General features: G+C 49.1%; 112 protein-coding genes and 1 pseudogene (2 of these 113 only partly in view). 62 read left to right on the top strand and 51 right to left on the bottom strand.

The window, feature by feature from the left end; genetic code table 11:
- The 3 genes from AC1RVX_RS05090 to AC1RVX_RS05080 all read right to left on the bottom strand — a co-directional run.
- A protein-coding gene (locus tag AC1RVX_RS05090; protein WP_493215489.1) for a MerR family transcriptional regulator crosses the window boundary here: on the bottom strand, positions 1-566 show its 5' portion. Its footprint begins 493 nt before the window's first position; 566 of the gene's 1,059 nt are visible here — the first part of the coding sequence; the start codon lies at positions 564-566; its stop codon lies beyond the left edge, outside the window.
- A 139-nt stretch (positions 567-705) separates the two neighbouring features.
- A complete protein-coding gene (gene hslO, locus AC1RVX_RS05085) occupies positions 706-1,632 on the bottom strand; it encodes an Hsp33 family molecular chaperone HslO (protein WP_493215488.1) in 927 nt (308 codons plus the stop codon).
- Between the two features lie 29 nt (positions 1,633-1,661).
- Entirely contained in the window at positions 1,662-2,186 is a 525-nt protein-coding gene (locus tag AC1RVX_RS05080; RefSeq protein ID WP_493215487.1) for a gamma carbonic anhydrase family protein, read from the bottom strand.
- 79 nt (positions 2,187-2,265) lie between these two features.
- Between AC1RVX_RS05080 and AC1RVX_RS05075 the strand changes: the two genes are divergently transcribed.
- Complete coding sequence (locus AC1RVX_RS05075) at positions 2,266-3,075, top strand: ferritin-like domain-containing protein (RefSeq protein ID WP_493215486.1); 810 nt, start codon at positions 2,266-2,268, stop codon at positions 3,073-3,075.
- A gap of 6 nt (positions 3,076-3,081) precedes the next feature.
- Here AC1RVX_RS05075 and AC1RVX_RS05070 read toward each other — a convergent pair whose 3' ends face one another.
- Together AC1RVX_RS05070 and AC1RVX_RS05065 are read right to left on the bottom strand one after the other, a co-directional pair.
- Positions 3,082-3,714: a GIN domain-containing protein gene (locus tag AC1RVX_RS05070; RefSeq protein WP_493215485.1), complete on the bottom strand. Its 633-nt coding sequence runs from the start codon at positions 3,712-3,714 to the stop codon at positions 3,082-3,084.
- Between the two features lie 152 nt (positions 3,715-3,866).
- Positions 3,867-4,400, bottom strand: a complete 534-nt coding sequence (locus AC1RVX_RS05065) for a GNAT family N-acetyltransferase (RefSeq protein WP_493215484.1) — start codon at positions 4,398-4,400, stop codon at positions 3,867-3,869.
- A gap of 118 nt (positions 4,401-4,518) precedes the next feature.
- On the opposite strand from AC1RVX_RS05065, the gene AC1RVX_RS05060 reads away from it, so the two are divergent.
- On the top strand, positions 4,519-5,124 hold the full coding sequence (locus AC1RVX_RS05060; protein WP_493215483.1) for a flagella assembly protein FlgT middle domain-containing protein: 606 nt from the start codon (positions 4,519-4,521) through the stop codon (positions 5,122-5,124).
- Positions 5,125-5,145: 21 nt separating this feature from the next.
- Here the strand turns inward: AC1RVX_RS05060 and AC1RVX_RS05055 are convergent, their stop codons facing one another.
- Entirely contained in the window at positions 5,146-6,843 is a 1,698-nt protein-coding gene (locus AC1RVX_RS05055; protein WP_493215482.1) for an acetate--CoA ligase, read from the bottom strand.
- Between the two features lie 144 nt (positions 6,844-6,987).
- On the opposite strand from AC1RVX_RS05055, the gene AC1RVX_RS05050 reads away from it, so the two are divergent.
- The 6 genes from AC1RVX_RS05050 to AC1RVX_RS05025 all read left to right on the top strand — a co-directional run bounded on the left by AC1RVX_RS05050 (position 6,988) and on the right by AC1RVX_RS05025 (position 14,673).
- Positions 6,988-7,875 carry an alpha/beta fold hydrolase gene (locus tag AC1RVX_RS05050; RefSeq protein ID WP_493215481.1) on the top strand — a complete coding sequence of 296 codons (888 nt, stop codon included), beginning with the start codon at positions 6,988-6,990 and terminating at the stop codon, positions 7,873-7,875.
- A 104-nt stretch (positions 7,876-7,979) separates the two neighbouring features.
- Complete coding sequence (locus AC1RVX_RS05045) at positions 7,980-9,221, top strand: cystathionine gamma-synthase family protein (protein ID WP_493215480.1); 1,242 nt, start codon at positions 7,980-7,982, stop codon at positions 9,219-9,221.
- A gap of 190 nt (positions 9,222-9,411) precedes the next feature.
- Positions 9,412-11,919: an ABC transporter permease gene (locus AC1RVX_RS05040; protein ID WP_493215479.1), complete on the top strand. Its 2,508-nt coding sequence runs from the start codon at positions 9,412-9,414 to the stop codon at positions 11,917-11,919.
- A gap of 170 nt (positions 11,920-12,089) precedes the next feature.
- Positions 12,090-12,728 (top strand): glutathione transferase, encoded by a 639-nt coding sequence (gene yfcF, locus AC1RVX_RS05035; RefSeq protein ID WP_493215478.1) that lies wholly within the window; start codon positions 12,090-12,092, stop codon positions 12,726-12,728.
- 16 nt (positions 12,729-12,744) lie between these two features.
- On the top strand, positions 12,745-13,158 hold the full coding sequence (locus AC1RVX_RS05030) for a group II truncated hemoglobin (protein WP_493215477.1): 414 nt from the start codon (positions 12,745-12,747) through the stop codon (positions 13,156-13,158).
- 42 nt (positions 13,159-13,200) lie between these two features.
- Positions 13,201-14,673, top strand: a complete 1,473-nt coding sequence (locus tag AC1RVX_RS05025; RefSeq protein WP_493215476.1) for a DNA recombination protein RmuC — start codon at positions 13,201-13,203, stop codon at positions 14,671-14,673.
- A gap of 10 nt (positions 14,674-14,683) precedes the next feature.
- Here the strand turns inward: AC1RVX_RS05025 and soxR are convergent, their stop codons facing one another.
- A complete protein-coding gene (gene soxR / locus AC1RVX_RS05020; protein WP_493215475.1) occupies positions 14,684-15,163 on the bottom strand; it encodes a redox-sensitive transcriptional activator SoxR in 480 nt (159 codons plus the stop codon).
- Positions 15,164-15,250: 87 nt separating this feature from the next.
- Between soxR and AC1RVX_RS05015 the strand changes: the two genes are divergently transcribed.
- The gene (locus AC1RVX_RS05015; RefSeq protein WP_493215474.1) at positions 15,251-16,282 is read left to right on the top strand and encodes a questin oxidase family protein; all 1,032 of its coding nucleotides are present in this window, start codon (positions 15,251-15,253) and stop codon (positions 16,280-16,282) included.
- Here AC1RVX_RS05015 and AC1RVX_RS05010 read toward each other — a convergent pair.
- The 9 genes from AC1RVX_RS05010 to AC1RVX_RS04970 form a co-directional block, all read right to left on the bottom strand.
- Entirely contained in the window at positions 16,275-17,921 is a 1,647-nt protein-coding gene (locus AC1RVX_RS05010; RefSeq protein ID WP_493215473.1) for a GGDEF domain-containing protein, read from the bottom strand. The genes AC1RVX_RS05015 and AC1RVX_RS05010 overlap by 8 nt on opposite strands.
- 7 nt (positions 17,922-17,928) lie before the next feature.
- Positions 17,929-18,363, bottom strand: a complete 435-nt coding sequence (locus AC1RVX_RS05005) for a hypothetical protein (protein ID WP_493215472.1) — start codon at positions 18,361-18,363, stop codon at positions 17,929-17,931.
- A gap of 9 nt (positions 18,364-18,372) precedes the next feature.
- Positions 18,373-19,620, bottom strand: a complete 1,248-nt coding sequence (locus tag AC1RVX_RS05000; protein ID WP_493215471.1) for a hypothetical protein — start codon at positions 19,618-19,620, stop codon at positions 18,373-18,375.
- 117 nt (positions 19,621-19,737) lie between these two features.
- Positions 19,738-20,088, bottom strand: coding sequence for a ComEA family DNA-binding protein (locus tag AC1RVX_RS04995; protein WP_493215470.1), 351 nt, complete (start codon positions 20,086-20,088; stop codon positions 19,738-19,740).
- A 91-nt stretch (positions 20,089-20,179) separates the two neighbouring features.
- Positions 20,180-21,031 (bottom strand): peptidylprolyl isomerase, encoded by an 852-nt coding sequence (locus AC1RVX_RS04990; RefSeq protein WP_493215469.1) that lies wholly within the window; start codon positions 21,029-21,031, stop codon positions 20,180-20,182.
- Between the two features lie 150 nt (positions 21,032-21,181).
- Positions 21,182-22,483, bottom strand: coding sequence for a molybdopterin molybdotransferase MoeA (moeA, locus tag AC1RVX_RS04985; protein ID WP_493215468.1), 1,302 nt, complete (start codon positions 22,481-22,483; stop codon positions 21,182-21,184).
- 1 nt (position 22,484) lies between these two features.
- Entirely contained in the window at positions 22,485-23,096 is a 612-nt protein-coding gene (mobA, locus tag AC1RVX_RS04980; protein WP_493215467.1) for a molybdenum cofactor guanylyltransferase MobA, read from the bottom strand.
- A 70-nt stretch (positions 23,097-23,166) separates the two neighbouring features.
- The gene (moaA, locus tag AC1RVX_RS04975; protein ID WP_493215466.1) at positions 23,167-24,291 is read right to left on the bottom strand and encodes a GTP 3',8-cyclase MoaA; all 1,125 of its coding nucleotides are present in this window, start codon (positions 24,289-24,291) and stop codon (positions 23,167-23,169) included.
- Between the two features lie 196 nt (positions 24,292-24,487).
- A complete protein-coding gene (locus tag AC1RVX_RS04970) occupies positions 24,488-27,484 on the bottom strand; it encodes an Rne/Rng family ribonuclease (protein WP_493215465.1) in 2,997 nt (998 codons plus the stop codon).
- 626 nt (positions 27,485-28,110) lie between these two features.
- Here AC1RVX_RS04970 and AC1RVX_RS04965 point away from each other — a divergent pair.
- From AC1RVX_RS04965 to ccoS, 7 genes are all read left to right on the top strand, one after another.
- Entirely contained in the window at positions 28,111-29,124 is a 1,014-nt protein-coding gene (locus AC1RVX_RS04965) for an RluA family pseudouridine synthase (RefSeq protein ID WP_493215464.1), read from the top strand.
- Between the two features lie 89 nt (positions 29,125-29,213).
- Positions 29,214-29,873, top strand: a complete 660-nt coding sequence (locus tag AC1RVX_RS04960) for an HAD-IIIA family hydrolase (RefSeq protein WP_493215463.1) — start codon at positions 29,214-29,216, stop codon at positions 29,871-29,873.
- 16 nt (positions 29,874-29,889) lie between these two features.
- Entirely contained in the window at positions 29,890-30,255 is a 366-nt protein-coding gene (locus AC1RVX_RS04955; RefSeq protein WP_493215462.1) for a Rieske (2Fe-2S) protein, read from the top strand.
- A 14-nt stretch (positions 30,256-30,269) separates the two neighbouring features.
- On the top strand, positions 30,270-31,253 hold the full coding sequence (locus AC1RVX_RS04950) for a S49 family peptidase (protein WP_493215461.1): 984 nt from the start codon (positions 30,270-30,272) through the stop codon (positions 31,251-31,253).
- Between the two features lie 440 nt (positions 31,254-31,693).
- Positions 31,694-31,936 carry a heavy metal translocating P-type ATPase metal-binding domain-containing protein gene (locus AC1RVX_RS04945; RefSeq protein WP_493215460.1) on the top strand — a complete coding sequence of 81 codons (243 nt, stop codon included), beginning with the start codon at positions 31,694-31,696 and terminating at the stop codon, positions 31,934-31,936.
- Between the two features lie 4 nt (positions 31,937-31,940).
- Positions 31,941-34,214, top strand: coding sequence for a heavy metal translocating P-type ATPase (locus AC1RVX_RS04940; protein WP_493215459.1), 2,274 nt, complete (start codon positions 31,941-31,943; stop codon positions 34,212-34,214).
- A 3-nt stretch (positions 34,215-34,217) separates the two neighbouring features.
- Positions 34,218-34,361: a cbb3-type cytochrome oxidase assembly protein CcoS gene (ccoS, locus tag AC1RVX_RS04935; protein WP_493215458.1), complete on the top strand. Its 144-nt coding sequence runs from the start codon at positions 34,218-34,220 to the stop codon at positions 34,359-34,361.
- A gap of 19 nt (positions 34,362-34,380) precedes the next feature.
- Here the strand turns inward: ccoS and mnmH are convergent, their stop codons facing one another.
- A complete protein-coding gene (gene mnmH, locus AC1RVX_RS04930) occupies positions 34,381-35,442 on the bottom strand; it encodes a tRNA 2-selenouridine(34) synthase MnmH (RefSeq protein WP_493215457.1) in 1,062 nt (353 codons plus the stop codon).
- 3 nt (positions 35,443-35,445) lie between these two features.
- Positions 35,446-36,015, bottom strand: coding sequence for an arylesterase (locus tag AC1RVX_RS04925; RefSeq protein WP_493215456.1), 570 nt, complete (start codon positions 36,013-36,015; stop codon positions 35,446-35,448).
- A 98-nt stretch (positions 36,016-36,113) separates the two neighbouring features.
- Here AC1RVX_RS04925 and AC1RVX_RS04920 point away from each other — a divergent pair, with 98 nt between their 5' ends.
- Positions 36,114-36,806 (top strand): ABC transporter ATP-binding protein, encoded by a 693-nt coding sequence (locus tag AC1RVX_RS04920; protein WP_493215455.1) that lies wholly within the window; start codon positions 36,114-36,116, stop codon positions 36,804-36,806.
- Here AC1RVX_RS04920 and AC1RVX_RS04915 read toward each other — a convergent pair.
- From AC1RVX_RS04915 to AC1RVX_RS04895, 5 genes are all read right to left on the bottom strand, one after another.
- Entirely contained in the window at positions 36,796-37,602 is an 807-nt protein-coding gene (locus tag AC1RVX_RS04915) for a UDP-2,3-diacylglucosamine diphosphatase (RefSeq protein WP_493215454.1), read from the bottom strand. The two genes, AC1RVX_RS04920 and AC1RVX_RS04915, sit on opposite strands and share 11 nt — an antisense overlap.
- A gap of 20 nt (positions 37,603-37,622) precedes the next feature.
- Positions 37,623-38,111, bottom strand: coding sequence for a peptidylprolyl isomerase (locus AC1RVX_RS04910; protein ID WP_493215453.1), 489 nt, complete (start codon positions 38,109-38,111; stop codon positions 37,623-37,625).
- Between the two features lie 57 nt (positions 38,112-38,168).
- Positions 38,169-38,816: a peptidylprolyl isomerase gene (locus AC1RVX_RS04905; RefSeq protein ID WP_493215699.1), complete on the bottom strand. Its 648-nt coding sequence runs from the start codon at positions 38,814-38,816 to the stop codon at positions 38,169-38,171.
- Between the two features lie 260 nt (positions 38,817-39,076).
- Positions 39,077-40,270 (bottom strand): L,D-transpeptidase family protein, encoded by a 1,194-nt coding sequence (locus tag AC1RVX_RS04900; RefSeq protein WP_493215452.1) that lies wholly within the window; start codon positions 40,268-40,270, stop codon positions 39,077-39,079.
- A 74-nt stretch (positions 40,271-40,344) separates the two neighbouring features.
- On the bottom strand, positions 40,345-41,361 hold the full coding sequence (locus tag AC1RVX_RS04895) for a L,D-transpeptidase Cds6 family protein (protein WP_493215451.1): 1,017 nt from the start codon (positions 41,359-41,361) through the stop codon (positions 40,345-40,347).
- 540 nt (positions 41,362-41,901) lie between these two features.
- Here AC1RVX_RS04895 and AC1RVX_RS04890 point away from each other — a divergent pair.
- The 22 genes and pseudogenes from AC1RVX_RS04890 to purL all read left to right on the top strand — a co-directional run bounded on the left by AC1RVX_RS04890 (position 41,902) and on the right by purL (position 65,979).
- A complete protein-coding gene (locus tag AC1RVX_RS04890) occupies positions 41,902-42,876 on the top strand; it encodes an acetyl-CoA carboxylase carboxyltransferase subunit alpha (RefSeq protein ID WP_186945510.1) in 975 nt (324 codons plus the stop codon).
- Positions 42,873-44,273, top strand: a complete 1,401-nt coding sequence (tilS, locus tag AC1RVX_RS04885) for a tRNA lysidine(34) synthetase TilS (protein WP_493215450.1) — start codon at positions 42,873-42,875, stop codon at positions 44,271-44,273. Before AC1RVX_RS04890 ends, tilS begins: the two co-directional genes overlap by 4 nt.
- 149 nt (positions 44,274-44,422) lie before the next feature.
- A complete protein-coding gene (gene dnaQ, locus AC1RVX_RS04880; protein ID WP_493215449.1) occupies positions 44,423-45,130 on the top strand; it encodes a DNA polymerase III subunit epsilon in 708 nt (235 codons plus the stop codon).
- 536 nt (positions 45,131-45,666) lie between these two features.
- Positions 45,667-45,984 carry a flagellar transcriptional regulator FlhD gene (flhD, locus tag AC1RVX_RS04875; RefSeq protein WP_186945507.1) on the top strand — a complete coding sequence of 106 codons (318 nt, stop codon included), beginning with the start codon at positions 45,667-45,669 and terminating at the stop codon, positions 45,982-45,984.
- A gap of 38 nt (positions 45,985-46,022) precedes the next feature.
- Positions 46,023-46,577, top strand: a complete 555-nt coding sequence (gene flhC, locus AC1RVX_RS04870; RefSeq protein WP_493215448.1) for a flagellar transcriptional regulator FlhC — start codon at positions 46,023-46,025, stop codon at positions 46,575-46,577.
- Positions 46,480-47,400: a class I SAM-dependent methyltransferase gene (locus tag AC1RVX_RS04865; RefSeq protein WP_493215447.1), complete on the top strand. Its 921-nt coding sequence runs from the start codon at positions 46,480-46,482 to the stop codon at positions 47,398-47,400. The genes flhC and AC1RVX_RS04865 overlap by 98 nt, the downstream gene beginning before the upstream one ends.
- 117 nt (positions 47,401-47,517) lie before the next feature.
- Complete coding sequence (gene motA / locus AC1RVX_RS04860) at positions 47,518-48,378, top strand: flagellar motor stator protein MotA (protein ID WP_493215446.1); 861 nt, start codon at positions 47,518-47,520, stop codon at positions 48,376-48,378.
- A 17-nt stretch (positions 48,379-48,395) separates the two neighbouring features.
- Positions 48,396-49,319, top strand: a complete 924-nt coding sequence (motB, locus tag AC1RVX_RS04855) for a flagellar motor protein MotB (protein WP_493215698.1) — start codon at positions 48,396-48,398, stop codon at positions 49,317-49,319.
- A gap of 55 nt (positions 49,320-49,374) precedes the next feature.
- On the top strand, positions 49,375-49,923 hold the full coding sequence (locus AC1RVX_RS04850) for a chemotaxis protein (protein WP_493215697.1): 549 nt from the start codon (positions 49,375-49,377) through the stop codon (positions 49,921-49,923).
- 51 nt (positions 49,924-49,974) lie between these two features.
- Positions 49,975-50,340 (top strand): response regulator, encoded by a 366-nt coding sequence (locus AC1RVX_RS04845; protein ID WP_422975756.1) that lies wholly within the window; start codon positions 49,975-49,977, stop codon positions 50,338-50,340.
- Between the two features lie 51 nt (positions 50,341-50,391).
- Entirely contained in the window at positions 50,392-52,452 is a 2,061-nt protein-coding gene (cheA, locus tag AC1RVX_RS04840) for a chemotaxis protein CheA (protein ID WP_493215445.1), read from the top strand.
- A gap of 35 nt (positions 52,453-52,487) precedes the next feature.
- Positions 52,488-53,006, top strand: a complete 519-nt coding sequence (locus tag AC1RVX_RS04835) for a chemotaxis protein CheW (RefSeq protein ID WP_493215444.1) — start codon at positions 52,488-52,490, stop codon at positions 53,004-53,006.
- An 82-nt stretch (positions 53,007-53,088) separates the two neighbouring features.
- Complete coding sequence (locus AC1RVX_RS04830) at positions 53,089-54,819, top strand: methyl-accepting chemotaxis protein (protein WP_493215443.1); 1,731 nt, start codon at positions 53,089-53,091, stop codon at positions 54,817-54,819.
- A gap of 199 nt (positions 54,820-55,018) precedes the next feature.
- Positions 55,019-55,921 (top strand): CheR family methyltransferase, encoded by a 903-nt coding sequence (locus AC1RVX_RS04825; protein ID WP_493215442.1) that lies wholly within the window; start codon positions 55,019-55,021, stop codon positions 55,919-55,921.
- A complete protein-coding gene (gene cheD, locus AC1RVX_RS04820) occupies positions 55,918-56,526 on the top strand; it encodes a chemoreceptor glutamine deamidase CheD (RefSeq protein WP_186951606.1) in 609 nt (202 codons plus the stop codon). The genes AC1RVX_RS04825 and cheD overlap by 4 nt, the downstream gene beginning before the upstream one ends.
- Before the next feature lie 58 nt (positions 56,527-56,584).
- On the top strand, positions 56,585-57,661 hold the full coding sequence (locus AC1RVX_RS04815) for a protein-glutamate methylesterase/protein-glutamine glutaminase (protein ID WP_493215441.1): 1,077 nt from the start codon (positions 56,585-56,587) through the stop codon (positions 57,659-57,661).
- Between the two features lie 105 nt (positions 57,662-57,766).
- On the top strand, positions 57,767-58,156 hold the full coding sequence (gene cheY / locus AC1RVX_RS04810; protein WP_110253727.1) for a chemotaxis response regulator CheY: 390 nt from the start codon (positions 57,767-57,769) through the stop codon (positions 58,154-58,156).
- Between the two features lie 113 nt (positions 58,157-58,269).
- Positions 58,270-58,539: a hypothetical protein gene (locus tag AC1RVX_RS04805; RefSeq protein WP_493215440.1), complete on the top strand. Its 270-nt coding sequence runs from the start codon at positions 58,270-58,272 to the stop codon at positions 58,537-58,539.
- Positions 58,421-58,732, top strand: a pseudogene (locus AC1RVX_RS04800) (protein phosphatase CheZ). The gene AC1RVX_RS04805 and the pseudogene AC1RVX_RS04800 overlap by 119 nt, the downstream one beginning before the upstream one ends.
- Before the next feature lie 169 nt (positions 58,733-58,901).
- Entirely contained in the window at positions 58,902-59,990 is a 1,089-nt protein-coding gene (locus AC1RVX_RS04795) for an EAL and HDOD domain-containing protein (RefSeq protein WP_493215439.1), read from the top strand.
- 148 nt (positions 59,991-60,138) lie between these two features.
- A complete protein-coding gene (locus AC1RVX_RS04790; RefSeq protein ID WP_493215438.1) occupies positions 60,139-61,824 on the top strand; it encodes an ArnT family glycosyltransferase in 1,686 nt (561 codons plus the stop codon).
- A 159-nt stretch (positions 61,825-61,983) separates the two neighbouring features.
- Entirely contained in the window at positions 61,984-65,979 is a 3,996-nt protein-coding gene (gene purL / locus AC1RVX_RS04785; RefSeq protein ID WP_493215696.1) for a phosphoribosylformylglycinamidine synthase, read from the top strand.
- 133 nt (positions 65,980-66,112) lie between these two features.
- Here the strand turns inward: purL and maiA are convergent, their stop codons facing one another.
- The 12 genes from maiA to AC1RVX_RS04725 all read right to left on the bottom strand — a co-directional run bounded on the left by maiA (position 66,113) and on the right by AC1RVX_RS04725 (position 76,326).
- Complete coding sequence (gene maiA, locus AC1RVX_RS04780; protein ID WP_493215437.1) at positions 66,113-66,769, bottom strand: maleylacetoacetate isomerase; 657 nt, start codon at positions 66,767-66,769, stop codon at positions 66,113-66,115.
- Between the two features lie 6 nt (positions 66,770-66,775).
- Positions 66,776-67,492: an ABC transporter ATP-binding protein gene (locus tag AC1RVX_RS04775; protein WP_493215436.1), complete on the bottom strand. Its 717-nt coding sequence runs from the start codon at positions 67,490-67,492 to the stop codon at positions 66,776-66,778.
- A gap of 11 nt (positions 67,493-67,503) precedes the next feature.
- Entirely contained in the window at positions 67,504-68,253 is a 750-nt protein-coding gene (locus tag AC1RVX_RS04770) for an ABC transporter ATP-binding protein (protein WP_493215435.1), read from the bottom strand.
- Complete coding sequence (locus AC1RVX_RS04765) at positions 68,250-69,275, bottom strand: branched-chain amino acid ABC transporter permease (RefSeq protein ID WP_493215434.1); 1,026 nt, start codon at positions 69,273-69,275, stop codon at positions 68,250-68,252. The genes AC1RVX_RS04770 and AC1RVX_RS04765 overlap by 4 nt, the downstream gene beginning before the upstream one ends.
- Positions 69,275-70,198 (bottom strand): branched-chain amino acid ABC transporter permease, encoded by a 924-nt coding sequence (locus AC1RVX_RS04760; RefSeq protein WP_493215433.1) that lies wholly within the window; start codon positions 70,196-70,198, stop codon positions 69,275-69,277. Before AC1RVX_RS04760 ends, AC1RVX_RS04765 begins: the two co-directional genes overlap by 1 nt.
- Positions 70,199-71,374: an ABC transporter substrate-binding protein gene (locus tag AC1RVX_RS04755; protein ID WP_493215432.1), complete on the bottom strand. Its 1,176-nt coding sequence runs from the start codon at positions 71,372-71,374 to the stop codon at positions 70,199-70,201.
- A 68-nt stretch (positions 71,375-71,442) separates the two neighbouring features.
- On the bottom strand, positions 71,443-71,754 hold the full coding sequence (locus AC1RVX_RS04750; protein ID WP_493215431.1) for a non-heme iron oxygenase ferredoxin subunit: 312 nt from the start codon (positions 71,752-71,754) through the stop codon (positions 71,443-71,445).
- 7 nt (positions 71,755-71,761) lie between these two features.
- A complete protein-coding gene (locus AC1RVX_RS04745) occupies positions 71,762-72,235 on the bottom strand; it encodes an aromatic-ring-hydroxylating dioxygenase subunit beta (protein WP_493215430.1) in 474 nt (157 codons plus the stop codon).
- Position 72,236: 1 nt separating this feature from the next.
- A complete protein-coding gene (locus tag AC1RVX_RS04740) occupies positions 72,237-73,499 on the bottom strand; it encodes an aromatic ring-hydroxylating dioxygenase subunit alpha (RefSeq protein ID WP_493215695.1) in 1,263 nt (420 codons plus the stop codon).
- A 60-nt stretch (positions 73,500-73,559) separates the two neighbouring features.
- Positions 73,560-74,258 (bottom strand): fumarylacetoacetate hydrolase family protein, encoded by a 699-nt coding sequence (locus AC1RVX_RS04735; protein ID WP_493215429.1) that lies wholly within the window; start codon positions 74,256-74,258, stop codon positions 73,560-73,562.
- A 13-nt stretch (positions 74,259-74,271) separates the two neighbouring features.
- The gene (gene gtdA, locus AC1RVX_RS04730) at positions 74,272-75,324 is read right to left on the bottom strand and encodes a gentisate 1,2-dioxygenase (RefSeq protein ID WP_493215428.1); all 1,053 of its coding nucleotides are present in this window, start codon (positions 75,322-75,324) and stop codon (positions 74,272-74,274) included.
- Between the two features lie 15 nt (positions 75,325-75,339).
- On the bottom strand, positions 75,340-76,326 hold the full coding sequence (locus AC1RVX_RS04725) for a 2Fe-2S iron-sulfur cluster-binding protein (protein ID WP_493215427.1): 987 nt from the start codon (positions 76,324-76,326) through the stop codon (positions 75,340-75,342).
- 117 nt (positions 76,327-76,443) lie between these two features.
- On the opposite strand from AC1RVX_RS04725, the gene AC1RVX_RS04720 reads away from it, so the two are divergent.
- Together AC1RVX_RS04720 and AC1RVX_RS04715 are read left to right on the top strand one after the other, a co-directional pair.
- Entirely contained in the window at positions 76,444-77,349 is a 906-nt protein-coding gene (locus AC1RVX_RS04720) for a LysR family transcriptional regulator (RefSeq protein ID WP_493215426.1), read from the top strand.
- 144 nt (positions 77,350-77,493) lie between these two features.
- A complete protein-coding gene (locus AC1RVX_RS04715) occupies positions 77,494-78,012 on the top strand; it encodes a cache domain-containing protein (protein WP_493215425.1) in 519 nt (172 codons plus the stop codon).
- 69 nt (positions 78,013-78,081) lie between these two features.
- On the opposite strand, the gene AC1RVX_RS04710 is transcribed toward AC1RVX_RS04715, so the two are convergent.
- The 8 genes from AC1RVX_RS04710 to AC1RVX_RS04675 form a co-directional block, all read right to left on the bottom strand.
- Entirely contained in the window at positions 78,082-78,855 is a 774-nt protein-coding gene (locus tag AC1RVX_RS04710) for a peptidylprolyl isomerase (RefSeq protein ID WP_493215424.1), read from the bottom strand.
- Positions 78,856-78,906: 51 nt separating this feature from the next.
- Positions 78,907-79,179: a BolA family protein gene (locus AC1RVX_RS04705; protein WP_493215423.1), complete on the bottom strand. Its 273-nt coding sequence runs from the start codon at positions 79,177-79,179 to the stop codon at positions 78,907-78,909.
- Positions 79,176-79,799: a septation protein A gene (locus AC1RVX_RS04700; RefSeq protein WP_493215422.1), complete on the bottom strand. Its 624-nt coding sequence runs from the start codon at positions 79,797-79,799 to the stop codon at positions 79,176-79,178. The genes AC1RVX_RS04705 and AC1RVX_RS04700 overlap by 4 nt, the downstream gene beginning before the upstream one ends.
- 11 nt (positions 79,800-79,810) lie before the next feature.
- The gene (gene msrB / locus AC1RVX_RS04695; protein ID WP_493215421.1) at positions 79,811-80,206 is read right to left on the bottom strand and encodes a peptide-methionine (R)-S-oxide reductase MsrB; all 396 of its coding nucleotides are present in this window, start codon (positions 80,204-80,206) and stop codon (positions 79,811-79,813) included.
- 15 nt (positions 80,207-80,221) lie between these two features.
- On the bottom strand, positions 80,222-81,706 hold the full coding sequence (locus AC1RVX_RS04690) for a protein adenylyltransferase SelO (protein ID WP_493215420.1): 1,485 nt from the start codon (positions 81,704-81,706) through the stop codon (positions 80,222-80,224).
- 147 nt (positions 81,707-81,853) lie between these two features.
- Positions 81,854-83,692, bottom strand: coding sequence for a chemotaxis protein CheA (locus AC1RVX_RS04685; RefSeq protein WP_493215419.1), 1,839 nt, complete (start codon positions 83,690-83,692; stop codon positions 81,854-81,856).
- Positions 83,692-84,444, bottom strand: a complete 753-nt coding sequence (locus tag AC1RVX_RS04680) for a protein phosphatase CheZ (RefSeq protein ID WP_493215418.1) — start codon at positions 84,442-84,444, stop codon at positions 83,692-83,694. Before AC1RVX_RS04680 ends, AC1RVX_RS04685 begins: the two co-directional genes overlap by 1 nt.
- A gap of 262 nt (positions 84,445-84,706) precedes the next feature.
- Entirely contained in the window at positions 84,707-85,189 is a 483-nt protein-coding gene (locus AC1RVX_RS04675; RefSeq protein WP_493215417.1) for a putative toxin-antitoxin system toxin component, PIN family, read from the bottom strand.
- A gap of 21 nt (positions 85,190-85,210) precedes the next feature.
- Between AC1RVX_RS04675 and yaaA the strand changes: the two genes are divergently transcribed.
- Positions 85,211-85,990, top strand: a complete 780-nt coding sequence (gene yaaA, locus AC1RVX_RS04670) for a peroxide stress protein YaaA (RefSeq protein WP_493215416.1) — start codon at positions 85,211-85,213, stop codon at positions 85,988-85,990.
- A gap of 68 nt (positions 85,991-86,058) precedes the next feature.
- Here yaaA and AC1RVX_RS04665 read toward each other — a convergent pair whose 3' ends face one another.
- A complete protein-coding gene (locus tag AC1RVX_RS04665; RefSeq protein ID WP_493215415.1) occupies positions 86,059-86,862 on the bottom strand; it encodes an outer membrane protein assembly factor BamD in 804 nt (267 codons plus the stop codon).
- 43 nt (positions 86,863-86,905) lie between these two features.
- On the opposite strand from AC1RVX_RS04665, the gene AC1RVX_RS04660 reads away from it, so the two are divergent.
- Both AC1RVX_RS04660 and pgeF read left to right on the top strand, forming a co-directional pair.
- Positions 86,906-87,946, top strand: coding sequence for an RluA family pseudouridine synthase (locus AC1RVX_RS04660; protein ID WP_493215414.1), 1,041 nt, complete (start codon positions 86,906-86,908; stop codon positions 87,944-87,946).
- Complete coding sequence (gene pgeF, locus AC1RVX_RS04655; protein ID WP_493215413.1) at positions 87,943-88,758, top strand: peptidoglycan editing factor PgeF; 816 nt, start codon at positions 87,943-87,945, stop codon at positions 88,756-88,758. Before AC1RVX_RS04660 ends, pgeF begins: the two co-directional genes overlap by 4 nt.
- A 1-nt stretch (position 88,759) precedes the next feature.
- Here the strand turns inward: pgeF and AC1RVX_RS04650 are convergent, their stop codons facing one another.
- Positions 88,760-89,011 (bottom strand): hypothetical protein, encoded by a 252-nt coding sequence (locus AC1RVX_RS04650; RefSeq protein WP_493215412.1) that lies wholly within the window; start codon positions 89,009-89,011, stop codon positions 88,760-88,762.
- 133 nt (positions 89,012-89,144) lie between these two features.
- On the opposite strand from AC1RVX_RS04650, the gene phaC reads away from it, so the two are divergent.
- The 5 genes from phaC to AC1RVX_RS04625 all read left to right on the top strand — a co-directional run bounded on the left by phaC (position 89,145) and on the right by AC1RVX_RS04625 (position 94,515).
- Complete coding sequence (gene phaC, locus AC1RVX_RS04645; protein WP_493215411.1) at positions 89,145-90,869, top strand: class I poly(R)-hydroxyalkanoic acid synthase; 1,725 nt, start codon at positions 89,145-89,147, stop codon at positions 90,867-90,869.
- Between the two features lie 46 nt (positions 90,870-90,915).
- Positions 90,916-91,656 (top strand): 3-ketoacyl-ACP reductase, encoded by a 741-nt coding sequence (locus AC1RVX_RS04640; protein WP_493215410.1) that lies wholly within the window; start codon positions 90,916-90,918, stop codon positions 91,654-91,656.
- A 315-nt stretch (positions 91,657-91,971) separates the two neighbouring features.
- A complete protein-coding gene (gene phaR, locus AC1RVX_RS04635) occupies positions 91,972-92,529 on the top strand; it encodes a polyhydroxyalkanoate synthesis repressor PhaR (protein ID WP_493215409.1) in 558 nt (185 codons plus the stop codon).
- A 133-nt stretch (positions 92,530-92,662) separates the two neighbouring features.
- Positions 92,663-94,045 carry a 30S ribosomal protein S12 methylthiotransferase RimO gene (gene rimO, locus AC1RVX_RS04630; RefSeq protein ID WP_493215408.1) on the top strand — a complete coding sequence of 461 codons (1,383 nt, stop codon included), beginning with the start codon at positions 92,663-92,665 and terminating at the stop codon, positions 94,043-94,045.
- Between the two features lie 8 nt (positions 94,046-94,053).
- Positions 94,054-94,515 (top strand): hypothetical protein, encoded by a 462-nt coding sequence (locus tag AC1RVX_RS04625; protein WP_493215407.1) that lies wholly within the window; start codon positions 94,054-94,056, stop codon positions 94,513-94,515.
- Positions 94,516-94,563: 48 nt separating this feature from the next.
- Here AC1RVX_RS04625 and AC1RVX_RS04620 read toward each other — a convergent pair whose 3' ends face one another.
- On the bottom strand, positions 94,564-95,289 hold the full coding sequence (locus AC1RVX_RS04620; RefSeq protein ID WP_493215406.1) for a carbon-nitrogen hydrolase family protein: 726 nt from the start codon (positions 95,287-95,289) through the stop codon (positions 94,564-94,566).
- A 329-nt stretch (positions 95,290-95,618) separates the two neighbouring features.
- Between AC1RVX_RS04620 and AC1RVX_RS04615 the strand changes: the two genes are divergently transcribed.
- Positions 95,619-96,563, top strand: coding sequence for an alpha/beta hydrolase family protein (locus AC1RVX_RS04615; protein WP_493215405.1), 945 nt, complete (start codon positions 95,619-95,621; stop codon positions 96,561-96,563).
- A gap of 201 nt (positions 96,564-96,764) precedes the next feature.
- The gene (locus AC1RVX_RS04610; protein WP_493215404.1) at positions 96,765-97,946 is read left to right on the top strand and encodes a cystathionine beta-lyase; all 1,182 of its coding nucleotides are present in this window, start codon (positions 96,765-96,767) and stop codon (positions 97,944-97,946) included.
- Between the two features lie 65 nt (positions 97,947-98,011).
- On the opposite strand, the gene AC1RVX_RS04605 is transcribed toward AC1RVX_RS04610, so the two are convergent.
- The 5 genes from AC1RVX_RS04605 to AC1RVX_RS04585 all read right to left on the bottom strand — a co-directional run bounded on the left by AC1RVX_RS04605 (position 98,012) and on the right by AC1RVX_RS04585 (position 103,729).
- A complete protein-coding gene (locus AC1RVX_RS04605) occupies positions 98,012-98,245 on the bottom strand; it encodes a hypothetical protein (RefSeq protein ID WP_493215403.1) in 234 nt (77 codons plus the stop codon).
- Between the two features lie 153 nt (positions 98,246-98,398).
- Entirely contained in the window at positions 98,399-101,134 is a 2,736-nt protein-coding gene (gene acnA / locus AC1RVX_RS04600) for an aconitate hydratase AcnA (RefSeq protein ID WP_493215402.1), read from the bottom strand.
- A gap of 77 nt (positions 101,135-101,211) precedes the next feature.
- Positions 101,212-101,694 carry a hypothetical protein gene (locus tag AC1RVX_RS04595; protein ID WP_493215401.1) on the bottom strand — a complete coding sequence of 161 codons (483 nt, stop codon included), beginning with the start codon at positions 101,692-101,694 and terminating at the stop codon, positions 101,212-101,214.
- A 10-nt stretch (positions 101,695-101,704) separates the two neighbouring features.
- The gene (locus AC1RVX_RS04590) at positions 101,705-102,676 is read right to left on the bottom strand and encodes an HpcH/HpaI aldolase/citrate lyase family protein (protein ID WP_493215400.1); all 972 of its coding nucleotides are present in this window, start codon (positions 102,674-102,676) and stop codon (positions 101,705-101,707) included.
- A 63-nt stretch (positions 102,677-102,739) separates the two neighbouring features.
- Positions 102,740-103,729, bottom strand: coding sequence for a malate dehydrogenase (locus AC1RVX_RS04585; protein ID WP_493215399.1), 990 nt, complete (start codon positions 103,727-103,729; stop codon positions 102,740-102,742).
- Positions 103,730-104,078: 349 nt separating this feature from the next.
- On the opposite strand from AC1RVX_RS04585, the gene AC1RVX_RS04580 reads away from it, so the two are divergent.
- From AC1RVX_RS04580 to lpdA, 11 genes are all read left to right on the top strand, one after another.
- Positions 104,079-104,882, top strand: a complete 804-nt coding sequence (locus tag AC1RVX_RS04580; protein ID WP_493215398.1) for a GntR family transcriptional regulator — start codon at positions 104,079-104,081, stop codon at positions 104,880-104,882.
- A gap of 190 nt (positions 104,883-105,072) precedes the next feature.
- Positions 105,073-105,480: a succinate dehydrogenase, cytochrome b556 subunit gene (sdhC, locus tag AC1RVX_RS04575; RefSeq protein ID WP_493215397.1), complete on the top strand. Its 408-nt coding sequence runs from the start codon at positions 105,073-105,075 to the stop codon at positions 105,478-105,480.
- Entirely contained in the window at positions 105,481-105,849 is a 369-nt protein-coding gene (sdhD, locus tag AC1RVX_RS04570) for a succinate dehydrogenase, hydrophobic membrane anchor protein (protein ID WP_493215396.1), read from the top strand.
- A gap of 2 nt (positions 105,850-105,851) precedes the next feature.
- Complete coding sequence (sdhA, locus tag AC1RVX_RS04565; protein ID WP_493215395.1) at positions 105,852-107,627, top strand: succinate dehydrogenase flavoprotein subunit; 1,776 nt, start codon at positions 105,852-105,854, stop codon at positions 107,625-107,627.
- Positions 107,628-107,639: 12 nt separating this feature from the next.
- Positions 107,640-108,350, top strand: a complete 711-nt coding sequence (locus AC1RVX_RS04560; RefSeq protein WP_493215394.1) for a succinate dehydrogenase iron-sulfur subunit — start codon at positions 107,640-107,642, stop codon at positions 108,348-108,350.
- 107 nt (positions 108,351-108,457) lie between these two features.
- Positions 108,458-108,739: an FAD assembly factor SdhE gene (locus AC1RVX_RS04555; protein WP_493215393.1), complete on the top strand. Its 282-nt coding sequence runs from the start codon at positions 108,458-108,460 to the stop codon at positions 108,737-108,739.
- 59 nt (positions 108,740-108,798) lie between these two features.
- Positions 108,799-110,103, top strand: coding sequence for a citrate synthase (gene gltA / locus AC1RVX_RS04550; RefSeq protein ID WP_493215392.1), 1,305 nt, complete (start codon positions 108,799-108,801; stop codon positions 110,101-110,103).
- A 294-nt stretch (positions 110,104-110,397) separates the two neighbouring features.
- Complete coding sequence (locus AC1RVX_RS04545) at positions 110,398-113,253, top strand: 2-oxoglutarate dehydrogenase E1 component (RefSeq protein WP_493215391.1); 2,856 nt, start codon at positions 110,398-110,400, stop codon at positions 113,251-113,253.
- Positions 113,254-113,314: 61 nt separating this feature from the next.
- Complete coding sequence (gene odhB, locus AC1RVX_RS04540) at positions 113,315-114,562, top strand: 2-oxoglutarate dehydrogenase complex dihydrolipoyllysine-residue succinyltransferase (protein ID WP_493215390.1); 1,248 nt, start codon at positions 113,315-113,317, stop codon at positions 114,560-114,562.
- A gap of 33 nt (positions 114,563-114,595) precedes the next feature.
- Positions 114,596-114,928 carry a PspC domain-containing protein gene (locus tag AC1RVX_RS04535; protein ID WP_493215389.1) on the top strand — a complete coding sequence of 111 codons (333 nt, stop codon included), beginning with the start codon at positions 114,596-114,598 and terminating at the stop codon, positions 114,926-114,928.
- A gap of 57 nt (positions 114,929-114,985) precedes the next feature.
- A protein-coding gene (gene lpdA, locus AC1RVX_RS04530) for a dihydrolipoyl dehydrogenase (protein WP_493215388.1) crosses the window boundary here: on the top strand, positions 114,986-115,343 show its 5' end (the start). 1,070 nt of this gene lie beyond the right edge of the window; the window shows 358 of its 1,428 coding nt (coding positions 1-358); its start codon is at positions 114,986-114,988; its stop codon lies beyond the right edge, outside the window.

The following is a 115,343-nucleotide window of genomic DNA, read 5'->3' as shown; positions in this document are numbered from 1 at the left end:
ATGGTCGCTATCCACTGCCTGGTCGTTGCTATAGCTCGTGCGTCTGACGGCGGGACTTTGTTGTCCAGCAATTCCCTGGTGGTTTCTATCAAGGGGCGCATGGCATCGTCGAATTTGCTTTGCTGATCTTGTTCGTGTTCCCGCATGCGATTGATCTCATCCTTACTGAAATATTTACCTAGCAGGCTCATCATTTCCAGTGTTGATAGCCAATATTCGAGGCTAGGTTCCCGATTGGATTCCAGCTGTGTAGCCAGTTCCTGTAGTCGGTCGCGCAATTCTATGCTTTGGGTGATTTGCTGTTGCAGACTGGATACCTGCTGTTCAATCACGCTTTTCAGGTCAGCACTTTCACCGTTGATGACATTGGCAACTTCCGCCAGTGACAAATCAAGGCGACGCAGGGCCTGGATGCGGTGTAGTCTTTTGATGTCGGCGCGATCATACAAGCGATAACCAGCCTCGGACCTGGCAGAAGGCTTCAGCAATCCTATCTTGTCGTAATGATGCAGTGTGCGTATGGTCAGGCCGGTACGGCTGGCCAGTTCGCCGATTTTCAGTAACATGCTTGATCTCCTGTCTGATAAAGACTATAAAGCCTCACATAGCGTCAGGGTCAACACTTAATTGCAAAATAAAAAAGCCTGACGACCAGGATAGGCGTCAGGCTGGCGTGAAGCGCTTGATTTCAGCGCTTCATTGCTGTCAGTGCTTGATTTCGGCAGGGGCTTGGGTACCTTCGGCGACGGTGGTGGCGATAAATAACTGGGCGCAATCGACCGGGTCGAAGCCATAGTGTTTGCCACAAAAATCGCAATTGATATCCAGCTTACCGAGTTCCGTGATCGCGGTGCGGACTTCTTCTTCGCCCAGCATTTTCAGCATATTGCCAACTTTTTCGCGGGTACAATTGCACTGAAACTGTGGATGTAAAGGATCGAAAACGCGCAGGGTTTCTTCCCAGAACAGGCGGTGCATAAGTGTGGCGATATCGGTGCTGACTAATTCTTCCTGCTTCAGGGTGTCGCCCAACATGACAGCATGGTTCCATGCTTCTACATCATCTTCAACCTGGGCTTCGGCGCCGCCGGTTTTGGGGAGTTTTTGCAACAGCATGCCGCGCGACACGTGCGAGTCCGCTGCCAGCCATAATTTGGTATCGAGCTGTTCTGAACGTTGCATGTAATTTTCGATGACGGTGGCAATGCTGTCGCCATCAAGTGGCACGATGCCCTGATAGGCTTGCTGGCCCGGCACTTTGTCATTCGGATCCAGGGTGATGACAAAACGGCCCTGGCCATGCGCGTGGATCAAGTCACTCAGCGTGGCGTTTTCGGCGATGTCCGCATGTTCACTGAGTTTGGCGGTAGCACGCATTTTTAATTCTGCATCACATTCAACGACCAGCAATTTGACCGGGCCATCACCGTGAATCTGCATGATCATGGTGCCATTAAATTTCAGATTGGCGGTCAGCAGAGCAGATGCAGCCATCAGCTCACCCAGTATGGTTTGTACGGCCTGCGGATAAGTATGGCGTGCCAGTGTCTGTTGCCAGGTGTCGTTCAGTTCCACCATTTCGCCACGTACGCCAGCGTGTTCGAACATAAATTTTTGTAAAGTATCAGTCATTGCTTCAGTGTTTTATTGTAGTAATCAGGTCAGGCGATGCGTTTCAATTGGGTTTTAAAAGCTTGCCCACGTTGGACATAGGTGTCGGCATTGCGGCGCAGACCAGCAATGTCTGCTTCCGTCAGCGTTCTGACGGCCTTGGCGGGTGAGCCGATGATCAGCGAGTTGTCCGGAAATTCCTTGCCTTCGGTGACCAGGGCACCGGCACCCACCAGGCTGTTTTTGCCAATTTTGGCACCATTCAGGATAACGGCCTGTATGCCCACCAATGAGCCTTCGCCAATGGTGCAGCCGTGCAGCATGGCTTGGTGACCGACAGTGACATAGTTGCCTATCGTCAGTGGATAGCCGGGGTCAGTATGCAAAATGCTGGATTCCTGGATATTGCTGTTTTCACCAACGGTAATCAATTCATTGTCACCCCGTATGGTGACGTCAAACCAGACACTGGCGTTGGTTTTGATTTTTACTTTGCCTATAATATTGGCGCTGTCGGCAATATAGGCGGAGGCATCGATCTCAGGGGCAATTTCGCCAAGTTGGTAAATAGGCATGGTTATTCCGTAAAATAGCGCATTGATGAATCCCGTATTGTAAACTGCCCGGCACCTGCTTGCCTGACTTCGGCTTTATATGACAGATAAACTTGCTAATGAACTAAGAACTGCTGCGCTCGCCGCATTGCTGGAGCCAGACCCCATACAAAAATGTGTGCTCATTCATGCCATAGAGACTGAGCCCGTTATAGCAATTGATGCAATGCTGGCTGAGCCGCCGGGCATACCCGGGCGATTGAGCAAGCCAGAACTGGTGCCCCCTGGTAAAGTGGGACGCAGAGCAATGCATACGGTAGAAGGCCGGGCCATACTGATTCATGCTTTGGCACACATAGAATTGAATGCCGTCAATCTGGCTGCTGATATCATCTGGCGCTTCCCGTCTATGCCAAGGCAGTTCTATCTGGATTGGCTGAAAGTTGTCAAGGAAGAGGCATACCATTTCCAGTCGCTGGAAGCGCATTTGCGTGTACTTGGTTACTGTTACGGCGACTTTCTGGCACATAACAGCCTGTGGGAGATGGCAAAAAAAACCAGCGGTGATTTATTGGCGCGACTGGCGTTGGTGCCGCGCACGCTCGAAGCCCGTGGCCTGGACGCGACTCCTGCTGTCATGGCAAAGCTGGCACAGGCAGGGGATCAGGCTGCAGCAGACATTCTGGCTATTATCTTGCGTGATGAAATCGGCCATGTCGCCATCGGTAATTATTGGTACAAAACATTGTGCACGCAGCAGGGCCTGGATGTTATTGCAACCTATGCAGAAATGGCCACTCGCTACAAGGCGCCCGCCCTGCGGGGGCCATTCAACCTGGATGCCAGAAAAGCTGCTGGCTTTGATGAGGATGAATTACGTGCTCTGCAGGATATGGTACCCCGATCATGATTTACGTTAATCTGCGGCACGGACGCTGCCTATCCCCTCGACCGATTTGCTGACGTTGCGTGGATGGCCGTAATAAGTCAGGGTACCTATGCCCTGTACCGAAGCATTCAGGTTGTCGCGTGCGTTGACGGATACGGCGCCCACACCTTCCACGCTGGCGTCAACCAGCTCTGCGACCAGGTCCTTGGCCTCTACCAGGCCCACACCCTGGGCTTTGAGGGTAAATGATTTCACCTTGCCCGTGGCGGTCAGCATGCCTGCACCTTCATACAGCAGGGTGAAGTGGGAGCCGGAAATATTGTTTAACGTGGTTTTACCCGCACCTTCCATCTTGAAACGGACCAGTTCAGGTACACAAATGATGACCTGGGCATTATCCGACACCTTGACGGAATTTTTCTCCTTGTAAGAAATCACCAGTTCATCACCAAAGACTTCGGTGACAACGTTGGCGAGAAATCTCTCGTTGCCCTTGATTTGTATCGACTGTGTTTTGCCCACTTCTACCAACAGATTGAAGGCGCTGCGGCTCTTGATGGATTTAAAGGCTGGAAGCGTGCGGTTTTGTTCGTCGGCGAAAGCTGATACGCTGAACAGGAAGACAAGCAGTAAGAGTGATTGCAAAAAAATACGGCGCATGGTTGCTCTCCAAAACAAGGATAATCGGATAAGTGGCTGTCGTCATCTTGACGTTGCGGCAGTTGATGGCGAAGTATTACCCGAATCATCCCGGCTGACAGTTGCTTTGCGATGAATTGCATAAACAGGCTACTGGGCCGTAAAAATTGGGCTTATGCCGGATTCAGGCATTCATAGTGCAGCATGTCCATCCATTTGCCATTGCGTAAAACCGAAGAATGTGAATGACCATATTCGCGAAAGCCACATTTGCGCATGATGGCCTGCGACGGCTGATTGTCTTGTATGACCACGGCTTCAATGCGTTTGAGTTTTAAATCGTTGAAGGCAGTATTGACGACTGCCAGTACGGCTTCGGTGGCAAAACCCTTACCACCGTGACGCTGGCTGAAACGATAGCCCAATATGGCTTTGTGGTAATGCTCTGTCTCTATACCGCGCAAGGTGATACGCCCCACAATTTCATTGTCCAGCCAGGCCAGGAAATGAAATTCCCGCTTGGTGCTGGCGGCATACAATGCTTGTTGCAGACTGGAGCGTACTTCATCCAGATTATAGAAAGCGTCACCGCGACCAGCTATCCATTGTTCAAAGTGGGGACGATTTTCCTGCTCAAAGGCCAATACTGCTTCAGCATCGTCGGATTTGACCAGACTGATTCTCAGGGTTGAACTCATAGACGTCATTTGTCATTCTTGGTTGATAAGTTGCTGATTGTAATGGATGCTTAAAGTTGTTGCTAATCCTGTCGTAACCAAGATTAATATTCCTATACTAAGTGCGCAAATGGCAATCTCCTTCCCAATGGCAAATCGTATCGTGCTTGCTTTAAGTGGCGTGTTCATTGCCGCATATTCCCATGCACAAATGACCGATCCCGGTTTGTCGTCCGTCAAAGCAGTTGTGCTGACGGGTTTTGTTGTCAATAAACCTGCCCAGGCACAAGATTTGGATGATATCGCCCAGGGGTTTCCCAGGGAAGTAGCACGCCGGCTGGCGCAGAGTACGTCATGGCAAATACGCACTGCGCCACATCTTTTATCTTTTGACTGGCAGCAGGATGTACCAAGCGGCAAACTTTTAAATCAAATGGGTGCTACCTATGCCAGCCGCTATGTGGTGGCTGGTGAAATCCGCAATGCTGGTACGAAGATCGACACCAATTTGTTTGGATTGACACAGAAAAAGACGCGAGCAATTGAGGTTGATATCCGTATTTACGATACCCAGTCAGGCAACTTGTTGGCACGGCAGGAGTTTTCAAAGAGTGTGGTGGGTGACGTGGCGATAGGTCGCGAGCATGTGTTTGGTGGCGCGGCCTTTAATTCAACGCTGTATGGCAAACTGATAGGTGAAGTGGCTGATCAGGTGGCCAGCCTGGTCAGTACCACGATTGAAGCGCAGCACTGACCAAAGAATTTATTTCTGAATTCATTTGGTCTGAATGACCTTGGCCCTTTCTTCTTCACGCAAACGTAGTATGCGACGCTGAACTTTGCCTGTGGTGGTCATGGGCAGGGCATCGATGAATTCAATTTCTTTCGGATATTCATAGGGTGCCAGTTTGCCACGCACGTGGTTTTGCAATTCTGAAATCAATGTATCGTTGCCAGTGTAGCCCGTACTTAATACGACGTAGGCTTTGACGATATTGCCCCTTTCCTTGTCGGGTTTGGGAACGACGGCAACATTGGCGACGGCGGCATGCTTGACCAGGCAGTTCTCTATTTCAGACGGGCCTATGCGGTAACCGGCAGCTTTGAACATATCGTCGGCGCGCCCCTGATACCACAAGTAACCATCTGCATCCCGCAGGGCGAGGTCGCCAGTGCGGCACCAGTCGCCGGTAAATTTATTCCTCGTGGCTTCATCATTTTTCCAATAACCCAGGAAAAATACCGGGTCAGGATGACCATATAAATCATAACGATGCATGGCCACTTCACCGGCTACGCCGGTGGCGGTTTCTTCGCCATCATCGTCAATCACGGCGACCCGGTGACCGGGGTAGGGGCGCCCCATGCTGCCAGGGCGCGCTGGCCATAATTGATGACTATTGCCAACGATGTAGTTCATCTCGGTTTGGCCAAACATTTCATTGGGCGTCACTTCCAATGCCTGCTCACACCAGTTGAATACGGCATCGCCGACAGCTTCACCAGCGCTCATGATGGCACGCAGTGCCAGCTTGTATTTTTTTCTGGGGGCCGGATCTGCCTTCATCATCATTTTCAGGGCAGTAGGAAACAGGAAGGTATTGGTGACCTGGTATTTTTCCAGCAGATAGTAGGCGGTGTCGGCAGAAAAACGTCCCTGGTAGCCAACGATGGGTTTGCCAAAATACAGGGTGGGCAACAGGGCATCCATGAGTCCGCCTGTCCAGGCCCAGTCGGCTGGTGACCAGAATACATCATTCTTTTGTGGAAACCAGTTTTGTGAAGAGACAAAGCCAGTGAGATTGCCAATGATGGCGGAATGTGGGATCAACGCGCCTTTGGGGTCACCAGTCGTACCACTGGTATAAATCAAAATGGCCGGATCGCTGGCGCGGGTCTGCACGACATCGCATCGTTTGGGCATGGCTGGCAAGTGAGTGTGCCAGTCTATGCAGGGAGGCAGATCCTGGTTGCCAGGGCATCCTATGCTGATAACAGTTTTCAGGTCGGGGCATTGACCACGTATTTCTTCAAACGCCTTGATGCCGCTGCTATCCAGAATGATGCCTATGGCCTGGCTGTGCTTGAGGCGAAATTCCAGTGCTTCCGGTCCGAACAAGAAGGACAGCGGCATGACGATGGCACCAATCTGCAGGCAGGCCATGATGGTGACCGCGGTTTCTGGTCTTTGCGGCAAGATGCAGGCAACCACGTCACCGCGCTGTACACCTTCCTGACGTAGCAGATTGGAAAGCTGGCTGGCCTGTTGATACAGTTCGGTATAGCTGAGGCTGCGTTGGTTTCCCTCACTGTCTTCCGACAGAATGGCAATCAGACCTTCCTGTCCGGCCCAGCGGTGACAACAAACCTCGGCAATATTGAAATGGTCGGGAACCTGCCACCTGAAATCATGATAAAGCTGTGCATATTGATCAGTTTCGCTACTGTTTTTGCGGTTGTCCAACTGCTTCATTCTGTCTCCGTTATAATAATCGAACGGTCGTTCTATTGTTGCTATGTTCGTATGCTCATGCATGGTATGAATACAATGCTACTTGATATTGCAGCTTGTCGGCTGTCCTTTGTCCGTCTTTCTTGATGAAAAATTTAAATTCCTATGAAGCCTTTCACTTCCCAGTCACGTTCCTCCTACGTTGAAATTCGTGGTTTGCAATACCATGTACGCCATTGGGGGCCGGACACAGCACCCAAAATAGTGATGTTGCATGGCTGGATGGATGTGTCCGCATCTTTCCAGTTTGTAGTTGAGTGTCTGAAGCGCGAATGGCACGTGATTGCTCCTGACTGGCGTGGCTTCGGGCTGACCGAGTCGCCAAAGGCTGATACCTACTGGTTTCCTGATTATCTGGGTGATCTGGATGCCTTGTTGCGGCATTTCTCACAGGAAGAACCGGTCAATTTGCTGGGGCATAGCATGGGCGGCAATGTGGCCGGCTTGTATGCAGGCGTCAAGCCAGAAAGAGTCAGCAAACTGATCAATCTGGAAGGTTTTGGCATGCCGGTCACCCATCCCAAACAAGCACCAGGTCGCTACCGGAAATGGCTGGATGAGTTGCAGGATCAACCACAATTGCGCACCTATGCGTCCCAGGCGGAAGTGGCAGCCCGGTTGCAGAAAACCAATCCCCGTCTGTCGGATGAAAGGGCTGCTTTCCTGTCGGGTCACTGGGCAAAGGAAACCAGTGCAGGTTGCTGGGAAATACTGGGTGATCCGGCACACAAACAAACCAGCCCGCTGCTGTACCGGGTAGAAGAGGTGATGGCATGCTGGCAAAAAATTACTGCGCCAGTATTATGGATGGAGGCTGATGACACCAATGTCTGGCATTGGATGGGGCCGAAAGAAGAAGCACGCATAGAAATTGACCGCCGCCTTGCCCATATTCCACATTTACAAAAAGAAATGATCCTGGATGCCGGGCATATGCTGCATCATGATCAACCAGAAAAACTGGCAGAGCTGATAGAGGCGTTTTTGACGTGACAGTTTAAATTTGGATGAGGGATTGAAGGGCTGAGGAGTGAAAACCTGGCTTATGGGTTACACTCTGGGAACCCGATTTACTTTCCTACTTTCAGTCCAGCATCATGAGCGAATTACCAACCTACGGCTTTACCACTACCATCCTGCACAGCGATCGTCAAAAAGAAATAGAGCATGGCTCCGTCCATAAGCCCATCCATAGTTCCGTCATGTACGGTTATAAGGATGCACGTGACCTCGCTGCTGTATTCCAGAATAAGCAATCCGGCTATCGTTATGGTCGCCAGGGCAACCCCACGGTGTCTGCACTGGAAGAAAAAATAAGCAAGATGGAAGGTGGTCATGCCAGTATCGTGTTTGCCACCGGCATGGCGGCTATTGGTGCGGTGTTTCAGGCCTTATTACGTCAGGGTGATCACCTGGTTTCTTCTTCTTTTTTATTTGGCAACACCAATAGCCTGTGGCAAACCATAGACGCGCAAGGTGTCAATGTGGCCATGGTCGATGCCACCAGTGTGGATCACATTGCAGCCGCGCTGACACCTGCAACCCGCATGGTATTTGTCGAAACCATTGCCAATCCGCGTACCCAGATTGCTGATTTGAAGCGGATAGGTGATCTGTGTCGCGAAAAGGGCATCTTGTTTGTGGTTGATAACACCATGACTTCGCCGTACCTGTTCCAGCCTAAAGCTGTGGGGGCGGGCCTGGTCATCAATTCGCTGACAAAATTCATCGCTGGCCATGGCAATGTACTGGGTGGCGCGCTGACGGACACGGGTTTGTTTGACTGGTCTGCCTATCCGAATATTGCGGCGAATTTCCGCAAGCAGGCAGCGCAGATGCAGGGTATGTCACAGGTCAGGGCCAAGGCTTTGCGTGACTTTGGTGCTTCGCTGTCGCCAGATGCCGCACATCAGATTGCCGTGGGTGCAGAAACCATTGCTTTGCGCATGGAAAGAGAATGCGCGAACGCTATGGCCCTGGCTAGCATGCTGGAAGCTGATCCCCGGGTCGCTGCGGTACATTACCCTGGCTTACCTTCTCATCCCCAGCATCAGTTGGCAAAAGAATTATTTCGTGCCTACGGTGCCTTGTTCAGTTTTGAATTGAAGCCCGAGATTGACTGTTTTGATTATCTGAATCGCCTGAAGCTGGCCATCAATGCTACGCATCTGGGTGATACGCGTACTTTGGTCATCCCGGTCGCCCATACCATTTTCTTTGAGATGGGGGCGGAACGTCGTGCAGACATGGGAATCGCGGATTCGCTGATCCGGGTTTCTGTCGGTATCGAAGATACACAAGATCTGCTGACTGATTTTGCACGAGCGCTGACTGCTTGATCGTTAATATCATTGACAGGATCGTTGGCCAAGCCTTGTGTTTTGATGCACGCATCACCACTTTTGAACTTAAACCCTTGCCCATAGCTTGCTGATAAGGCTATCTTGAAACTAAATCAGCCTGTCGGTTTAAAAGACTGCGGTTTTGAGGGGGATGCAAGGCAATACAAGGTATTACTATAAGGTAAATATGTTCCGACTTTCTCTCAGTATGACGATGCGCGACTGGCGTGCCGGTGAATTGCGTTTTTTGTTGATAGCGCTGATGATTGCTGTTGGCTCACTGGCATCGGTCGGTTTTTTTACTGACCGCATGCGCAGCGGACTGAACCGTGATGCACATCAATTGCTGGGAGCGGATTTGCTGGTGGGAGCGGACCAGCCCATCAACCCCGAATGGCGCGTAGAGGCAGAAAAGCGCGGTTTCAAAATTGCAGAAACCCTGGCTTTTCCAAGCATGGCGCTGGCAGGTAAAGGCGATGATGCGATATCCAAACTGGTGTCACTGAAAGCTGTCAGCAACGATTATCCCTTGCGTGGCAATTTGAAACTGAATCAGGGTGAGGCAGAAGTGCCTACCAGCGATGTCCCGCAATCTGGGACGGTATGGGTGGATCCGGCGCTATTGTCGGCATTGAATCTCAAGCTGGGTGAAAAAATCAAACTGGGTGAGTTGCAGTTGACTGTTACTCAGACCATTGCATCGGAACCCGATCGCGGTGCCGGCTTCATGAATTTTGCACCACGTGCCATGATATCGCTGAAAGATATCCCGGCCAGCAATCTGATACAGAATGGTTCGCGCGTCACGTATCGCTTGCTGATCGCGGGTGAACCCAAAGCCATCGCCAGCTATCAGAAAGAATTGCAAAGCCGTATAGAAACAGAAAAGCTGAAAGGCGTACGCCTGGAGTCGCTGGAATCAGGGCGACCAGAAATGCGCGCCACGCTGGACCGGGCAGATCAGTTTCTGTCATTGGTGAGTCTGTTGTCAGCCATGCTGGCCGCGGTTGCCATTGCCATGGCTGCGCGGCGTTTCATGTTGCGGCATCTGGATGCCTGCGCCATGCTGCGTTGCCTGGGGCTGACGCAAAACCAGGTTACCAGCATGTACCTGATAGAATTTTTCATGCTGGGCTTGTTGGGTAGTGCTGCCGGTGTGGCGCTGGGCTTTGCGGGGCATTATGTGTTGCTTGAGTGGTTGGGGAAACTGGTCTCCAAGGATTTGCCACCGGCCAACTTCTTACCCGCTCTGCAAGGCATAGCCACTGGTTTGTTGTTGTTGATAGGCTTTGCCTTGCCACCCATATTGCAATTGCGTAATGTGCCGCATAACCGCGTCATACGGCGCGAGCAGGATGCGCCCAAGGCCATGACTCTGGTGAGCTACGTGCTGGGTTTAAGCATGTTCGTCGGCCTGTTGTTGTGGCAGACAGCAGATATCAAGCTGGGCTTGATGACCGCCGCCGGTTTCTTGATCGGCTTGCTGTTGTTTGCCCTGGTTGCCTGGCTGGGCATGTCTTCGTTGAAGCGCTTGCGCCCCGTATTCAATCATTCTGCCTGGCGTTTTGCCATTACGGCTCTGCAAAGACGACCTGGCGCCAGCATCATACAGGTGGTCTCGCTGGCACTGGGCTTGATGGCCCTGTTATTGCTGACGGTAGTGCGGGCTGATCTGATCACTGCATGGAAAAAAGCGACACCGGCGGATGCGCCCAACCAGTTTGTCATCAATATCCAGCCAGATCAGAGAGATGAGATCAACACCCGGTTGCAAAATTTTGGCAAGCCACTCATGTACCCCATGATACGTGGCCGCCTGATACAGGTGAACGATCGCGCCATAGATGGTAATAGTTATGTCGAAGATCAGGCCAAACGCATGGTGGAGCGTGAATTCAATCTCTCTACCATGAATGAATTACCCGCTTTGAACAAGATCACTGCCGGCGCCTGGTTTGATGATAGCAAGAGTGATGCTAATGCTCAGGCAGAAGCCTCGGTTGAAGAAGGTATCGCAAAAACTCTGAAGTTGAAATTGGGCGACAAGCTGGTGTTCGACGTTGCAGGACAAAAAGTCAGTGCTGCTGTTACCAGTCTGCGTAAGCTGGACTGGGGTTCCATGCGGGTGAATTTCTTCGTCATCATCAATCCCAAGGCCATGGCAGATATGCCGCAGACCTGGATCACGGCTTTCCGCCTGCCGGATTCCAACAAGACTTTTGTCAACCGCCTCATGCTGGATTTTCCCAATCTGACCGTGGTGGACGTAGGGGGCATGATCAAGCAATTGCAGGATGTGCTGGACCAGGTAATTACGGCGGTTGAATTTCTTTTCCTGTTCACGTTGGCCTCGGGTGTACTGGTCTTGTACGCAGCACTGGCTGGCTCACAGGATGTACGCATGCGTGAAGCAGCATTGCTGCGTGCGCTGGGTGCCACCCGCAAGCAGTTGTCGCAGGCACAGTGGATAGAATTCCTGTTGATAGGTGGTTTGTCCGGCGTACTTGCAGCTTCAGGCGCTTCTGCCATAGGATGGGCACTGGCGCGTTTCAGCTTCAATTTCGAATGGACTTTCTCGCCTGTTGTGTGGCTGGCAGGTTTGCTGATAGGCGCAACCTGTGCCACGATAGGCGGCTGGCTGGGTTTGCGTAATGTATTGAATCAACCCCCTTTGCTTAGCCTGCGCGAGGCCTGATTTATACCGGAGAATTCAATTAGCGCGTTGGGTGCACATTGCTTCCCAGATGGCGTTGACTAAAGAATCCTCCTGCTGAAAGTGGCGAAATCAAATAACTGGAAGCAGTTTCAAAGGGATGGCATGACATCCTCTGCTGCTTTGTCTCATTGAAATAGAAAGGAGTTGTCGTGGAAAAACACGCATTGCAACTATACGTAGATGCACAATTTACCAGTCCCTATGCCATGTCGGTTTTTGTTACCCTGCATGAAAAGGGACTGGAATTTGATATGCATACCGTAGACCTGGATACCAATGCACAGCATGCCAGTGACTATGCGGCCAAATCGTTGACGCAGCGTGTGCCTACCCTGGTGCATAATGGCTTTGCCTTGTCGGAATCATCTGCCATCACAGAATATCTGGATGAGGTTTTTCCCGGCATTTCGGTGTACCCCAAAGACATCAAGGACAGGGCCAGGGCAAGGCAGGTGCAAGCCTGGTTACGCAGTGCGCTGATGCCGATACGTGTTGAACGCAATACCCAGGTCATTTTTTATGGTCGTCGCTTGGCACCCTTGTCAGATGACGCCAAAGAGGCGGCTCAGCAATTATTCCTGGTTGGTGAATCGCTTTTGAAAGATGGCGCAGAAAATCTGTTTGGTACATGGTGCATTGCCGATCTTGACCTGGCATTGATGATCAACAGGCTGGCCATGCATGGTGATCAGGTGCCGGCAAAGCTGGCCAATTTTGCGCGTCAGCAATGGCAAAGGCCAGCCGTGCAATTGTGGATGCAGCAGCAAAGACCCGCCTTGCAGGCATGAACGGCAGGAATTGTTGATGAGTACTGATACTGAAAATAATGAAGAAGTGCAGGTCAATTTATATGAATTGATCGGTGGGGCAGATAAACTGCGGGCACTGGTTGACCGTTTTTATGACCTGATGGAACTGGAGCCTGAATTTGCAGGCATACGGGCTCTGCATCCGTCTTCCACGGATGGTTCGCGCGATAAGCTGTACTGGTTTTTGTCGGGATGGATGGGTGGTCCCAATCTGTATATCGAACAGTTTGGGCATCCACGCCTGCGCGCCCGTCATTTGCCATATGCAATTGCCAGCAGTGAGCGTGATCAATGGTTACGTTGCATGGCCTGGGCCATGGAAGATCAGGGTGTGGCCGAAGAGTTGAAACTGCATTTGATGCAGTCGTTTTACCAGACCGCCGACTGGATGCGAAATCATCCAGGCTAGCCACTTCATCTTTACTACATTTTCCCTTGCCGAAAAATTTTTATGAGCATGTTTGAAACAGTTATTCTCCTCGCACTGCTGGTGTTGATTGCGTTGGTTTTTCTGGTGTTGATGCGCAGCAAAGCTGGCAATGATGCCGCTGGCCTGAAAATTATTTTCGACCAGTTGCAGCAAACGCAGCAGCAGGCGCAATTGACACAAGAACGTAGTGAACGTTCTTTGCGCGAGCAGATGCAGTTAACTGCGCAGACCAGCCGTCAGGAGCTGGGTAGTAACTTCACTCAGTTACAGCAGAACCTGGCAGCACAGCTGACCAGTGTCGCTACCTTGCAGAACAACCAGATCGATGCTTTTTCTCAGCAACTGGTGAAGCTCAATGAAACCAATGCCCAACAACTGGAGCAGATACGGCATGCCTTTACCTTGCAGGGGCAGGCTGGTCGTGAAGAACAGGCGCAAAGCCTGAAGCGTTTTGGTGACAGCCTGAACCAGGCTTTGCTGAACCTGACTGAATCCAATGCGCAACGCCTGAACGAAATTCGTACCACGCTGGAACAAAAGATACAGCAACTGCAGGCAGACAATGCAGGCAAGCTGGAAGAGATGCGTAAAACTGTGGATGAAAAACTGCACGCAACACTGGAGCAACGTCTGGGCGAATCATTCAAACTGGTATCTGACCGCCTGGACAAGGTGCATCAGGGCCTGGGTGAAATGCAGCAACTGGCTATTGGTGTCGGTGACCTCAAGCGCGTACTGACAAATGTCAAAACCCGCGGTACCTGGGGGGAGGTGCAACTGGAAATGGTGTTGGAACAGATGCTGACACCGGACCAGTATGCAAAAAATGTGGAAACCGTGCCAGGGACAGGGGAGAGGGTGGAATTTGCCATCAAGCTACCCGGCAAGGAAGATAACAAGTCACCGGTATGGCTGCCGATTGATGCCAAGTTCCCCAAAGAACAGTATGAACGCTTGCTGGATGCAGCTGAACGGGCGGATGCGGAAGGTGTAGCCCAGTTTGGCAAGGAACTGGAACGTGCCATACGCAGCGAAGCCAAGACCATTGCAGAAAAATATCTGTCACCACCTTTGACGACAGATTTTGCCATCCTGTTTCTGCCTACCGAAGGTCTGTATGCGGAAGTCATGCGCCGTCCTGGGCTGGCAGATGATTTGCAACGTACCTTCCGGGTATCGATTTCCGGGCCGTCAACCTTGTCGGCATTGCTGAACAGCCTGCAAATGGGTTTCCGCAGTCTGGTGCTGGAACAGCGTTCATCCGAAGTCTGGCAAGTGCTGGGCGCTGTCAAGACAGAATTTGGCAAATTTGCCGATGTACTGACTGCGACCAAGATGGCATTGGAAAAAGCCGCCAAGAATATCGATCAGGCAGAAGTCAGAACTCGCCAGATGACACGCAAATTGAAAAGCGTGGAAGCCTTGCCATCCGATACTGCGCAAAGCCTGCTGGGTACCAGCATCGACGCGACAGACGCAGACACCGAGCTTTGAAGGCTGTCGTTTAATCCTGTTGAGGTAATTTGCCCGGCCTGTCGCCCAACAGGTAGCGGGCTCCATTGCCTTTTGTTTTGGCGATGTCTTCAGGGTTGTACAGCGCGCAGGATTTCAGTGACAGGCAGCCACAGCCTATGCAGGACGTCAATTGATCGCGTAAGGCGGTCAAGGCATCTATGCGCTTCTGTATCAAACCCTGCCATGAACGTGACAGCTTTTCCCAATCCTGTTTGGTCGGCGTCCTTTGGTCCGGCAGGCTGGCGAGCGTGTTTTCTATTTCTTCCAGTGTCAGTCCGGCTGTTTGTGCTGCCTTGATAAAGGCAACGCGGCGCAATACTTCCCTGGTGAAATGACGGCGCTGGCTGCCGCTGCGCACACTGCGGATCAATCCCCGTGATTCGTAAAAGCGCAAGGCACTGGCGGTCATGCCGGAGCGTACCGCCAATTCACCTATGCTGATCAGATTGCTATTTGTCTTTTCAGTCATTTCCCCCCCCCTCTGAAAAAACGCTTGACTTAAAGTTCACTTTAACTTGCATACTGTTTTTACACAATCATTTCATGGTGACTCTGTATGAAAACTTTAGCGACTTATCCTGTGCTGCGCCATCTTCTTGACGAAAACAGGCAGTTTGCCCTGGGCGGGCGGGGAACCACCAATCATTGCCCCATGGCTCTGACAGCATTGGCTGCCATGGGCGCCAGCGCGGAACGTCTGGAAGAATTTTTTGAATACTGGCGCGACCATTATTCGTTACCTGCAGAAACGACACGACATGAAATTGCCTATGCAGATTTTGTATCTTGTCTGGGTAAGCGACCTATGTTTGGCGACTTGCAAACCTGTTTCCTGCATCGCATTGCAGAACGAGGTAGTAGCGAGGTAGTGAGGGAAGTGCTCGCGGTCATTCCAGTTGCACCAGCAACCACTGCATTTCATGCACTGATACGTCTGTTGTATGGTTTGCAGTCCGGGCATGGTGCTGAAATTGCTGCAGGGCTGGCAGCACTGGTAGTCGCCAATTTTGCCATTGATGTACCCATGTCTGATCGCATGTCAGCGGCTACCGTCGCAGACGGTTTCAAACAGATTACCGATCATATGGGTGGAAAGAAATTTGAAGGACGTATGATTACCGAGAAGATGGCAGCCGTCATCAAGGACAACAATTTTGTTAAGATACTGCCTGCCATGCCTGCGACTGCGCAACTACTGGATGAATTGGCGCGCTGGGCAATCGCTGCTTACTGGCAAACCGGCGATTTTACGATTTTACATATGGTGACAGGTGTGCATGCGATCAGACAGTTGATTCCCTATCTGCATCCCTTGCGTCGGCAGGTTTTGTGTCGCGATGCATGGTTGGCTCTGTGCGTGGCCTATGCCTCAATTGGTGCCCCTGCGGTGCGTTCTGAGCAGGAGTGTTTGCAGAGTCTGAAGCAGGTCAATTTCCAGGCGCAGTCATGGAATAGTTTGTTCAGACAGGCGATTTTGAATAACAATGACCATGCCATCAAATTTACCTATACCTGTTCCCGTGAATATGGCTTGCATGCAAATCCTTTGTATCAGGCAGCTGCGATGCACATGCTGGACGTCAATTAATATGTTGAGTGGTGTCGATACCTTCGAGGTTCAACACACGATAGGCATTGCGACCACTGCGTTTGACGTCATACATGGCAGTATCTGCACGGCGCAGTAATTCATTGGGGTCAAATGCATGCGGGCCGGTATGGCTGATACCTATACTGGCACCTATCTGCACAGAAACGCCATCCGTAATCATGATGTCCTGACTGGCCTGGGTAATGATTTTTTGCGCGATTTCTTCCGCCTTGCTCTGTTGTGTCAAATTTTTGAGCATGATAATAAACTCATCCCCCCCAAGTCTGGCGACAAAATCTGATTTTCTGATAGTACCAGTGACGATGTGAGCGAAATGGCACAATACCTGATCACCGATGGTGTGGCCATGGGTGTCATTGACCTGCTTGAATTTATCCAGATCTATCATGAGCAGGAAAAATCCTTGTGCATGGCCGTTCGCATGTTCTGTGGATAAGCGGGAAATTTCTCTTTCAAATCCCAGTCGATTGTTAACGCCGGTCAGGTGATCGGTGACAGCGAGCTGGTTGGCATTTTCTTCCTTTAGCTTACGTTCAGTAATATCATTTGCCAGGCCTTGCAATATGCCATCTTCGGCGGGGCTGATGACAAGATTGATCCATTTCTTTTGTGAATTAGCACCAAGTTGCATATAGAAATCATCAGACATGACTTTGCCTTCATTGATGGCTGCATCTATCATCAGGTGCAGACGCAATTCCTGGCCTTCAAGAAGCACGGTCAGTACATTTGAAAAGTTACCGTCCTGATGCTCATCATTCAAGTTGAACATGCGCAGGAAAGCCGGATTGTATGACAATAATTCTGCAGAAAAATTGAGCTGGAAAATACCAGTTTCAGCATTTTCAAAGATGGTCTGAAATTTCTTTTCGCCAATGGCATGCTTTATTCTCAGCGATCTTTCTTCATTTAGCGTGGTAAGCAGGTTGGCCACCAATGTATTGACGTCACGGACCAGTTGGCCGATTTCGTCTTTTTCATTTCCACCCGGCAGGCCCAGTTTGTCACCGGATTCGGGTGACAGTGTGTGCAGCCTGTCGGATATATTTTTGATGGGACGGGTAATCATGGTCAGTACGACATAGACAACCGCAGATGCCATCACCAGGGCTTGCATCAACAACAAGTAGACGATGAAACGTGCCTTCGATGAACTTTGCTCAAGAATGAAATCCATATTTGGATCAAGGCGGATATTGCATACTTTTTCTTTGGCATTGAAGGGGGAAAATATTTCCTGCTCCAGTTGACCTGATGTCTTGATTTCCGGCAGTATCGTGGCAACAGGGTTGGTCTGATTCTGTGTCGGCTGTTTGGATGCTTCTGCCAGGACTTTGTCGCCGGAAAAAATCAATACGCGACTGATATCACCATTTTTAAGCAAACCACGAGCCAGTTCTGACGCCAGGTTTTGATCCAGTAAAAAACAGGCAATGCTGGCAGTGTTTTCTACAGTGCTCAGCGATGCCTGCATACGCTGATTGGCTTGCTCTTGTTCTGATTGTGCTGAAAACTGGTAGCTGAACAGGGCAAAGAAACTGCCTACCAGCAGAGCAATGCCAAGCACAATAAATGCGCTGCGATAGACGATACTGGTGCGTAGCAGTCTTAACATGCAAATATCAATTATTTATGTTGGGGTCATAGATCAGTTTCACCCGTTTATCGAGTTTTTTTCTTTCTATATAGCCTATTGCTCCCTTGTTACCGCTGACTATATCCATGACTTCTTCTGCTGTATCCGCCTGACGTGGCGGCGTGCCCTGTCCGGAAAACATCAGTCTGGCCCAGTAAGAATTAATTTCAGGTAAATTTTTATTCACCAGTATGGAATAGAATTGCGCTTTTTCTGCGTTCGGTGTTGCCAAATCAACTGGTAACGCATTGATACCAGACGCCAGTTTGCGATTTCTTCCCATGTATAGATTGATGACTTCATCCTTGCTCAGTTTTTCAATCCCGCTTTGTGGATTTGCAATCACGACCAGGTCGGCCATGGCGTTTCCGTGCCAGAACACCAGCATGCTACACAAGGTCAGGTAATAAAATCTTCTCATCACTCGCCTCTAAAAGATGAAATTGTAGGCGAGGCTGAACAGTCTGGCCTTGCCATTCCATCCAGGCTGGTTATTGCGGGTCAAAAGAAAACGATCTGCGTGTATTTGATCAAGCTGCAGTTTCAGGTTGGACTTTTCTGTCAGGTCGTAGCGCACGCCAACGGACAAGGTAGTCTGGTGGTTGAACTGATTGCTGATGGACTGATTGAATCCTGCGACCAACATGTCAATGTTGGGGCTGATGCCGGTTGGCAGACTGGCCGGTATTTTTTGATCCTCGGATCTGGTGGCAGAATAAGTCGCATAAGGCGTCCAGTGATCAATGCGATAACCCATGGTCAGGTAGGCTGCGCGGCTCGCCGGAAACAATAAAGACTCGGAGCTCAGGCGGTTTATCATCAGTTGTACTTGCAAAGGGCCATTGTCATAAGCCACGCCAGCAGACACATATTTGAATTTTTTATCTTCCATGGACAAAGCATTGCCCAAGCTTGCGGCATAGGGAAATACAGCATTTAATGCGGGTGAGCGGAAACCATCCAACAGGCCTTGCAAGGGGGGAAACTCATTCTTGAATTTCAATTCTGAATAGCCGATGCGGTAAATCCAGTTTTGTGACTGGTATTCAATATGCGCTCCTGTCAAGTGAGAGCCATTCAGGGACAGGTAATGATCCTGGCTGTCGGTAGTCGTCCTTTCTCTCGCCAACCCGGCAAAAAACTTCGCACGAACTATTCCGTCGCCTAGCGGTCTTGAAACGACCATGTCGGCACCATCGAAATAGGTAATAATTACATTACCAAAGAAATCGACGGGTGGGCGTACCCATTGATAGGAATAGGCGACATTGCGTGAGTCTGCCAGCAGGTAGACATCAAAACCCAGTCGTCCTGCACGCAACTGGACTGTGTCATTGGGAAGGTAACGACCATATGCCCAGGTCAGTTGCGGTTGATAGCCCTCTGCAGAACGGCGGCTGACTAGTTGAAGCGCTGCATCATAATTTTCACTGGCCCGGTAATTGATTTGCAGGCCCAAATTAGAATCAAGGCCAAAGTCGGTTTGTCTGGTATAACCAACGCCGTATGGCTGGGTCAGATCACGGACAATATCCACATCTCTGGTGTCGCTGTGTGCAACACCGAGGGTGCCAAAGCCGCTGATGGAAAATGATTTATCTTCATCTGCCGCATGGGCAAATGCTAAATGTGCCAAAAAACAGGCGAGCAGACTGATGCGTGAAAATCTGCCTGACATAGGACCTCACCGTCATTGCAAAGCGTTACACAATAAACAAATCTTTTACCCAGCGCCTGTGGCAAGCCTGTCAAAAAGCTTACCTGCAAGTTGGCAGGTACTGGGTGAGCGATATCATTATTTCTTCACTGCTGGCTTTTGTTTGGCTATGACCAAATCCTTGATACCGTTATAAACGTCTTCGGTGAGTATTTTTTTCGACAGCAGCTCATCTTTGCCTTTATACGGCCGCCCTTTGATGATGGCATCAGAGCGGACATCGCCAATTTTAGGCAGGCTGGATAGTTCTTTTTTGCTGGCGCTGTTCAAGTCTATCAGCTCCACTTTGGCGGAAGCCGACGCCGAAACTGAAGCGCTGGATGAGGCAGAGGCGGACGCTTTTTTGGCGTCATCCTTGGCATAAGCGCCGGATTGTGTCAAAAATACCAGTGTTGTTGCCAACAATATTGATTGCCACTGTTTTTTCATTTTTACCCCGTCTGTAAAAGTAAAACAGGAGCACAAACGGCTCCTGTTTCAACACAACATTTATAAGAGCTGCACTATGCAGCATAACATGTTATTGCGTCTGTACCATCGAATTAATCAAGACTGGTGTTACTGGTACGTCACTCATGCCACCTGTTGTCGTGGTCGGTACTGCTTTGATTTTGTCCATGACATCCAGGCCGGTAACAATGTTGCCAAATACAGCATAGCCGTTACCTGCGACCAAACCGTCAAGACTGGTATTGTCGACCACGTTGAAGAAGAATTGTGATGTTGCAGAATCAGCCACGCTGGTGCGTGCCATGGCGATAGTGCCGCGCAAATTGCTCAGGCCATTCGGTGTTTCCAGCTTGATGGCTGCCAGGGTCGTTGGTTGCTGCAGATCGGCGGTAAAGCCACCACCCTGAATCACGAAATTGCTGATGACGCGATGGAAAATTTTGTTCACGTAAAAACCGTTTTCCACATACTGCAGAAAATTATCCACGGTAATAGGTGCTTTTGCCGGATTCAGCTCAATCACCATCGTACCCATACTGGTCACCATGGTCACTTGTGGCTGCAGTGCCAGTGGAACATTGAGTGATCCTGAATACAGGGAAGTGCCGTCAGCTGCGGTAATGGAAACAGTGAACGCCCCTGCCGCAATGATTTTGCATGACAGGACTTTTTGGGTGGATGTACTGCCGGCCAGTTCTGTGGGTTTCAGGCAACCTGTGATGTTTGCGTTGATGCCTTTGTCCAGATTTTGTCCGGTAATTGTGAAATTGGTAATTTTTCGATACAGCAGTTGGTCTGTGCTGACCTTGGTAACAGTGACTCCGGCCGAGGCTGTTGCAGTAGCAGACGAACCACCACCACCGCAACCAGCAAGCAATAAGAGGGATGCGCATGCACCGATGATCCATGACGAAGCTTTCAAGCTGTTCTCCAGTAATGTTTAAACTGATAATTGTACTTTGCTGGCGAGCAATGTCATCATAATGTAAGCGTCTGTTACTTTTTTATACTTGTTATTTACATCTTGCGGCACTGGATATGAGCTAAAGCTGCCCAAAATTGCACAAATTTTCTAAAGCAAGCCTTCAAACAGTAAAACATGGACTTTTTCACCAGGAAGTACTGTAGTTTGGTCGTGTTGCAAGACAATTATGCAATTAGCTTCTGACATGGAGCGCAAGATGCCTGAACCCTGCGCACCGGTAGTGCTGACACTGAGTTCGCCATTTTCTGTTGTCCCCACTATGCCGCGCTGAAATTCTGTCCGGCCTGGGCGCTTGCGTATTGTCTGTGTTGTGGCTACCGGTATCAGAGGCAGGGGAGGGACCTCTGCTCCCATCAGGCGATGCAGAGCCTGGCGGGCAAAAAAATAAAAACTCACCATGACCGCCACCGGGTTACCTGGCAGGCCAAAAAGATAGGCGCTTTTGCCATTTGAGGCAATTTGGCCAAATGCCAGAGGGCGGCCTGGGCGCATGGCGACACTCCAGAAAGCCACATGTCCCAGTTTTGCCATGATTTCCTTGGTGTAGTCAGCAGCGCCGACGGATACGCCACCAGAGGTAACGATGGCGTCTGCACTTTCACACGCCTGACGCAAACCTGCTTCCAGCGCATCTGGATTGTCTTTCACTACTCCCATGTCTATGACATCACAACCCAGTCTGGTCAGCATGCCAAACAGGGTGTATCGGTTGCTGTCGTACACACAGCCTTCATCTAATGGCTCCCCTAGCGAGCGTAATTCATCGCCGGTAGAAAAGAAAGCAACCCGCAGGCGTTTTTGGACCTCCACTTCAGCGATCCCCAGTGACGCCAGCAGGCCCAGATCAGCCGGTTTGAGTATCTTGCCCATGCTGATCACGGTTTTACCTGCTGCCAGGTCTTCTCCTTTAAGGCGACGATTGTCTCCGGTTCGCAGTTTACCTGTGGGGATGGTGACATGAGTATCGTTGCATGCAGTAACCAGCTCCTGCGGGATGACCGTATCGCAGGAGGCGGGCATGACGGCGCCAGTGGTGATGCGTATGCATTCACCCTGGTTGATTTGACCCAGGTAGGCTCGTCCGGCAAGAGCTGTGCCGACGATACGTAGTTGTCTGTCTTGCCCGGCAGGTAAATCTTCGCCGCGAAAGGCAAAGCCATCCATGGCAGAATTATCGTGGGCCGGTACATTTATTGCAGAGATGACGTCTTTTGCCAATACCCGTCCTAACGCCTGACGCAGCGGCATTCGTTCAGTAGCATGCAAAGGTTGTATGCATTGACTGATGATAGCCTGAGCCTGTTCTACGGTGACTGCATGTGGGTCATATGCTGGCATGGCAGCAAGGATGTCTTGCAGACTGGTGTTTGAGGTGTTGGCAAGTGGCATGTCAGTGATCCAGTTCCTGTAATTCTTTGAGTGTATTGACATTGCGGAAGGCTTCATTGTCTTCAAACAATACTTCACTTGTATTCAGTTTTCTTTGCCAGTCATTGAAGCGGCGACCACCATTTTGCAGATAAGCATTCAATTGAGCTAATACTCCAGTTTTCATCAGAGAAAAAACGGGGTGAGCTTGTTTTTTGGAGGCACCATCCAGATTTTCCATGGTGACAGCTACCGCTGCATCGTTGCCATCATCAAGCAGTGCCAGAGCGAGGCGGCTAACCAGGTCATGCGGCAGCATGGGGGAGTCACAGGGTACGCAAACGAGATAGGGTGTGGTACATGCCTGCAGACCCACCTGCAAGCCAGCCAGTGGCCCGGCAAAACCTATGATCTGGTCAGATACTACCGGCACACCAAAACCTTGATAAAGGTCCAGATTCTGATTGGCATTGATGATGATCTTTCCGGTCTGTGCAGACAGTGTCTGCAAAACGTGCTGCACCAGTGTTTGTCCGCGAAAATGCTGGAGACCTTTATCCACTGTACCCATGCGCGTGCCACGGCCACCTGCAAGTATCAGTCCGGTAATCAGATTTTTATCGATAGAGGTCATGGCAACACGGGTATGGCAAAGTCTACATACCGATATTATCCACCATCAGCGACTTCTTTCTGTTACCTATTTAGCCACCAATATAAGACATCTCGATTTTCTTGCGGCTGATAGTGTTCTGGTCAGTCTGTTGGCTACGCAACTCAGAATAACGGTCACTGCGCTTGTGCCAGATGCCAGCGATCACATTGGCAATCGCCAGGTCGGAATGTTGATCCGGCGAGCGCAACAGGGCACGCAGATCATGGCCGTGTGAGGCAAACAGACAGGTATAGAGTTTGCCTTCAGTAGATAGCCTGGCGCGCGTGCAATCACCACAAAATGTCTGGGTAACGCTGGAGATTAAACCCAGTTCTGCACCACCATCGGCATGGCGCCAGCGTTTTGCAGTCTCACTCTTGTAATTGGCCTCTATCGGGGTCAGTGGCATGCCTGCATTCTGAATGCGCCGGATAATCTCAGCCGAAGGAATTACTTCATCCATTTGCCAGCCATTTGATGCACCGACATCCATGTATTCGATGAAACGCAAGATTTGCCCGCTGCGCTTGAAATGGCGCGCCATGGGTACAATTTCCTGATCGTTGACACCTGCTTTAACCACCATATTGACTTTGACTGGCCCCAGTCCTGCTTTCTCTGCGGCGGCTATGCCGTCCAGCACTTCGGATACAGAAAAGTCCACATCATTCATGTGTTTGAAAACATCATCGTCCAACGCGTCCAGTGATACGCTGACCCTGGTCAGGCCAGCATCTTTCAGGCTCTGGGCCTTGCGGGCCAACAAGGAACCATTAGTGGTCAGCGTCAGGTCAAGCTGTTTGTTATCGGGCGTGCGCAGACTGGCCAACATCGCTATGAGTTTTTCTATGTTTTTGCGCAACAGGGGTTCGCCACCAGTGAGGCGGATTTTGTTGACGCCATGGGCGACAAAAATGCTGGCGATGCGATAGATTTCTTCAAAACTCAGCAGTGCCTCATGTGGCAGATATTGATAATTTTTATCAAATACTGCTTTGGGCATGCAGTATACGCAACGGAAATTGCAGCGATCCGTTACTGATATGCGCAAATCGCGTAAGGGCCGGGCAAAGCTATCCTGCAACTTGCCGTCTGGTGTTTGTAACTGATTAGGTATTACCAGGCGGGATGTGCGTTGCCTAAAATCTGTCAGCGGAATAAATTTTTCCGTCATGGTGTGTCAGCTGGTTTGAAGTGTTGCGAGCATATATATGCTTGGCCCTAAACAATAGCACGACTGGCAAAGTCTTGCGTTCCGGCTCTTCATATGAATTTGCAAACCAGGCCAACACGCCCTAATGAGAAAACCGGTAATTCTGACGAATCACCGGTTTTCTGTACGTTGCTTGTTACTTTAGTGTGGCAGCTGTCTAGCGACGTGTTTCCACCAGTACCAGTGGCTCGTCATTAGCGACAGGTAGCGGCTTACGCTCGCGTGGAACGCGTACCGGAGGTACAAATTTCTGCGCATCTTCCTGTGCTGCCTTCAGTTTAGCCGGATCTGTACTTGCCAGTTCCAGACCTGCTTCTTTCAGCATGGAGTGCAGACTCTCCAAAGGCATCGCAGCGGTAGTCTCTATCTTGCTGGAATGACTTGCTGGCATCGGTACTTCATTGGCGACTACTGTGGCTGTTGAAGTTGTTGAGGGATTTGCAATAATTACGTTTTCAGTAACTGGTGCAGGTACTGCAATTGGTGCCGATTCAACAACTGAAACAGGTGAGATTGTTGCTTCCACGTTAGTCACAGGTGTTGTAACTGACTCAGGTGCGGCATCCAGTGTGTCATTGTTGACACCTGAACTTGCAACCAGGGTGTTGGTGGCAGCTACATCATTGGCGACCGTAGTTTCGGGCGCATTGATAACTTGCGCTGTTACAACGTTATCTGCAACCTGGAGTGGTGCCGCACTTACTACTGGCGCTTCAATTATTGCGGCTTCAGTCACCGATGGTGCTGGCGCAGCAACTGGAGCAACATCTGCGACAACGCTGCTGATTGCAGGTGTTGCCAGTGGTTCTGCAACCGGTGCGGGTTCAGATGTCTTGGCAGGCACGACATGATCAGTCTGTGTAGCTTCTGGTGTCTCGCTCACAGCATCAATCGGCAATTCGCCTTGTTCATTGACTTGTTCATTGACTTGCTCATTGCCATCACGGTCACGGCGATTGCGGTTGCGGCCTCCACGACGACGACGGCGACGACGTTCTTCACCTTGCTCACTAGTTTCATTTTCAGCGCCCGATTCCAAAGCTTCCAGTTGCGGATTGGCTGGCATGACTTCGACAGGAACCGGATCAGCGTGTTTCTGAATAGTTTCTTCTACCTTGTTTTCCTGCGGCTGGTTTTCCTTGCGTTCGTCACGCTGACGTTGCTGGCGTTCACGGCGGCTTTCTTGCGGTTCACGTTCTTCTCGTGGCGGTTTGGGAGCTTTAGGTGGACGTGCATTTTCAGCAGTTACTGCAGGTTTTGCTGTTTCTTGCTCAGGTTTTTCGGCGCGTGCTGGACGGTCTTCGCGCTCTTCGCGGTCGCGGTTGCGACGGCTATTGCGATTGCGCTGATTATTGCGCGGATTGCGTGCATTGCGGTCGCGACCATTGGCTTTTTCTTCTGTTTGCTCGGGTGTCTCAACTACCGCAGGTGCTTCGGATTTGCCAAACAGGAAGCCAAACAGCTTGCTGAAGAAACCAGGTGCTGCTGGTGCGCTGACCGGTGCTGCAAGTACAGGGGCCGGTACTTCCTTGCGTTCAACGATAGGCGCTGTGTCAGGAGTGATACTCTTGACCATCGCTTCCTGGCGTGGCTTGACGTCTTCTTTCTGACGCTTGCTATAGCCGATATCGGTATCAGCCTGCTCTGCCATAGCATAGCTGGCGTGGTGGTCTTCAAGACGTGGATCGTCATTTTTCAGGCGATCAAGTTTGTAATGTGGGGTTTCCAGATGCTTGTTTGGAATCAGGATGACAGTCACACGATGACGCGTTTCTATCTTCAGGATTTCGCCGCGCTTTTCGTTCAGCAGGAAGGCAGCAACGTCGACAGGAACCTGGACGTGGATAGCCGCAGAGTTTTCCTTCATTGCCTCTTCCTGGATGATACGCAGGACTTGCAGGGCAGAAGATTCAGTATCGCGGATATGACCAGTGCCGTTACAACGCGGGCAAGTCACATGGCTGCCTTCGGACAGGGAAGGGCGCAGACGCTGGCGTGACAATTCCATCAGGCCAAAGCGGGAAATCTTGCCCATTTGCACACGTGCACGGTCATAGCGCAGTGCATCTTTCAGGCGGGTTTCCACTTCGCGCTGGTTTTTGGCGTTTTCCATGTCGATAAAATCGATCACGATCAAACCGCCCAGATCACGCAGACGCAATTGACGGGCTACTTCTTCAGCGGCTTCCAGATTGGTATTGAAAGCTGTTGTCTCGATATCACCACCACGGGTGGAGCGAGCCGAGTTAACGTCCACGGAAACCAGGGCTTCAGTGTGATCGATAACGATCGCGCCGCCGGATGGCAGTGGTACGGTACGGGAATAAGCAGTTTCAATCTGATGTTCGATCTGGAAACGTGAGAACAGCGGTACGTCATCGCTGTAACGTTTGACGCGATGCACCATGTCGGGCATCACATGGCTCATAAATTGCTGAGCCTGCTCGTAAATTTCATCGGTATCAATGAGGATTTCACCGATGTCTGGCTGGAAATAATCGCGGATGGCGCGGATCACCAGAGAAGATTCCTGATAAATCAGGAAAGCGCCTGGAGAGGATTTGCCAGCGCCTTCAATGGCGCGCCAGAGTTGCATCAGGTAATTCAAATCCCATTGCAATTCGTCAACATTGCGACCTATACCTGCAGTACGGGCAATTACGGACATGCCACCGGGCAAGTCCAGTTTGTCCATGGTTTCGCGCAATTCCTGACGATCTTCACCTTCGACACGGCGGGAAACACCACCGCCGCGAGGATTGTTCGGCATCAAAACCAGATAGCGGCCAGCCAGCGAGATGAACGAGGTCAAGGCTGCGCCCTTGTTGCCACGTTCTTCTTTTTCGACCTGGACCATGATTTCCTGGCCTTCACGCAGCGCTTCCTTAATGGAAGCATTACGTACATCTACACCCTCTTTAAAATAGGTACGTGCAACTTCTTTGAAGGGGAGGAAGCCGTGACGCTCTTCGCCATAGTTGACGAAACAGGCTTCAAGGGAAGGTTCGATACGAGTGATCACACCTTTGTAGATATTGGACTTGCGCAGCTCACGGCCAGCAGTCTCGATATCAATGTCAATTAGCTTTTGCCCATTGACAATGGCAACGCGCAACTCTTCTTGCTGCGTTGCATTGAACAGCATACGTTTCATGTTTTACTCCGTGACCTGGTGGTCATCTTGTGTTGCCACTTATATTGGAGGCAACTGTACTGATACGGGATGTACGCGGGAACGGAGTGCTTGAGGGGGAGGGAATGCCTGAGACAAAGCAGGGCGGAACCAGCTACGACAAGATTATTGTCATGCTGAATAAAACCGGGCATCTGTTTTGCGCTGGGCGCGGACAGTCAGGGTAAAAAAGCACGAGTGCACATGTCCCCCGCGTTGTATGACTTGGTTGCTGTGTACAGCAACCAGTGACAACGCCAGGCGATGAGCAACTTTGATGTCAGACCATCTTATTTTGTTGTGTCTGACGGAATCGCCCCGATTACCATCACTGTCAACCGGCAAGCATGTTACTTCATAATTAAAGCAGCATCTCTTGCCAGACTTATCCTTACAATTCAAACTCTCTGATCCAACCTCGTTGATCCATGCCCGATAACAACAATTGGCTGTTACCCTGACAGGCAAACGACGCTGCATACACATCTTTTCCATCAAATTTGCAAACAGGCGAGGCCGATGGACATGCCCCTGTGTAAAATAGTCGTTTATTCCTCTTACACTGCTAAAAGCATAAATGCTCAAGCGAAAACGATTATATATTCAAAATGAAGGACTTAGCGACAATTAATAGGGGAGCACATCAAATTCAGATGGAAAAGCCTTCCCCTCAGCAGCCTTCGGTATCTCAACCCAAAGTACAGTTGCTCACGATCTCTGAAGAAGAGGCGGGGCAGCGCATTGACAATTTCTTATTGCGCATCTGCAAAGGCGTGCCAAAAAGTCATGTTTATCGTGTATTGCGATCGGGCGAAGTGCGTGTCAACAAAGGGCGTATCGACCAACTGTACCGTCTGGTGGAGGGGGATGTTGTCCGTATTCCGCCGATACGCATGGCAGAAGCCGCAGAGCAGACAGCACCCAGGCAGGAATTTCCCATCCTGTTTGAAGATAACTTCTTGCTCATTATCGACAAGCCTGCCGGTGTTGCCGTACATGGCGGTTCTGGCGTCAGTTATGGCGTGATCGAACAATTGCGTGCTTCCAGGCCGGATGCCAAGTTTCTGGAACTGGTGCACAGACTGGACAGGGAAACCTCGGGCATACTCTTGCTGGCAAAAAAACGCACAGCATTAACAAATTTGCATGAGCAAATGCGGGATGGTGTAACTGATAAACGTTATCTGACCCTGGTCAGTGGCGATTGGAAGAATGCGCGTCAGCATGTCAAACTGGCATTGCACAAGTATACGACAGCCGAAGGTGAGCGCCGGGTACGGGTGCAGGCCGATGGCATGCAGTCACACACGGTGTTTTCCCTGAAAAAGAAATACCGCGATTTTGCATTACTGGAAGCCGAACTGAAGACCGGGCGTACGCATCAGATCCGTGTTCATCTTTCTGCGAGTGGTTTTGCGATTGCGGGGGATGACAAATATGGTGATTTTGCCCTGAACCGTGCCTTGCTCAAGGCCGGCGAAGGCAGGGGAGCCTTGAAGAGGATGTTCCTGCATGCGCATCAGATCAGTTTTGTTCATCCTGAATCGGGCAAGACCCAGACGGTGAACGCTCCTTTACCTGCTGAATGCCTTAATTTCCTGAAAACACTGGCACACGCTTGAAAATTCTTAATGGTTTAGTAATGGTAATATGCCGTTATTGATGAGAAACATGTTACGGATTCTGGAATGAGTCCGTATTTATTAAAAATATGGCAAAAAAGCAATTCGATTTAATTGTATTTGACTGGGATGGTACCTTGATGGATAGCACTGCCGTCATTGTCAAATGCATACAGGCAGCTGCGCGTGATTTAGGATTGCCGATTCCGAAGGAAGATGTGGCATCTTTTGTCATCGGCCTTGCCTTGCCGCAGGCCATACAAGTTGCCATGCCGGATATAGATCCCAAATTCTATCCGCGTGCAGTGGAGCGTTTTCGCTACCATTTTCTGGCCAAAGACCATGAACTCCCCTTGTTTGATGGGGTAAGGGAAATGTTGGCCGAACTTTCGCAGGAAGGCTACTTTCTGGCCGTTGCGACCGGGGCCAGCCGGGTAGGTTTGAGCCGGGCCTTGCATACCGCCAGACTGACTTCGGTATTCGATGCCACCCGCTGTTCCGACGAGACTTTTTCCAAACCTCACCCTGCCATGTTGCAAGAGTTGACACGTGAACTGGGTCAGGATATGCGCCGCACGGTCATGATAGGTGATACCACGCATGATCTGCAGATGGCCAGCAATGCCGGTGCGGCAGCAATTGCCGTCGAGTATGGTGCGCATGACCCGGCTGCCTTGCTGGACTTGAATCCGCTGTTCTCGGCGAAAAACGTGACGCAATTGCGTGACTGGTTACGCGACAATGCATGAATGAGGTAAAAGTCAGATGACAGCGATATCTATTTGTGAGTCTGGTGATTTGATCGAAGGTGGCAAGGGCGTGCGCTTTCCCCTGACAGCGGGCAGTGATGACGCGGTCGGTTTCGTCATTCGCTATGGTGGCGCGGTACATGGCTACCTTAACCGTTGCGCTCATGTGCCGGTAGAGTTGGACTGGAATCCCGGTGAGTTCCTGGAATCCAGTGGCCTCTACATCATGTGCGCCACCCACGGTGCAATTTATCAGCCGGATACCGGCTATTGCACAGGCGGACCCTGCCGTGGGGGGCGTCTGCGAAAAATTAATGTCAGTGAAGTGGATGGGCAAATTTATTGGCATCCTGATGATTATATTCAGCCTGTCATCGCCTGAAACCGGAAATACTTATGAACGATCAATTATTGAATCCACAGAGCCCTGAGGCTGACAAAAAAAACGCCAATTGGGAGCGGGAATTGCTGGAGAAGCTGGCTACCGAATCATTGCGCGAGCAAAGACTGCGCCGACGCTGGGGCATCTTCTTTAAATTTGTGTTGCTGTTTGTTGTGATGTTCAGTTTTTACTATTTCAGCGATTACGCAACTAATGAAATGGAAAACCTTGGTCATCATACCGCCTTGATAGAAATTGACGGCAACATAGAGTCAGAAGGCAGTGGCAGTGCCCATGACGTCATTCCCGCATTGAACCGCGCGTTTGCTGAGCCTGGCTCGGTGGCGGTGGTGTTGCGCATTAATAGTCCAGGTGGCAGCCCTGTGCAGGCTGGCATGATCAATGAAGAAATTGGCAGGCTACGTAAAGAATATCCTGAGAAAAAACTGTATGTCGTGGTCGATGAAATTTGCGCATCCGGTGGTTATTACATCGCTGTCGCCGCAGATAAAATTTATGTGAACAAGGCCAGCATCGTTGGTTCAATAGGTGTGCTGATGGATGGTTTCGGTTTTACCGGCATCATGGATAAACTGGGTGTGGAACGTCGTCTGATGACTGCGGGTGAAAACAAGGGTTTTATGGACCCATTTTCACCACAAACAGAAAAACAAAAAGCCTTTTCCCAGGCTATGCTGAATGAAATCCATCAGCAATTTATTGATGCCGTGCGTGCTGGCCGAGGTCAGCGTTTGAAAGAAACACCAGAGATGTTTTCCGGCTTGTTCTGGATCGGTACCAAGGCGGTGGAAATGGGTTTGGCCGATGATTTTGGCTCAGTTGATTCAGTAGCGCGTGATGTGATCAAGGTTGAAAATATCGTTGATTACACGCAAAAAGAAGGTTTGCCTGAACGCGTACTGAAAAAATTTGGGGCATCGATTGGATCAAGTGCAGCGACGACGATTCTGAAGGGAAATGTTCCCAATATACGCTAATGGCAGAGTGAAATCAGCTATTTCGTTTGGTTGATTTCTTTAATCCCCAACGCCGCTTGCATAGTTATTTTTTTCTTTCTCTTGTTTCAGGCTTGGCCTATAGTAGGGGCGTAACTGGTTCAAAAGAAGGAGGTCGATATACAAAAATCTTTTTTGTATCCTAGGCGGATTAAATTTGAGCTCCGGTAATGTCTTATGTACCGGTTATTAATGAAGTGGAATGACATACAATTTATGCAGGGCTTATCCGTGTAGTTGACGGATCAGAGGTTTCTCAGACTCCTCGCTATGTAGCATCCATGATGTAAAAAGGACGGCAGTGCAACGCTGCCGTTTTTTTTCGCCCTGGTTTTTGCGAAGGCGTTTCTTGAAATAGATCAAGCTTGCAGTTTTCTTTTCTTATAGAATCTCAGCTATTCTGTCCCACTTCTTGGGGAATCATGGCATTTGCTTTCTTATCGCGGCTAGAGACTGGCTTTTTGCCCTTCACGGCAAGGGGCAAGCTGAGCTGTTTTCATTGCGGTGAAAAAATGCGTGAACGTAATGCTTTATCAGTCAAATTCAATGGCACTCAGCAACAGGTGTGTTGCCATGGGTGCCTGGCGGTATTGCGGACCATAGAGCAAAACCACCTGGTTGATGAGTACCTGAAAAATAAAGCCGGCCTGATCGGTGCTGAATAGCCCCATGAACACTTTTGGAAATGCCGCAACCACCGCAAGTGTCAGTGAGGCGAAACTTGCACTTGAGAATGAGAAATTGCATTTGTCAGGAATGCGCTGTGCTGCCTGCGTGCAGTTGATAGAGTTCCGCGTGCGTCAACTGCCCGGAGTTTCTTCATTCAAAATCAATCCGGCCAGTCACAGGGCGGACATCGCCTGGAATGCCGACATCATTTCCCTGAAGCGCATTTTATCGGCCATCATGGACCTGGGTTATGGCGCATTGCCAGCCAATCAATCGCCTGATGCATTCGAGCGAAAAGAAAACAGGCTGGCACTATGGCGTTTGTTTGTCGCTGGTTTTGCCATGATGCAAGTGATGATGTACGCCTTTCCTGCCTATCTGGTGCCGGTTCCGCAAGTTGACGGTGATTTAAGCCCTGATCTGGATCGTCTGCTGAAAATAGCCAGCATGATCATTACCCTGCCTGTGATAGGCTTTTCTGCCACGCCATTCTTACGCTCGGCCTGGCGTGATCTGAAAAACCGGCATATAGGTATGGATGTCCCGGTTTCGTTGGGAATATTGTGTACTTTCCTGGCCAGTGTTTGGGCAACATTTGCTGGCGGGGCCGTGTATTTTGATTCGGCCATCATGTTTGTGTTCCTGTTGCTGGGTGCTCGTTTGATCGAGTCCAAAGTACAGAAAAAAACCAGTGCTGCGCTACGTATATTGACTCAATTGACACCAGGCATGGCGCAACGCTTCATTGCTTATCCGCAGCATCAGCAGACCGAGCAGGTAGATGTCGGTGCTTTGTGTGCCGGTGATATGTTGCTGGTGGCAGCCGGTGAACATATTCCTGCAGACGGTGTTGTCATTGACGGTGACAGCGCCTGTGATGAAGCCCTGATGACCGGGGAATCGTTGCCCGTGTCCAAGACTGTGGGTAGCAAGTTGATTGCTGGTGCCATCAATATCAGTGGCGCCCTGGTCATGCAGACGCAAGAAGTGGGGGGCGCAACGCAACTGTCCCAACTGATTGCCATGATGGAGGCAGCAGCTACAGAAAAACCACCACTGGTTTTGCTCGCGGACAAACATGCCAGCCGTTTCCTGTTGATCATTTTACTGTTGGCGGTAGCGAGTGGCGTTGCCTGGTGGCATATCGATAGTGCAAGGGCAATCTGGATTGCCATCAGCATTATTGTTGTGACCTGTCCTTGCGCCTTGTCGTTGGCGACACCCGGCGTCATGTCTGCAACGATAGGCATCATGGCGAAAAATGGTGTTCTGCTCACTAAATCGCGGGCGATTCAGGCGATGGCATCGTCCACCCATATCGTATTTGATAAAACCGGAACGCTGACTTTGGGCAAATTGCAGGTTGACGAGGTGTTGGCGCTGCAAAAACAGGATGCAGTGGATCATGAACATGCCATGCAGATTGCCTTCGCAATGGCATCTCGTTCTACACATCCGGTTTCCAGGGCGATAGCAGACTATCTGACACCAGCCGTGGCAGGCAATGTATCTATGGATTTGCCTGAATTATCCAATTTGCGCGAGGTGCCAGGTGCCGGACTGGAATGCTTTTTTAATGGTGTGCAATACCGCTTGGGTAGTCCGGATTTTGTGCTTGCCGGCCTTCACCTGGATATCCCTGACGCGCTGAAACAGCAAACACTGGCGGTGTTGGCTACTGGGCGGGATGCATTACTTTTGTTCGCCCTGGATGACATCGTGCGTGATGATGCTGTTGCAGCGATTCGTCAATTAAAAAACAAGGGCAAGAAAATCCTGCTATTGTCTGGTGATAGAGCGGAAGTCGTTGCCAGGGTTGCCGCGCAGTGTGATATTCAAGACGCCCGTGGTGGTTTGAGTCCGACAGGCAAATATGAAATCGTGCGTCAATTGCAGGCTGAAGGCCATACCGTTATCATGGTCGGTGACGGTATGAACGATGGCCCGGTGTTAGGTTTGGCGGACGTTTCTGTTGCCATGGGGCAGGGCGCAGCCATTTCGCAATCGCGCAGTGATATGCTGTTGATGTCGAATCGTTTGCTGGATCTGGATTTCGGACTGACACTTGCCAGCAAAGCCTATGCACTGATTCGTGAAAACCTGGCATGGGCCGTGTTTTATAATCTGGTTGCGATTCCTGCTGCGGTCAGTGGTTTGCTGGAGCCGTGGCACGCTGCTTTGGGCATGTCTCTGAGTTCCCTGATCGTGGTATTGAACGCCTTGCGACTATATCGTGTACCGCAACCCCAACATATATTGCAGGAACAGGCTTAATTTATGGATATTTTGTATTTACTGGTTCCGCTAAGCCTGATCCTTGTCTTTGCGATAGGTGCTGTGTTCTGGTGGGCTATCAACCACAACCAGTTTGATGAGCTTGATCAGGAAGGTCAGCGCATCGTCGATGATGTGGATGGTTGATGGCAGAGGCGTTGCCTTATTACTCGGATTTCAGTATTTGTTGTGCGGAACAGGTAAAGTCTGACTCTTCAATATTTTCTTGTCGTATCACCGTTGCGGTGGCTGCACCCGCAAAATTCCGGTTAATTGATTTTCCATACGCCGGATCATAATGCTGTTCCAGCAGGTTTTTTACCAGCAAGGCAAGTTCGCCCGTGTTGGCCAATTGACGCCAGGCCGCGATTTTTTCCTTGCCATACAAGCTGGTCAGAAAATCCAGTTGTTGATTCAGGCTGGCGGGTGACAAGATGAAGTGGGCATATTCCTGCATCAGCAATTCCACGCGTTTTTCCATCGGCATTTGCACGGCGATACATGGCGCTTTGCGTATGGTATCCATCAATACTTCTGGCACTCTGATGTTACCGATTTTTTTGCTTTCAGCTTCCACATAAATCACTTGCTGGTGATTGAAGTCTTGCAGTTGCCAGAAAATCCGGCTTTCAAACTGCTTTTGTGCAGGTTGCGGGCAATCTGGAATACTACCCAGCACGGAACCGCGATGGGCTGCCATGTCTTCCAGATTCAACACCTGTGCGCCGGCTGCGGCCAGGCTGCGCAACAGATGGCTTTTGCCGCTACCAGTAGGCCCGCACAACACGCGCCACTGGAAATGGTTAATCTCGTTCATCAGGCTGTGGTTGACATGCTGCCTGTAGGCTTTATAACCACCATTCAACTGCGCTACCGGCCAGCCTATGCGGGCAAAGATATGCGCCATGGCACCGCTGCGATTGCCACCACGCCAGCAATAAATCAGGGGTTTCCAGTTGCGAGGCTTGTCGAGAAACTGGGTCTCTATGTGCTGCGCAATATTCTTGGCCACCAGTGCTGCGCCCAGTCGCTTGGCTTCAAATGAGCCGGTTTGCTTGTACATGGTGCCAACGACAATGCGTTGCTGGTTGTCCAACACCGGGCAATTGATGGCGCCCGCGATATGGTCTTCTGCGAATTCTGCTTCGCTGCGTACATCGATAATGGCGTCGAATTCGGCGCGACGCTGCAAGACATCTGCAAATTCCACTATTTCGGGGTATTTCATGTTTTATTTACCCAGCAAAGGTAGTAAATGTGGCCAGACATTGTTCAATATCTGCGGGTGGGCCGCAGCAATTGGGTGAATTCTGTCAGCCTGAAATAATTCATTTTTCTCAGCAACACCTTCGAGCAGAAAGGGAACCAGGGCCAGGTTCATGCTTTTCGCCAGTTTTGCATACAGTGAAAAGAATCGTTCAGAATAATCCGGCCCATAATTGGGTGGAATTCTCATGCCTATCAGCAGGACTTTTGTGTGACTGGCCTTTGCTATGTCTATCATGGCCTTGAAATTCGCTTCAGAGGCATTAAGTGATAGACCACGCAGGGCGTCATTGCCGCCGAGTTCTATGATAAGGATGTCGGGGTGGTATTTGTCCAGCAGTTGTCCCAGTCGGGATTTGCCACCGCTGGTGGTGTCACCACTGATGCTGGCATTGATGACGTTTGCCGGGATGTTTTTTTGCTGTAGCCTTTGCTCCAGCAGGGCAACCCAGCCCTTGCCGCGTGCCAGTCCATATTCTGCAGACAAACTGTCGCCGAGCACAACTACTGTTTTTGATGCAGAATGAGCAGGCAAGGCTGAAACTGCAAAAGCCAGGAGCACAATGACTTGTTGTACATGTCTTGTCGCATGACGTAATAAGAACTGTAAAAGAAGCATACAAAGAAAACCTTATGGAATCAAATAAAGCGGCAATCGAAGTGAAGCATTTAGTTAAACGTGTGGCTGATGCAACCGGTGAACTAAGCATTCTGAATGGGATTGATTTTACCGCGCAAGCTGGGCAAACGCTTGCAATTGTTGGTGCTTCCGGTTCTGGCAAATCTACATTGCTGGGCATACTGGCTGGCCTGGATACACCGACAGAGGGTAGTGTTGTACTTGATGGCGTCGATATTTTTGCTTTGAATGAAGATGGCAGGGCCCAGTTTCGCAAAGAAAAACTGGGTTTTGTTTTCCAGTCATTTCAATTACTGATGCATTTGACTGCTTTGGAAAATGTTATGCTGCCGCTGGAATTGCGCGGTGAAAAACAGGCGCGTGCCAAGGCAGAAGAAATGCTGGAGCAGGTTGGGTTGGCATCACGTCTTCGGCATTATCCCAAGTTTCTATCTGGTGGCGAACAGCAAAGAGTGGCGTTGGCCAGGGCTTTTGTGACGGAACCTCAGTTACTATTTGCAGATGAACCAACTGGCAGCCTGGATGCTGCTACTGGGGATGCGATCATCAATCTGATGTTTAAATTGAATCGTGAGCGTGGTTCAACCCTGGTGCTGGTGACGCATGATTTGTCAATCGCAGCACGTTGTGGCCGGGTGCTGACAATTAGTGCTGGCCATTTGCTTGGGGATGAAATCAATCACTGATGGCAGTTTCAGTGACGGGCTTGCCATCATGATGGTAAGCCAGGATGCTGGTATCGCTATATAGCGCCAGCCAGCCGCCACGGGCTGGCGTGGTATCACACTCCCAATCTGCCAGTACATAGCGCGTATGGCCGTCATGGATGTGGATGGCGGGTCTGTGGGTGTGTCCGTGTATCAGGGACGTAGCCCGGGTTTGCGAAAACAGGTTTGCGATGGCTGTATTGTTGACATCCATGATTTCCACGGACTTCTGCTTTTGTTCCATCTTGCTTTCTGCGCGCATGCCTTCGATGATGTTTTTGCGCTGTGTCAGTGGCATGGCAAGAAAAGCCTGCTGCCAGTCGCTTTGCCTGACCTTTTGCCGGAACTCCATATAGGCATGGTCATCTGTGCATTGCGCGTCACCATGGGTGATGGCAATTCTCTGACCGGCGACTTCTATCACATGCGGGTCGTCTAACAACACGGCACCGGTAGCGCTGGCGAAACCCTCGCCAATCAGGAAATCTCGATTCCCACCTATCCAGTACAGTTTTACCCCGTGCGCATGCAGCCCATGCAGGGCTTGCACGATCATCTGGTTATAGGGATCGACAATATTGTCATCGCCCACCCAGTATTCAAACAGATCGCCCAGCAGGTAAAGAGCAGGTGCCTGGCGCGCATGCTGTTGAAGGAAGGCCAGGAAGACTTCCGTGGTCTTGGGCAATGCCGGATTCAAATGCGTATCAGAAGCAAAAAGCGCAACCAATTCTGGTTGCGCTTTTTGCTGATGCGTGATGGTGTCAGCGATCATGGGCAGGCAAGTAATCAGTTTTAAACGATTTCTGCTTTTTCGATGACGACATTTTCAACTGGTACGTCCTGGAACATACCCGCACGCGTCGTTTTTACGCTTTCGATTTTATCAACGATCTCTGTGCCTTCAACCACTTTGCCAAAGACGCAGTAGCCCCAGCCATCCTGGCCAGGAAAGTCGAGGAAGCTGTTGTTCGCTGTATTGATGAAGAACTGTGCAGAAGCAGAGTGCGGGTCACCAGTACGTGCCATAGCCAGTGTATAACGCTCGTTTTTCAAGCCATTTTTGGCTTCATTTTCGATAGGCGTATTGGTGGATTTTTGGTTCATGCCAGGTTCGAAACCGCCCCCCTGGATCATGAAGCCACCAATGACGCGATGGAAAATGGTGCCGCTATAGTGACCAGATTCTACATAGGCCAGAAAGTTGGCAACAGTTTTTGGTGCTTTTTCTTCGTTCAGTTCAATCTTGATAGCGCCGAAGTTAGTGGTCAGAATAACAGCCATGATAGTCTTTCATTTCAAAAAAAGTTGAAGATATATTTAAAAAGCCTGAAGTTTTGCTTATTTTAGCAAGGTCGCGGTTTGAATAATAACTGGTTTGTTTGGCACATCCTGCATCATCTTCGATTCACCAGTTTCTACCGTTTGAATTTTTTCGACCACATCCATGCCCTGGATGACCTTGCCAAACGGGGTATAGCCAGCCGTCATTTTCAACGCATTGGCACGTGGTTCCCTCATATTCTGGCCACGGAGCTGGAATTCAACCGGGTTGCCTTCGGGTAGTATCTGGTGATTCAGGGAATCATTGTCCCGGGTATTGATGTAAAACTGGGAAGTCGCTGAGTTGGGGTCTTCGGTGCGAGCCATGGCAATGGTTCCCAGATCATTTTTCAGGCCATGGTCAAGCGCCTGACGGGCTTCATTGGGTACGGGTTTGCCTGTCGGCCTTTCTTTTAAATCCTTGTCGTATCCACCTGCCTGTATCATGAAATTATTGATTACGCGGTGAAAGACGGTGCCCTTGTAATGCCCATTCTTGACGTACTTGATGAAGTTTTCTACCGTTTTTGGTGCGGCTTCAGGGTAAAGTTCGATCACGATTTCACCCATATTGGTTTTCAGCGATACCTTGGGATGGTCCTGAGCCTGGGTGGTAACTGCTGCCATCATCAGGCAGCCACTTATGATCAAACTGGCGAATCGTATTGCTGGAATTTTCATATTTAGTCCGGATGAAAGCAAAATCAACTTAAACAAGCCCAAGGGTGGTTATTTATCAATCCAAATCTGTTTTCTGTACTTTGTCAGAACCTGGTCACGATCTTACTGCGTGGGCGTGATTGAGGCTCATGCGCTGCTCAAAATGCTCATGGTCCAGAGTACATTCCGCTTTTTGCGCTGCGCTTAGTTACCCTTACCCCGCTGATCCCGCTGACGCGGGCTCGCTACAGATCGTGAACAGGTTCTCAGACGGTTGTTTCGTAAATTATGCGCCATCTTGCGGCTTCTTTCAGCCAATACTGACGTTTTCGTATTGAGCTATGGTTTTTTCCATTGCTGGTTTCCTGGGTAAAGGTGCTGACAATGAGTTCGTCTTTTCCCGGGTAGCGAAAGTGTGTCACATCTTTCAGGCGTATGCTGGGATTATGCCAGTTATCCCAGCTTTGCTGCTGCTTTGGAAACCAGGTATTCAGATTGTCTCCCTGCGTCGTCATGAAATTGCGTGAATAATTGGTCAGGATGCGGTTTGAGTTGAGACTTTCCATGTCTTTGCGCCAGTCTTCCAGCAATTTTTCTGCGAAATTTCTGTCCTGCATCCATTTTGTGTGATTGACGAATTCAACATGCTCACTGATGATCACTGGTGTTTTACCTATGTCTACCATGGAAGCAATTTTTAGAAAATCCGGATTGGTCAGTACCACACAGCCATCTGACGCTAATGGTGGGCGGCTGAAGCTTTCCGGTGGCATGCCATGCAGCCAGATACCGGAACCGTTACGACCGTTGATTTTGTCCCATTCATTCGGGTAATTCAGCGGCAGGGCCCCCGGGCCATAAAAGCTGGGCAATTTCGAGCCAGCCAGGCGGCTGGTGATGTAATACACGCCGATAGGCGTCTTTTGGTCACCTTCCTTGAGCTTGTTGATGCCGAATTTCCCCTGGCTGATATAAAAATCAGCCGTCAGCCTGGGTTGCCCGGCATTGTTTTCGTAAACGTACAGGCGGGATTTGCGGGCATCCACGACGATGGCTTGCTTCTGGTCGTCGCGCAACTGCAGTATGGCGCGTGGGATGAGATTCTGGTCTGGGCGTTCTCTGTAAGAGCGTATCCTCGCTGCGGCTTCGTCCCTGAGATCTTTCAGCTTGTCGGGCTGGGCGACCGCTCCGGCGCCAAAACTGGCTACAGGCCGGGTGTGCATGAGCAAGAGATCGCCCTGTATCAGGTAAGCCAGTTGGAAATGCGGATAGGCTTCTATCAGGGCATCAATTTTGCTCTGTGCTTTTTGCAGGTTATTGGCTGCGAGATTTTTGTAGACTTCAATCAGCAGGGCATCCGGGTCAGGTGCATTAGGATTGATCTCGGCGGGTGCTACTTTGGTGGGGCGTGACTTCGCCACGGCAGAAGTGGGCGAAACCAGGTTCGCCACTGTTGCCATTGTAAAAAGCGCCAAAATGAGAAGCTTTCCGAGTCTGCCTGTAGTCGGAGCATCAGAGGTGACAGCGAAAAACATTAGCTACCCGCACGCTCCTGTTTGATCTGCCATTTGCCATCCTGCTTGACCATGTGCAGGGTCTTGCGGCTATTGGCAGTCAACTGATCTGAAGTATAGATCTGGCGAAACTTTGCCGTTGCCGTATTGCCATCCACATTGATTTTAGCCGCCTCAATTTTGACGCTGATGTGGCCTTTGCCTTCAATTCTGAGGCGGCGTTCTTCTGCCCATGCCTTATGGCTTTCCCCCTTTGGCGTCTGGAAGTCTTTAGCGTAATAACCAAGGTAGCTTCCAGTGTCTTTATTGCTCCATGCTTTGGCCCAGTTTTCAACCGCTTTCAAAACATCTTCTTCATCTCGATCAGCCACTTGTGCTGGTGCTGGTTTTGCGACGGGTTTTTCGGCTTTTGGTGTTTCCGCTTCAGGTTTTGCTGCGGCCACTGTGACTGGTTTTGTTACTGCTGTCTGTGGGATAGCAGTGGCTGGTGGTGTCCCCGCAATTTTTGGATTGGTGCCGCCAGTCGTATTGCCAACCAGATTACGCACCAGAGTCAGTTTCAATTTGGCCGTGCTGTTATTTGAATCCAGTTGCAACGCCTTGTCGTATGCCTGACTAGCCAGTTTGGCATACACGTCACCAAGATTTTCATGTGCAGTACCATAGGTAGGGTTGGTGCGTATTGCCATCTCCAGAGCAGCACGCGCTTTATCGTACTGGCCTGAGGATGCATATAAAACAGCTAAATTATTATACGGCTCCGGCAATTCGGGATAATCATCCGTCAGTTTTGTAAATACAGTAATGGCTTCCGCCGATTTGTTTTGCTCGGTCAGTATCAATCCCTTCAGGAAGCGCATTTGCGCATCTTTGGGGCGCTGCGCCAGTGCAGCATCAACTTTCTGCATGGCTTCGTTGATTTGTCCTGCTCTTAATAATTTTCCAACGTCTGCTGCGTCATCGGCATAGGCGACGGCAGACATGAGCAGCAATGTCAGACTGGATAAAGTAAGAACGTTTTTCAAAATGTGGCGCATGGTGTTCGGTCTTGGATTTATAGGAGTTTGGCAGAACATGTAGGCAGCAATGTTATACTGACCTTTGGCAAATGCGCCATCTTATCAAATAAGTGCTGGACTATGGGCGTTTGAGGCTTAAACAGCGCGGCGCAAGTTACTTTATTTTAATTTCACCCCCTTGGCGACCTGCAGTGCAGGACCGATCATGGTAAAAGAGCGACGGTGACTTGTATGCTGATGCAAAATGAAGGCTGAAAGTACCTGATACCCTCTTGACGACCTCATGTCTTCCACTGCAATTCCACCGCAATACTGGACAGCGGAGCTGTTTTTGATATCTAATCTGATCCGTCGGAAGAATATGTCACCAATTGGTTAAAATTGCATTGATAAAAAGATATTTTATATCAGTGATTTATGTGCGCTACAGGGCGCACAGGCAATAGCATTATCTATCATCCAGACTGTTGTCCCGCTGTATGCGTAACTATGGAGCGCAGACTGGTCAGAGGCGAATCTGGATAATTTTATAAACTCGTGTGATGTTAAGGAGGCACGATGACTAAGACAACATTTTTGAATTTTGAGCAGTCCATTGCTGAATTGGAAACAAAAATAGAAGAATTGCGTTTTGTTCAGGACGATTCTGCCGTCGATATTTCAGAAGAGATCGATCGCCTGTCGAAAAAAAGCCAGATGTTGACTAAGGATATTTATGCCAAGTTGACACCATGGCAGGTCTCCCAGATTTCCCGCCATCCGCAGCGCCCTTATACTCTTGATTATATTAATCAGATGTTCACGGATTTTCATGAATTGCATGGAGACCGTAGTTTTTCTGATGACCTGTCCATCGTTGGTGGGCTGGCAAGGTTCAATGGCCAGGCGTGTATGGTCATGGGGCATCAAAAAGGCCGTGACACCAAAGAACGTGCCTTGCGCAATTTTGGTATGCCAAGACCAGAAGGTTATCGCAAGGCCATGCGCTTGATGAAGTTGGCTGAAAAATTTGATATCCCGGTATTCACTTTTGTCGATACCACAGGCGCCTGGCCAGGTATTGACGCTGAAGAGCGTGGTCAGTCCGAAGCTATTGGTCATAATCTGTATGTCATGGCTGAACTGAAAGTGCCTCTGATCACCACCATCATTGGTGAAGGTGGTTCGGGTGGTGCACTGGCGCTGGCCGTAGGTGATGCAGTGCTGATGCTGCAATACGCTACGTATTCTGTGATTTCCCCTGAGGGTTGTGCTTCCATTTTGTGGAAAACATCTGACCGTGCATCTGATGCGGCTGAAGCGCTGGGTCTGACGGCGCACAGACTCAAGGCTATGGGCCTGATCGACAAGATCGTCAATGAACCATTGGGTGGGGCGCATCGCGATCCCAAGCAGATGTGTGCTTTGGTGAAGCGTGCACTGGCCGATACCTTACGTCAGTTCCAGGGCGTAAAAACCAAGGATTTGCTCGCTGCTCGTCATGAAAAACTCATGAGCTACGGCAAGTTTAAGGAAACGAAACCGGCTGAATGAAGGCGGAACACAGCAGCCTTGCCCTTGAACAGCGATTTTTCGAGAAGCTTGGCAGTATTATCTCAGGCAACTGCCAGGACGGCGTAGTAAATGGTCTCGCGGTTGCTTTCAGCGGTGGACTCGATTCCACCGTTTTGCTTGATCTGGCAGTCAGATACTGTCGCCACTTCGGGCATCCTCTTTTTGCCTTCCATATACATCACGGCTTAAGTCCGAATGCAGACGCATGGCTGCAGCATTGCCAGTTGATTTGTGATGGTTACGGCGTTAGCTTGTTTGCAGAAAAAATCACCGTCTCGATGGGGAGTGGTGATGGTGTGGAGGCCTCCGCCAGGGCGGGGCGTTATCGCGCATTGGGCCAACTCGCGCAAAGCGCGCAGGTGGGTCTGATCCTGTCAGCCCATCATCAGGATGACCAGGCGGAAACCCTGTTATTGCAACTGCTGCGAGGTAGCGGCGTTGCTGGCATGTCTGGCATGGATGAATGCCATCACGCACAGAGTTTGTTTGGTATCGATGAGCTATTGTTAGCCCGTCCCTTACTCGCTGAAAAAAGGAAGACGCTGGATGGATATGCATCCACCAGAAGTCTTTCTCATATAGAAGACGAGTCAAATACCGACCCCCGTTACTTGCGCAATGCAATCCGCCATCAGGTGATGCCTGTTCTTGAAAAACTGTCTGCGGGTTATGCCGGGCGATTGGCCAGGTCGGCCATTCATTTCCAGTCTGCGCAGGAAGTGTTGATTGAGGTGGCTGCACAGGATCTGGCTGCATGCTCCATAGAAGACGGTTTGAGTCTGTCTGCCATGCAAACTTTGAGCGAGGCGCGCCGCGACAATCTGTTTCGCTACTGGTTTGCCCAGGCCGGCATACGCATGCCGACCACATCCCGGCTTAAGGAAATGCAAAGCCAGCTATTTGATGGTCGTGAAGATGCGAAAATCACTGTGCATCATGACGACAGGGCCATCCACCGCTATCGGGACGGGGTCTATCTGGAGCATGTGCATGACACAGATGCGTTACGTGACCTGGAATTGCGTGTTGAATGGCGTGGTCAGGCTGTCATGCATTTTCCGGAATTTGGCGGTACCCTGCATTTTGAAGCGAGTGACGAAGGTATTGCGGCCGCATGGCTGCAGCAACAGACCTTGCTAGTGCATTTGCGGCGTGGTGGCGAGCGCCTTAAACTGGCAGAAAATCGCCCCACCCGTGATATGAAGAGTCATTTCCAGTCTTTGCGCATCCCTTTTTGGCAACGCGAAAAACTGCCTTATTTATCTGTGGGTAAGGATTTGGTGTTTGCTGCCGGGGTCGGCATGCAAAGCAGGTTTTGTACGACTGAAACAGGGCGGTGCGTCCGCTTGTTCTGGTCATTTGATGCGGACAGGTAAGTAGGGCTTACGCAAAACTGCCCCAAATCGTTGCAGCTCCCGCATTTAGCAGGATTCGGTACTAAAGTACTGTCTTCGTTGCTACACCTTGCTGGGGCAATTTTGCGTAAGTCCTGTAAGAAACTTTATTTCGATTGATTGGATTTAAAATGCGACGACAAATCGTCTTGGATACCGAAACAACGGGCCTGAATGCACGAAACGGTGACCGAATTATTGAGATTGGCGCGGTAGAACTGGTTAATCGCAAATTAACAGGCAATAATTTTCACATGTACATCAATCCTGAGCGCGATTCTGAAGAAGGCGCTTTGGCAGTACATGGATTGACTACTGAATTTCTGAGTGACAAGCCCAAGTTTGCTGAAATTGCAGAGGCTTTTTGTGCCTATGTCAAAGATGCAGAAATCATCATCCACAATGCGCCGTTTGACGTCGGCTTCCTGAATGCAGAACTGGTCAGGATGAATTTACCGGCATTTTCAGATATATGTCCGGCAATTACCGACACCCTGGTATTGGCGAAGGAGTTGCATCCTGGCAAGCGAAATTCGCTTGATGCGCTTTGTGGCCGTTATGAAATATCCAATTCGCATCGAAAATTACATGGCGCTTTACTGGACGCTGAATTGCTGGCGGATGTCTTTTTGGCAATGTCGCGCGGACAAAATAGTTTTGAAATTGATATGGCTGACGATGATTTGCCCAAAGTGCAGGAATTTGTCGTTTCGGATCAGCCTGTGGGCGAGATTGCTGTATTGGTTGCTGCAGATGATGAGCTCAATGAGCATGAAATGTTGTTGAATGGACTGGATAAACAGATACGTGACAAATGCATCTGGCATACGACGGTGTAGGTGTAGTATTTCAATGCGGACTTAAATGTTTTTGAAAAATAGCTTAATGATAATTAAATAGCGGCGATTTCGCCTGATTGATGGACAAAAATGAATCACCTGTTGCAAACAGGTGATTTTTTTTTGAATTTTTTTTGCGATAACCCTAAAGTTTTTGCTTTTAGGGGTCGTTAAGAAGGCATGGAAGAAATTTAAAAATATTTTCAAATATTCCCTAAAGTTTCTGAAGTTGTTGCCGTTAATGATTATAAGAGGATGAGTGAAAGAGGCTTTTCTTTCTTAAGTCATTGTTTTTAATGGCAATTTTTAGATCGAGTGGTTTTGAGGTCTAAAAAAATAAAATCTGCTTTTTCGTGAAATTTTTATTTTGCGAATGTCAAAATGTGCCTGTAGGATATTTTCCTACGGCATGCTTTCGTTTTTGTCTGCATTCAAATACATACTCTCGCTGATACAGCGTCTATTTCCTTGCCTGCACAATGTATCTCACTGGCAACGCAATTGATGCCGCTGATTACAAACTGGAGGGTAGGACAATGACTCAGAACGATATGATGGCCGAAATTCGGGACGCTAATTTAAGCTACTTGATGCTGGCGCAACAAATGATCCGTGCTGATAAGGCAACTGCCATTTTCCGTTTGGGCATAGGCAAGGAAATTGCAGACCTGATCGAAGGCTTGAATAATGCACAGATATTGAAACTGGCAGGTTCCAATATGATGTTGGCGCGTTTCAGATTCGAAGATAGTTCCATTTTGTGTATGTTGACAAATTACAACAAGGAAAGAGCTTTGGCCCATTCGCATGCTGCGATCCTGATGGCTGGCCAGGCTGTGGAAGAAATCCATTAATTCGTCAACAATAATTATTCCGGTAAATGGAGAGAATCATGGCAGGCAAAAGTGTAGTGAACGAAGCCCACGAAATTCAATTGGCAATTGAACTGGTTAACTTGGGTGCCCGGCTGCAGTTGCTGGAATCTGAAACCTCTTTGTCACGTGAGCGTTTGCTGAAAATTTACAAGGAGTTGAAAGGTGTGTCTCCGCCCAAAGGTATGCTGCCATTCTCTGCTGACTGGTTTACTACGTGGCAGCCGAATATTCATTCTTCCCTGTTTATGAATATTCATAAATATCTGCGCGAGCATGCCGGCGTGGATGGAATTGATGCTGTCATCAAGGCGTATAAGCTTTATTTGGAGCAGGTAGCTGTGCCAGTTGGTGAAGAGCCGGTGTTGTCTTTGACGCGTGCGTGGACGCTGGTGCGCTTTTTTGAGGGGAAAATGCTCAGTTTTGCAAAATGTTGCAAATGCGGAGGGCATTTTGTTGCGCACAGCCTGGATTTGCATGATGATTATGCATGTGGGCTCTGCCATGTTCCATCCAGAGCAGGAAAAACAAAAAAAGCAAAAGACGCAGAAACCGCAATGGAGCTGGTCGCATAAAAAAACAGGAGGAGCCTTGGAACTAGCGTCATCGAAAAGTCCCAAAGGCAAAATTTCTCCTGATGGCAGTATCTTGTCGTCTCCGGCAATGCGCGCACTAGGCGTTCAGTGTATCGCGCTGCTGCTGTCCTATCTTCTGTATAACCTGGATGGGCGCTTGTTTGGGATAAGGCTTTCGCCTTACATCATCTTGGTTGCACATTCCCTTTTTGCAGTCCTGATCAGCATCATGCTTCGCCTGAAGTGGTGGTGGTGGTTGATTGAATTCATTTTCCCTTATGCGGTTGTTGTTTCCCTGGTTTATCAGTTGAGCCCGGGCTACAGTTTGCTCGTCTTTGTTGTCATGGTATTGTTGTTTTGGTCAACCTACCGCACACAAGTTCCATATTTCCCTTCCAAATCTAGTTTGTTGCCGTGTATTCTTGAACAAATGCCAACAACATCCGAATTACGGTTCATTGATGTAGGTAGCGGCTTTGGCGGCTTGCCTTTGAATTTGTCGCGAATCCGTCCGGAGCAGTATTTTTTTGGCGTGGAAATTGCGCCATTTCCATGGCTGGTCAGTTGGATGCGGGCGCGACTCTCCGGTAGTAATGCACAGTTTTTTTTGCGGAATTATCTGACACTGGATTTTGCTGAGTTCGATCTGATTTTTGCTTACCTGTCACCTGCAGTCATGCCTGCCTTGTGGGAAAAAGCGCAGGCCGAAATGAGGAAAGGAACTTTGTTGATGAGTTATGAATTCCCAATACCTGGTATTGAAGCCGATTTACTCATAAAAAGCGGGGTGAATGACCCCGTTCTATATGTCTGGCGCATATAATGTTCATATTGAAATGTATTCCTGAAGCAATATTTAACTTTCGTTTCTGGTTTTTAGGGATGGGACTGAGTTAGTGTGAGCTATATTGTGGATTTTCTCTGTTAGGAGTAGGCGCTCGTGTTAGTTATAGTCGGCTATATTGTCGTATTAGGCTCCGTATTTGGTGGCTTTGTTATGTCCGGTGGGCATATTGCCGTATTGTTTCAGCCGCTGGAGCTATTGATGATTGGCGGCGCTGCTGCCGGCGCTTCTCTGGTTGGCAATAATGCGAAAACTCTGAAAGCGACATTGAAGGCGCTGCCAGGTGTGTTGAAGGGGTCGAAGTACACCAAGGCTTTATATATGGAGCTGATGACCATGCTGTTTGATGTCCTGACCAAGGTCAGGAAAGAGGGCTTGATGTCGATTGAAGGTGATATCGAAAGACCGGAAGAAAGCCCGCTCTTCAGCAAGTATCCCGCGATTGTGCATGATCATCATATGATGGAATTCATTGGCGATTACTTGCGTCTGATGGTGTCAGGGAACATGGATGCTTTTCAGATTGAAAATCTGATGGATAATGAACTGGAAACTCACCATCACGAAGGTGCCGTGCCTGCACATTTCATAGCGAAGCTCGGTGATGGCTTACCTGCATTTGGTATTGTCGCTGCGGTGATGGGCGTGGTACATACGATGGAGTCAGTTGGTATTCCTCCTTCTGAACTGGGCATACTGATTGCGCATGCGCTGGTCGGTACCTTCCTCGGTATTTTGTTGGCATATGGTTTCGTAGGTCCGCTGGCTGGGTTGATGGAGCAGCAGTTGGATGAGTCATCCAAAACCTTTCAATGCATTAAGGTGACTTTGCTGGCCAGCTTGAACGGTTATGCACCGGCACTGGCGGTTGAGTTCGGCAGAAAGGTATTGTATTCCACCGAAAGGCCGACCTTCATCGAGTTGGAAGATCATATCAAGCAATCAAAATCTAAATAACAATCACTGGATTGATGATGGCAAGCGAAGAATTACGACCGATAATCGTCAAGCGCATTAAAAAGGTGGCCGGTGGCCATCATGGTGGTGCGTGGAAAATTGCGTATGCAGATTTTGTAACCGCGATGATGGCGTTTTTCCTGCTGATGTGGTTGCTGGGCTCTACCGCCAAAGGTAGTTTGAATGGTATTGCCGAGTATTTTCAAACACCCTTGAAAGTGGCGATGGCTGGTGGTGATGGTAGTGGCGACAGTTCCAGTGTCATCAAGGGCGGGGGTAAGGATCTGAGCGCGCGCGAAGGGCAGAATCGCAAAGGTGAGATCGACGCACAGAAGAAAACCTACAACTTGCAGGCCGCCGAGGCTGCACTGGCAAAGGTGGAAGCGGAGAGATTGAAGGGGTTGAAGACAAAAATCGAGGCAGCCATTGAATCCAATCCTACCCTGAAGCAGTACAAAAAACAGTTGTTGCTGGATATTACGACTGAAGGTCTGCGTATACAGATGGTGGATGAGCAAAACCGACCTATGTTTGCACTGGCAAAAGCAGAATTACAGCCTTATACTCGCGAGATTTTGCATGAGATTGGCAAAGCACTCAATGATGTACCTAACCGTATCAGCTTATCTGGACATACTGATGCTGCAGCCTATGGTAGTGGCGAAAAAGGATATAGCAACTGGGAATTGTCGGCTGACCGGGCAAATGCTTCAAGAAGAGAATTGATTTATGGTGGTATGGATGAGGCTAAAGTACTACGGGTTGTAGGTCTTTCCTCGTCAGTTTTATTTGATAAGCAAGATCCTTTGAATCCTATTAATCGCCGGATAAGTATTATCGTCATGAACAAGAAGGCAGAGCAGTCTGCTTCTCAGGATGGTGGTTCCATTGAGGTCGCAAATCAGTCTGATTCAAGCGCTGAAATATCCGTGAAGCCTTGATAGGTGGTATTGGCGCAGCATCATTAAGTCAAAATGTAAAGATAGGATGCTTATGATGTCCAAAAAGAAAATGTTGGGTTCTGAGGTCAAGCAGCTCTTGTCGGGGGTATCTGATCATGGCAATGCCCATTTGCTTGAAGTAGAAACTGACCTCGCACAGACTGCCATACTCCTGGGTGAAGCGATAGAAAAGCTGGGCGTCAGCTTTATGGCCTTGCATGCGGCGATTTCGAGTGAACAGGAAGAAATTAACCTGATCATCGGTTCTGGCAATGTGTCAAAAGAGAGCATTAAGCGACTGACGGTGGTTCAGGGAGATATTACGACACATATCAATGCGGCTGTAACCAGTCTGCAGTTTCAAGATTTGACCAGTCAGCTGATTTCAAGAACTATGCAACGTTGTGAGGGCCTGCGTGAGGTATTGAGTACTCTTGGAGTGGTCAGTAATGATATTGAGCGCGATGGCGGAAGTGATAATTTACCTGCGCTGTTGCGGGAAACCACACTGCGACTGGAAAAACAAAGTGTAGACCTGAAAAATTTGCTACGAAAAGCTGTACATCAAAAGCATTTGGATAGCGGTGACATTGAGTTATTTTAAATCAAGAGGCAGTGTGTTGAAGCTGCCTACAATTCGTATAACGGAGTAAATATGGCCAAGACAATTTTAGCTGTGGATGATTCTGGCTCTTTGAGGCAGATGGTGGCGTTTAGCTTGAAGGCAGCAGGATATCTGGTGATTGAGGCCGTCGATGGTCAGGATGGTCTGGAAAAAGCACGCAATCAGGTGGTTGACCTGGTACTTACTGACCAGAACATGCCAAGAATGGATGGGCTGACTCTGATTAAGTCGCTGCGTGGATTGCCCTCCTATCAGCGGGTGCCTATTTTGATGCTGACAACAGAGTCCAGTGATGACATGAAGGCTAAAGGTCGCGCTGCTGGCGCAAATGGCTGGCTGGTGAAGCCGTTTGATCCGCAAAAATTAACTGAAGTAGTCAAAAAAGTGATTGGCTAAATAAATGTCCCTGTTTATTGGACAAACAAATGTAAATCACGGAGTGAGATAATGACGATTGACATGAGTCAGTTTTTCCAAGTTTTTTTCGACGAGGCAGAAGAGCTTCTTGCCGAGAAGGAAAAATTGTTACTTGCCATCGATATCGCTTCCCCAGATCCAGAAGATCTGAATGCCATATTCAGGGCAGCCCATTCCATCAAGGGAGGTGCTTCCACTTTTGGTCTGACCGACATGACCGAGGTAACACACATACTTGAATCTTTGCTGGATAAAATCCGCAAGGGAGAGATGGCACTGACGGCAGAGCATGTTGATGCTTTTCTGATTGCAAAAGATATTCTGAAGATGCAACTCGATGGTCACAAACTGGGAACGCCGGTGGATCAGGATGCGGTTGCTGATGTCAGGATGTTGTTGCAATCCCTGTCGCGGGATGCGGTTCCGGTTTCTGCTCCGGTTGCCAGTTTTGCCAGCAAGAGCGCAGATGGGGATATGCAGAATGCCGTCTACAAAACGGCGTTCCGGATAGAACTGCCAAAAGTAACACCAGAAGATGCGTCAGCGCTGATGTCTGAACTGGGTTTGCTGGGGGTAATTTCGCGCGATGAAAACACGGGTGACAATGTAGTGCTCAGTCTGCGCACAAATGAAGGCAAGGACGACATTATTTCCATCTGTTCCTTCATTCTTAATCCAGACAGTCTGATCATTTCTGAGCAAGCCGTGAGTAAACTGCCAGCGGCCAAAGCAACACCTTCAGATGATGATCTTGGTTATGGTTTCTTTGAGCCGCTGGATGCCATGTTTCCACCTGAAGAAGGTAAGCCTGACGTCCATACAGAGGGGCACAGTCCCGAACCTGCGGTTTCGGATAAGGCTCAGGCCTTGGCGTCAAATGATAAAAAGCCGGTAGTAAAAAAAGAAACAGAGAAAGTCGCCAATTCGCAAGAATCGTCCACCATACGTGTCGGTATAGAGAAGGTGGATCAACTGATCAATCTGATCGGCGAGCTGGTGATTACACAGGCCATGCTGGAGCAACGTACCCAGGATCTTGACCCTATTGTCAATGAGCGCTTGCTGAGCAGTGTCGCGCATTTAACAAGAAATACCCGTGATCTGCAAGAGGCTGTCATGTCCATACGCATGATGCCTATGGACTACGTATTTTCGCGTTTCCCACGCATGGTACGTGACCTGGCAACCAAGCTGGGGAAAAAAGTCGAATTGGTCACTTATGGCGCCTCAACTGAACTCGATAAGGGGCTCATAGAGAGGATTGTTGACCCGTTGACGCATCTGGTAAGGAACAGCATAGACCATGGTATAGAAATGCCGGCTACCAGGTCGCAAGCGGGCAAGAACGAAACCGGTAAATTATCCCTGTCGGCGGTGCATCAGGGTGGCAACATCGTGATAGAAGTTAGCGACGATGGCGGTGGTTTGCATAGAGATAAGATTCTTGCCAAGGCCAAGCAGAATGGACTGGCTGTTTCAGATTCCATGAGTGATCCGGAAGTCTGGCAACTGATTTTTGCGCCCGGCTTTTCTACGGCAGAAACCGTCACGGATGTATCTGGTCGTGGTGTCGGTATGGATGTTGTCAAGCGCAACATTACTGCCATGGGGGGCGTGGTGGATATCCGTTCCGCCAAAGGATATGGCACGACAATTACGATTTCCTTGCCGCTGACGCTGGCGATTCTGGATGGCATGTCGATTAAGTTTGGTGACGAAATTTACATTCTGCCTTTGGGTTTTGTGATGGAATCTTTACAGCCAGCCAAAGCTGATATCAAGGAAGTCAACGGCAAGGGGCGTGTGGTCAAAGTGCGTGACGAGTACTTGCCACTGGTTCCGCTGTATCAGTTTTTTGATATTAAACCCAAATATACAGATCCATCGGATGGCATTGTTGTCATTGTAGAAGTGGATGGCAAAAAAGCGGCTTTGTTTGTTGATGATCTGGTTGGGCAGCAGCAGGTAGTAGTAAAAAACATCGAATCAAATTACAAGAAAGTCCCGGGAATTTCCGGTGCGACTATTCTAGGAGATGGTGGCGTGGCACTCATTCTTGATGTCGCAGCTGTTTTGCGCACAGCGCGATAACCAACAAGTGGCAAATTTAATGCGAGGAAAAAGAAATGACGCAATTTTCACAAACAAATGGTGATGGTGGTGCACACAATAACAGCAATGAATCAGACATTGCCGGACATGAGTTTCTTGCCTTTACCTTGGGTAATGAGGAATATGGCATTGACATCCTCAAGGTTCAGGAAATACGTGGGTATGAAGCCGTTACGCGCATTGCCAATGCACCTGAATTTTTAAAAGGCGTCATTAATTTGCGCGGCATCATTGTCCCCGTCGTGGATATGCGTATCAAGTTCAATTTGGGGACCCCTACCTACGATCAATTCACGGTTGTGATTATCCTGAATATTGAAGGGCGTATTGTTGGTATGGTGGTCGACAGTGTGTCCGACGTGACGACCTTGTTACCAGAACAGGTAAGACCAGCACCGGAAATGGGTACCACTTTCAGTACCGATTTTCTGATCGGATTGGGTACGCTGGATGATCGGATGCTGATATTGGTTGATATTGACAAGCTCATGTCCAGTCCTGAAATGGGCTTGGTGGACACTGCTGTTGCGTGACGTACCTGTAGGCGTTTTCTGTGATGGCATCGGGTAAACAAATAACAATATAGAAGCCAATTAAGAAGGAAGAGGAGACACTATGAACCTTAGGAATTTCAAAATCGGAACTCGTCTGGGGGTAGGTTTTGCCATTATTTTAGCGGGATTGATTACCGTTATTTTAATTGTCAATACTCTCAGCGGGAATAACCGTAAGGCGATGGTGGAAGGATTGAATCTTGCCTATCAAAAGCAGGTGCAGGCAAATAATATGAAAAGCGCCTTGCTTGAAGGTGGTATTGCAATGCGTAATATCGGTATTCAGTCTGACGTTGGCGAAATGCAGAAAGAAGAGGGCAAGGTCAAGGCGCAGCGTAAGAAATACGATGAGGCTAAAGAAAAACTGTCCACTCTTGGTTTAAATGAAGAAGAAAAGAAAATTCTGGGCGACATTGCAAAAAATGACAAGGAAATAGAAAAACCTTTTAAAGATGCAGTTGGTCAGGCTTTGGCGTTTAATGCGGAAGGTGCGATAAAAATCATTTCTTCCGTCATTGATCCGCTCAGTGCTAAATCTATTCTTGAAATGAACAAGCTGGTTGACTTGCAAGATGTCGCCACCAAACAGGTATTCGACACCTTCGCTATTGCTGGGGCCAAACTGACGATGTGGCTCTACATTATTCTGGTATCTGCATTGGCGGTGGGAGCGTTGTTTGCCTGGGCCATCACACGCAGTATTACTCAACCTTTGCAAGAGGCGCTGGGGTTGGCAGAGACTGTGGCTGACGGTGATTTGCGTAGCCAGGTCAGCGTATCTGGTAATGATGAGGTGACCTCCTTGTTGCAGGCCCTAAAAAATATGAATGACAACTTGGCCTCAACGGTAGGGCAAGTCAGAGTTGGCACCGAAACCATCTCTGTGGCATCACGCGAAATTGCGTCTGGCAACGCCGATCTGTCGAGTCGTACCGAATCCCAGGCCAGCTCGCTGGAAGAAACCGCCAGCTCCATGGAAGAACTGACCAGCACTGTCAGGCAAAATGCCGACAATGCGCGGCAGGCCAATCAACTGGTGGTGTCAGCATCCAGCGTCGCGGTCAAAGGCGGTGCTGTGGTGGGGCAGGTGGTTAATACCATGGGTTCGATCAAAGAAAGCTCAAGAAAAATTGTTGACATCATTGGTGTCATTGATGGGATTGCCTTCCAGACCAATATCCTGGCCTTGAATGCGGCGGTAGAAGCCGCCAGGGCTGGTGAGCAAGGGCGTGGTTTTGCGGTAGTGGCAGCCGAAGTACGCAACCTGGCGCAACGCAGTGCCAGCGCTGCCAAAGAAATCAAATCCCTCATCAGCGATTCCGTTGACAAGGTTGATCAGGGCAGCAAGCTGGTGGATGAAGCCGGCAAGACCATGGATGAAATTGTCACCAGCGTCCAGCATGTGGCAGACATCATGAGCGAGATCACGGCAGCGAGCCAGGAGCAAAGTTCAGGGATAGAACAGGTGAATCTGGCGATTACGCAGATGGATGAAATGACGCAACAAAATGCGGCATTGGTAGAACAGGCAGCGGCGGCGGCAGAAAGCATGGAAGAACAGGCCGTGGCATTGGCTGAAGCAGTGAGCGTATTCAAATTGCTTACTGCTGCGAGCAAGACTGTCAAACCTGTGGTCAGCAAAGCTCAACCTGCTATGGCAGCACCGGTTCGCCAGGAGGTCAGGGCATTGCCCAAGGCTGCTGTAAATCATTCGGCCAAGCCGGTATCTGGTTCTGGTCGTCAGACTGCCGAGGCCAGTAAGCGTAGTGAGGATGAGTGGGAGGAGTTTTGAAATACAGGTAACTTTTGATGAAAAGAAGCGTTGATCTGTTTCAGTGTGCCTGGAGTAGGCAATCGACAGATAATTTTGACGTTGCATGCTATTTTTACTCTGGAACTATTTCTTCATGGTGTATTGTGTGAATTAGATTTCGTTCGGAAATAGCGTAGTCGCTTCTGAAGATGATGGTAAAAGTTAGGGAAGGTATTGAATGACGAAATCCATCGATAAAAGCAGGTCAGACAGTTCAAAAGAATTTTCTTTTAATGCACGTGATTTTGATCGTGTCAGAGACTTGATATACAAAAGAGCCGGTATTTCTTTGGCAGACAGCAAGCAGGAAATGGTTTATAGCCGCCTGGCACGTCGTTTGCGCGCAACTGGAATCAATTCTTTCTCGGAGTATCTGGATTGCCTGGAAAATCAGGAAATTGATTCAGAGTGGGAAGCTTTTACCAATGCGCTTACCACCAATCTGACTTCATTTTTTAGAGAAGAACATCATTTCCCGATACTTGCCGAACATATTGCTAATAAAAAAGAAACGGTCAATATTTGGTGCTCTGCCAGTTCCACTGGTGAAGAGCCGTATTCCATTGCTATCACGCTATGTGAAGCATTTGGCACACTGAAACCGCCAGCACATATTATTGCTACTGATATCGACACAAACGTACTGGAAACCGCTTCTCGTGGAGTGTATAACCTGGACCGGATAGAAAAACTGTCGGCAGAGAGAACCAGAAAGTTTTTTTTAAAAGGTAAAGGCGCACAGGAAGGATTGGTGCGTGTCAGACCTGAATTGAGAGATTTGATTACTTTCAAACAGTTGAATTTATTGGAAGATAGTTGGTCTTTAAGCGGCGAATTTGATGCGATTTTTTGCCGGAATGTCATGATCTATTTTGATAAACCTACTCAAAGCAAAATTTTAAAGAAATTTGTTCCCTTGATGAAGTCAGACGGACTGTTGTTTGCTGGCCATTCGGAGAATTTTCTATACGTATCAGATGATTTTAAGCTCAGAGGCAAGACGGTTTATGAGTTGGCCAAATCCTCCCTTGCTTCAGGTACCAGAACGACATTGCGTCATCTGCAAAAGGGTAATCCATGAGCCAGTTAAGTGAAGAGCATTTTGCCACGAACGTCTATTACGACAGGACGTTTGACTGCGATGCCGCAAAAATTTTGCCTGGTGAATTTTATTTCACGAATAAAGACATGCTTATTGTCACGGTGCTGGGGTCTTGTGTTTCAGCGTGTATACGTGATCGTGTGTCTGGGGTTGGTGGCATGAACCATTTTATGTTGCCGGATAGTGGCGGTGACGCTGATAATCCTGTGTCTGCATCCATGCGCTACGGCACCTATGCGATGGAAGTGTTGATCAATGAGCTCCTGAAAGCTGGGGCGAAACGTGAAAACATGGAAGCCAAGGTATTTGGTGGTGGCAATGTCCTGCGCGGTTTTACCGCCATAAATGTCGGTGAGCGCAATGCCAAGTTTGTACTGGATTACCTGCGTGCAGAAAGAATGCGCGTGATTGCCGAAGATCTCAATGACATTTATCCACGCAAAGTCTATTTTTTCCCCAGGACAGGTAAAGTTTTGGTGAAGAAATTAAAAGTAGAACATAACGATACCCTCAGAAGGCGTGAACAGGATTACGCAAGCAGACTCAAGACCACCTCAGTTGGTGGTGAAGTGGACTTGTTCTAGTCATAGTATTGTTGTCTGCACCTGCTGCCAGGCACTTCTGATTGCGGAGTATTTTGTAATGAAAATAAAAGTATTGATTGTTGACGACTCTGCACTGATACGTAGTGTCATGAGTGAAATTATCGGAAGTCAGCCCGATATGGAGGTTGTGGGCGTTGCTCCCGATCCGTTGGTGGCGCGCGAGTTGATCAAGCAGACCAATCCAGACGTACTGACACTGGACGTGGAAATGCCTAAAATGGATGGCCTTGATTTTCTGGAGCGTTTGATGCGTCTGCGTCCTATGCCCGTCATCATGGTGTCCTCCCTGACAGAAAGAGGTTCGGAAATCACCATGCGTGCGCTCGAGTTGGGGGCGGTTGATTTTGTCACCAAGCCTAAATTATCGATCCAGAGTGGCATGCTGGAATATACTGAACTGATCACAGATAAAATCCGGATTGCATCCAAGGCCAGAGTCCGTCCACGCAGCCTGCCACCAGCCAGTGGTACGCCGGCCACTGGTGGTGTATTGCCGTCAGTTAAAAATCCGCTGACAAGTAGTGAAAAGCTCATTATTATCGGTGCCTCGACAGGCGGGACTGAAGCGATCAAGAACTTCCTGGTACAAATGCCGTCAGATTGTCCGGGTATCCTGATTACGCAACATATGCCAGAAGGTTTTACCCGTTCATTTGCCAAGCGTCTTGACGGCTTGTGCAAAATCTCGGTTTCTGAAGCCAGTGGTGGTGAGCGGGTGTTGCCAGGGCATGCTTATATAGCGCCTGGGCATTCACACCTGTTGTTGGCGCGCAGCGGTGCCAATTACGTGACTCAACTTGACCAGGGGCCGCCGGTAAACCGGCATCGCCCTTCAGTGGATGTGCTGTTCAAGTCCGCAGCAGTCTATGCCGGTAAAAATGCAGTTGGTGTCATTTTGACCGGTATGGGGAAGGATGGCGCACTCGGTATGCTAGAGATGAAAAATGCTGGCGCGTACAATTTTGCCCAAGATGAGGCAAGTTGTGTAGTATTTGGTATGCCGCGTGAAGCAATCGCAATTGGTGCTACGCATGAGGTTGGACCCTTGAATGAATTACCCTCCAAGGTCTTGCATTACTTGGCAACTCATGGCAGTCGAGCCTTGAGGGTTTGATGCATTAAGATAGAATTTAATGCTTTACTGCAATTTCAGCACCGTTTTATGTAAATTTGTCCGATAATGCTAATAACTGTCCTTAAAGAAATAGTGGAGTAATTCATGGCCGATCAAAATCTCAAATTTTTAGTAGTTGATGACTTTTCTACTATGCGACGCATTGTGCGGAATTTGCTTAAAGAATTGGGATATTCCAATGTCGATGAAGCAGAAGATGGTGCAATGGGATTGGCAAAGTTGAAGAATGGTGATTTCGATTTCGTCATCTCGGACTGGAATATGCCTAACATGGATGGTTTGACCATGCTTCAGCATATTCGTGCGGACCCTGCTTTGTCGAAAATGCCGGTACTGATGGTTACGGCTGAAGCCAAGAAGGAAAATATCATTGCTGCTGCTCAGGCTGGTGCCAATGGATACGTCGTGAAGCCATTTACGGCAGCCACCCTGGACGAAAAGCTGACCAAGATTTTTGAAAAACTGGGGAAATAGTAAAGCAATCAGTTTTCTATGGGGGACATCAGTCAAAATACTCAAAAGACGACTTCCCGCATAGAGTAGGCCACATAACCAGACTGTTGCATCATAGTTTGGGTGGCCTGAGCTTGGATACGCCGTTGAGACGGGCGGCACAAGATATTACTGATGCATGTGGCCAGCTGGGCTCTGTGGCAAAAGTGTCTGAAAAAGCTGAACGTGATGGCATTGACAGTCATGCAAGCAGGCACTGTTTTATCTGTCCAGTATCAGGGAATGATGCAGAAAATGCAGGCGTATTTGAAGATGTCCAGGGAAAAAAATATGAAAACCAAGTTCCATCTGATGGATATCATGATGGCGCAAGATTTCCAGGATTTGACCGGGCTGGTTATTAAAAAAGTAACTGAATTGGCTCAGAGTCCAGAGCAGTAACAGGTGTAGCTGCTCAATGATTACTCATCTGATGAAGTCAGGCGGGACATTTCAGATGGGCTTTTGAATGGTCCGCAAATCAACCCGGGAGGAAATACCGAGGTGGTGGCAAATCAGGGGCAGGTAGATGATTTGCTTGATAACCTTGGGTTCTGACTGTTTCATTCATACCTAATTAACATACATACTAGATAAAATGATCGAAGCCAGCTTCATTGTAAGGGAACCACTACTTGATCCCAAACAGCGGGTAATCGGATTTCAATTTTCCTGGCAGCAGCCAAATCAGGATATTGAATCAAGTACAGAAAGCCTGAGCGAACTCATGGAGTTTGTCGCTGAAGAACTTCATGATGATGACAAGGGTTTTTTGCTTGGTGACAGCCTGTTGTTTCTGGAAGCTGTGCCAGAGTTGTTGCATGCACCCGGGTTAAAGTTGCTACCGGCAGAAAACACCGTCCTGATTTTGCATAAAAAGTATTTTGCCAACCCTGAAACACTGGCAGTGGTGACTGAATTGCGTCAACTTGGTTTTGGTATTTGCCTGCGGGGTGCGGAAGTAACAACACTGGAGCGTTCTTATTTCGCCTTGATCACCCACCTTGAAGTGCAATTGAATGCAGCCAATTTTGCATCTCAGGCCAAGGTTTATGCAGCGCTGAAACAATCCACCGTGCGCATGGTCGCCCGCAACATTATGACTTGGCAGGATTTTGATGCCTGTTCCGCATTGGGTCTGGACAGTTTTGTTGGTAAACTGCATTTGACGCCGCGTCCAAGTAATGCGCCAAAAACCCTGAATACTGCACAAACCACCATTTTGCAATTGATGGAAATGGTCAGAAAAAATGCCGACATCCAGCAACTGGAAGCCGTTGTCAAACGTGATGCCACACTGGCCTATAAATTACTGCGCTATATTAACTCTGCAGGTTTTGGCCTTAGAACCGAAGTGCAGTCGCTGAAACATGCCGTGCAAATGCTGGGATATAGCCCCTTGTACCGTTGGCTGACAGTGCTGTTGGCAACTGCCAGTTCCAGTGGTTATTCCCCTGTGCTGCTGGAGACTGCGATTGTCCGTGGTCGCCTGGCTGAAGCGCTGGGGCAGGGCAAGATGTCCAAGAGTGAAGCTGAAAATCTGTTTGTTGCAGGTATGTTTTCCCTGCTGGACAGGTTATTGGGAATATCGATGGAAGAAGTGCTGTCTACCGTACAGTTACCTGAAGTTGTGACTGAGGCCCTGATTTCTCGCGGCGGTACCTATGGCCCTTTCCTGGCTCTGGCTGAAGCATGTGAGCTCAATAGCATGCTGGTTGGTTCGCTGGCTGAGTCATTGAAAATTACCCCTGCCGATTTGAATGCTGCGCACATGGCATCGCTGGTTTGGGCGAAAAATGTTGCCTCCGCGGCTTGATTGTTTCCTTGAATGCAATAAAAAGACAAGCATATTGCTTGTCTTTTTTTGTTTTGACTCAAGTGTTTGAATAATCGTTACTTTTCCAAAAAACAATTTTGAAGATGCGTAGAATACGCTCGCACCTATAAACGAGTTTATTGTCTTTATGAGTTTTGTTCAGCCCGGCCAGAAAGTACAACTGCCAGATATTCCTGCCTGGCTGGTTTGCCTATTGGTTTTTTTCTTTCTTGCCTACGGTTTGGGTACCTACCCGATTTTGGACAATAACGAAGGCCTGTACGCTGAAATACCCAGGGAAATGCTGGCGGCTGGCGATTGGCATAACTGGATCATCCCGCACCTGAATGGTCTGGCTTACATGGAAAAGCCGCCTTTGCTGTATTGGTTGACGGCTTTCTCATTTGCCTTGTTTGGCGAGCATGAATGGGCGGCGCGTCTGGTACCGGTCCTGTCAGCTTTGAGTTGCGTCGGCATGATGATGTGGTTTGGGCGGCAGATAGCGCGTCCAAATGCGGCTAAACTCGCTGCATTGATGTTTATTAGTGGTCTGGGCGTGATCGCCATGTCTCGCACCCTGATGTTTGACATGTTGCTGACAGTAATGCTAACAGGGGCATTGATGTCAGGGTATTTGTACAGCATTTCAGGCGACAAGAAGCGTTTGTACTGGGCTATGTCCTTTCTCGCACTTGCCCTGTTGGCAAAAGGTTTTGTTGCCATTATTTTATTTGGTGCGGTGACATTTGCTTATACCGTCTTGCTGTCAACTTCGGTTCGGGATTTTTTTGCACGGCTGGTCAGTTGGCTGAACTGGCGCGGGCTGGGGCTGTTTTTCCTGATTGCCGCACCATGGCATATCGCCGCAATCATGGCAGAACCGATTTTTGCCTGGTTTTATTTCATCAATGAGCATGTGTTGCGGTTTTTGGGTAAGCGCGAGCCTCATGATTACTATGCTGGCGCGTGGTGGTATTACCTGCCCAGAATGATCGTTTACCTGTTTCCCTGGTCATTTTTCCTGCCACTCCTGCTGTTTGTTAAGCCTGTACAACAGACAGCCAGGTCATTGCGCAGTTTCATGACTTGTGCATGGATTATTCCGGTATTGTTTTTTTCTCTTTCCAGTGCCAAGGCCAATTATTACCTGGTGGTGGTGATGCCGCTGGCGGCTCTGCAACTGGCGATTGCGCTGGAAGACAGGGCCATGGGCAGTGCCTGGGCGCGCGGACTGGTGGCTTTGATACTTGCCGGGATTTTTGCTGCACTGGCCTGGTGGGCCGATGGCGGCAAGGGTGCGTGGCTGGCAACGCTGAGCATTTATGGTCTGGGCGGCATGCGTTTTGTGCACTGGTGTCTGGCTGTAATGGCGGTACTCAGTGCAGGTATAGGCGTGCTGGTCTGGCGCTACCCGCGTACGGGCCTGCTGCCTTTTGTGGTATTGCCAGCAATGATATTGTTTACCGCGATTGGTGTTTTGCAAGCATCTTCCGATTGGACATCAACCCAGCCTATGGCTCTTGAATTGCAAAATGATAAGAGGGCGCGTGAAGTGTTTTTATACCGGGTCTTTGAAAACCAGTCATCCTTGCCGTTTTATCTGAAGCAGCCTGTGCGCATCATTGACAGCCGCAGCAGTGATTTGTTTTGGGGCAATAAGCTGCATAAAAATGAAATTGTTGTCACCGATGCCATGTTCGACAAAATTTCCGACACTAAAAAAGTCAGTATCGTCGTTTTGGATGAAGATTTGCCGCATTTTAATGAAAAGAAGTATGCATTCAAATTCATAAGCAGAAAAAAAATCGGCCACAGTAATTTGTTTGTGAATTGAGTTTGGCATTGAGTTTCGCATTGAGTTTGTTAGTGAGCGCGAAATCTTGTCACCTGCGTTTGGAGTCGGCTTGGGCATCAAGGTATAATCTCGGTTTCTGATCCAACCAGCATATGTGCACCGCATTTTGTGTACATTGCCTCAACTACCTCGCTCACCATGTTGATATTGCCAGGCTCCAACGCCCTGTCTGCTTTTCGTACCTCCGGTCTTCTCTCTCGTTTGCAAGCTGTTGATGCCAATATTGTCGGCGTCAGCGGACGCTTTGTTCATTTTGTCGATACGGCATCTGAACTGACCAAGGAAGACGCTGATCGCCTGAATGCCCTCCTGGTGTACGGCGACGCATATACCGCCAGCAGTGAAGGGGATGTGTTTGTCGTCATCCCGCGCTTTGGTACGATTTCGCCATGGGCCAGCAAGGCCACGGATATTGTCCACAATTGCGGCATGACACATATACACCGTGTTGAACGTGGCATTATTTACTATGTGCAGGTAAAAACTGGCTTGCTCGGTGGTGCCAAAAAGCTTGCTGATGGTAGCCGTGAGCCAGTCGCAGCGCTCTTGCATGACCGCATGACAGAAATGGTATTGGCTGACGCGCAGCAAGCCCAGGCACTGTTCTCTGAACTGGTCGCCAAAGAGTTGGAGCATGTCGACGTACTGCAAGGTGGCAAGGCCGCCTTGTTGCAGGCGAACACAGAACTTGGTCTGGCTTTGTCGGATGACGAAATTGATTACCTGGTCGATGCCTTTACCGCCGCCAAACGTAATCCGACGGATGTTGAGCTGATGATGTTTGCACAGGCAAACAGCGAACATTGCCGTCACAAGATTTTCAATGCAGACTGGACTATCGATGGTCTGAAACAGGATAAATCCCTGTTCCAGATGATCAAGAATACCCACGAGTTGCAACCCAAGGGCACCATCGTTGCCTATAGCGATAATTCTTCCATCATGGAAGGTGCGGTCGTCAATCGGTTCTTCCCATCCGGTAAAGATCAGGTGTACAAGGTTACAGAAGAGCTGACGCACACCTTGATGAAAGTGGAAACGCATAATCACCCAACGGCTATTTCCCCATTCCCGGGCGCTTCTACTGGCGCTGGTGGCGAAATTCGCGATGAAGGTGCGACAGGCCGTGGTGCCCGTCCAAAAGCGGGCCTGACTGGCTTTACTGTATCCAATCTGATGTTGCCAGGCGCGCACCAGGCCTGGGAAAATGCTGGTGACAGCTTGACTGCCAAAGTCGTTGCGGACGCCTATGGCAAGCCAGACCGCATCGCCTCGCCGTTGCAGATCATGATAGAAGGTCCTTTGGGGGGCGCGGCTTTCAACAATGAATTTGGCCGCCCTGTTCTGGGTGGGTATTTCCGTACCTTTGAACAAAACGTCGGTGGCACGGTATATGGCTATCACAAGCCCATCATGATCGCTGGTGGTATCGGCAATATCTCAGACAAACACACCAAAAAGAATGATCTGCCAGTAGGTAGCCTGTTGATACAATTGGGCGGCCCCGGCATGCGCATAGGCATGGGCGGTAGTGCGGCTTCTTCGATGGCGACAGGTACTAACACCGCTGATCTGGACTTTGATTCCGTACAGCGCGGCAACCCTGAAATGGAACGCCGTGCACAAGAGGTCATCAATTCCTGCTGGCAGTTGGGTAACGATAATCCTGTCCTGTCCATCCATGACGTAGGTGCCGGCGGTTTGTCGAATGCATTCCCCGAAATCACCAATGACGCCAAACGTGGTGCCTTGTTTGATTTGCGTAAAGTACCGCTGGAAGAAAGCGGCATGGCACCAAAAGAAATCTGGAGCAATGAATCGCAAGAGCGTTATGTCCTGGGTATTGCTCCAGAAAGTCTGGAACTGTTCCGTCATTTCTGTGAGCGCGAACGCTGTCCGTTTGCCGTAGTGGGTACAGCGACTGAAGAACGTCAATTGCGCGTCATCGATCCGCTAAACGACACCTCGCCAGTTGATATGCCCATGAATGTCTTGCTGGGCAAACCACCAAAAATGCACAGGGACGTTACACACGTCACCAATGATTTCCCTAAAATTGATTTGACAGGCATTGATTTGCAAGTCGCAGCAGAACGCGTTCTCAGTCTGCCTACAGTTGCTGACAAATCCTTCCTGATCACGATTGGTGACCGCACGGTTGGCGCTACTTCAGTGCGTGACCAGATGGTCGGTCCATGGCAAGTGCCGGTGGCTGATTGTGCCGTGACCACCATGAGCCTGGAAGGCTATCTGGGTGAAGCCATGTCCATGGGTGAACGTACACCGCTGGCTGTGATTGACGCCGCCGCATCGGGCCGTATGGCCGTCGGTGAAGCCATCACCAATATAGCTGCTGCACCGATCAAAGATATCTCGGATATCAAACTGTCGGCCAACTGGATGGCTGCCTGTGGCCAGCCTGGCCAGGATGCAGCCCTGTTTGATACAGTAAAAGCAGTCGGCATGGAATTGTGCCCGGCGCTGGGCATCAGTATCCCGGTAGGTAAAGATTCTTTGTCCATGCGTACTACCTGGAAGGATGAAGGACAAAGCAAGGCCGTGACATCACCAGTATCGCTGATCATTTCTGCTTTCTCGCCTGTCTATGACGTACGCAAGTCGCTGACGCCGCAAATACGTCTGGACCAGGGGGATACCAGCCTGATCTTGATCGACCTTGGCCGTGGCAAGAATCGCCTGGGTGCATCCTGCTTTGCGCAAGTCATGCAGCAGCTCGGCAACGACGCACCGGATGTCGACAGCGCTGAAGACCTGAAAGCCTTCTTCGCCGCTATTCAGCAGTTGAATCATGAAGACAAATTGCTGGCTTACCATGACCGTTCTGACGGTGGCTTATACGCCAGCCTGTGTGAAATGGCTTTTGCCGGTCGCGCTGGCTTGTCTGTCAATCTCGATATTCTGACCATGGATAGTGAGCATGCGGCAGATCAGGGTGATGCCAAAAACTGGGCCAGCCAGGTGTCTGAGCGTCGCAATGACATGACACTCCGTGCACTGTTCAGCGAAGAACTGGGTGCAGTGATACAGGTGCGTACTGAACAGCGTTCAGAAGTCATGGATGTCTTGCGCAGCTTTAATCTGGGTGCCTGCAGCCATATCATCGGCAAGCCAAACAATAGCGGCATCATCGAATTTACCCGTGACGCCAAGCAAATCTATTCGCAGCCAAGAACTGCATTGCACCAGTTATGGAGCAAAACCAGCTGGCAAATCGCCCGCCTGCGCGATAACCCGGCCGGCGCCGATGCTGAATATGCACGCATCGTTGATGCGAATGATCCGGGCATGCAGCCTAAATTAAGTTTCGATCCACAGCAAGACGTGGCAGCACCATTCATTGCGACTGGCGTGCGCCCCAAGGTCGCCATCCTGCGTGAGCAGGGCGTGAACTCGCATATAGAAACTGCCTACGTCATGCATAAGTCTGGCTTTGAGGCAGTGGACGTACACATGAGCGACCTGATCGCCGGTCGTGCAAAACTGGCCGACTTCAAGGGCTTGATCGCCGTTGGTGGTTTCTCATATGGTGACGTACTGGGGGCAGGTGAGGGCTGGGCAAAAACCATTTTGTTCAATGCCATGATGTCTGAACAATTCTCACAATTCTTCCATCGCGATGACACCTTTGGCCTGGGTATCTGTAATGGTTGCCAGATGATGAGTAATCTGAAATCCATCATCCCGGGTGCGCAGGCATGGCCTAAATTTACCAAAAACAAGTCTGAGCAATTCGAAGGCCGTTTTGCCATGGTGGAAGTGGCTGACTCTGCTTCCATCTTCTTCCAGGGCATGGCGGGTACGCAAACACCTATCGCCATTGCTCATGGTGAAGGTTTTGCTGACTTTTCAACGACAGGCGATATTGCCAAGGCACAGGTTGCCATGCGCTTTATCAATAATGCAGGTCAGGCGACTGAAGCTTATCCTTACAATCCAAATGGTTCGCCACAAGGTATTACCTCAGTCACCAATGAGGATGGCCGCTTTACGGTATTGATGCCGCACGCAGAGCGCGTATTCCGTTCGGTCCTGCATTCCTGGCATCCGGACGGCTGGGGTGAAGATTCGCCATGGATGCGCATGTTCCGCAATGCGCGTGTCTGGGTAGGTTAATTGCGTTTCCAATCAGTTGCCAATCAACCCGCGTTTTATTGGTACGCCATATTCTGAGCCAGCAGGCTCAAGATATGGCGATCCTGAAAATAGTATAGGTCGACTTTGTTTATCCTATAAACTCGGGGCGAAATTACTCCGAGTCTGGTTGCATGGCAGGATGTGCCAATTCAAATGCTTTTAGTTTCTCACACTCAGTCGCAATGGCGCGTAAGGTCGGATAAGGTGTAAGATCTACATCAAAACGTTTCGCATTGAATAATTGCGGGATGAGACAACAGTCAGCCATTGTCGGCGTATTTCCAAAGACAAACTGTCCTCTCTTGGGCGAATTCAAGATGGTCTTTTCTAGAGCCTGCAAGCCCAGTTCGTTCCAGTGACGAATCCAGCCTTTTTTTGCTTCATCAGTCAGTTTGAGTTCTTCCGTTAAATACTTCAACACACGCAGGTTATTCAGGGGATGCATTTCACATGCAATTGCATTCGCTATCTGCCGGACATAGGCTCTGTCCTCAGGTGCTGCTGGCAATAATGGGTACTCAGGATACATTTCTTCCAGATATTCAATGATGGCGAGCGACTGGCTGATACTGTTTCCATTTTCAAGCAGAAGCGGAACGAGTTGTTGCGGATTCAGCGTTTGAAAATCATGCGAAAATTGCTCACCTCCATGTCGATTCAAATGTACTGCGAGATACTCGAATGGAAGCGATTTCAAATTCAGTGCGATACGAACCCGATATGAAGAAGAACTACGGAAATAATTGTAGAGAATACGTTCGGTGGACATGATTATTTAAACTCCAAGATATCGATGAATGATGTCAGGTTCGTTTGAAAGATTTGCTGAAGTGCCGGACCAGACAATTTTTCCTTTTTCCATGACAAAATGTCGATCGGCCAAAGTCAAAAGAGATTTGATGTTTTTATCAATCACGATTTGTGACAATCCTTCATTTTTCAGTGCTTTTAACGCTGTCCATATTTCTTGCCTGATTAATGGCGATAGCCCTTCCGTAGCCTCGTCTAAAACCAGAAGTCGTGGATTGGTCATCAGCGCTCTGCCGATAGCCAGCATTTGCTGTTCTCCGCCCGAAAGTTGCCATCCTTGGTTCGAGCGTCTCTCTTTTAATCTCGGAAAGAATTCGTACACGCGACCTAATGTCCAGGGTGAGGATATTGCGTTTTTTTTCGACGCTCTGGCCGTGGCGACTAAATTTTCTTCCACAGACAGATTGGGAAATATCTGGCGTCCTTCAGGCACCAGCCCAAGGCCAAGACGCGCTATCACATGTGAGGCGCTTGATTGAAGATTCGTTCCAGCAAAGCATATGTTTCCTTTTTGCACAGGTAATAATCCGAAAAGACATTTGATGGTCGTTGACCTGCCCATACCGTTTCGTCCAAGCAGAGTGATTACTTCTCCTTCCCTGACATCCAGAGTGACACCAAACAATGCCTGGGCATGTCCATAAGAAGCAACAACATTTTCAATGTTAAGTAACTGGTCCATGCGGTTAATCCTTAGTCTTCTTCGCCAAGATAAATAGCTTTCACCTCTGGGTGATTGCGAATTTCATCCGGCGTTCCACAAAACATGATGCGACCATATACAAGCACACTGATACGATCTGCCAGGGCGAATACTGCGTCCATATCATGCTCAATAAGCAGGATTCCGTATTTACCTTTGAGTCGCTTGAGTAAGGTGACGACGACGGCAGACTCTTGTGAACTCATTCCTGCCATAGGTTCATCCAGCAACAAAAACTTGGGTTCTGCTGCCATGGCCATGGCGAGTTCCAACTGTCGCCGCTCTCCATATGCCAATTCGCCTGCCAGAATATTTTGACTGGCTATCAAGCCAATATCTTCAATAACTCTGTCTGCCACATCGGTAAAACTTTGATGTGCAAGCATGGGTTTAAAAAAAGAAAATGCATTTCTCTTAGCACCGGCTGCAGACAACACAACATTCTCGCGGACTGTGAATGCCTCAAAGATAGAAGTTATCTGATACGACCGGAGCAAACCCAGGTGAGCCCGGTTTTCGATGCCAAGACTTGTGACATCCTGACCTTGGAAATATACTTGCCCAACATCAGGCGATAACTCACCTGATAATTGATTGATGAGGGTAGTTTTGCCGGCACCATTTGGACCAATGATTGCATGTAGTTCACCAGGCTGAATATCAATGGTGACGTTATCAGTAACAAGCAAGCCACCATATCGTTTTGTCAGTGAACGGGTGCTGAGTAGACTTGTCGTCATACTGATTTCTCCTCAGCGGGGATGTTGCTCATATTTTTCATCGGTCCATATCGATTGCGCAGGCGTGACAGCCCGTGATCAATACTGTTCAACCAGCCGACAATCCCAGACTTCCCAAGTAAAGCAATCAAAACAATGATGGGGCCGAAAACGACCATCCAATGCTCAAAGTACGCTTTCAGTATTTCTTCAAGCCCCAAGAATACAACTGTGCCAATCAGCGGTCCGGTAACTGATCCTATTCCTCCAAGAACGACCATCACAATTAAATCTCCGGACACAGACCAGGCCAGTGTGCTGGGAGATGCAAATGCATTCAGGTTTGCCAAAAGCAGTCCTGCAATGCCACAAATAACCGCAGAAATAACATAGGCGACAAGTTGATATTTTTTTGCCGAAAACCCGGATGCGTTAATGCGGCGGGTATTCTGTTTCGCGCCGCGTAACACCATTCCAAACAAAGACGAATAGAGTCGCCACATAAACCAGGAGACAAAACACAACAGGAAAAAAGCGACATAGTAAAGTGTGTTCAGGTCACCTAAACTCACATTGAAAAATTTGGATGGATTAGCGATAGTCATACCGTCATCACCGCCATAATTTTTCAGGCTTACAAATACGAAATAGCCCATTTGAGCAAAGGCAAGCGTAATCATGATGAAAGCGATGCCTGTAGTTCGAAGACTGATGAGGCCGGTAATGCCACCGAGGACTGCACATGCAACTATGCAAATACCCAGTTGTATCCATCCAGAATCAATACCATAAAAGGCTGGTATCGCAACACAGTAAGTACCAACGCCAAAGAAAAGAGCATGACCAAAGCTAATCAATCCTGCATACCCTAGCGAAAGATTTAAGGCCATCGCAGCCAAGGCGTAAATTACTATGCGACCAAACAGCGATACATAAAATGGCTGATCAAGCATTCCTGCTATCAGTGGCACCAGGCCAAGCAGGGTCAATATGGAGATTGGCAGGAAAAAGGCCAATTTGTGAAGCATTATTTGTTTCAACATTACCGTCTCCCCGTTGGAAAAAGACCCTGCGGTTTGACGGCTAAGACAACTGCCATCAAGATATAGACCAGCATTGAAGCAACAGCTGGCCCGGCTGCTGTGGCCACTTCTCTATCCATTACAGAGCGGAAAAGCAGCGGCAAAAAGGCACGCCCCAGCGTATCTGCTACACCCACGATGATTGATGCATACAGTGCACCTCGAATTGACCCGATACCACCGATCACGATCACTACCAGCGTGGTTATTAATACAGATTCACCCATGCCCGATTGAATCGACAGTATTGGCCCAGCCATGACACCAGCTAATCCAGCCAGTACAGCGCCTATGCAGAACAAGAGCGTGTTGAGTAATTTAATATTGACCCCCAACGCACCAACCATGGCGGGGTTCGTTGCACCAGCACGAATGAGCATTCCCAATCGCGTCCCCTGCATGAGCCATTGCGCCCCCACTGCCACCACGACACCAACAGCAATAATAGAAAAACGGTAGGCAGGGTAGGTGATGCCAAAGAGATTCACAGTCCCTTCGAGAAATGAAGGAACAGGCAAGAAGTAAGGTTGTGAGCCAAATAGTATGCGGACCAGTTCGTTAAAAAAAAGCACCAGGCCAAAAGTTGCCAATACGTGATCCAGATGGTCGCGACTGTACAGCCGGGTAATGACAATGCGCTCCAATAGCAATCCAACTGTAGCGCAACCGATGACTGCAGCCAGCAATGCCCAGATGAATGATCCCCCGTATTCAAAACCAAGAGCAGAAAAATATGCCCCCAGCATGTACAGCGAACCGTGCGCCAAATTCACAAAGTTCATGATTCCGAATACCAATGTCAGGCCCGCTGCAAGCAAGAACAAGAGCACGCCGTATTGGATACCATTGAGGATCTGCGGAAATACCTGCATCAAGATGTCCATTTACTTCCTCGGGCATTGGTTGCTGTAGGCGTCAGAATGCTCTTTTAGTGCAACACTACTTTGCTTCACTTCAATGTGGCCGGCATTTTTAATGACGTCGAATATGTAGTAATTCTGGATAGGGAGGTTATTGTTATTGAACTGGAAAGGGCCTCTTACAGATTTAAATTCTTTGCCAGCGGCTTTTACTGCCTCTGAAAATGCTTTCTTGTCTGAGGTGTTGCCGCCCAGCTTTTCCACTGCCAAATTTAAAATGCGTGCAGCATCAAATGCAGTTGCGGCATATTCACTAGGAATGCGTTTGTACTTTGCCTGGAATGCGGCAACAAATTTCTTGTTTTCAGCATTGTCCAGTGCTGCATCCCACATGGCACCAAAGGTACTGCCGACAGCAAAGTCTCTCAATGCAGGCATTGTTGTACCGTCTACTGTAAAGACAGAGAACATGGGTACTGTACCCAATAAGCCAGCCTGACTAAATTGTTTGACAAAATTGACGCCCATACCGCCTGGATAGAAAACGAACACGGCATCTGGTTTTGCAGACTGAATTTGTGCGATTTCGGCAGAGTAGTCTGTTTGACCAACCTGCGTATAGAGTTCATCAGCGACTGCACCTTTGTATAAACGCTTGAATCCAGTCAGCATATCTTTGCCAGCCTGATAGTTGGGTGCCAGGATGAATACTTTTTTATAGCCCTTGGACTTGACATATTGACCCACAGCTTCCGCAGAACTGTCGTTTTGCCAGGCCGCAGAAAACACATTGGCGGCACATGATGCACCGGCGACAGGGGAAGGGCCTGCGTTTGTTCCGATGGCTATTGTTCCCGAATCTACAATTGTCTTGAACCCGGCCATGAAAACGTTAGAAAATCCTAGACCGACAATGGCGTCTACCTTGTCCTTTTCGATAAATTTACGAATGATCTGTGCACCTATTTCTGGCTTTAGCTGATCGTCTTCTTTAAATACGGTCACTGGCCGGTTACCAAAACGACCGCCAGATTGCTCAATTGCCAAATTGAATCCGTCCAATTGATCTTGCCCTACCATGGCCTGACTTCCCGATAGCGGTGCTGAAAAACCAATCTTTATTTCATTGGCGCTGTGTGCTGCTGATGTGAAAGCTAAAGTGATGGCTAATGCTGAGCTTATTTTTTTTAAGGTTTTCATTTTGTCTCCTGAATTTCTTGCTTGTGCTTACCCTTCGTTGAAAAGTAGGCGCTGAATGATGTTGCAATTTAAATTTCTATGAAAACCTTTCCGGCTTCAATCTTCACAGGGTAGATGCGAAGGTCTTGTGTAAGAGGCGCGCACATGGCCTTGCCATTGCGGATATCGAATTTCCCCTGGTGCAGTGGGCATTCAATTTCGTGCCCTTCCAGGAATCCGTCACACAAGCGTGCATGACCGTGGGTGCAAATGTTATCGGTTGCATAGACGTTTCCGTCAAAACTATAAATAGCCAAATCTTTTCCTTCCACTGCGACGCCAATAACGTCATCTTGGGGAATATCATCGACCGCAATTGCCTGGATCCAGTGTTGATTCATGAGAACCTCAAATCGGGTAAATAAGTGAATTCGGAATCATTTCTGAGTCGTAAATACATAGCTTTGACTCGAACTTCATTCCTTCAGGGGTCAGGCGCACTTTATCCAGGTAGCGGCCAGCATTAAACACAGTGGTTTCCTGGTTAAGCTTGGTTCTGAACACGGTATAGTTCGCTTCGGAAACAATCAGGTCGCCCTCAACACTCTTGATCAAGGGAAGGCCGGTTATATTGCGTTGATAATAGGGATCATGAAATATGGTCTCTTCGATACCATACACACGATCCAGCAGCATTTTCTTGCTGATGAACGACAGCGTACCAAGAGGGAAGTTGCGCTCGAAATTCTCACGAGGCTGTATCATGTAAATACATGTTTCCGTGAAAAAATCAGGCCATTTTTTCCATTCGGCATTACTGACCACGGCTGCGTAATCTGCATACAGTTGGGTCAGATCAAAATATGTTTTTGGATCAATCATGTTAACGCTCCATCACTTTTCGCCAATAGTCATACATGCCGCGTATCAGTGTTTCTGTGACCATATGCTCAGTGTCCTGGATGTGTATGCCATCCAATTCGGCAAGCGTGCGATGACTTGGTTTCTGCTCAAACCCACACTGTGAAAATTCGATGACCTCACCGTCATCTGCTGATACGAAGCCCGCTGGACCAAACAAATTTGCCTGAATTAAACGACGCTCTGTCATTTCTTCAGTGTCATCTTCAAAGCCAAAATGAGTCCAGATAAAGTCAAATGAACCCGTACCGTTCGGTTGAATGTGGCGGGTGGATACACTATTGACCTGCTGCTGGAAAATGACACTTGGAAATACGGTCATCATCACCGCCGTCGGGCCGTTCCACCAATCTTCCTGAACAATGTCAAGCAAACGCTTGTCGTTGATTTGCATGTTTTCTTTAAAGCTGCTTACCCCTGTAGTGACTTCGGTTTTGCTGCCTCCCGTGCCACGGGTCGAGATCATGGCGGCATGGCGGAAGTGATCATCCATACGTAGCTGCGATTTGTTGTCAGCACGCCAGAGACCATAGGTGACGAACCAGGTGTGAAGCAAACCAGGATGATAGGGATCCTTGATATTTTCTTGCATCAGCTTCCAGTTGCCTGGTATGCGCTGACGGTTATAGCCAAGTATTTTGAGTTGGCGTCCATTAAAGAGACGATCAAAATACGTTAACATCTGTGGCCCAAGAAACTCTTCCAAGGGCTCTATGTCCAGATCGAAAGAAGCAAACACCACCCCTCCACGGGTAGCAACCTTTAACTTAGTTAAACCGTTGTCTTCAGTTTTAAAGCTGGCTGGCATCCCACCATTAATTTTTCCATCTTGTTTGACGCCGCGACGAAACGGAACCCCCTGCAGGTCACCATTGAGTTTATAACTCCACTGGTGATAAGGACATACCAGCTCTTTTTTATTACCGTGACGCACGCGGCAAAATTGCATGCCCCGGTGGGCGCAAACATTCTCAACAACACTAATGGCACCGTCGGCATCACGCGTCATGACGACCGATCTTTCGCCAACAACGGTGCGTTTAAAATCGCCATGATTGGGAATTTCGGCTTCTAGGCCGACGTAACACCAATGCTTGTTGTAGAAAAAACGTTCCAGTTCTTTCTTGTAGATGGATTCGTCGGTGTAGACCCAGAATGGAATGCGGCTAGACCCGTCTCCTTCCCATTTTGGATCGCTTGGAAAAATAGTTTTTGAGCCACCCATTTTTGAATCATCCGTTTTTGAATCATTCATTTCTCACTCCTTTTTTTGGATTCATGGCTATCAGGCTGCAACGCGAACTGTAATCGTGCCGAGACCATCTATTGCGCCGACCATCACATCGCCAGCTACGACTGCATTGACGCCTTCTGGCGTTCCAGTCATGATGATGTCGCCTGGCTCCAATGTTTCGAATTGCGAAAGATAGGCAATACTTTCCGCGACAGACCAAATCAATTCTTTGACGTCGGAGGATTGTTTGGTAGCACCATTGACGGTTAAGCCGATTGCCCCGGATGTGATGTGGCCTATGTCTCCTGTCCGGTGAATGGGGCCGATCGGTGCGGAGCTGGAAAAGGATTTTCCAAATTCCCAAGGTCGTCCTTTTTCGCGTGCATCTAACTGTAGATCGCGGCGTGTCATGTCTAGTCCAACGGCGTAACCGTATACATGTTGCAGCGCGTCTTCTTTTGAAATGTTTGATCCGCCACGTCCAATCGCAACCACCATTTCAATTTCATGATGAAAATTGGTGGTCATGCCTGGATAAGGGATGCTTGATTCTGTATTCCCCACCTTGACTGCAGCACAGGCTGGTTTCATGAAGAAAAATGGTGGGTCACGTTCTGGGTCTTTCCCCATTTCTCTTGCGTGGGCAGCATAGTTTCGTCCGACGCAAAAAATGCGGTTGACGGGAAATTCATCTGTTGTGCCTGCCACTTCCAGACTGTATATGGGAGCTGTATTGACGACGTATTTCATTTTCTTTTCCTTGTTAGTAGTTTTGAATTCGTTCTTCTCGCCAAATTCCCATGGCTTGCTGAACAGGCCTGTCGGAATAACTGAACAGGATGCAGTTGCTGGCCGCATGCAGACTGAGTTTGTTCCATGAGGGAACGACGAACACGTCGTTCTGCGAGAAGTGGAATGGTTTGTCATCAATCGTCGCTGTTCCTTTACCTTCCAGGCAGACATAGACAGTTGCATCCGTGCAGCGATATGGATGGCTCTTAAAATCTTGTGGCAGGTATTGCGCAAAAGCAGCAATCGTTGGCATTGGGGATGCACCTGTAGCTGGATTCACAAAACGCAGCTTGTGCCCGTGATGTTTATCAATTTCTCCTTGAGACACTGTCAACAGCGACTGACGTGTTTGGCTAAATGGATAAACAAAGACCTTGGTAGGCTGATTGGATGTCTGGTAAAAATCTACTGGCAGCATGTTGCTACCGTAACGCGCCAATGCGTCTCCTTCTGGTCGGCTGACTTGCTGAGATCGTTCCTGACTATGTTCAGCAAAGCCTGCATCAAAAAATCTGACCAGGGGAATATCCAGGCCATCCAGCCAAATCACGGGGTCGTTACCCAGATTGCCGTGATCATGCCAAGTCCAGGAAGGTGTAATGATGAAATCACCTCTATGCATCGTAGTGCGTTCGCCATCAACTGCCGTGTAGGCACCTTCGCCGTCCAGCACCAATCTGAGAGCAGACTGGGTATGACGATGTGCCGGAGCTACTTCTCCGGGCATAATCAACTGGAGGCCAGCATACAAGCTTTGTGTGATTGACGAATTTCCGCGAAGTGCTGGATTTTCCAGAATAAGTACACGGCGTTCTGCCTCTTCTGCGGAAATAAGCTTGCCTGCTTTCAGTACATGATCACGTACTTCGCTGTATTTCCATAAAGCGGCAGCCACGACAGGTGCCGGTTCTTTGGGAACCAGGCGACCTAACACTTCCCATAGGGGGGTCATGCTGTATTCGTTAATGTGCTGGTAATATCTTTGACGTTCTTCGTGAACATCATTCTTTAGTTCTTTGTTCATAGGGGCGTCACTCATTCAATTCGCACTGGCATAAAATGCATCTGCATAAACATGTTCATTCGCAATACCTTTTCTCTTTATTATCAATTTCGCTGCATCAACCATGGGCGGTGCGCCACAAAGATAAGCACGCCATCCTGTTAAATCTTTCCAATCTTGCTCAACCGCATCTGTAACCAAGCCGATGCGATATTTGGAATCGGCTTCGTTGGTTGAAACGATGACGTGTACGTGTAAATTCGGATTCTGTAGTGCTATGGATTCGAGCCATGCCAGCCCATATATATCTGCTGATGACCGAGCACCAAAGTACAGATGAATTGGATTGCTGAGTCCGGCAGCGGTGGCGCCGCGAACGATAGCCAGTACGGGCGCCAGCCCCGTGCCACCGGCTATGCAAAGTATTGGGCCGGTATGTTTTTTACGTAAATAGGCAGTCCCCATGGGGCCTGAGATGCGAATTGCATCGCCGACCTTGAGTTCGTTGAAGACATAGCCGGTAACACGACCATGCGGCACTGCACGGATATGAAATTCGAGTATGTCATCGTCAGGCAGGCACGCCATTGAGTAAGGGCGAATATGTTCGGCAGTGAATTGCAGCGTCGCATATTGACCAGGTGAAAATGAAAGCTGCTTGGGAGATTTCACGACGAGTCGCTTGATGTCGTGAGTTAAATTTTCCAGGGAAACCACGGTCCCTTTAAGTATTTTGGCAGGGTGATGAACAATCTCATCAGGTTCAGGGATTTCGATTACACAGTTTTCTGTCAGTACGCTCATGCATGCTAATACGTGATTATCGTCGTCAGGATTGGTGATTTTTGCATCTCTTCCTGATTCGAGTACTTTGCCTTCCACTACGCGACAACGGCAGGTTCCACATCGCCCTGATTTGCAACTATAAGAAATTGGAATATCGTTCGCTTCCAGCACCCCCAACAAATTTTCTCCGGGCTGAACGCTAAGCGCGCGTCCCAGGGGTTGCACAACGAGTTCCATTTTTTCTCCTCTTACCTATTGAAATTGACTGGCTGGAGGAATTATAGAAATCTGAGCTATATTAATATATAGTATTCTGTGAATTTTAATAATCACTAGAATTGATATTACTCAAATATGGAACTTAAGGATATTGACCTTAATTTGCTCGTTGTCTTCAATCAATTATTGATAGACAAGCGCGTTTCTATCGTCGCAGAAAAGCTTGGACAGACACAACCTGCAATCAGTAATGCACTCAATCGGCTCAGGCGATTATTGGGAGATGAGTTGTTTCTGCGCACGTCAAAGGGGATGGAGCCGACCTCGTTGTCGGTACAGTTGGCAGAGCCTATTGCTTATGCATTAAGTGCAATTCACAGTACCTTGAACCAACAAACACTATTTGATCCAAAAAGCAGCTCAAGAACTTTTAGGATAGGGATGACGGATATTGGTGAAATATATTTCCTGCCTAAATTAATGAATGCACTATCCGGGATTGCGCCTCATGTTTCAATCAGTACGGTTCGTAACACTGCGGTTAATCTTAGAGATGAAATGGAAGCAGGGAATGTTGATCTGGCTGTTGGCTTATTGCCTCAGTTGAAGGCAGGCTTTTTTCAGCATCGGCTCTTCGAGCAGAAATATGTTTGTATGTTGCGCCGTGGCCATGCTCTGGATAAGAAAAAAATTTCCATAGAAGAATTTTCCAGCGCTGAGCACGTCGTTGTTATCTCGGCTGGAACCGGGCATGCAAAATTGGATGAGTCTATTGAGAGAAAGGGAGTCAAGCGAAATATCAAGTTGACTGTTCCCCATTTTGTCGCCGTTGGACATATTCTATCTACGACCAACATGTTGGCAACCGTCCCCGAGCGTTATGCAAGAGAATGTCTGGCACCGTTCAATCTCCGTTTCATGGAACATCCAATACCGCTTCCGGAAACAGGGATCAATTTATTCTGGCATGCCAAGTTTCATAAAGAACCGGGAAATCAATGGATGCGACGTCTGATATTTGATATTTTTTCGGATGCATAAAGATTTGTAGTAATCTGGCGAGAGAAATGCCAGATAGAAGTGGATGTACCATTTGTTCGACACTGACGATTTCTGGTTGTTCATTGAAATTGACTTGAAGGAAAGAACAATACGGCGTGTTGACAGATTTACCCTTGAAAAATCATGAAATTGTTGCTGAATTCTTTAACCATTTTAAATTCGCAAGGAGGCCATACCATGTGCTCGTTTATAAAACATATGATTGCCGTTGTTGCTTTTTTTGTGATGCTACCTGCTGCTTTCGCTGGTAATGATTCGGGGACTAAAGAAGAGGCGATTGCCTTTGTAAAAAAGGCTGTCGTGTTTGCAAAGAAAAATGGCAAGGAAAAAGCAATTGCCGAGTTCAATAAGCCACAAGGGCAATTCATTGACAGGGATTTGTATATTGGTGCCCTTGATCTCAACGGTGTCATGCTCGCGAATGGAGCCAATACCAAGCTGGTCGGTAAACCATTAATTGATATTAAAGATACGGACGGCAAATTTTTTGTCCGGGAAGAAATTGATGTGGCAAAAAACAAAGGTAGTGGATGGGTGGAATTCCAGTGGATTAACCCGATAAGCAAATCCTTGGAGCGTAGGGCTGTATACCTGGAACGTGTCGACGATTACATTATTTTGAGCGGGGTTTTCAATAAATGAAAACTAAAACGCGCATAAAAAAGAGGTGCTTTAATTTAATAAAGCACCTCTCTTCTGATTCAGGCTAAATTACTGAATTTTTGCCTTTTTAACCAGCGCTTGCTGATAAGCCTGCACACGTTGCTGCTGCAGACCATCAACAATTTGTGGTTTCACTTCTTCCAGTGTTGGGAATTTTGCTGCGCGTACATCATCCAGCTTGATGATGTGGTAGCCAAACTGTGTTTTCACTGGTGTTTCTGTGAACTGGCCTTTTTGCAGGGCAGTCATGGCTTGAGAGAAAGCTGGGTCCCAGGCTGCAGGAGATGCCCAGTCCAGATCGCCACCTTTGGAAGCGGAACCGGCATCTTTAGACTGTTTTGCCAGTTCTTCAAATTTGGCACCGGCCTTCAGTTTGGAGATGATGGCTTTGGCATCGTCTTCCTTCTCAACCAGGATATGGTAGGCATGGTATTCCTTGTCGCCTGCCTGTGCTTTTGCCTTGTCGTACTCAGCCTGTATTTCTGCATCAGTGACAGGATTTTTCTTGACATGCTCAATCATCAGGGCGCGAATCAACAAAGATTGGCGGGCTATTTCCAGCTGGTTTTTGACCTCTGGGTTTGCGGCTACTCCGGATTTTTCAGCTTCCTGCATCAATACTTCACGATTGATCAGTTCTTGCTTTACCATCGCACGCAATTGCGGGCTGTCTTGCTGTCCTTGTGCAGTCAATTGCTTGACCATGGCATCAACTCGGCTGGATGGGATGGCTTTGCCGTTAACAACAGCCAGGTTCTGTGCCAGAGCAGGCAGGGCAGTTGCGAGAAGTACTACCAGCAAATGAGCAGGTTTAAAAGTCATTGTCTGTTCCTAAATAACAAAATTAAATAAAACGGATTATAAGTAAACTGCCTAGGTCGGTATCTCTGACGGACTTAATGCCACTATGTTTAAGGCATGAATTTCCGTTTGCATCATATCGCCAACGGCATCATACACCAGTCGATGGCGAGAAATGCGGTTTAGGCCCTCAAATTGCTGACAAACTATTCTTACACGGTAATGACCAGCCCCGCCAGCGGCGCCAGCATGCCCGCGATGTGCTTCTGAATCGTCTATTAATTGACAATCGGAAGGCTGTAAGGTTTCCGACAGGCGCTGCAATATCTTCTCGTCCCGGGTCATTGGGCTGGTTCTTCCAAGTATTTTGCCAGAAACAGGCTTTGTATCACGACAAATGCGGGCATTATTGCAACAACAGCAATTAACTTGAAGTTTGCCCAGGTGTCAGTGGAGAAATTGTAGGCAACGTACAGGTTGATGATGCCCATCAGCGTGAAATACAGTATCCAAGCTACGCTAAGGCGGGCCCATATGGCATCTGGCAATTTGATTTGCGAGCCCATGGCTGACTGGATCAGGTTGGACTTGAAAATAAATTGCCCCAAGGCAAATGCGCCGCCATAGCACCAATACAAGACGGTGGGTTTCCACTTGATGAAGGCTTCACTTTGGAAATACATGGTGGCACCACCAAAAATCATGATGATGATGAAAGAAATCAGTAGCATGGCATCCACTTTTTTCCTGCGCACCAGCAAATAGCCGATTTGGATGATGGAGGCGATCAAGGCTACTGCGGTTGCCAGCATGATGGGTGCCAGCTCTGCAGTAGTAGTTCCACCCGAGATGATGCCAGAAAGATATTCTGTTACCAGCGCCTGCGCTTTTTCGGCATGTCCCTCACCCCATTTGAAAGCGCCAAAAAACAATACGACTGGGAATAGATCAAAAAGAAATTTCATGTGCGGACAGCTTAAGTTTCTGGTTCAAATTTCATGGATGCCGAATTGATGCAATAACGCAACCTCGTTGGTGGTGGTCCATCAGGAAAGACATGTCCAAGGTGAGCGTCGCAGATATTACACAATATCTCGGTGCGCGTCATGCCATGAGATGTATCAATTTTTTCGCGGACGTTGGCTGGGTCCAGTGCCTTGAAATAACTGGGCCAGCCGCAGCCGGAATCAAATTTGGCGTCTGATGTGAACAGGGGGGTGTTGCAACAGACACAGGTATAGGTGCCAACCTCGTGGTGATCCCAGAATTTGCCGGTGAACGCACGTTCTGTGGCGGCATGCCGGGTGACTTCATATTCCATCGAGTCTAATTGGGCCTTCCATTCGGCATCGGATTTGACAACTTTTTTCATGGTTTCCTCATCGTTTCAGGAAGAACAACTGACTTCTATATGTCTGGCCCAATCGGGGGGCAGGGCAGCATAGTCTTCGTTTTCCTCTTGTTCGTCATATGGGTTTTCCAGAATGCACAGCAATTTCTCCACTTCTGAAAAATCCTTGTTTTGCGCTTTTTCTATGGCCACTTGTGCCAGATAGTTTCTCAATATGTATTTGGGGTTGACTGCCAGCATCCCTGTTTGGCGTTCTGCGTCATTACTGGCTTCCATGGCCAGCCGTTCCCGGTAGAGTGATAGCCAGTCGTCCAGATCCTGTCTGTTGAGAAATAAATCACGCAATGGCTCATCATTGGTCGAAATCTGGTTCGAAAGCTTACTTAAATTGCGGAAACTCAGGGTAAAGTCAGCCTGATTACTTTGTAACAGTTTGAAAAAATCGGCAAACAAGTCCAGATCATTCTCTTGCACGGTTTTTAATCCGAATTTCTGGTGCATCAGTTCACTCCACTTATTGCGGTAAATCGCCGGATAGTGGGCCAGGGCAGCATTTGTCTCATCTACACTGCCAATCAGGGGGGACAGTGCTTGCGCCAACGCCTGGCAATTCCAGTTGCCAATGGCTGGTTGCATGCGATATGAATAACGTCCTTGCTGGTCGGTGTGGTTGCAGATATGTTTTTCATCATAGGCTTCCATGAAACCAAATGGGCCATAATCAAGCGTCAGACCAATTATCGACATATTGTCTGTATTCATGACGCCGTGCATAAAGCCAACTGCTTGCCAGTGTGCCATCAGTTCGGCAGTACGTTTGGTGACTTCTGCCAGTAAAGCCTGATATTTGTTAGTGTGATCCTGCAGTTCCGGGAAAGATTGCTCAATCACAAAGTCGGCTAACAGGCGGAGATCATCCATCCTGTCATTGTAGTACCAGTGTTCAAATGAGCCAAAACGGATGAAATTGGGGGCTATACGGGCTACCACGGCGCTGGTTTCCGGCGTTTCGCGAAACACCATCTGGTCAGAACCTATGACGCACAGCGCGCGTGACGTCGGTATGCCAAGGCCAGACATGGCTTCTGAGCATAAAAATTCCCGTATTGACGAGCGCAATACTGCACGCCCATCACCCATGCGGGAATAGGGGGTCATGCCTGAACCTTTGAGCTGGATTTCCAGGTGCTGGTCTGCATGGTTCAGCCCACCAAGCAGCAGAGCCCTGCCATCACCCAGTTGTCCCGCCCAGACACCAAATTGATGACCAGAGTAGACAGCGGCCAGTGGCTTGCTGCCTGGAATGCACTGGTTACCTGAAAAATAGGAAACAAATTCTGGCGTATTCAGACATGCCTGATCCAGATGCAAGTAATTAGCTGCTGCCTTGCTGGCCGCGACCAGATATGGTTGGTTGATAGGGCTGGCAGGCAGATGGGTAAAAAAATGCGCTGGCAAGTTCGCGAATCGATTCTCCAGAACCAGATTGTGTAGCGTGAAAGGTGCGGCGACAGATGTCATGAGATGCCAGATGGCTTAAAAAGAATAAACGCATTTTGACAGATTTGGTCAAAATGCGTTTATGGAGGCTGGATAGTCTGGGATGAGAGCCTGATCAGTTTGGAACATGGTCAGGAATCGTCAAAGATCAACAATAATCAATAACAATCAGGCAGAAATCCGTTCCCGTGTTTTGCAGCCATCAATCAGGAAGGACAGACTGATCACCAGTACCAGTTCACCTTCAGCCGAGCGAGCTGTACCCGTAATGCCCGGCGTGCTGATACAGGTCAGCGGTTTGATAACCAGATCAGCCGTACCATCTACTGCGTCTACGGACAGGATATAAGGGCTAGGCGCAGCAATAACGATACCAACACGCTCTGATGCCGGGGTGTAGCCCAAAATCTTGCCAAGGGATTTCACTGGCAATGGGCGGCCCAGGTCGCGCAATACAGGTTGGCCGCCGACACTTTCGAAGGTCTCGGGCAATTCAACCACGCGTTGCACGGTCGCCATTGGTAAGGCAAGAGATGCACCGTCCGTACGTACCAGCATGGTAGGTACAATCGATAATTCAATCGGCAGGCGAATCAGGAAGGTCGTACCTGCACCTAATTGAGAGGCGATACGTATCGCACCACGATGGCGTTCAACCGCTGTTTTCACTACGTCCATACCGACACCACGTCCGGAAACGCTGGATGCTACTTCCTTGGTGGAGAAGCCAGGCAGGAAAACCAGCTGGAAAGCTTCGTCATCGGTGCGGGCGTCATGCGAATTGATCAATCCCTTGGAAATAGCCTTATCACGCAATCTTTGCGCATCCATGCCCTTGCCATCATCGGTGACTTCAATCATGACGCTGCTGGCTTCTTGCCAGGCCTTGAGGGAAATGGTGGCACGAGGGGATTTGTTGGCATTGATGCGTTCTTCCCCGGTTTCAATACCATGATCAAGCGCGTTGCGCAGCATGTGGACCAGCGGGTCATACAGGCTGTCTACCACGACACGATCTACTTCGGTTTCGGCACCAGCAATGTTCAGATCAACTTCTTTGCCAAGATCGCGCGCCAATTCACGGACCAGACGTGGGAATTTCTGGAACAGGCGACCAACTGGCTGCATGCGCGTAGCCAGGGTGGCGCGCTGTAATTCGGTTGAGTAACGCGATGCCCGGGTCAGGGTTTCGGTCAATGCCGACATCAGTGGCGCTGCCTGGCCGTCAAATTTGAATTGCGAAAGTTTTTCCAGCAAAACAGCCGCCTGATTGGCGGCTTGCACAGACTCACCAGCCACTTCCAGCAAGACATTCAGCTTGACAGCATCAATACGGATGCTTTCTTCCTTGGCTGGCGCGTTTTGCTTGATCTCTGCATTCGACAGTGAGGATTTGACGGCTTCGTGTTCTTCTTTTTGTTCAACTGCCTTATCTTCAGCCTCTTCTGCAGATTCAGCAATTACTTCTGGCAAGGTGCCGGGCGGCGTCACTGCCCGGAAATAAGCTTCCCAGTCGAGTTCACCACTGCTTTCTTTGCTGGTGGTCTCGACTTTTTTCTCGGCGGGCTTGGGAGCGGCTTCGGCCTTGGGTTTGGCAGCAGCGGGGGCTTTCTTGCTTGCACCTTTCATCTCAATCGCGTCAGTCAGCATTTTTTCGAGCGATTTTGGCATCGTCGAAAGACTGTTTGGATCCGTGCCATTATTCAGTGCGGTCAACTGATCAGCGACAAAGCCGCTGGCTTCCAGTGCTGCTTCTATGGCTTCGGGTGTCACCGGTACCTGGCCTGTGCGCAGCGCATCAAACAGATTTTCTGTCAGATGGCAGGCCGATACCATGGCACTCAGATTCATGAAACCTGCGCCGCCCTTGATGGTGTGGAAAGACCTGAACACGGCATTGAGCGTATTCATGTCACCTGGATTGCGCTCAAGCGAGAGCAGGTGTTCTTCTACATTTGTCGCCAGGTCGAGTGCTTCGACGACAAATTCTTTGAGCATGTCATCCATTAGAAACCCAGACTATCAAGTAGATTATCTACATCGTCCTGTTCCAGCGCTGCGTTCGGGACAGATGGGCCTTCCATCAATACCACAGCCTTTTCTTTCAGGTCTGATGGTGCATTGTCCAGCAGTATCTGTGCCAGTTCATGTTCTACAGTTTTGTTGATGGCGACCACTTTTTTGATCAACTGCCCCGTCAGATCCTGGAAGTCTTGCGCCATCATGATATCCAGCAAACGGGCTTTTTCAGCTTCGGTTGCTGACATGACGGCGTTGGCAAAGGTTTTTGAATCAGATGCGAGCGATTTGAATTCGTCGACGCTGAGTTTCCCCTCAAACAAGTCGGTCCACCGTGCATCCATGGTCTTGGCTTTTTTTGCCAGTTCATCCTGTTCTGGCAGACCCAGATCAGTGGCATTCAAGACTTTATTGGCGGCTTGCTCAGTTAAAGAAGCGACATATTCGAGCCTGTCCTGTGCATCCGCGATTTGTATCGCGACATCCGATAACGAACGGTCATAACCAAGCTCACGCATGGAGTCATGCAACATTCTGACCAAGCCGCCAAGTCTGTCAAACATGGGCTTGTTTGCTTCTTCATCGGTGTTATGGAAATTAAATTTGGCTGACATACTGTCTTGCTGCGCAGCCAATGCAGGTGAAGATGACCCGGGAGGTGTCGGTGCCGCACCTGTTTCCATCCGCTGATTGGCCATTTCTTCAAACAATGCGTCCAGATCATCTGCTGAATCGGTCATAGTCCTTTATTCTCCATAATCGCATTGAGTATTGTGTAATTCTTCACAAATCCCATGGTGTGTCAGCGAGAGTATGCGGAAATGATTCTGAGTGTCATTGCCATTCAGATGATAATTTCCGTATGGACTCCGGTAGGTTCTCTGAATCGCGCATTTGTTAGTGCAATTCAGATCTTGTTTTCATGCTCTGACAATACTTCTTAATTTGTTTCATCATAGTAGCAGGACATTACCGAAGGATAACCCAGAGTAACAAAATTTGTCATGCTTTTGTTAGGTGCGATGCAGTTTTGTCACATTGTTTTACGTGGGTAAGCAGAAATTGTTCCGGCGTTTGAATGCTGAACATTCCGGCATTTTTCATTTTTCTTGCCAGCTTTAGTAAGGCTTTGTCTTTTGTGATCAATACGTGAGCTTGCGCGTCGCGTGCGATCTCCAGAAACTTTTGATCATCCTTGTCACTGCAGACTGGCAGCTTGTAACTTGAAGGTTCTGCAGGAATAACACACTGTATCAACTCGTCAAACCAGCCTGTAATCTGCCCCAGTTCGTCTGGCACGACTGGCAGGTGGGGGTATTTAAGGACTGCCAGCCATTCATCCCGGCAATCATTTCTGGTGACTGCCTGTACGTCACCATTTTTTAAGGCTGATAGCAGCTCCGACCAGCGAGGGTCTTTGAAAACGAACAGATCGAGGCAGACATTGGTGTCAATGACGACGCGCTTAGGTATGATGTGGGTCATTTTGGAATTTGAAATTTATTTATGCTCATTGTAATATCGCCAGCCAAAAGTCTGGATTTTGACAGCAGGGTGAAAACCAGAACTTTCAGCACACCGCATTTTCTGGATGAAGCTGAAGAATTAATTGGAATTGCGAAGCGCTATTCCCCCGCACAACTGGCTGATCTGATGGATATCTCGCCGGCACTGGCTCAACTCAATGTTGACAGGTTTGCCGCCTGGCAGCGAGATCCGGCACCGGGGCAGGGCAAGCAAGCCATTTTTGCTTTTAACGGGGATGTCTACGAAGGCCTGGATGTCCGTAGCCTGACGGCAAGTCACGTCAAATATTTGCAAAATCATCTGTATGTCTTGTCTGGACTATATGGGGCATTACGTCCTTTTGATGTGTTGCAGCCATATCGACTGGAAATGGGAACTTCCCTGGTAAATCATCTTGGCAAGAACCTTTACGCGTTTTGGGGTGACAAAGTCAGTCAGTTGCTGAATGAGGCGATGCGGCAACAAAAATCTAAAACTTTGCTGAATCTGGCATCTGACGAGTATTTTAAGGTGGTCAGGCCTGCTGTACTGGACGCAAACACCATTTCACCTGTATTCCAGGACTGGAAAAATGGTCAGTACAAAATCATTTCCTTTTACGCTAAGCGGGCCCGGGGCTTGATGGCACGGTATTGTGCCCAGCATAGTGTACGACGCGTCGAGAATGTCAAAGCCTTTAATGAAGAAGGCTATGCTTACTGTGAAGAAGAATCGACTGACAATAATTGGGTATTCCGCCGCAAAATGGTCGACGATTAAGCACCGCAAATAAAATAGCCTCTGTAACCCGTGAGGGTTGTCAGAGGCTGTTTGTTCAGATGATCAGCTTACCAGAACTTCCACCAGGCATCACGGCCACGGCCTTTACCTGCCAAATAGTCGCTTTTCGGGAAATTTTGCGTGAACACACGATTGGCATCATTGCGCAAATCAACCAGGCCCATGGCGTCATAAGAACGGATCAAAATGAACATGGCTTCTTCAATCGCCGGTGCGTCCGGATATTCCTTGATTGCTGCTTGCGCGCGGTTGGCTGCCGCCAGATAAGCGCCGCGACGCAGGTAATAGCGCGCTACGTGGACATCATACTGAGCCAGGGCATTGACCAGATATTTCATACGCAAGATGGCATCAGGCGTATATTTACTGTCTGGGAATTGAACAGCTAGTTGCTTGAAGGCATCAAAAGAGTCGCGTGAAGCTTTCGGATCGCGCTCAGTAATGTCTTGATTGGCAAGAAAATTGAACAAACCAACCTGATCATTGAAGTTGATCACACCACGTAAGTAGTACATGTAGTCAACATGACTATGATTTGGGTGGAGTTTGATAAAGCGTTCCACTGCGGCCAGGGCTTGTGCCTGGTCGCCTTGTTTATAGTAAGCATAGGCTGTTTCGATCTGAGCCTGTTGCGCATAAGTGCCAAAAGGGAAGCGTGATTCCAGTTTTTCAAAGTACTGAATTGCCTTTTCGTAGCCCCCACTAGACATTTCGTCTTTTGCTTCAGCGTATAATTTTGATGCTGACCAGGTTCTGGTCTCATCGCCTTTGTCGCCAAACACCCCGCAGCCGCTTAAACTTAAGGACGCGGCCACAGCCAGAACAAGCAATTTCAAAGATTTAATGTGCATAAATTTGTGCGTGAGCATGAAAACAATTTACGGATTATAGCCGATGGCAAAAAATGTGAAACCAACTACTACAGTGATTTTGTCAGATTCCGACCTGGAGACTGAATTTGAAGAGCTGAACGATACCACCGAAGTGGACGAAGATTTTTCGCCAGCTGTCGAAAATATAGAATTAAAGCTCACATCGGAAGCCTGTGGTGAGCGTTTGGACAAGACTTTGTCCAAACTGGTTCCGCAATATTCCCGTAGCCGTATCTCGCAATGGATAGAAAACGGCTTTGTCAGCGTTGATGGCAAGCCCGGACGTGGAAAAATGACCATGCTGGGGGATGAGCGCATCGTCATTCAGCCACAGGCCGCGCCGGATGAAGGGGCGTACGCGCCCGAAGACATTCCCCTGAACGTTGTTTTTGAAGACGAACACGTGCTGGTGATCAATAAACCGGCGGGTATGGTGGTGCACCCGGCAGCTGGCAACTGGTCCGGTACCCTGTTGAATGGCTTGTTGTATCGCTGGCCAGCCTTGCTGGGCGTACCGCGTGCTGGCATTGTGCACAGGCTGGACAAGGATACCTCGGGCCTGATGGTGGTTGCCAAAACCCTGGTTGCCCACACAGAACTGGTGCGGCAGTTGCAAGACCGTACCGTCAAACGCGAATACTATGCCTTGGTATGGGGGACGCCGAATTTGTCGGGCACTGTGGATGCGCCTATGGCCAGACATCCGCGCGACCGTATCAAAATGGCAGTTTCTCAAAGCATCATCGCTAAACCTGCAGTCACACATTTCCAGCGCGTCGCGGCCGGTATGCTGGAAAAATTTCCGGTCAGTCTGGTTGCCTGTCAACTGGAAACAGGCCGTACTCACCAGATTCGCGTACATATGCAATCCATTGGCTTTCCTCTGGTGGGTGATACCCTATACGGCAAGCAGCATCTTGCGCGTTTTTTCCCACGCCAGGCTCTGCAGGCCAGGAAGCTGGGCTTGACTCACCCCAAAACTGGCAAGCATGTTGAATGGGAAGTCAGTCTGGCAGATGATTTCTCTGACCTGCTGAAACAGGCGGGTATTCAACTCGCATGAGTACCGATCCAGGTAAATGGGCGCAAAAGTTGTCATTTCCGGTGTTATTGCCAGACTGGCAGGGTGTTCCTGCCAATGTGCGTGCCATGACTACCTTGCGTCAGGGAGGCAGTAGCATTGGTGCGTATGGCGATGTCACGGGCATTTCCGGATTGAATCTCGGTGATCATGTCGGTGACGATGTGATGGCCGTCAAACAGAATCGGGATAAATTAAACCGGCAATTACCTTCTGATGTCATATTCTTATCACAAGTGCATGGCAATATCGCTGTTGATGCCGCTATGCTACGCAATAACCAGCATGGTGCCGTCAGCGCGGACGCTGTATTCTCCTCAAAAAGTAATATGGTGTGTGCAGTATTGACGGCAGATTGCTTGCCCGTCTTATTTACTGATGTGAATGGGGCGGTAGTTGCTGCCGCCCATGCCGGCTGGCGTGGCCTGGCAGCAGGTGTTTTGCAAAACACTGTGCGCGGCATGCAAGAAGCCGGGGCAGGGGAAGTGCTGGCGTGGCTGGGGCCGGCCATAGGTCCGGCTGAATTTGAAGTAGGTAGCGACGTGTTGCAAGCCTTTTTGCCGCAGGTTGATGATGTCAGTCTTTATTTTCAGTCCAAAGCAGCTGTAAATGGGCAGGATAAATATCTGGCAGATATGTATGGATTGGCAAGAAAATTGCTAGGTGATGCAGGCGTGAGTCGTGTCAGTGGCGGAGAGCGTTGCACAGTACGCGAAAAACAGCAGTTTTATTCTTACCGGCGGGACGGCATCTGCGGTCGCATGGCAAGCCTGATCTGGATTGAGCGCTCTTAATTCAGGCTGTCTGATCGGGTCTATCCGGCACATTGATGTCCTGATCGGCGGTGTTTATGGCACTTTGTTTTTGCAGTGCAGCTTGTTTTTCCAGTCGCTCACGCTTGCGTTGTGGTGTGCGCATCAGGTATAAAACTATTGTTAAAGGAAAAACGCAATACAGCAGAAAAGTCATGATGCCGGCGATGACGGAATGCTCTGTTATGGACATCATGAGAACGACGTAAATCCAGGCGATAGCAACAATATACATACAAACCTTACTGCAAAAATGGGGGATGGCCGGGCAAGTATAAAAGGATTCGGGGTTGTCCCGAAAATAAGCGCAAGCAAAACGGAAAGCTTAAAATTATTTCGAAACAATACGCGAAAAACAGGAGGCACGCATGAAGACTTTCGATCCTCAAGCTATGTACTCCGAGTGGATGTCACAGCTAGTGAATCAAAAAAATTGGCAGGACTGGATGTTACCGGCCTCTCCCTTGAACCAAATGCAAATGCCCTCCGGGGATATGCTCAAGGAACTGGGTGCGCAGATAGAACCAACCACCATGACTCGCCTGCAAAGCGAGTACATGCAAGAGCTGGCCCAGTTATGGCAAGATTTCTCCCTGTCCAAATTACCGGACCTGAAGGACCGACGTTTTGCTGCGCCAGACTGGCACAATCATGCCATGCATTCTTATAGTGCAGCGTCTTACCTGTTAAATGCGCGGTTTTTAATGGCATTGGCAGAGGCTGTGCAGGCTCCTGTCAAGACAAAACAAAAAATCGGTTTTGCAGTGCAGCAAATGATTGATGCCATGTCACCCGCCAATTTCCTGGTGACTAATCCCGAAGCACAAAGCAAGCTGATCGAGAGCAAAGGCGAGAGCCTGGCCAAAGGTATCAGCCAGATGCTGGCAGACATGCAAAAGGGCAGAATTTCGCAAACCGACGAATCTGCCTTTGAAGTCGGCAAAAATGTGGCGACTTCAGCTGGCACGGTAGTGTTTGAAAATAAGCTGTTTCAGCTAATACAATATCAGCCGGCTACCAAGACTGTGCATCAGCGCCCCTTGCTGATGGTGCCACCTTGTATCAATAAATTCTACATCCTGGACCTGCAGCCAGAAAATTCCGTCGTGCATTATGCGGTTGAGCAAGGACACACTGTATTCCTGGTGTCCTGGGCCAATCCGGATGAAAGCATGGCAGAAGTTACCTGGGATGATTACATCGAAGACGGTGCCATCAAAGCCATCAGCGTGGTGCGGGAAATCAGCAAGCAAGACAAAATCAATGCATTTGGCTTTTGCGTAGGCGGCACCATTATTTCTACTGCCTTGTCTGTTCTTGCGGACAGAGGAGAGCATCCTGCTGCCAGCCTGACCTTGTTGACGACCTTGCTGGATTTTTCGCAGACAGGCGTGCTGGATGTGTTTGTCGATGAAATGCAGGTCAAGATGCGCGAACAGACCATAGGTCAGCGTGGGCTATTGCCAGGGCGTGATCTGGCCAGCACTTTCTCCAGTCTGCGCGCGAACGATCTGGTCTGGAATTATGTACAGTCGAATTATCTCAAAGGTGAGGCACCACCTCCATTTGACCTTTTGTACTGGAATGCGGACAGCACCAATTTACCGGGTCCGATGTTTTGCTGGTATCTGCGCAATACCTACCTGGAAAACAAACTCAGGCAGCCAGGTGCACTGACTGTGGCGGGAAGCAAGGTTGACCTGGGCAAAATCGATGCCCCAACCTTTATATACGGCTCACGTGAAGATCATATCGTCCCCTGGCAGGCAGCATATGCGTCAACCGGCCTGCTGAATCCACGTCACAAAAACAGAAACCGCTTCTTGTTGGGGGCGTCGGGTCATATTGCTGGTGTGGTCAATCCTCCGGCGAAAAAGAAAAGAAGTTACTGGACCAATGAACAGACCGGTCTGGATGCAGATAAGTGGTTTTCAGGTGCGACCGAGCACCCGGGCAGTTGGTGGCCGGAATGGGCTGATTTCCTTAAAGAGCATGGTGGAAAAATGGTCAAGGCACCAGTCAAATCTGGTAGCCCGGACTTCCCGGCCATTGAAGTGGCACCGGGACGTTATGTCAAAGTAAGAGCAGATTGATCGTTTTTGTTGTTGTTAATATAAAATTTTAATCGGGAGAACAAACATGTCAAAACGTGTAGCGTATGTAACTGGTGGTATGGGTGGTATCGGAACACCAATTTGTCGTCGTCTGTGCAGAGATGGATATATTGTAGTGGCTGGTTGTGGTCCGAATTCTGCCCGTAGAGAGAAATGGTTGGCTGATATGCGTGCCGAAGGCCTGGATATTCATGCGTCTGAAGGCAATGTGTCTGACTGGGAGTCCACCAAGGCAGCATTCGACAAGGTTAAGGCAGAAATTGGCGAAGTGGATGTGCTGGTCAACAATGCAGGTATTACCCGTGATGGCCAGTTCCGCAAGATGAGCAAGGGTGATTGGGATGCCGTTATGGATACCAATCTGAATTCCCTGTTCAACGTCACCAAGCAGGTTATTGATGGCATGGTAGACCGTGGTTGGGGTCGTATCATCAATATTTCTTCCGTCAATGGCCAAAAGGGGCAGTTCGGTCAGACCAATTATTCGACGGCAAAAGCTGGTATCCATGGCTTTAGTATGGCGCTGGCACAAGAGGTTGCCACCAAAGGTGTTACCGTCAATACCGTATCGCCTGGTTATGTCGGTACCGATATGGTTAAAGCCATACGCCCTGATGTGCTGGAAAAGATTGTTGCCGGTATTCCGGTCAAGCGTTTGGCTGAGCCAGAAGAAATCGCCTCCATTGTTGCCTGGATTGCTTCGGATGAAGGTGGTTATGCCACAGGTTCAGACTTCTCTATCAACGGTGGCTTGCATATGGGCTGATGCCCAATAATGCACAACAAGGGAAATTATTTAGAGTAAACAGTTTTAAATTGGCTTTTTAGTTCTCTTATTGCCGTCTTTCTGCCGCAGTGCGGTAAAATATGCCCATCAGGTCGCAAGATTTCGATGGGCATATATTTTGCAAGTCGCAATTTAAAAGATGCAATAATAAAGGGGACAAACATGGTTTCAGATCGTGGCTACTGAGTGGCTACCATCAATCTGGAGTCTTGTTTGCGTGAATTAGTCTGCGCCACTCTTGTGAAAAACCTTCCTGGGTGTGGCTGGATATCGAAGTGATTAACTGAGATTTCAATGAATAGCGCAAAAAAATCAACACAGCATCTGATCAAAAAATACCCGAATCGCCGTCTGTATGACACGCAGACCAGCAGCTACATCACACTGGTTGACGTGAAGCAGTTCGTACTGGAAAGCGATGATTTCGCGGTGGTCGATGCCAAAACCGGCGAAGATTTGACACGCAGCATTCTGTTGCAAATCATTCTGGAAGAAGAGGCGGGTGGAACCCCGATGTTTTCTAGTGTCGTCCTGTCGCAAATCATCCGTTATTACGGACATGCCATGCAGGGCATGATGGGCAATTATCTGGAGAAAAATGTCCAGGCATTTATCGATATCCAGAACAAGCTGGCGGAAAACTCAAAAGGTATTTATGAAGGTAAGCCCTTCAGCCCTGAAATGTGGACCCAGTTCATGAATGTACAGGGGCCGATGATGCAGGGCATGATGGGTAATTACATAGAACAGAGCAAGAATCTGTTTGTGCAAATGCAAGAGCAAATGCAAAGCCAGGCCAAAAATATGTTCAATGTCTTCCCGTTTAATCCGGAAGATGTGAATAAAAAGTAAATTATATATTTAGATAATCTCACTTAAGCCCCTGATTTTTCAGGAAAATTGCCAATCATGCGGCAAGGAGAGATGGCAAAGGGTACAATAGCGGATTCGCTTTTGTACCCTTTTTGCTATTTAAGTACCCGTTATGTCTATCATTGAAATTCGTCGTCAGGAACCTGCCAGTGCACCCAAGGTCGGCTTTGTCTCTCTCGGTTGCCCGAAAGCGCTGGTCGACTCAGAACAAATCCTTACACAACTGCGTGCCGAAGGCTATGACACCGCCAAATCTTATGATGGCGCTGATCTGGTCATCGTCAATACCTGTGGTTTTATTGATGCCGCCGTGCAGGAATCGCTGGATGCAATTGGTGAGGCGCTGGCTGAAAACGGCAAAGTGATTGTGACCGGTTGTCTGGGTGCCAAGAAAGACGCAGACGGCAAGGACATGATACAGTCCATCCATCCCAAGGTACTGGAAGTCACCGGCCCGCACGCCGTTGGCGAAGTCATGGCGGCAGTGCACAAACATTTGCCGAAACCACATGAGCCTTTCTTTGATCTGGTGCCAGCCCAAGGGGTCAAACTGACTCCCAAGCATTTTGCCTACCTGAAAATATCGGAAGGCTGTAACCACCGCTGCAGTTTCTGCATTATCCCATCCATGCGCGGCGATCTGGTATCGCGTCCGATTGCCGATGTCATGCTGGAAGCAGAAAACCTGTTCAAGGCGGGCGTCAAAGAATTGTTGGTGATTTCTCAGGATACCAGCGCCTATGGCGTGGATATCAAGTTCCGTATGGGTTTCTGGAATGGCAAACCTGTCAAAACCCATATGACGCAATTGGTTGAAGCTTTGGGTGAACTGGCCAAGCAATATGATGCCTGGGTGCGTCTGCACTATGTCTATCCCTACCCGCATGTGGATCAGATCATCCCGTTCATGAACAATGGCCATGTATTGCCATACTTGGACGTGCCTTTGCAGCATGCCCACCCGGATGTGTTGAAGCGCATGAAGCGCCCAGCCAGTGGTGAGAAAAATATTGAACGCATCAAGGCATGGCGTGAGATGTGCCCGGAAATCACGATACGTTCCACCTTTATCGCCGGTTTCCCCGGTGAGACGGAAGAAGAGTTTGAATACCTGCTGGATTTTCTGAGAGAAGCAGAGATAGACCGCCTGGGTTGTTTTGCCTATTCACCTGTCGAAGGCGCAACGGCAAATGAAATCGCCAATCAATTGCCGGACGACGTGCGCGAAGACCGCCGCCGCCGCGTCATGGAATTGCAGGAAGGCATATCCCAAAAACGCCTGCAGGCCAAAGTCGGTAAAACCATGCGCGTGCTGATCGATTCACTGGATCGTAGTGGTGGTGTCGGCCGTAGTTCCGCCGATGCACCTGAAATTGATGGCGTCGTTTATGTTAAGCCACCGTTCGAGCCACATCGCAAGCTGAAGGTCGGAGAATTCGTCGATGTCACCATTACCGCCGCAGATGCCCATGACTTGTGGGGTGAGGCTGTCTGATGCGGGTCATGCCAGTGTTGAAAGTGCTGTTGCCAGTTGTGCTGATGGGTATTTTGGGTTTGCCAGTGCAAGCCCAGCCATTTGCACCAATGTCGAATCCGCAGTTTGCCAAACCGGTAGAGTTGCGTGGCAAGTTGGGTGACGACAGGGTGACGATGCATATACAGCCCAAACCAGAAGACAGGGATAGTGTTGAGGGTAACTATATCGTTGCCGGTGGCAAGCGCAATCATGGCAATAAGATTTTGCTTGCCGGTGAAATCAGCGGCAATAAACTCAGCATGGAAGAATCTGAAGATGGTGTTGACGTGTCTGGCCAGTGGGATGGTGAGCTGAAGGACGATGTCATACGCGGCGTTTGGCAATCGGATGATGGCAAAGTCAGCAAGGATTTTGTGCTGGAGCTGGTCTCGCCTGCAAAAGTCAGAAAAAATAAAACGGCACAGCCGCAAGGCAAGCCAGTCAAGTAAATTGCCGGGCTCGGGCCATGGCCGTGGTCGTAGTCTGACTGACCCGGCTTATCCAACGTCAAAAACCACTACACCCTCAACTCCTTCTGTCACGCGAGCGACTATCTCGCCTTGCGGGCTGACGATGCATGTGCAGCCATGGCTAAGCTTGTCACCAGATGCGCCGACAACATCTGACGAAACGACCCAGCAAGCCGTCTCTATGGCTCTCTTGCACAAATTTTCCACACTTTTATGCCGCCATTTGTCAGCGGTTGCGGCGGCAAGCATATTATTGAGCGGGTAGCAGATCAGGCGGGCACCTTGTGCGCTGAGTCGTTTTGCACAATCAGGAAAATTGGCGTCAAAACAGATATTGATGCCAAACAAAAAATCTGATTTCTGGAAAACTGGTGCATCAAGGCCTGGTAAAAAAGCCTGTTCTTGCGGATGGTTCTTGGAGTAGATGCCGCGCAGCTCACCTTTACTGACAAGGGCTGCAGAGTTATAAAAACCGTCTTTGCCTTGCTCGACAAAACCAATAATCACATCAGTGGAAAAAGGGGACAACATCGTCAGGATGTCATTGAATGAGGGACTGTCAACAGCCATGGCCCTGCGGGCGATCGTCTGCTGATCGCTGGTGTATCCCTGCAAATAACACTCAGGAAATACGGCCAATTCCACACCCTGGTTTTCACACCAGGCCACATCATCTTGCAGGCGATCAAGGGTGCCGGTGATGTCATCGAATAAGGGGTGGCGCTGGAAAGTTGCTACTCGGAGTTTTTGCATACGTATACTGATTTGCCTTTGTCTTCATAATGCACTGACCTCATCAAGTCGGTAGTGATATTCATCGTCCTATTTTGGGTACAGGCAAAACTGTAACCCATCTGATGATCACTGTCAGATCGGGTACCGATCATGCTGACTGGTGAATTCATGAAGCATAATGCCCCAGTTCTGCGTTAACATTGCTATTCATCCCTTGATGTTTTCAAAAAAAAAATGACCATGTCGGAGAATTTAAACTCTCAACAGATTCTTTGTGTTTTTTTCTTATTCGTCGTTAAGTTTCAAATGTTAAAATCTGGACATTATTTTTTCACCGCTCGTTAAAAATGCTTACGATACGAAAATTCTGTGCACTTGTTTTGTTGTCGGTCTTGGTTTGTCAGTTTGCAGTTGCTGATAACGCGCCAAATCCTGCATCTTTTGGGACTTTTCGCAAGCAGTTCAAGACCAAGGTGAGCTATGAAGGTGATGATCGTAGCCCCGCAGGAAACTCGCCGGACAATGTATTTCAGTCGGTACACTATCGATCTGCAGTGGGACCGCTTGTCGCGTTATTGACTTCAGATCCGAAAGACGGGAAAAAGCATCCAGCCATTATCTGGATTACTGGAGGGGATAGTAATTCAATTGATGGAACAACTTTGTCCAAGGCCAAGCCTAGATCAAATGATCAATCTGCTGCAGCCTATCGCAAAGCCGGTATCGTGATGATGTTTCCAACTCTGCGTGGTGGTAATGACAATCCGGGCAAGCATGAAGCTCACTTTGGTGAGATCGATGATGTGTTGGCGGCGGCAGATTATCTGGTTCAACAGCCCTGGGTTGATCCGGCGCGAATTTATCTTGGTGGCCACAGTACAGGAGGTACCCTGGTATTAATGACAGCCGAAGCCAGTAAGCGATTCAGAGCAGTCTTTTCATTTGGTCCAGTAGCTAATTTGCGCTCCTACGGAAACTTGATACCTGTCAATTTCGACAGGATGAGTTATGCGGAACAGGTAACGCGTGCACCGTATTACTGGCTGCCGTCTGTCCAGAGCCCTTTATTTATTATTGAGGGAGTAGATGGCAATATCGATTCTTTGGAATTGATGCGCAGCAAATCCAGTAATCCATATATTCAATTTCTGCCTGTAAAAGGAGCGACACATTTTACGATTCTGGCTCCTGGTAATGATCTTATAGCCAGGAAAATTTTGCTTGATGATGGGGTAGTCAGCAATATCAGATTGACAGAAAGTGAAATGATCAACGAACTCTCGAGAAAATAGCCATTACTTGTTACTACTGTGAATGGTTATGGTTAAAGCATGACATAAAAATACTTGGAAGGCGCGCGTAATAAAGTGGTCCCATAAAGTACCTTTTTTAATTGTTGCTGCCATGTTGACCACAGTGTGAATATCGCTTCTGCGCTAACATGTATCTCAAGCAATAAACATATTTTAAGTGCTTACGAATCAGGAATCAGCATGTCAGAAAACAGTAAACTAGGATCCGGATTTAATACCAGCGTCATCCACAGTGAATATGTCGCACCAGCTGGTTTTTCTGCGCTTCCCGTCGCCATACATCATGCATCCACGGTATTGTTCAAAGATGTAGCTGCTATGCGTTCCAGGGATTGGCAGGATAAATCTGCTTACACCTATGGTTTGCATGGCACGCCAACCAGCTTCACGCTGGAAGCCAGGCTGGCTGAAATAGAGCAGGGTAAACATTGCCTGTTGACACCCAGTGGGCTGGCTGCCATCACGCTGATCAATATGGCTTTTCTGGAAAACGGCGATCATGTCCTTATACCCGATAACGTGTATAGCCCGAATCGTGAACTGGCAGACTGGTTGTCTCGCAGTTTCGGCATCAGTGTCAGTTATTACGACCCTTTGATTGAGGCTGGAATTGCCGCACTGATTCGTGACAACACCAGATTGATCTGGGCTGAGGCACCGGGGTCGGTTTCCATGGAAGTGCCAGACGTGCCAGCGATTTGTGCCGCAGCCCACGCGCGTGGCGTGCTGGTTGCGTTGGACAATACCTGGTCTGGCGGAATCGCTTTTCCTGCGTTTGAGCATGGCGTAGATATCATCATGCAGGCGCTGACCAAATACCAGAGTGGTGGTTCAGATGTGTTGATGGGGGCAGTAATTACTCGTGACCAGACCTTGAATATGCGTTTGCAGACGGCGCACATGCGCCTGGGTTTTGGTGTGGGTATGGATGATGTTTATCTGGTCCTGCGTAATCTGCCAACGCTGCAACTGCGTTTTCAGGCGCATGATCACAGTGCACGTCAGGTCGCTACATGGTTAAACAACCGTCCAGAAATCAGCAAGATATTGCATCCGGCACTACCGGGTAGTCCGGGCCATGAAATCTGGAAGCGCGATTTTACTGGTGCGGGCGGCTTGTTCTCAGTTCTATTTGATGAAAAATACACAGAAGAACAAACGGATCGTTTTGTCGATAGCCTGAAGCTTTTTCAAATCGGTTATAGCTGGGGTGGGGCGCATAGTTTATGTGTGCCGTATCGCATCGGGCAGATGCGTCAACACTGGCCACATAAAGGCATACTGGTGCGTTTCAATATCGGGCTGGAAGATACCGCAGACCTGATTGCTGATATCGAACAGGCATTGGCACAGTTGGCTTGATACCTGGATGGTCAGAACGGACTGCAGGGCGATCCGTTCTTTGCAGGGCAGACTTATTGCCAGTGTTATTTGCTTGCGCTACTGGTTGTAGCATCGGATGCAGGTGTTGCAGCATTCGATGCTGCGGCAGGTATCACAGCATCTGGCGCACTTGCCGACGCACTGGCTGAAGCTGAATGTACTTCTGTCGGGTTTTGTCCAGCAGCTTCACCTTGCATATCCACTTTGTCACCTGCTTTGAAAATCACGAACAGGGCAGCAGCTGCAAAAATAATAAAGCCGACGAGAATTTTCCACATAATTGTCTCCAGGGTTGTGCTTATAAGATGCAGCCAGCATAAATCTTCATGCTTACGTCATTCTTGCATCGCCATTCCACAAAAGAAAAAAGAGTGAATTTCCAAAGAAATTCACTCTTTCCCTTATCCCCTGGAGGGGAATAAATCTACAACTTAAGCAGCCAGCAATTGACGCAATACGAATGGCAGGATGCCGCCATGTTTGTAGTAGTCAACTTCGATAGGTGTATCGATGCGCAACAGGACTTTGACTTCCTGTTTGTCGCCATTGGCACGGTTGATGACCAGAGTCACTTCTTGCTGTGGCTTGATTTCATCTTCTATGCCTTTCAGGTCGTAAGATTCAGTACCTGTGATACCCAGGCTGTCAACACTGTCGGTGCCAAGGAATTGCAGTGGCAATACGCCCATGCCAACCAGATTGGAGCGATGGATACGCTCAAAAGAACGGGCGATGACAGCTTTGACACCCAGCAATTGCGTACCTTTTGCTGCCCAGTCACGGGAAGAGCCTGTACCGTATTCTTCGCCGCCGAAAATCATGGTAGGTACGCCGTCAGCAATGTATTTCATCGCTGCATCGTAAATTGCCATAGGTTCGCCGGTTGGCTGGAACAGGGTTTCGCCGCCTTCAACGCGGGAGCCGTCTTCTTTCGCAGGGATCATCAGGTTTTTGATACGCACGTTGGCAAATGTGCCGCGCATCATGATTTCATGGTTGCCACGACGTGAGCCGTAGGAATTGAAATCAGCCTTCAGAACGCCGTTTTCTTTCAGCCATTTACCTGCAGGGCTGGATTCTTTGATCGAACCGGCCGGGGAGATGTGATCCGTTGTGATGGAATCACCAAACACGCCCAATGCGCGCGCGCCACTAATGCCGGTTGCGGCTGCTTTTGGTTCCATCGTGAAGTCAGCAAAGAATGGTGGCTCAGCGATGTAGGTGGAAGTAGGCCAGTTGTAGACTTCGCCTTCAGCGACGCCCTGGATGTTTTCCCACAATTTGCCAGGTGCACCTTTAACGTCGGCGTAGTTTTCCTTGAAGGTCTTGGAATTCATCGCAAACTTCATCAGCTTGTTGATTTCGGCGCTGGTAGGCCAGATGTCACCCAGGAAAATATCTTTGCCTTTGACGCGACCAACTGGTTCTGTCATCAAATCCCTGGTCATATTGCCAGCGATGGCGTAAGCCACGACCAGTGGAGGGGATGCCAGGAAGTTGGAACGGATATTCGGGTGAATACGCGCTTCAAAGTTACGGTTACCAGACAAGACGGCGGATGCCACGATGTCGTTGGCAACAATCGCTTCATTCATCGCTGGCGTCAGGTCACCGGCATTACCGATACAGGTTGTGCAGCCGTAGGCAGTGACGCCGAAACCAAGTTTTTCCAGGTAAGGCAGCAAGCCTGCTGCTTCCAGGTATTTGGTAACAACGCGCGAGCCAGGGGCCAGCGAAGTCTTGATGTGTGGCGCCACTTTCAAACCAGCTTCTACGGCTTTCTTGGCCAGCAAGCCGGCTGCCAGCAGGACGCTAGGGTTGGACGTGTTGGTGCAGGAAGTAATTGCAGCGATCAGTACATCACCGTTTTTGACTTTGACGCCATCACTGTTGGTGTAAACCGCATCCAGATCTTCTGCCTTCTTGTTGAAGCCATTTTCGGACGTTGGCTTCGCGAACAGGTCGGCGAAAGTGGATTTGACGTTGCCGATTTCGATACGATCCTGTGGGCGTTTAGGGCCAGCCAGGGAAGGTGCAACTGTGGACAGATCGAGGGAGATTTCTGTCGTGTAATCGATGTCGCCAGCGGCAGGGATGCCGAACATTTTCTGGGCTTTGAAATAGCCTTCGAATGCATCGATTTCTGCCTTGGTACGGCCTGTGCCTTTGAAGTAGTCGATTGTTGCTTCATCAACCGGGAAGAAGCCCATGGTCGCGCCGTATTCCGGTGCCATGTTGGCGATAGTGGCGCGGTCTGTCAGTGACAGAGAACGTGTGCCTTCGCCGAAGAATTCGACAAACTTGCCAACAACCTTGGCTTTGCGCAGTAATTCTGTGATGGTCAGGACCAGATCCGTTGCGGTACAACCTTCGCGCAATGCGCCAGTCAGGTTGACACCGACTACGTCAGGTGTCAGGAAGTAGACAGGCTGACCCAGCATGCCAGCTTCAGCTTCAATACCGCCCACGCCCCAGCCGACGACGCCGATACCGTTGATCATGGTGGTGTGGGAATCAGTACCTACCAGTGTGTCAGGATAGTAAACTTCGTTTTTCTTCGCATCTTTGATCTTGTGTACGCCGCGTGCCAGGTATTCCAGGTTAACCTGATGGACGATACCAAAGCCTGGAGGAACAACGCCAAAAGTATCAAATGCCTGCATGCCCCATTTCATGAACTGGTAACGCTCGTTATTGCGTTGGAATTCCAGTTTCATGTTCAGGTCCAGCGCTTTCTTTTCGCGGAAATGATCGATCTGCACGGAGTGATCAACCACCAGATCAACTGGAACCAGCGGTTCGATATTCTTTGGATTTTTGCCTTGTTTGGCGGCGACGTTGCGCATGGCAGCCAGATCGGCCAGCAAAGGTACGCCGGTAAAATCTTGCAATACAACGCGGGAAACGACGAAAGGAATTTCATCGGTACGCGCGGCAGTTGCGCTCCAGTTTGCCAATTGCTTGACGTGTTCTTCAGTCACTTTTTTGCCGTCGCAGTTACGCAATACCGATTCCAGAACCACGCGAATGGAAACTGGCAGGCGGGAGATTTTTACACCGAGATTTTTTTCCAGTGCGGGCAAAGAAAAGAACTTGCCTTTCTTGGTGTCTGAAATTTTGAAATCTTTCAGGGTTTTGAATGCATCTTTGTACGCATTTTGGCTCATGGCTGTTCCTTATTTACAAAAATCAACGATCAGAAATTTACTTGCTGCTATTACTTGTTTTATTTGTTTTGCTTGTTTTATTTGGCTTGCGCAGATGTCGCTGCACCACTGTCCACTTCGGCAAGGGCAGGCGTTGCTGTCTTGCATTCGTTTGCCAGTTGCTGGCCCTTGTGTGAATCGAGCAACAGGCCTTTTGCCGGAATGCCTATCCAGACCAGACCTGACTTGCTGTTTTCAAAACGAACTGCGCCCGTTGTGGTGTCCACTTTGGACAGGCGATACAGGCGTTTTTTCCAGCGCATGGCGACATGATCACTATCTACGGGATTGACATACATCGTCAATGAATTACCCAGTTCGCATTTGTATTCGAAACTATTGTGCTGCTGTATATCTGGTTCCGGCTCATCGTTTTCTTTGTCGGCGGCCTGGGCTGCAGCGGGTTTCGCTGTTTTGGCGCTGGCTTTGGTTTTGCTGTGTGGCGCTTCCACTGCGTGGACATTGGCCGTGAGCAAGGCGCATGCGGCAAATGCCAGGCTGATAAAAGAAAGTAATTTCATGAGGGTCTCCCTAGAGTAATTCTCGTGCTGCTTCTGGTAAAACAACTTGCCCAAACTGGGCTTTTTTTAAAACTGTCCAATAGTAGCGGTAACTGGCGCGGTCGTGTAGCTGTCCTTGCCATTGTATTGGTCCCCATTGATGCTCTTTGGCTGATGACAGGATGGATATGGCTTCATCGACTTCCTGGTTTGGGGGTGTCAGCGCACCGACTATTGCCCTAATCTGGTCCGGATGTATGCTCCACATGCGGGTATAGCCACATTCCTGGGCGGCGCGGTGCGCATCATTGGCGACAACGTCCTTGTCCCGTATTTCAGTGGTGACATTATGCGAGGCAATTTTTCCATAATGATGACAGGCGGCAGCTATTTCCAGCTTGGCTCGCATCACCAGCGGATGTTCAAACTGTCCGGGTGAACGCATGGCTGTGGCTGGAATTGCACCGTAATGGGCGGACACAAAGTCCATCAACCCAAATGACAGGCATTGTACCTGTGGCAGCGCGGCAATTTCCTTTACTTCAGCCAGGGCACCGTGCGTTTCTATTAATACGTGAACGGGTATCAGGCTGCCATCTGCCTTGTGGGCGAAGCGATTGATACTGCTGAGGGCAGACTTCACCTCGGCTGCACTATCCACTTTAGGTAAAACCACATAGGCCAGTTTGGCGGCGGCAGTCGGCAAGATGATGGATAAATCCTGCTCAAAGGCAGGATGATGCACGTCGTGCACGCGCACGCCTATACGTTGAAACAGATTGTCTGTACTCGCGACTAAAGCGGCGACCAGCTCGGCATGATTTTTTTCATTGCCGGCGGCGGCACCGTCTTCACAGTCAAGCGTGATATCGAAAATAGGGCCAAGTTCATGCTGCAGGGCAATGGACTTGCGCATGAGTTTTTCAGAGCCAGCATAGTGATCACAGACCGGTAAAAATACCGGTGGTAACTGATCCTGAAAAAGCACAGAGGAGGGATGCATCTTGAATATGGAGTCCTGATTGAAACAGCCTGCGGGTTTGGCCGCAGACTGTCCCAGACTTGATTAGCCTACCAGGTGTTTCACACCGTCACGCTCTTCTTGCAATTCTTTGAGAGTGATGTTGATGCGTTCGCGCGAGAATTCATCGATTTCCAGACCTTGAACGATCTTGTATTCGCCGTTTTCTGTTGTGACGGGGAAGCCGAACATGGTGCCTTCAGGGATACCATAAGAGCCATCAGAAGCAATGCCCATGGTTGTCCATTTACCGTTTGTGCCCAGAACCCAGTCACGTACGTGATCAATCGCTGCATTCGCTGCAGACGCTGCGGAAGACAGGCCACGTGCTTCGATGATGGCTGCGCCACGTTTGCCGACTGTAGGCAGGAACACATCCTTGTTCCAGACTTGATCATTGATCAGGTCTTTAACGGATGCGCCATCAACTGTCGCGAAACGGTAGTCAGCATACATGGTTGGGGAGTGATTGCCCCAAACACACAGTTTTTCAACTGCAGCAACAGGTTTGCCAATTTTGGCAGCGACTTGGGACAACGCACGGTTGTGATCCAGACGCAGCATTGCAGTGAAGTTTTTAGCTGGCAGGGAAGGGGCTGATTTCATTGCAATGTAAGCATTGGTATTGGCTGGGTTGCCAACCACCAGAACTTTAACGTTGCGGGAAGCAACTGCATCCAGTGCCTTGCCTTGTACAGTGAAAATCTGTGCATTGGCTTCCAGCAAGTCTTTGCGTTCCATGCCTGGGCCGCGCGGACGGGCACCAACCAGCAGGGCGACGTCGATGTCTTTGAACGCTGTCATTGGGTCGCTGTGGGCGGACATGCCGGCCAGCAGTGGGAAAGCGCAGTCATCGATTTCCATCATGACGCCTTTCAGCGCTTTTTGTGCTTTTTCGTCAGGAATTTCTAACAATTGCAATATCACGGGCTGGTCTTTGCCCAGCATGTCGCCATTAGCGATACGGAACAGAAGGGAATAGCCGATTTGGCCTGCGGCGCCGGTAACAGCTACGCGCATAGGGGATTTCGCCATGATGCATCTCCGAAGTGGTGTGAAAACGAATTTTAAACAAATGCCGTGCCCGTATTTGCTTGTTGCGGTATTGCGGACACTATGTAAAACACTTAATGATACAGTTGAAAATCATGTCAGTCAGCCAAAATCAGCGCTGAAGCCGTTTTTCTTCCTTTACATTAAAGACGTTCGAACTATATTGCACTGGTGTGGCAGAAATGCTGTGGGCAAGTTGCCAGCTATATTTCCCATGAGTTTAGGTGTTGCGCGCTGAAGTGTCAATGAATATCTTATGTCTTATATAAGACATATCACTTGATACTTTGTTCTGGACGGGATGGGTGTTTTTGTGGTGAAATTGCAGTCTATGAACTCAATCATACCTATCGCAAGTAATCAGCCTATCAGTCCAGCTACGCCTGGCACTGGTGCTGCCGCTTCGTCCTTGAGTGCTTCACCTACATTCAGCCCATTATATCAACAGATAAAATCCCTGATCACTCAGAGCTTGCAATCGGGTGAATGGAAGCCGGGTGAGCTGATCCCCAGTGAGATGGAGTTGGCCAGCCGTTTCAAGGTCAGTCAGGGGACTGTGCGTAAGGCGATTGATGAGTTGTCGGCGGAAAACCTGGTGGTGCGCCGGCAGGGTAAAGGGACTTTTGTGGCGACCCATCATGAGGCTCGCTCGCAGTTCCGTTTCTTGCGGTTGGCGCCGGATGAGGGCGTGCCGCACTACCCTGAAAATAAAATTATTGAAGTCAGGCGCATGCGTGCGCCGGCCGAGGTGGCGCGGTTGCTGGACATCAAATCCGGGGATTCTGTTGTATTCATTCGTCGTGTGCAGTCTTTTTCCGGAGTGCCTACCATTCTGGATGATTTGTGGTTGCCGGGTTCTATCTTCAAAGGTTTGACTGCCGAACGTCTGAATGAGTACAAAGGTCCTATGTACGGCTTGTTCGAAACTGAATTCGGTACTCACATGATCCGTGCGTCTGAGCAGATTCGTGCCGTTTGTGCGGATGAGCAGGTGGCTTCCCTTTTGAATGTTGATGTTGGTATGCCTTTGCTCAATGTGGAGCGGGTTTCTTTCACGTATGGTGATAAACCGGTTGAATTGCGTCGTGGTTTGTACCTGACAGTTAATCATCACTACCGGAATGAATTGAGCTAATGCTGCCTTGATGGTCGCATTTCAAGTGGGATTACCTGGTTTTGCACTGACCCGTACCCGGCGAGAGTGTTGGGTTTGGGTTTAAGATAGCGATATTTTGTAAATTGGGCTGATTTTTGTTGGTGCAATGCACCAAAATGAGCGAAAATTGCAAGGTTTATGTACAGACTAGTTAATGGGGAGATTATTTATGTCTGAAGTAGTAAAAACCAGACCGCGCTTTGGTGTAATGCGCCTGATAGATGCGACTGGCTACAGGCTGCCACTGGCAGGCTTTGTTTCCATCTTGCATCGCGGTAGTGGAATGTTGATGTTCTTGTTGTTGCCTTTCATTTTGTACTTGCTCGATAAAAGCCTGACTTCTGAATTGACGTTTGCTGAATTGCAGGGCTTTACATCTCACGTTTTTGTCAAATTGGTTATCCTTGCCCTGGTCTGGGCGTACTTGCATCATTTCTGTGCGGGTATTCGTCATTTGTTTATGGATCTGCATTTTGGTCTGAATAAAGACTCTGCACGCAAATCTGCGGTCAGTGTTCTGGTGATCAGTCTGGTGCTGGCTGCATTGACAGGCCTGAAATTGTTTGGAGTATTTTAAATGGCAAATAACAATATTGGTCCAAAGCGCCTGGTCGTAGGTGCAAGCTATGGCTTGCGCGACTGGTTGGCGCAACGTATCACCGCAATCGTGATGGCTACGTATACAGTGATTTTGCTTGGTCTGTTTTTGACCGCCAGGAGTTTCAGTTATGAAGCGTGGGCTGGCATCTTTGCCATGCAATGGTTCAAATTGGCGACTTTTTCTGTCGTTATCTGCCTGCTGTATCACGCTTGGGTAGGTATGCGTGATGTCTGGATGGATTATGTGACACACAGCGTATTTGTGCGTCTGGTATTTCAGGTTGCCACTATTCTGTGGCTGATTGCTTGTGCTGGCTATGCTGCACAGATTTTGTGGAGAGTATAAAAGTGGCTGCAATTAAATCCACAATTCCTAGCCGCCGTTTTGATGCGGTCATCGTTGGTGCCGGTGGTTCAGGCATGCGTGCTTCGCTGCAATTGGCTGAAGCTGGTCTGAATGTCGCGGTACTGTCTAAAGTATTTCCTACCCGTTCTCATACGGTAGCTGCGCAGGGCGGTATCGGTGCTTCCCTGGGTAATATGTCGGAAGATAACTGGTACTGGCATATGTTCGATACGGTCAAGGGTTCCGATTACCTGGGCGACCAGGATGCGATCGAATTCATGTGCCGTGAAGCACCAAAAGTCGTATACGAACTTGAACATTTTGGTATGCCGTTTGACCGTAATGCCGACGGCACGATTTATCAGCGTCCATTTGGTGGTCATACTGCCAATTTCGGTGAAAAACCTGTGCAGCGTGCCTGTGCAGCTGCTGACCGTACCGGCCATGCCTTGTTGCATACCCTGTATCAGCGCAATGTACGCGCCCGTACCCATTTCTTTGTTGAATGGATGGCGATTGATCTGATCCGCGATGCGGACGGTGATGTGCTGGGTGTGGTTGCGCTGGAAATGGAAACCGGCGAAGTCATGATGCTGGAAGCCAAAACCACGATATTTGCAACTGGCGGTGCTGGTCGTATCTGGGCAGCTTCTACCAATGCATTTATCAATACTGGTGACGGTATGGGTATGGCTGCACGTGCTGGTTTGCCACTGGAAGATATGGAATTCTGGCAATTCCACCCAACCGGCGTTGCCGGTGCTGGTGTGCTGATTACTGAAGGTGTGCGTGGTGAGGGCGGTATCCTGGTGAATAGTCAGGGCGAGCGCTTCATGGAGCGTTATGCACCTACACTGAAAGATCTGGCTCCACGTGACTTCGTTTCCCGTTCCATGGATCAGGAAATCAAGGAAGGCCGTGGCTGTGGTCCGAATAAAGATCACGTCATGCTGGACCTGCGTCATATTGGTGCTGAAACAATTCAAAAACGTTTGCCATCGATTCTGGAAATCGCCCACAAGTTTGCTAACGTGGATGCGACTAAAGAGCCAATTCCTGTCGTTCCTACCATTCACTATCAAATGGGCGGTATCCCTACCAATATCTATGGTCAGGTAGTGGCACCTAAAAACGGTGGCAGCGAAATCGTCAATGGTTTGTATGCGATCGGCGAGTGTGCTTGCGTATCTGTGCATGGTGCCAACCGTCTGGGTACTAACTCTCTGCTCGATTTGCTGGTGTTTGGTCGTGCAGCCGGTAATCACGTTGTTGCCAGCAAGCTTAAAGAACGTAGCAATAAAGATTTGCCTGCTGATGCAGCTGATCTGGCGCTGTCACGCTTGGCTAAACTGGAAACCAGTACCGGTTCCGAGCGCGTACAAGACGTTGCCAACGCGATTCGCGGCACCATGCAGCAATACTGCGGCGTGTTCCGTACCGATGAATTGCTGCAAACTGGCTACAAGAAAATTATGGAGCTTGATGAGCGTCGCAAGCATGTTTCTTTCAAAGATAAATCCAAAGTCTTCAATACAGCACGTGTGGAAGCATTGGAGCTGGATAATCTGATTGAAACAGCCAAGGCAACGATTACATCTGCCGCCGCACGTAAAGAATCCCGTGGTGCGCATGCACATCGCGATTACGAACAGCGCGACGACGTTAACTGGATGAAGCATACCTTGTGGTATTCCGAAGGCAATCGCCTCGACTACAAGCCAGTCGTGACTAAACCACTGACTGTAGATACCTTCAAACCAAAACCACGTACATTCTAAAGAGATACCGATATGGCACGTACACTGAAATTTAAAATCTATCGCTACGATCCGGACAAGGACGCCAAGCCTTACATGCAAGACTTGACCGTCGAGTTGCAAGACACTGACAAGATGTTGCTGGATGCATTGCAGCGTATCAAGTCTGACGTTGATGATTCCCTGGCGTTGCGCCGTTCATGCCGTGAAGGTGTGTGTGGTTCTGATGCGATGAACATCAATGGCAAGAATGGTCTGGCCTGTACCACCAACCTGAATGAATTGAGCGAGCCTATTATCTTGCGTCCTTTGCCTGGCTTGCCAGTGATCCGCGATCTGATCGTGGACATGACGCAATTCTTCAAGCAATACAATTCCATCAAGCCTTACCTGATGAATGATTCCATTCCACCAGAAAAAGAACGTCTGCAGTCGCCTGCTGAACGCGAAGAACTGGATGGTTTGTACGAATGTATCCTGTGTGCCTGCTGTTCGACTTCCTGCCCGTCTTTCTGGTGGAATCCGGACAAATTTGTCGGCCCGGCAGGTTTGTTGCAGGCTTACCGCTTCATTGCTGATTCCCGTGATGAAGCAACTGGTGCGCGTCTGGACAATCTGGAAGATCCGTATCGCCTGTTCCGTTGCCACACAATCATGAACTGTGTGGATGTCTGTCCAAAAGGTCTGAATCCTACCCGTGCTATCGGTAAGATTAAAGAACTGATGGTACGTCGCGCGGTCTAAGTTTGTGTTGTTGTCAGCGAAGCTTCCGGGCATCGCTGCTATTTCATGCGATTTTTATGACTTGCCTGAGAGTCGCATGAAATAGTTAGTATGAAAGAGAATTAATTATGTTTGAGTCACAAGCAATACCTCATCAAAGCGACCCGGTAAAGCGGGCCCGTTTGCGGTGGCGGGCGAGGCGCGGTTTGCTGGAAAACGATTTGATCTTGACGCGTTTTCTTGATGCCCATGAAGAATCCCTGACAGATGAGGAAGTGGATGCCTTCAGTCGCCTGATGGAATTGCCTGACAATACCTTAATGGATCTGATCATGGCTAAAAAGCAGCCAGAAGCAGAGGTTGATCTCCCTCATATTCATGCTTTATTGCTACGTCTGCAAACGGCGTAAGTCAATTTTATTTTGTGTTTTTTTGATTAACGACTCACCTCTTATCTGAAGGAAGAGCCATGACTAATTCTGAAACAAAAGCCACCCTATCATTCTCCGATGGCTCCCCAGCCCTGGAAATGCCGATTTACAAGGGCTCAATTGGTCCTGATGTCATCGACATCCGTAAATTGTATGGTTCTACCGGCATGTTCACCTATGATCCAGGTTTCATGTCCACGGCAGCCTGTAATTCTTCCATTACTTATATCGATGGCGACAAGGGTGAATTGCTGTACCGCGGTTATCCTATCGAACAACTGGCAGTCAATGGCGGCGACTTCCTGGAAACCTGCTACCTGTTGCTGAATGGTGAATTGCCAAATGCTGCGGAAAAGAAAGAATTTGTTGCGACCGTCACCAATCACACCATGGTGCATGAGCAGATGCAATTCTTCTTCCGTGGTTTCCGTCGCGATGCCCATCCTATGTCGGTATTGGTAGGTACCGTCGGTGCCCTGGCATCGTTCTACCATGATTCCCTGGACATCAATGATCCGCATCACCGTGAAGTATCGGCTATTCGCCTGATCGCCAAGATGCCTACACTGGTTGCCATGGCGTACAAATATTCCATCGGCCAGCCTTTCGTGTATCCACGCAATGACCTGTCCTACAGCGCCAACTTCATGCACATGATGTTTTCCACACCATGTGAGCCATACAAAACCAATGAAGTGCTGGTACGTGCGCTGGATCGTATTTTGATCCTGCATGCAGATCACGAGCAAAATGCATCTACATCAACCGTGCGTCTGGCGGGCTCTTCTGGTGCCAATCCATTTGCATGTATCGCTGCTGGTATCGCTTGCCTGTGGGGTCCTGCTCACGGTGGTGCAAATGAAGCTGCATTGAGCATGTTGGAAGAAATCGGCAGTGTCGACAATATTCCTACTTTCATCGCTCAAGTCAAAGACAAGAATTCTGGCGTTAAGTTGATGGGCTTTGGTCATCGTGTGTATAAAAACTACGATCCACGTGCCAAGTTGATGCGCGAAACCTGCTATGAAGTATTGCAAGAACTGGGTCTGCAAGATGATCCATTGTTCAAACTGGCCATGGCATTGGAAAAAATCGCTCTGGAAGACGAATACTTCGTTAGCCGCAAGCTGTATCCTAACGTTGACTTCTACTCTGGTATCGTTCAACGTGCGTTGGGTATTCCAACCGCCTTGTTTACTGGTATCTTCGCCCTGGCGCGTACAGTAGGCTGGATCGCTCAGTGGAAAGAAATGATTTCTGATCCAGAGCAAAAAATTGGTCGTCCACGTCAATTGTTTGTCGGCTCACCTAAGCGTGATGTGCCAGCAATGGACAAGCGTTAATTAAACGTTGATTTTTGATCAAATTTGGCAATCTAAAAAGCGAGTCTTGAAGACTCGCTTTTTTTTTCTTCAGTAAATATGCTATGCTTCGGCACGAAAGTGATTTTTACAGATAACTTTCGCGATTAAATCAAAAATCATATTAAAAGAACATGATTTTTGATTCGATCACGAAGATAGTTTGAATAAGCCCTTCCCCACAACTTGATGTGCAATCCGCTAACCGGTCAGGCCGTGTCGCGGAAGGTTAGATTAACCCGCTAATCTCGCGAAACGCGAAGAAAGGTGAGCAAGATGATGCAACAATATAACGCTAACTCGTACTTGTTCGGTGGCAATGCGCCGTATGTAGAAGAACTGTATGAAGCGTATCTGAATAATCCCGGTTCTGTTCCTGAAAATTGGCGCGCGTATTTTGACGCCATGCAAAATGTGCCTGCGGTTGATGGCTCTGCCAAACCCGACGTTGCACATGCTCCCGTCATTGCTTCCTTTGCTGAACGCGCCAAACAAGGCCCGATACGCACAGTCAATGCCACAGCTGACGCTGAAATGGGGCGCAAACGTGTCGCTGCCCAGCAACTGATCGCTGCCTATCGCTTCCTCGGCAGTCACTGGGCCAATCTGGACCCGCTGCAACGCCAGGAACGCCCAAGCATCCCGGAACTGGAACCCAGCTTTTATGGCTTTACTGATGCGGACATGGATATCCAGTTCAACATCAGCAACACCTATTTCGGGCCAGAAACTGCATCATTGCGCGACCTGTTGAATGCCTTGCGTGATACGTATTGCCGTTCTATCGGTGCCGAGTTCATGTACATCAGCGACCCGACTGAAAAGCGCTGGTTGCAACAAAAACTCGAATCCATTCGTTCTACCCCATCCTTTTCCCTGGAAAAGAAAAAACATATCCTGGATCGCCTGACTGCGGCCGAAGGTCTGGAACGTTATCTGCATACTAAATATGTAGGTCAGAAGCGTTTCTCCCTGGAAGGTGGCGAAAGCTTTATCGCCTCCATGGATGAAACTATCCAGCGCGCCGGTGAGCGCGGCGTAGAAGAAATCGTTATCGGTATGGCCCACCGTGGTCGTCTGAACGTATTGGTCAATACTCTGGGCAAAATGCCTCAGGACTTGTTTGCTGAATTTGAAGGCAAACACGGTGATGACTTGCCAGCAGGTGACGTTAAATACCACCAAGGCTTCTCTTCCGACATTTCTACCCCAGGCGGCCCGGTTCATTTGTCGCTGGCGTTTAACCCTTCCCATCTGGAAATCGTCAACCCAGTGGTTGAAGGTTCTGTCAAAGCACGCATGGATCGTCGTGGCGACAAAGATGGCTCACAAGTTTTGCCTATCCTGGTACACGGTGATGCCGCGTTTGCAGGGCAGGGCGTGGTCATGGAAACCCTGAACCTGGCGCAGACTCGCGGCTACGGTACAGGTGGTACTGTGCATATCGTCATCAATAACCAGATCGGCTTCACGACTTCTGATCCACGCGATTCCCGTTCTACACTGTATTGCTCAGACGTTGTCAAAATGATCGAAGCACCAGTATTGCACGTCAATGCAGATGATCCTGAAGCTGTTGTCCTGGCTACCCAGATCGCTCTGGATTACCGTTTGGAATTCAAGAAGGATGTCGTTGTTGACATCATCTGCTATCGCAAACTGGGCCACAACGAACAAGATACGCCTGCACTGACGCAACCTTTGATGTACAAGAAAATTGGTCAGCATCCTGGCACTCGCAAGATGTATGCAGACAAGCTGGCAGCGCAGGGCGCTATTCCTGCGGATGGCGGCGATCAAATGGTCAAGGCTTACCGCGACGCCATGGATGCAGGCAAGCACACCCATGACCCGGTTATCTCCAACTTCAAAAACAAGTACGCCGTTGACTGGATTCCTTTCCTCAACCGCAAATGGACCGACGCAGCTGATACAGCCGTTCCATTGACTGAGTTGAAGCGTCTGGCAGAGCGTATTACTGTCGTACCTGAAGGCTTCAAGCCGCATAGTCTGGTAGAAAAAGTCCTGGGTGACCGCGCAACCATGGGTCGTGGCGACATGAACCTGGACTGGGGTATGGGCGAACATCTGGCCTATGCATCCCTGGTATCTTCTGGTTATGCCATTCGTCTGACAGGTCAGGATGCTGGTCGCGGTACCTTCGTTCACCGTCATGCGGTTTTGCATGATCAAAATCGTGAGCGTTGGGATGCCGGTACTTATATTCCTCTGCAAAATATTTCTGACAAACAGGCACCGTTCACTGTCATCGATTCCGTCTTGTCTGAAGAAGCGGTATTGGGCTTTGAATACGGTTATTCCACAGCAGAACCAAACACGCTGACTATCTGGGAAGCGCAATTTGGCGACTTCGCCAATGGCGCGCAAGTGGTTATCGATCAGTTCATCAGCTCTGGTGAAGTGAAATGGGGTCGCGCATCCGGTCTGGTCATGATGTTGCCGCATGGTTATGAAGGCCAGGGTCCGGAGCACTCATCCGCACGTCCTGAGCGTTTCCTGCAACTGTGTGCTGATAATAATATGCAAGTGGTTCAGCCAACGACAGCAGCGCAGATTTTCCATCTGTTGCGTCGTCAGATGATACGCATGTTCCGTAAGCCACTGGTTATCATGACACCAAAATCCCTGTTACGTAACAAGGATGCGGGTTCGCCATTGTCTGATCTGGCCAAGGGCAGCTTCCACACCGTTATCGGTGAAGTGGATGAAAAAATCGATGCGAAAAAAGTCAAGCGCGTGGTTGCTTGCTCCGGTAAGGTGTATTTTGATCTGGTTAATTCTCGTAAAGAGCGTGGTCAGACTGATACAGCAATTATCCGTGTTGAACAACTGTATCCTTTCCCGCACAAGAGCTTTGCTGCAGAACTGAAAAAATTCCCGAACATGGCGGAATTGGTCTGGGCACAAGATGAGCCGCAAAATCAGGGACCATGGTTCCAGATTCAGCACAATATTTTTGAAAGTCTGGAAGAAGGGCAAAAGCTTGCTTATGCAGGTCGTCCAGCCAGTGCATCACCTGCTGTCGGTTATTACGACAAGCACTATGCACAACAAAAAGCATTGCTGGAAACGGCGTTTTCCAAACTCAAAGGCTTTGTCCTGACCAAATAATGACGCGATGCGACATCAGAAGCTGATGTCGCATTTGGCTACCCGAATCGGAGAGTAAAAAATGGCAATTATCGAAGTAAAAGTTCCTCAGTTATCTGAATCAGTCGCAGAAGCAACCCTGTTGTCCTGGCACAAAAAAGTTGGCGAAGCAGTTGGCCGTGACGAAAACCTGATCGACGTGGAAACTGACAAAGTCGTATTGGAACTGCCTGCGCCAGACGCTGGCGTCATCACGCAAATCATCAAGGGTGATGGCAGCACAGTTGTTGCTGGTGAAATTATCGCTATTATCGACACGGCAGCAAGTGCTAGTACCGTCGCAGCCCCGGCTGCTGCGCCAGCCGCTGTTGCAGCTGCAGCCACTGCTGATGCAAAATCTTCTGCTGGTGTGGCGATGCCTGCCGCAGCAAAAATCCTGTCAGAAAATAACCTGACTGCAGCACAAGTTGATGGCTCTGGCAAAGATGGCCGCGTCACCAAAGGTGATGCACTGGCAGCAGTTGCCGGCAAACCTGCGGCAACACCGGCAGTTGCACCTCTGGCTGCACCAGTTGCCAGCAAACCTGCTTTGCAGCAAGTTGCAGCTCCTACAATCGCCAGCCTGGGCGACCGTCCGGAAGAACGCGTACCGATGAGCCGTCTGCGTGCACGTATCGCTGAACGTCTGGTGCAATCGCAATCCACTAATGCGATTCTGACGACTTTCAACGAAGTCAACATGGCGCCCGTCATGGACTTGCGTAACAAGTACAAAGACAAGTTTGAAAAAGAACATGGCGTGAAACTGGGTTTCATGTCCTTCTTCGTCAAGGCTGCTGTTGCCGCATTGAAAAAATACCCTATCATCAACGCATCTGTTGATGGCAATGACATCGTCTACCACGGTTACTTCGACATCGGTATCGCTGTCGGTTCACCACGCGGTCTGGTCGTACCTATCCTGCGTAACGCAGATCAGATGTCAATTGCTGACATCGAGAAGAAAATTGGTGAATTCGGTGCCAAGGCCAAAGATGGTAAGCTGACTCTGGACGATCTGTCTGGCGGTACATTCTCCATTTCGAACGGTGGTACTTTCGGTTCCATGTTGTCTACACCTATTATCAACCCACCACAATCAGCAATTTTGGGCGTGCATGCGACCAAGGATCGTGCCGTGGTTGAAAATGGTCAGATCGTGATCCGTCCTATGAATTACCTGGCAATGTCTTATGACCATCGTATCATTGACGGTCGTGAAGCTGTTCTGGGTCTGGTGGCAATGAAAGACGCGCTGGAAGATCCAGCCCGCCTGTTGCTTGATCTGTAATTCAGGTTTAAAGCGCAAAGCGAGAATCATTCCGTGAATATCGCTGACGAAATCAAACGTCTGCATGAACTGCATCAGGCAGGAGCCCTGTCTGATGCAGAATTTGCCCAGGCCAAAGCCAGGTTGCTGGCAACTGGCGACACGCCCGCTTCCGGTAATCAGGAAAGCCTGGGCTTCAACCACTTGAATCAATTTCGCAGGTCAAAAAATGATCAGTGGCTGGGTGGGATCTGTGGTGGCCTTGGCAAATTTACCGGGCTGGAGTCCTGGATCTGGCGTTTGATGTTTGTCTTTTTCAGTCTTTATTTTGGTGCTGGCGTGGTCGCTTATTTGCTAGCCTGGATTTTTGTCCCGGAAGAAGAGTGAAAAGTAAAAAAACGATATCTCGCGACTTAGTCAATCTATACCTATCAGGATATTTTCATGAGCAAACAATTTGATGTTGTCGTTATCGGCGGCGGCCCTGGCGGCTATATCGCAGCAATCCGTGCTGCACAACTGGGCTTTTCCACTGCCTGTATCGATGCATGGAGCAACGATAAAGGCGGTCCAGCACCTGGTGGCACTTGCACCAACGTAGGTTGCATTCCATCTAAGGCGCTGTTGCAATCTTCTGAACATTACGAACACGCTGGCCATGCTTTCGCTGATCACGGCATTAATGTGCAGGGCCTGGGTCTGGATGTGGCAAAAATGCTGGGTCGCAAAAACACCATCGTCAAGCAAAACAACGACGGTATTCTGTTCCTGTTCAAAAAGAACAAAGTTACTTTCTTCCATG

It is taken from the genome of Undibacterium sp. GW821-FHT11B02, assembly GCF_058808955.1.
This window is presented reverse-complemented; position numbering and strand designations above follow the sequence as displayed.

What these genes read in the sequence shown, in the direction of transcription:
- AC1RVX_RS04705 (WP_493215423.1), bottom strand. Translation starts at nt 79,179, where the DNA reads ATGACCCGGGACGAGAAGATATTGCAGCGCCTGTCGGAAACCTTACAG.
- phaR (WP_493215409.1), top strand. Translation starts at nt 91,972, where the DNA reads ATGAATAGCGCAAAAAAATCAACACAGCATCTGATCAAAAAATACCCG.
- AC1RVX_RS04640 (WP_493215410.1), top strand. Translation starts at nt 90,916, where the DNA reads ATGTCAAAACGTGTAGCGTATGTAACTGGTGGTATGGGTGGTATCGGA.
- dnaQ (WP_493215449.1), top strand. Translation starts at nt 44,423, where the DNA reads ATGCGACGACAAATCGTCTTGGATACCGAAACAACGGGCCTGAATGCA.
- AC1RVX_RS05060 (WP_493215483.1), top strand. Translation starts at nt 4,519, where the DNA reads ATGGCAAATCGTATCGTGCTTGCTTTAAGTGGCGTGTTCATTGCCGCA.
- AC1RVX_RS04845 (WP_422975756.1), top strand. Translation starts at nt 49,975, where the DNA reads ATGGCCAAGACAATTTTAGCTGTGGATGATTCTGGCTCTTTGAGGCAG.
- phaC (WP_493215411.1), top strand. Translation starts at nt 89,145, where the DNA reads ATGAAGACTTTCGATCCTCAAGCTATGTACTCCGAGTGGATGTCACAG.
- AC1RVX_RS05025 (WP_493215476.1), top strand. Translation starts at nt 13,201, where the DNA reads ATGAGCATGTTTGAAACAGTTATTCTCCTCGCACTGCTGGTGTTGATT.
- AC1RVX_RS05080 (WP_493215487.1), bottom strand. Translation starts at nt 2,186, where the DNA reads ATGCCTATTTACCAACTTGGCGAAATTGCCCCTGAGATCGATGCCTCC.
- AC1RVX_RS04735 (WP_493215429.1), bottom strand. Translation starts at nt 74,258, where the DNA reads ATGAAATACGTCGTCAATACAGCTCCCATATACAGTCTGGAAGTGGCA.
- AC1RVX_RS04595 (WP_493215401.1), bottom strand. Translation starts at nt 101,694, where the DNA reads ATGAAATTACTTTCTTTTATCAGCCTGGCATTTGCCGCATGCGCCTTG.
- AC1RVX_RS04625 (WP_493215407.1), top strand. Translation starts at nt 94,054, where the DNA reads ATGCCAGTGTTGAAAGTGCTGTTGCCAGTTGTGCTGATGGGTATTTTG.
- AC1RVX_RS04795 (WP_493215439.1), top strand. Translation starts at nt 58,902, where the DNA reads ATGGAGTTTGTCGCTGAAGAACTTCATGATGATGACAAGGGTTTTTTG.
- AC1RVX_RS04605 (WP_493215403.1), bottom strand. Translation starts at nt 98,245, where the DNA reads ATGTGGAAAATTCTCGTCGGCTTTATTATTTTTGCAGCTGCTGCCCTG.
- AC1RVX_RS04910 (WP_493215453.1), bottom strand. Translation starts at nt 38,111, where the DNA reads ATGGCTGTTATTCTGACCACTAACTTCGGCGCTATCAAGATTGAACTG.
- AC1RVX_RS04755 (WP_493215432.1), bottom strand. Translation starts at nt 71,374, where the DNA reads ATGAAAACCTTAAAAAAAATAAGCTCAGCATTAGCCATCACTTTAGCT.
- AC1RVX_RS05075 (WP_493215486.1), top strand. Translation starts at nt 2,266, where the DNA reads ATGACAGATAAACTTGCTAATGAACTAAGAACTGCTGCGCTCGCCGCA.
- gltA (WP_493215392.1), top strand. Translation starts at nt 108,799, where the DNA reads ATGACTAATTCTGAAACAAAAGCCACCCTATCATTCTCCGATGGCTCC.
- AC1RVX_RS04750 (WP_493215431.1), bottom strand. Translation starts at nt 71,754, where the DNA reads ATGAATCAACACTGGATCCAGGCAATTGCGGTCGATGATATTCCCCAA.
- moaA (WP_493215466.1), bottom strand. Translation starts at nt 24,291, where the DNA reads ATGACGGAAAAATTTATTCCGCTGACAGATTTTAGGCAACGCACATCC.
- AC1RVX_RS04580 (WP_493215398.1), top strand. Translation starts at nt 104,079, where the DNA reads ATGAACTCAATCATACCTATCGCAAGTAATCAGCCTATCAGTCCAGCT.
- AC1RVX_RS04995 (WP_493215470.1), bottom strand. Translation starts at nt 20,088, where the DNA reads ATGAAAAAACAGTGGCAATCAATATTGTTGGCAACAACACTGGTATTT.
- cheD (WP_186951606.1), top strand. Translation starts at nt 55,918, where the DNA reads ATGAGCCAGTTAAGTGAAGAGCATTTTGCCACGAACGTCTATTACGAC.
- AC1RVX_RS04890 (WP_186945510.1), top strand. Translation starts at nt 41,902, where the DNA reads ATGACTAAGACAACATTTTTGAATTTTGAGCAGTCCATTGCTGAATTG.
- gtdA (WP_493215428.1), bottom strand. Translation starts at nt 75,324, where the DNA reads ATGAACAAAGAACTAAAGAATGATGTTCACGAAGAACGTCAAAGATAT.
- AC1RVX_RS04970 (WP_493215465.1), bottom strand. Translation starts at nt 27,484, where the DNA reads ATGAAACGTATGCTGTTCAATGCAACGCAGCAAGAAGAGTTGCGCGTT.
- AC1RVX_RS04960 (WP_493215463.1), top strand. Translation starts at nt 29,214, where the DNA reads ATGGCAAAAAAGCAATTCGATTTAATTGTATTTGACTGGGATGGTACC.
- AC1RVX_RS04650 (WP_493215412.1), bottom strand. Translation starts at nt 89,011, where the DNA reads ATGTATATTGTTGCTATCGCCTGGATTTACGTCGTTCTCATGATGTCC.
- cheY (WP_110253727.1), top strand. Translation starts at nt 57,767, where the DNA reads ATGGCCGATCAAAATCTCAAATTTTTAGTAGTTGATGACTTTTCTACT.
- AC1RVX_RS05030 (WP_493215477.1), top strand. Translation starts at nt 12,745, where the DNA reads ATGAGTACTGATACTGAAAATAATGAAGAAGTGCAGGTCAATTTATAT.
- AC1RVX_RS04825 (WP_493215442.1), top strand. Translation starts at nt 55,019, where the DNA reads ATGACGAAATCCATCGATAAAAGCAGGTCAGACAGTTCAAAAGAATTT.
- AC1RVX_RS04555 (WP_493215393.1), top strand. Translation starts at nt 108,458, where the DNA reads ATGTTTGAGTCACAAGCAATACCTCATCAAAGCGACCCGGTAAAGCGG.
- AC1RVX_RS04615 (WP_493215405.1), top strand. Translation starts at nt 95,619, where the DNA reads ATGCTTACGATACGAAAATTCTGTGCACTTGTTTTGTTGTCGGTCTTG.
- AC1RVX_RS04775 (WP_493215436.1), bottom strand. Translation starts at nt 67,492, where the DNA reads ATGGACCAGTTACTTAACATTGAAAATGTTGTTGCTTCTTATGGACAT.
- rimO (WP_493215408.1), top strand. Translation starts at nt 92,663, where the DNA reads ATGTCTATCATTGAAATTCGTCGTCAGGAACCTGCCAGTGCACCCAAG.
- AC1RVX_RS04665 (WP_493215415.1), bottom strand. Translation starts at nt 86,862, where the DNA reads ATGCACATTAAATCTTTGAAATTGCTTGTTCTGGCTGTGGCCGCGTCC.
- AC1RVX_RS04770 (WP_493215435.1), bottom strand. Translation starts at nt 68,253, where the DNA reads ATGACGACAAGTCTACTCAGCACCCGTTCACTGACAAAACGATATGGT.
- AC1RVX_RS04725 (WP_493215427.1), bottom strand. Translation starts at nt 76,326, where the DNA reads ATGGAACTCGTTGTGCAACCCCTGGGACGCGCGCTTAGCGTTCAGCCC.
- AC1RVX_RS04815 (WP_493215441.1), top strand. Translation starts at nt 56,585, where the DNA reads ATGAAAATAAAAGTATTGATTGTTGACGACTCTGCACTGATACGTAGT.
- AC1RVX_RS05040 (WP_493215479.1), top strand. Translation starts at nt 9,412, where the DNA reads ATGTTCCGACTTTCTCTCAGTATGACGATGCGCGACTGGCGTGCCGGT.
- AC1RVX_RS05045 (WP_493215480.1), top strand. Translation starts at nt 7,980, where the DNA reads ATGAGCGAATTACCAACCTACGGCTTTACCACTACCATCCTGCACAGC.
- AC1RVX_RS04715 (WP_493215425.1), top strand. Translation starts at nt 77,494, where the DNA reads ATGAAATTGTTGCTGAATTCTTTAACCATTTTAAATTCGCAAGGAGGC.
- AC1RVX_RS04680 (WP_493215418.1), bottom strand. Translation starts at nt 84,444, where the DNA reads ATGACCGATTCAGCAGATGATCTGGACGCATTGTTTGAAGAAATGGCC.
- cheA (WP_493215445.1), top strand. Translation starts at nt 50,392, where the DNA reads ATGACGATTGACATGAGTCAGTTTTTCCAAGTTTTTTTCGACGAGGCA.
- AC1RVX_RS05005 (WP_493215472.1), bottom strand. Translation starts at nt 18,363, where the DNA reads ATGAGAAGATTTTATTACCTGACCTTGTGTAGCATGCTGGTGTTCTGG.
- yaaA (WP_493215416.1), top strand. Translation starts at nt 85,211, where the DNA reads ATGCTCATTGTAATATCGCCAGCCAAAAGTCTGGATTTTGACAGCAGG.
- AC1RVX_RS04915 (WP_493215454.1), bottom strand. Translation starts at nt 37,602, where the DNA reads ATGATCGCTGACACCATCACGCATCAGCAAAAAGCGCAACCAGAATTG.
- AC1RVX_RS04710 (WP_493215424.1), bottom strand. Translation starts at nt 78,855, where the DNA reads ATGACTTTTAAACCTGCTCATTTGCTGGTAGTACTTCTCGCAACTGCC.
- purL (WP_493215696.1), top strand. Translation starts at nt 61,984, where the DNA reads ATGTTGATATTGCCAGGCTCCAACGCCCTGTCTGCTTTTCGTACCTCC.
- AC1RVX_RS04740 (WP_493215695.1), bottom strand. Translation starts at nt 73,499, where the DNA reads ATGGGTGGCTCAAAAACTATTTTTCCAAGCGATCCAAAATGGGAAGGA.
- AC1RVX_RS04685 (WP_493215419.1), bottom strand. Translation starts at nt 83,692, where the DNA reads ATGGATGACATGCTCAAAGAATTTGTCGTCGAAGCACTCGACCTGGCG.
- tilS (WP_493215450.1), top strand. Translation starts at nt 42,873, where the DNA reads ATGAAGGCGGAACACAGCAGCCTTGCCCTTGAACAGCGATTTTTCGAG.
- AC1RVX_RS05010 (WP_493215473.1), bottom strand. Translation starts at nt 17,921, where the DNA reads ATGTTAAGACTGCTACGCACCAGTATCGTCTATCGCAGCGCATTTATT.
- AC1RVX_RS04545 (WP_493215391.1), top strand. Translation starts at nt 110,398, where the DNA reads ATGATGCAACAATATAACGCTAACTCGTACTTGTTCGGTGGCAATGCG.
- AC1RVX_RS04955 (WP_493215462.1), top strand. Translation starts at nt 29,890, where the DNA reads ATGACAGCGATATCTATTTGTGAGTCTGGTGATTTGATCGAAGGTGGC.
- AC1RVX_RS04560 (WP_493215394.1), top strand. Translation starts at nt 107,640, where the DNA reads ATGGCACGTACACTGAAATTTAAAATCTATCGCTACGATCCGGACAAG.
- AC1RVX_RS04745 (WP_493215430.1), bottom strand. Translation starts at nt 72,235, where the DNA reads ATGATTGATCCAAAAACATATTTTGATCTGACCCAACTGTATGCAGAT.
- AC1RVX_RS04895 (WP_493215451.1), bottom strand. Translation starts at nt 41,361, where the DNA reads ATGCGCCACATTTTGAAAAACGTTCTTACTTTATCCAGTCTGACATTG.
- AC1RVX_RS05050 (WP_493215481.1), top strand. Translation starts at nt 6,988, where the DNA reads ATGAAGCCTTTCACTTCCCAGTCACGTTCCTCCTACGTTGAAATTCGT.
- ccoS (WP_493215458.1), top strand. Translation starts at nt 34,218, where the DNA reads ATGGATATTTTGTATTTACTGGTTCCGCTAAGCCTGATCCTTGTCTTT.
- AC1RVX_RS05070 (WP_493215485.1), bottom strand. Translation starts at nt 3,714, where the DNA reads ATGCGCCGTATTTTTTTGCAATCACTCTTACTGCTTGTCTTCCTGTTC.
- msrB (WP_493215421.1), bottom strand. Translation starts at nt 80,206, where the DNA reads ATGAAAAAAGTTGTCAAATCCGATGCCGAATGGAAGGCCCAATTAGAC.
- AC1RVX_RS04760 (WP_493215433.1), bottom strand. Translation starts at nt 70,198, where the DNA reads ATGGACATCTTGATGCAGGTATTTCCGCAGATCCTCAATGGTATCCAA.
- mnmH (WP_493215457.1), bottom strand. Translation starts at nt 35,442, where the DNA reads ATGAAATACCCCGAAATAGTGGAATTTGCAGATGTCTTGCAGCGTCGC.
- AC1RVX_RS04790 (WP_493215438.1), top strand. Translation starts at nt 60,139, where the DNA reads ATGAGTTTTGTTCAGCCCGGCCAGAAAGTACAACTGCCAGATATTCCT.
- AC1RVX_RS04865 (WP_493215447.1), top strand. Translation starts at nt 46,480, where the DNA reads ATGATGATTATGCATGTGGGCTCTGCCATGTTCCATCCAGAGCAGGAA.
- flhD (WP_186945507.1), top strand. Translation starts at nt 45,667, where the DNA reads ATGACTCAGAACGATATGATGGCCGAAATTCGGGACGCTAATTTAAGC.
- AC1RVX_RS04620 (WP_493215406.1), bottom strand. Translation starts at nt 95,289, where the DNA reads ATGCAAAAACTCCGAGTAGCAACTTTCCAGCGCCACCCCTTATTCGAT.
- AC1RVX_RS04945 (WP_493215460.1), top strand. Translation starts at nt 31,694, where the DNA reads ATGGCATTTGCTTTCTTATCGCGGCTAGAGACTGGCTTTTTGCCCTTC.
- AC1RVX_RS04765 (WP_493215434.1), bottom strand. Translation starts at nt 69,275, where the DNA reads ATGTTGAAACAAATAATGCTTCACAAATTGGCCTTTTTCCTGCCAATC.
- AC1RVX_RS04720 (WP_493215426.1), top strand. Translation starts at nt 76,444, where the DNA reads ATGGAACTTAAGGATATTGACCTTAATTTGCTCGTTGTCTTCAATCAA.
- maiA (WP_493215437.1), bottom strand. Translation starts at nt 66,769, where the DNA reads ATGTCCACCGAACGTATTCTCTACAATTATTTCCGTAGTTCTTCTTCA.
- AC1RVX_RS05055 (WP_493215482.1), bottom strand. Translation starts at nt 6,843, where the DNA reads ATGAAGCAGTTGGACAACCGCAAAAACAGTAGCGAAACTGATCAATAT.
- AC1RVX_RS04610 (WP_493215404.1), top strand. Translation starts at nt 96,765, where the DNA reads ATGTCAGAAAACAGTAAACTAGGATCCGGATTTAATACCAGCGTCATC.
- AC1RVX_RS04830 (WP_493215443.1), top strand. Translation starts at nt 53,089, where the DNA reads ATGAACCTTAGGAATTTCAAAATCGGAACTCGTCTGGGGGTAGGTTTT.
- AC1RVX_RS04585 (WP_493215399.1), bottom strand. Translation starts at nt 103,729, where the DNA reads ATGGCGAAATCCCCTATGCGCGTAGCTGTTACCGGCGCCGCAGGCCAA.
- soxR (WP_493215475.1), bottom strand. Translation starts at nt 15,163, where the DNA reads ATGACTGAAAAGACAAATAGCAATCTGATCAGCATAGGTGAATTGGCG.
- AC1RVX_RS04690 (WP_493215420.1), bottom strand. Translation starts at nt 81,706, where the DNA reads ATGACATCTGTCGCCGCACCTTTCACGCTACACAATCTGGTTCTGGAG.
- AC1RVX_RS04920 (WP_493215455.1), top strand. Translation starts at nt 36,114, where the DNA reads ATGGAATCAAATAAAGCGGCAATCGAAGTGAAGCATTTAGTTAAACGT.
- odhB (WP_493215390.1), top strand. Translation starts at nt 113,315, where the DNA reads ATGGCAATTATCGAAGTAAAAGTTCCTCAGTTATCTGAATCAGTCGCA.
- sdhD (WP_493215396.1), top strand. Translation starts at nt 105,481, where the DNA reads ATGGCAAATAACAATATTGGTCCAAAGCGCCTGGTCGTAGGTGCAAGC.
- moeA (WP_493215468.1), bottom strand. Translation starts at nt 22,483, where the DNA reads ATGCCACTTGCCAACACCTCAAACACCAGTCTGCAAGACATCCTTGCT.
- AC1RVX_RS05015 (WP_493215474.1), top strand. Translation starts at nt 15,251, where the DNA reads ATGAAAACTTTAGCGACTTATCCTGTGCTGCGCCATCTTCTTGACGAA.
- AC1RVX_RS04835 (WP_493215444.1), top strand. Translation starts at nt 52,488, where the DNA reads ATGACGCAATTTTCACAAACAAATGGTGATGGTGGTGCACACAATAAC.
- AC1RVX_RS04700 (WP_493215422.1), bottom strand. Translation starts at nt 79,799, where the DNA reads ATGAAATTTCTTTTTGATCTATTCCCAGTCGTATTGTTTTTTGGCGCT.
- acnA (WP_493215402.1), bottom strand. Translation starts at nt 101,134, where the DNA reads ATGAGCCAAAATGCGTACAAAGATGCATTCAAAACCCTGAAAGATTTC.
- AC1RVX_RS04900 (WP_493215452.1), bottom strand. Translation starts at nt 40,270, where the DNA reads ATGGCAACAGTGGCGAACCTGGTTTCGCCCACTTCTGCCGTGGCGAAG.
- AC1RVX_RS04675 (WP_493215417.1), bottom strand. Translation starts at nt 85,189, where the DNA reads ATGACCCACATCATACCTAAGCGCGTCGTCATTGACACCAATGTCTGC.
- motB (WP_493215698.1), top strand. Translation starts at nt 48,396, where the DNA reads ATGGCAAGCGAAGAATTACGACCGATAATCGTCAAGCGCATTAAAAAG.
- AC1RVX_RS04965 (WP_493215464.1), top strand. Translation starts at nt 28,111, where the DNA reads ATGAAGGACTTAGCGACAATTAATAGGGGAGCACATCAAATTCAGATG.
- AC1RVX_RS05065 (WP_493215484.1), bottom strand. Translation starts at nt 4,400, where the DNA reads ATGACGTCTATGAGTTCAACCCTGAGAATCAGTCTGGTCAAATCCGAC.
- AC1RVX_RS04850 (WP_493215697.1), top strand. Translation starts at nt 49,375, where the DNA reads ATGTCCAAAAAGAAAATGTTGGGTTCTGAGGTCAAGCAGCTCTTGTCG.
- AC1RVX_RS05000 (WP_493215471.1), bottom strand. Translation starts at nt 19,620, where the DNA reads ATGTCAGGCAGATTTTCACGCATCAGTCTGCTCGCCTGTTTTTTGGCA.
- hslO (WP_493215488.1), bottom strand. Translation starts at nt 1,632, where the DNA reads ATGACTGATACTTTACAAAAATTTATGTTCGAACACGCTGGCGTACGT.
- AC1RVX_RS04660 (WP_493215414.1), top strand. Translation starts at nt 86,906, where the DNA reads ATGGCAAAAAATGTGAAACCAACTACTACAGTGATTTTGTCAGATTCC.
- AC1RVX_RS04940 (WP_493215459.1), top strand. Translation starts at nt 31,941, where the DNA reads ATGAACACTTTTGGAAATGCCGCAACCACCGCAAGTGTCAGTGAGGCG.
- mobA (WP_493215467.1), bottom strand. Translation starts at nt 23,096, where the DNA reads ATGACCTCTATCGATAAAAATCTGATTACCGGACTGATACTTGCAGGT.
- AC1RVX_RS04590 (WP_493215400.1), bottom strand. Translation starts at nt 102,676, where the DNA reads ATGCATCCCTCCTCTGTGCTTTTTCAGGATCAGTTACCACCGGTATTT.
- AC1RVX_RS04950 (WP_493215461.1), top strand. Translation starts at nt 30,270, where the DNA reads ATGAACGATCAATTATTGAATCCACAGAGCCCTGAGGCTGACAAAAAA.
- flhC (WP_493215448.1), top strand. Translation starts at nt 46,023, where the DNA reads ATGGCAGGCAAAAGTGTAGTGAACGAAGCCCACGAAATTCAATTGGCA.
- pgeF (WP_493215413.1), top strand. Translation starts at nt 87,943, where the DNA reads ATGAGTACCGATCCAGGTAAATGGGCGCAAAAGTTGTCATTTCCGGTG.
- sdhC (WP_493215397.1), top strand. Translation starts at nt 105,073, where the DNA reads ATGTCTGAAGTAGTAAAAACCAGACCGCGCTTTGGTGTAATGCGCCTG.